The 113858-nt window shown below is 36.7% G+C and carries 121 protein-coding genes and 1 tRNA gene (1 of these 122 running past the window's edge); 62 read left to right on the forward strand and 60 right to left on the reverse strand.

Features of this window, described 5'->3' with window-relative positions:
• Both M899_RS00860 and M899_RS00865 read left to right on the forward strand, forming a co-directional pair.
• Positions 1 to 776: trypsin-like serine peptidase (locus M899_RS00860; RefSeq protein ID WP_021269618.1), on the forward strand; the 776-nt coding region annotated here is incomplete at its 5' end.
• A 113-nt stretch (positions 777 to 889) separates the two neighbouring features.
• Positions 890 to 1678 (forward strand): type II secretion system protein, encoded by a 789-nt coding sequence (locus M899_RS00865; RefSeq protein WP_021269570.1) that lies wholly within the window; start codon positions 890 to 892, stop codon positions 1676 to 1678.
• Between the two features lie 16 nt (positions 1679 to 1694).
• Here M899_RS00865 and M899_RS00870 read toward each other — a convergent pair whose 3' ends face one another.
• From M899_RS00870 to M899_RS00880, 3 genes are all read right to left on the reverse strand, one after another.
• Positions 1695 to 2156, reverse strand: coding sequence for a hypothetical protein (locus M899_RS00870; RefSeq protein WP_021269611.1), 462 nt, complete (start codon positions 2154 to 2156; stop codon positions 1695 to 1697).
• A 98-nt stretch (positions 2157 to 2254) separates the two neighbouring features.
• Positions 2255 to 2569: a hypothetical protein gene (locus M899_RS00875; protein ID WP_021269585.1), complete on the reverse strand. Its 315-nt coding sequence runs from the start codon at positions 2567 to 2569 to the stop codon at positions 2255 to 2257.
• Positions 2566 to 2856 carry a hypothetical protein gene (locus tag M899_RS00880; RefSeq protein WP_021269507.1) on the reverse strand — a complete coding sequence of 97 codons (291 nt, stop codon included), beginning with the start codon at positions 2854 to 2856 and terminating at the stop codon, positions 2566 to 2568. The genes M899_RS00875 and M899_RS00880 overlap by 4 nt, the downstream gene beginning before the upstream one ends.
• Before the next feature lie 89 nt (positions 2857 to 2945).
• Between M899_RS00880 and M899_RS00885 the strand changes: the two genes are divergently transcribed.
• Positions 2946 to 3293 (forward strand): hypothetical protein, encoded by a 348-nt coding sequence (locus M899_RS00885; RefSeq protein ID WP_034727222.1) that lies wholly within the window; start codon positions 2946 to 2948, stop codon positions 3291 to 3293.
• 98 nt (positions 3294 to 3391) lie between these two features.
• Here the strand turns inward: M899_RS00885 and M899_RS00890 are convergent, their stop codons facing one another.
• The 5 genes from M899_RS00890 to coaBC form a co-directional block, all read right to left on the reverse strand.
• Positions 3392 to 3811, reverse strand: a complete 420-nt coding sequence (locus M899_RS00890; protein ID WP_021269562.1) for a hypothetical protein — start codon at positions 3809 to 3811, stop codon at positions 3392 to 3394.
• Entirely contained in the window at positions 3808 to 5169 is a 1362-nt protein-coding gene (locus M899_RS00895) for a cell wall hydrolase (protein ID WP_021269525.1), read from the reverse strand. The genes M899_RS00890 and M899_RS00895 overlap by 4 nt, the downstream gene beginning before the upstream one ends.
• A gap of 70 nt (positions 5170 to 5239) precedes the next feature.
• Positions 5240 to 6559: a GTPase HflX gene (hflX, locus tag M899_RS00900; RefSeq protein WP_021269615.1), complete on the reverse strand. Its 1320-nt coding sequence runs from the start codon at positions 6557 to 6559 to the stop codon at positions 5240 to 5242.
• Positions 6552 to 7421: a pantoate--beta-alanine ligase gene (gene panC, locus M899_RS00905; RefSeq protein ID WP_021269549.1), complete on the reverse strand. Its 870-nt coding sequence runs from the start codon at positions 7419 to 7421 to the stop codon at positions 6552 to 6554. Before panC ends, hflX begins: the two co-directional genes overlap by 8 nt.
• Complete coding sequence (gene coaBC, locus M899_RS00910; protein WP_021269631.1) at positions 7418 to 8656, reverse strand: bifunctional phosphopantothenoylcysteine decarboxylase/phosphopantothenate--cysteine ligase CoaBC; 1239 nt, start codon at positions 8654 to 8656, stop codon at positions 7418 to 7420. Before coaBC ends, panC begins: the two co-directional genes overlap by 4 nt.
• Before the next feature lie 155 nt (positions 8657 to 8811).
• On the opposite strand from coaBC, the gene M899_RS00915 reads away from it, so the two are divergent.
• Entirely contained in the window at positions 8812 to 9036 is a 225-nt protein-coding gene (locus M899_RS00915; RefSeq protein ID WP_021269545.1) for a hypothetical protein, read from the forward strand.
• On the opposite strand, the gene M899_RS00920 is transcribed toward M899_RS00915, so the two are convergent.
• Genes M899_RS00920 through M899_RS00930 form a run of 3 tightly spaced genes read right to left on the reverse strand, consistent with a single transcriptional unit; the run spans position 9025 to position 11464 of the window.
• Positions 9025 to 9720 (reverse strand): type III pantothenate kinase, encoded by a 696-nt coding sequence (locus tag M899_RS00920; RefSeq protein WP_021269519.1) that lies wholly within the window; start codon positions 9718 to 9720, stop codon positions 9025 to 9027. The genes M899_RS00915 and M899_RS00920 overlap by 12 nt on opposite strands.
• Positions 9717 to 10526: a 3-methyl-2-oxobutanoate hydroxymethyltransferase gene (panB, locus tag M899_RS00925; RefSeq protein WP_021269635.1), complete on the reverse strand. Its 810-nt coding sequence runs from the start codon at positions 10524 to 10526 to the stop codon at positions 9717 to 9719. Before panB ends, M899_RS00920 begins: the two co-directional genes overlap by 4 nt.
• A 2-nt stretch (positions 10527 to 10528) precedes the next feature.
• Complete coding sequence (locus M899_RS00930; RefSeq protein WP_021269640.1) at positions 10529 to 11464, reverse strand: acetohydroxy acid isomeroreductase, catalytic domain protein; 936 nt, start codon at positions 11462 to 11464, stop codon at positions 10529 to 10531.
• 83 nt (positions 11465 to 11547) lie between these two features.
• On the opposite strand from M899_RS00930, the gene M899_RS00935 reads away from it, so the two are divergent.
• From M899_RS00935 to M899_RS00965, 7 genes are all read left to right on the forward strand, one after another.
• Positions 11548 to 12354 (forward strand): aminotransferase class IV, encoded by an 807-nt coding sequence (locus tag M899_RS00935; RefSeq protein ID WP_021269503.1) that lies wholly within the window; start codon positions 11548 to 11550, stop codon positions 12352 to 12354.
• A gap of 175 nt (positions 12355 to 12529) precedes the next feature.
• Complete coding sequence (locus M899_RS00940) at positions 12530 to 12880, forward strand: hypothetical protein (protein ID WP_021269537.1); 351 nt, start codon at positions 12530 to 12532, stop codon at positions 12878 to 12880.
• Between the two features lie 49 nt (positions 12881 to 12929).
• On the forward strand, positions 12930 to 13166 hold the full coding sequence (locus tag M899_RS00945) for a DNA gyrase inhibitor YacG (protein WP_034727227.1): 237 nt from the start codon (positions 12930 to 12932) through the stop codon (positions 13164 to 13166).
• Positions 13147 to 14010, forward strand: coding sequence for an inositol monophosphatase family protein (locus tag M899_RS00950; protein ID WP_196801709.1), 864 nt, complete (start codon positions 13147 to 13149; stop codon positions 14008 to 14010). Before M899_RS00945 ends, M899_RS00950 begins: the two co-directional genes overlap by 20 nt.
• Before the next feature lie 98 nt (positions 14011 to 14108).
• The gene (locus M899_RS00955; RefSeq protein WP_021269548.1) at positions 14109 to 15161 is read left to right on the forward strand and encodes a phage tail tape measure protein; all 1053 of its coding nucleotides are present in this window, start codon (positions 14109 to 14111) and stop codon (positions 15159 to 15161) included.
• Positions 15162 to 15178: 17 nt separating this feature from the next.
• Positions 15179 to 15934: a HEAT repeat domain-containing protein gene (locus tag M899_RS00960; RefSeq protein ID WP_021269583.1), complete on the forward strand. Its 756-nt coding sequence runs from the start codon at positions 15179 to 15181 to the stop codon at positions 15932 to 15934.
• 2 nt (positions 15935 to 15936) lie between these two features.
• Entirely contained in the window at positions 15937 to 16338 is a 402-nt protein-coding gene (locus tag M899_RS00965) for a response regulator (protein ID WP_021269516.1), read from the forward strand.
• Here the strand turns inward: M899_RS00965 and M899_RS00970 are convergent.
• Positions 16335 to 16850 (reverse strand): hypothetical protein, encoded by a 516-nt coding sequence (locus tag M899_RS00970; RefSeq protein ID WP_196801710.1) that lies wholly within the window; start codon positions 16848 to 16850, stop codon positions 16335 to 16337. The two genes, M899_RS00965 and M899_RS00970, sit on opposite strands and share 4 nt — an antisense overlap.
• Before the next feature lie 91 nt (positions 16851 to 16941).
• Here M899_RS00970 and M899_RS00975 point away from each other — a divergent pair, with 91 nt between their 5' ends.
• Positions 16942 to 17934: a KpsF/GutQ family sugar-phosphate isomerase gene (locus M899_RS00975; RefSeq protein WP_021269556.1), complete on the forward strand. Its 993-nt coding sequence runs from the start codon at positions 16942 to 16944 to the stop codon at positions 17932 to 17934.
• Here the strand turns inward: M899_RS00975 and lnt are convergent.
• The gene (gene lnt / locus M899_RS00980; RefSeq protein WP_021269539.1) at positions 17896 to 19497 is read right to left on the reverse strand and encodes an apolipoprotein N-acyltransferase; all 1602 of its coding nucleotides are present in this window, start codon (positions 19495 to 19497) and stop codon (positions 17896 to 17898) included. The genes M899_RS00975 and lnt overlap by 39 nt on opposite strands.
• 63 nt (positions 19498 to 19560) lie before the next feature.
• Between lnt and M899_RS00985 the strand changes: the two genes are divergently transcribed.
• Complete coding sequence (locus M899_RS00985) at positions 19561 to 20232, forward strand: hypothetical protein (protein WP_034727233.1); 672 nt, start codon at positions 19561 to 19563, stop codon at positions 20230 to 20232.
• Here the strand turns inward: M899_RS00985 and M899_RS00990 are convergent, their stop codons facing one another.
• Positions 20233 to 21327 carry a S8 family peptidase gene (locus M899_RS00990; protein ID WP_021269560.1) on the reverse strand — a complete coding sequence of 365 codons (1095 nt, stop codon included), beginning with the start codon at positions 21325 to 21327 and terminating at the stop codon, positions 20233 to 20235.
• A gap of 296 nt (positions 21328 to 21623) precedes the next feature.
• On the opposite strand from M899_RS00990, the gene M899_RS00995 reads away from it, so the two are divergent.
• Both M899_RS00995 and M899_RS01000 read left to right on the forward strand, forming a co-directional pair.
• Entirely contained in the window at positions 21624 to 23093 is a 1470-nt protein-coding gene (locus M899_RS00995) for a hypothetical protein (RefSeq protein ID WP_021269608.1), read from the forward strand.
• Between the two features lie 143 nt (positions 23094 to 23236).
• Complete coding sequence (locus M899_RS01000) at positions 23237 to 23434, forward strand: hypothetical protein (RefSeq protein ID WP_021269567.1); 198 nt, start codon at positions 23237 to 23239, stop codon at positions 23432 to 23434.
• Between the two features lie 19 nt (positions 23435 to 23453).
• Here M899_RS01000 and M899_RS01005 read toward each other — a convergent pair whose 3' ends face one another.
• The 7 genes from M899_RS01005 to M899_RS01035 form a co-directional block, all read right to left on the reverse strand.
• Complete coding sequence (locus tag M899_RS01005; protein WP_021269621.1) at positions 23454 to 23825, reverse strand: TraR/DksA family transcriptional regulator; 372 nt, start codon at positions 23823 to 23825, stop codon at positions 23454 to 23456.
• 269 nt (positions 23826 to 24094) lie between these two features.
• A complete protein-coding gene (locus M899_RS17335) occupies positions 24095 to 24775 on the reverse strand; it encodes an ankyrin repeat domain-containing protein (protein WP_021269551.1) in 681 nt (226 codons plus the stop codon).
• Positions 24776 to 24852: 77 nt separating this feature from the next.
• Positions 24853 to 25887, reverse strand: coding sequence for an endolytic transglycosylase MltG (gene mltG, locus M899_RS01015; protein WP_021269636.1), 1035 nt, complete (start codon positions 25885 to 25887; stop codon positions 24853 to 24855).
• 48 nt (positions 25888 to 25935) lie between these two features.
• Complete coding sequence (locus tag M899_RS01020) at positions 25936 to 26502, reverse strand: hypothetical protein (RefSeq protein ID WP_155897027.1); 567 nt, start codon at positions 26500 to 26502, stop codon at positions 25936 to 25938.
• A 106-nt stretch (positions 26503 to 26608) separates the two neighbouring features.
• On the reverse strand, positions 26609 to 27436 hold the full coding sequence (locus M899_RS01025; protein ID WP_021269638.1) for a hypothetical protein: 828 nt from the start codon (positions 27434 to 27436) through the stop codon (positions 26609 to 26611).
• A 105-nt stretch (positions 27437 to 27541) separates the two neighbouring features.
• Complete coding sequence (ruvX, locus tag M899_RS01030; RefSeq protein WP_021269601.1) at positions 27542 to 28006, reverse strand: Holliday junction resolvase RuvX; 465 nt, start codon at positions 28004 to 28006, stop codon at positions 27542 to 27544.
• Between the two features lie 8 nt (positions 28007 to 28014).
• Entirely contained in the window at positions 28015 to 28968 is a 954-nt protein-coding gene (locus M899_RS01035; RefSeq protein ID WP_021269520.1) for a hypothetical protein, read from the reverse strand.
• Between the two features lie 282 nt (positions 28969 to 29250).
• On the opposite strand from M899_RS01035, the gene rho reads away from it, so the two are divergent.
• From rho to M899_RS01065, 6 genes are all read left to right on the forward strand, one after another.
• Complete coding sequence (gene rho / locus M899_RS01040; RefSeq protein WP_021269559.1) at positions 29251 to 30498, forward strand: transcription termination factor Rho; 1248 nt, start codon at positions 29251 to 29253, stop codon at positions 30496 to 30498.
• A gap of 69 nt (positions 30499 to 30567) precedes the next feature.
• Positions 30568 to 31635: a peptide chain release factor 1 gene (gene prfA / locus M899_RS01045; protein WP_021269623.1), complete on the forward strand. Its 1068-nt coding sequence runs from the start codon at positions 30568 to 30570 to the stop codon at positions 31633 to 31635.
• Positions 31635 to 32543 (forward strand): N5-glutamine methyltransferase family protein, encoded by a 909-nt coding sequence (locus tag M899_RS01050; RefSeq protein ID WP_021269538.1) that lies wholly within the window; start codon positions 31635 to 31637, stop codon positions 32541 to 32543. The genes prfA and M899_RS01050 overlap by 1 nt, the downstream gene beginning before the upstream one ends.
• Positions 32531 to 33781: a UDP-N-acetylglucosamine 1-carboxyvinyltransferase gene (murA, locus tag M899_RS01055; RefSeq protein ID WP_034727240.1), complete on the forward strand. Its 1251-nt coding sequence runs from the start codon at positions 32531 to 32533 to the stop codon at positions 33779 to 33781. The genes M899_RS01050 and murA overlap by 13 nt, the downstream gene beginning before the upstream one ends.
• A 9-nt stretch (positions 33782 to 33790) precedes the next feature.
• Positions 33791 to 34135 (forward strand): histidine triad nucleotide-binding protein, encoded by a 345-nt coding sequence (locus M899_RS01060; RefSeq protein ID WP_021269517.1) that lies wholly within the window; start codon positions 33791 to 33793, stop codon positions 34133 to 34135.
• Positions 34136 to 34232: 97 nt separating this feature from the next.
• Positions 34233 to 35396 carry a hypothetical protein gene (locus M899_RS01065; RefSeq protein WP_021269587.1) on the forward strand — a complete coding sequence of 388 codons (1164 nt, stop codon included), beginning with the start codon at positions 34233 to 34235 and terminating at the stop codon, positions 35394 to 35396.
• Positions 35397 to 35407: 11 nt separating this feature from the next.
• Here M899_RS01065 and M899_RS01070 read toward each other — a convergent pair whose 3' ends face one another.
• Positions 35408 to 36157, reverse strand: coding sequence for a hypothetical protein (locus M899_RS01070; protein WP_021269564.1), 750 nt, complete (start codon positions 36155 to 36157; stop codon positions 35408 to 35410).
• Between the two features lie 144 nt (positions 36158 to 36301).
• Between M899_RS01070 and M899_RS01075 the strand changes: the two genes are divergently transcribed.
• Complete coding sequence (locus tag M899_RS01075) at positions 36302 to 36940, forward strand: hypothetical protein (RefSeq protein ID WP_021269557.1); 639 nt, start codon at positions 36302 to 36304, stop codon at positions 36938 to 36940.
• Positions 36941 to 36945: 5 nt separating this feature from the next.
• On the opposite strand, the gene M899_RS01080 is transcribed toward M899_RS01075, so the two are convergent.
• The 6 genes from M899_RS01080 to M899_RS01105 form a co-directional block, all read right to left on the reverse strand.
• Positions 36946 to 37353 (reverse strand): hypothetical protein, encoded by a 408-nt coding sequence (locus M899_RS01080; RefSeq protein ID WP_021269597.1) that lies wholly within the window; start codon positions 37351 to 37353, stop codon positions 36946 to 36948.
• Between the two features lie 69 nt (positions 37354 to 37422).
• Complete coding sequence (locus M899_RS01085) at positions 37423 to 38262, reverse strand: class II glutamine amidotransferase (protein ID WP_021269531.1); 840 nt, start codon at positions 38260 to 38262, stop codon at positions 37423 to 37425.
• 71 nt (positions 38263 to 38333) lie between these two features.
• A complete protein-coding gene (locus M899_RS18710) occupies positions 38334 to 38957 on the reverse strand; it encodes a TetR/AcrR family transcriptional regulator (protein ID WP_021269546.1) in 624 nt (207 codons plus the stop codon).
• Positions 38958 to 38966: 9 nt separating this feature from the next.
• A complete protein-coding gene (locus M899_RS01095; RefSeq protein ID WP_021269536.1) occupies positions 38967 to 42170 on the reverse strand; it encodes an efflux RND transporter permease subunit in 3204 nt (1067 codons plus the stop codon).
• A 16-nt stretch (positions 42171 to 42186) separates the two neighbouring features.
• Positions 42187 to 43632 carry a TolC family protein gene (locus tag M899_RS01100; protein WP_021269590.1) on the reverse strand — a complete coding sequence of 482 codons (1446 nt, stop codon included), beginning with the start codon at positions 43630 to 43632 and terminating at the stop codon, positions 42187 to 42189.
• 152 nt (positions 43633 to 43784) lie between these two features.
• The gene (locus M899_RS01105) at positions 43785 to 45773 is read right to left on the reverse strand and encodes an ABC-F family ATP-binding cassette domain-containing protein (RefSeq protein ID WP_021269508.1); all 1989 of its coding nucleotides are present in this window, start codon (positions 45771 to 45773) and stop codon (positions 43785 to 43787) included.
• A 309-nt stretch (positions 45774 to 46082) separates the two neighbouring features.
• Here M899_RS01105 and M899_RS18160 point away from each other — a divergent pair, with 309 nt between their 5' ends.
• From M899_RS18160 to M899_RS01130, 5 genes are all read left to right on the forward strand, one after another.
• Positions 46083 to 46601: a YkgJ family cysteine cluster protein gene (locus M899_RS18160; protein ID WP_255345069.1), complete on the forward strand. Its 519-nt coding sequence runs from the start codon at positions 46083 to 46085 to the stop codon at positions 46599 to 46601.
• Between the two features lie 12 nt (positions 46602 to 46613).
• The gene (locus tag M899_RS01115) at positions 46614 to 47282 is read left to right on the forward strand and encodes a class I SAM-dependent methyltransferase (protein ID WP_021269571.1); all 669 of its coding nucleotides are present in this window, start codon (positions 46614 to 46616) and stop codon (positions 47280 to 47282) included.
• Positions 47283 to 47285: 3 nt separating this feature from the next.
• Complete coding sequence (locus M899_RS01120) at positions 47286 to 47621, forward strand: arsenate reductase family protein (RefSeq protein ID WP_021269584.1); 336 nt, start codon at positions 47286 to 47288, stop codon at positions 47619 to 47621.
• Between the two features lie 6 nt (positions 47622 to 47627).
• Complete coding sequence (locus tag M899_RS01125; protein ID WP_021269547.1) at positions 47628 to 48395, forward strand: tRNA-uridine aminocarboxypropyltransferase; 768 nt, start codon at positions 47628 to 47630, stop codon at positions 48393 to 48395.
• 149 nt (positions 48396 to 48544) lie between these two features.
• Positions 48545 to 50776 carry a hypothetical protein gene (locus M899_RS01130; protein WP_021269591.1) on the forward strand — a complete coding sequence of 744 codons (2232 nt, stop codon included), beginning with the start codon at positions 48545 to 48547 and terminating at the stop codon, positions 50774 to 50776.
• Between the two features lie 26 nt (positions 50777 to 50802).
• Here M899_RS01130 and M899_RS01135 read toward each other — a convergent pair whose 3' ends face one another.
• Both M899_RS01135 and M899_RS01140 read right to left on the reverse strand, forming a co-directional pair.
• A complete protein-coding gene (locus M899_RS01135; protein ID WP_021269523.1) occupies positions 50803 to 51153 on the reverse strand; it encodes a hypothetical protein in 351 nt (116 codons plus the stop codon).
• 76 nt (positions 51154 to 51229) lie between these two features.
• The gene (locus tag M899_RS01140; protein WP_021269594.1) at positions 51230 to 52570 is read right to left on the reverse strand and encodes a hypothetical protein; all 1341 of its coding nucleotides are present in this window, start codon (positions 52568 to 52570) and stop codon (positions 51230 to 51232) included.
• A 117-nt stretch (positions 52571 to 52687) separates the two neighbouring features.
• Here M899_RS01140 and M899_RS01145 point away from each other — a divergent pair, with 117 nt between their 5' ends.
• From M899_RS01145 to M899_RS01155, 3 genes are read left to right on the forward strand one after another with little or no spacing between them, the layout of a single operon-like run.
• Positions 52688 to 53464 (forward strand): hypothetical protein, encoded by a 777-nt coding sequence (locus M899_RS01145; RefSeq protein ID WP_155897029.1) that lies wholly within the window; start codon positions 52688 to 52690, stop codon positions 53462 to 53464.
• Complete coding sequence (locus tag M899_RS01150) at positions 53464 to 54465, forward strand: hypothetical protein (protein ID WP_021269602.1); 1002 nt, start codon at positions 53464 to 53466, stop codon at positions 54463 to 54465. Before M899_RS01145 ends, M899_RS01150 begins: the two co-directional genes overlap by 1 nt.
• A gap of 5 nt (positions 54466 to 54470) precedes the next feature.
• Positions 54471 to 55265, forward strand: coding sequence for a sulfite exporter TauE/SafE family protein (locus M899_RS01155; RefSeq protein ID WP_034727248.1), 795 nt, complete (start codon positions 54471 to 54473; stop codon positions 55263 to 55265).
• Here M899_RS01155 and M899_RS01160 read toward each other — a convergent pair.
• Both M899_RS01160 and M899_RS01165 read right to left on the reverse strand, forming a co-directional pair.
• Positions 55260 to 55775, reverse strand: coding sequence for a GNAT family N-acetyltransferase (locus M899_RS01160; protein ID WP_021269529.1), 516 nt, complete (start codon positions 55773 to 55775; stop codon positions 55260 to 55262). The genes M899_RS01155 and M899_RS01160 overlap by 6 nt on opposite strands.
• Entirely contained in the window at positions 55762 to 56967 is a 1206-nt protein-coding gene (locus tag M899_RS01165) for a M20/M25/M40 family metallo-hydrolase (protein ID WP_021269532.1), read from the reverse strand. The genes M899_RS01160 and M899_RS01165 overlap by 14 nt, the downstream gene beginning before the upstream one ends.
• A 95-nt stretch (positions 56968 to 57062) precedes the next feature.
• Here M899_RS01165 and M899_RS01170 point away from each other — a divergent pair, with 95 nt between their 5' ends.
• On the forward strand, positions 57063 to 58022 hold the full coding sequence (locus M899_RS01170) for a LysR family transcriptional regulator (RefSeq protein WP_021269569.1): 960 nt from the start codon (positions 57063 to 57065) through the stop codon (positions 58020 to 58022).
• On the opposite strand, the gene M899_RS01175 is transcribed toward M899_RS01170, so the two are convergent.
• Positions 58011 to 58895: a LysR family transcriptional regulator gene (locus M899_RS01175; protein ID WP_021269616.1), complete on the reverse strand. Its 885-nt coding sequence runs from the start codon at positions 58893 to 58895 to the stop codon at positions 58011 to 58013. The two genes, M899_RS01170 and M899_RS01175, sit on opposite strands and share 12 nt — an antisense overlap.
• A gap of 82 nt (positions 58896 to 58977) precedes the next feature.
• On the opposite strand from M899_RS01175, the gene M899_RS01180 reads away from it, so the two are divergent.
• The 3 genes from M899_RS01180 (at position 58978) to M899_RS01190 (ending at position 62697) form a co-directional block, all read left to right on the forward strand.
• Complete coding sequence (locus tag M899_RS01180; protein WP_021269580.1) at positions 58978 to 60099, forward strand: S-(hydroxymethyl)glutathione dehydrogenase/class III alcohol dehydrogenase; 1122 nt, start codon at positions 58978 to 58980, stop codon at positions 60097 to 60099.
• Entirely contained in the window at positions 60099 to 60929 is an 831-nt protein-coding gene (fghA, locus tag M899_RS01185; RefSeq protein ID WP_021269554.1) for an S-formylglutathione hydrolase, read from the forward strand. The genes M899_RS01180 and fghA overlap by 1 nt, the downstream gene beginning before the upstream one ends.
• Before the next feature lie 127 nt (positions 60930 to 61056).
• Positions 61057 to 62697, forward strand: coding sequence for an acyl-CoA synthetase (locus M899_RS01190; RefSeq protein ID WP_021269576.1), 1641 nt, complete (start codon positions 61057 to 61059; stop codon positions 62695 to 62697).
• Positions 62698 to 62722: 25 nt separating this feature from the next.
• Here the strand turns inward: M899_RS01190 and M899_RS01195 are convergent, their stop codons facing one another.
• Positions 62723 to 64660 (reverse strand): methionine--tRNA ligase, encoded by a 1938-nt coding sequence (locus tag M899_RS01195; RefSeq protein WP_021269542.1) that lies wholly within the window; start codon positions 64658 to 64660, stop codon positions 62723 to 62725.
• A 169-nt stretch (positions 64661 to 64829) separates the two neighbouring features.
• On the opposite strand from M899_RS01195, the gene M899_RS01200 reads away from it, so the two are divergent.
• Genes M899_RS01200 through M899_RS01210 form a run of 3 tightly spaced genes read left to right on the forward strand, consistent with a single transcriptional unit; the run spans position 64830 to position 67510 of the window.
• A complete protein-coding gene (locus M899_RS01200; protein WP_021269626.1) occupies positions 64830 to 65600 on the forward strand; it encodes an efflux RND transporter periplasmic adaptor subunit in 771 nt (256 codons plus the stop codon).
• Positions 65601 to 65602: 2 nt separating this feature from the next.
• Complete coding sequence (locus tag M899_RS01205) at positions 65603 to 66844, forward strand: ABC transporter permease (protein WP_021269543.1); 1242 nt, start codon at positions 65603 to 65605, stop codon at positions 66842 to 66844.
• Positions 66845 to 67510, forward strand: a complete 666-nt coding sequence (locus M899_RS01210; protein WP_021269625.1) for an ABC transporter ATP-binding protein — start codon at positions 66845 to 66847, stop codon at positions 67508 to 67510.
• A gap of 26 nt (positions 67511 to 67536) precedes the next feature.
• Here the strand turns inward: M899_RS01210 and M899_RS01215 are convergent, their stop codons facing one another.
• Positions 67537 to 67854 carry a hypothetical protein gene (locus M899_RS01215; RefSeq protein WP_021269596.1) on the reverse strand — a complete coding sequence of 106 codons (318 nt, stop codon included), beginning with the start codon at positions 67852 to 67854 and terminating at the stop codon, positions 67537 to 67539.
• 133 nt (positions 67855 to 67987) lie between these two features.
• On the opposite strand from M899_RS01215, the gene M899_RS01220 reads away from it, so the two are divergent.
• Both M899_RS01220 and katG read left to right on the forward strand, forming a co-directional pair.
• The gene (locus M899_RS01220; protein WP_034727250.1) at positions 67988 to 68818 is read left to right on the forward strand and encodes a LysR family transcriptional regulator; all 831 of its coding nucleotides are present in this window, start codon (positions 67988 to 67990) and stop codon (positions 68816 to 68818) included.
• A 103-nt stretch (positions 68819 to 68921) separates the two neighbouring features.
• Positions 68922 to 71090, forward strand: a complete 2169-nt coding sequence (gene katG / locus M899_RS01225; RefSeq protein ID WP_021269586.1) for a catalase/peroxidase HPI — start codon at positions 68922 to 68924, stop codon at positions 71088 to 71090.
• Positions 71091 to 71126: 36 nt separating this feature from the next.
• On the opposite strand, the gene M899_RS01230 is transcribed toward katG, so the two are convergent.
• Positions 71127 to 71330, reverse strand: a complete 204-nt coding sequence (locus tag M899_RS01230) for a hypothetical protein (protein WP_021269515.1) — start codon at positions 71328 to 71330, stop codon at positions 71127 to 71129.
• 132 nt (positions 71331 to 71462) lie between these two features.
• Between M899_RS01230 and M899_RS17345 the strand changes: the two genes are divergently transcribed.
• Positions 71463 to 72818, forward strand: coding sequence for a cupin domain-containing protein (locus M899_RS17345; RefSeq protein ID WP_052610289.1), 1356 nt, complete (start codon positions 71463 to 71465; stop codon positions 72816 to 72818).
• Here M899_RS17345 and M899_RS01240 read toward each other — a convergent pair.
• Both M899_RS01240 and M899_RS01245 read right to left on the reverse strand, forming a co-directional pair.
• Positions 72811 to 73788, reverse strand: coding sequence for an LLM class flavin-dependent oxidoreductase (locus tag M899_RS01240; RefSeq protein WP_021269566.1), 978 nt, complete (start codon positions 73786 to 73788; stop codon positions 72811 to 72813). The two genes, M899_RS17345 and M899_RS01240, sit on opposite strands and share 8 nt — an antisense overlap.
• A 1-nt stretch (position 73789) precedes the next feature.
• On the reverse strand, positions 73790 to 74854 hold the full coding sequence (locus M899_RS01245) for an alkene reductase (RefSeq protein ID WP_021269561.1): 1065 nt from the start codon (positions 74852 to 74854) through the stop codon (positions 73790 to 73792).
• 88 nt (positions 74855 to 74942) lie between these two features.
• On the opposite strand from M899_RS01245, the gene M899_RS01250 reads away from it, so the two are divergent.
• The 11 genes from M899_RS01250 to M899_RS01300 all read left to right on the forward strand — a co-directional run bounded on the left by M899_RS01250 (position 74943) and on the right by M899_RS01300 (position 85240).
• Complete coding sequence (locus M899_RS01250; protein ID WP_081653686.1) at positions 74943 to 75236, forward strand: ArsR/SmtB family transcription factor; 294 nt, start codon at positions 74943 to 74945, stop codon at positions 75234 to 75236.
• A 98-nt stretch (positions 75237 to 75334) separates the two neighbouring features.
• Positions 75335 to 76501 (forward strand): trypsin-like serine protease, encoded by a 1167-nt coding sequence (locus tag M899_RS01255; protein ID WP_021269606.1) that lies wholly within the window; start codon positions 75335 to 75337, stop codon positions 76499 to 76501.
• A 154-nt stretch (positions 76502 to 76655) separates the two neighbouring features.
• Entirely contained in the window at positions 76656 to 77921 is a 1266-nt protein-coding gene (locus M899_RS01260; protein WP_021269595.1) for a DEAD/DEAH box helicase, read from the forward strand.
• On the forward strand, positions 77918 to 79297 hold the full coding sequence (gene dbpA / locus M899_RS01265; protein WP_021269565.1) for an ATP-dependent RNA helicase DbpA: 1380 nt from the start codon (positions 77918 to 77920) through the stop codon (positions 79295 to 79297). The genes M899_RS01260 and dbpA overlap by 4 nt, the downstream gene beginning before the upstream one ends.
• Complete coding sequence (locus M899_RS01270) at positions 79297 to 79761, forward strand: YaiI/YqxD family protein (protein WP_021269629.1); 465 nt, start codon at positions 79297 to 79299, stop codon at positions 79759 to 79761. Before dbpA ends, M899_RS01270 begins: the two co-directional genes overlap by 1 nt.
• A 105-nt stretch (positions 79762 to 79866) precedes the next feature.
• Positions 79867 to 81063 (forward strand): hypothetical protein, encoded by a 1197-nt coding sequence (locus M899_RS01275; protein ID WP_021269612.1) that lies wholly within the window; start codon positions 79867 to 79869, stop codon positions 81061 to 81063.
• Positions 81063 to 81353, forward strand: a complete 291-nt coding sequence (locus tag M899_RS01280) for a 2Fe-2S iron-sulfur cluster-binding protein (RefSeq protein WP_021269568.1) — start codon at positions 81063 to 81065, stop codon at positions 81351 to 81353. Before M899_RS01275 ends, M899_RS01280 begins: the two co-directional genes overlap by 1 nt.
• Entirely contained in the window at positions 81354 to 82385 is a 1032-nt protein-coding gene (locus tag M899_RS01285) for an aromatic ring-hydroxylating dioxygenase subunit alpha (RefSeq protein ID WP_021269593.1), read from the forward strand. It abuts the gene before it with no gap.
• Positions 82376 to 83137: a sterol desaturase family protein gene (locus M899_RS01290; RefSeq protein WP_021269534.1), complete on the forward strand. Its 762-nt coding sequence runs from the start codon at positions 82376 to 82378 to the stop codon at positions 83135 to 83137. The genes M899_RS01285 and M899_RS01290 overlap by 10 nt, the downstream gene beginning before the upstream one ends.
• Complete coding sequence (locus M899_RS01295; protein ID WP_021269609.1) at positions 83134 to 83781, forward strand: acyltransferase; 648 nt, start codon at positions 83134 to 83136, stop codon at positions 83779 to 83781. Before M899_RS01290 ends, M899_RS01295 begins: the two co-directional genes overlap by 4 nt.
• Positions 83774 to 85240, forward strand: a complete 1467-nt coding sequence (locus tag M899_RS01300; protein ID WP_021269541.1) for a GH3 family domain-containing protein — start codon at positions 83774 to 83776, stop codon at positions 85238 to 85240. The genes M899_RS01295 and M899_RS01300 overlap by 8 nt, the downstream gene beginning before the upstream one ends.
• On the opposite strand, the gene M899_RS01305 is transcribed toward M899_RS01300, so the two are convergent.
• Positions 85232 to 86320, reverse strand: coding sequence for an aromatic ring-hydroxylating oxygenase subunit alpha (locus tag M899_RS01305; protein WP_021269613.1), 1089 nt, complete (start codon positions 86318 to 86320; stop codon positions 85232 to 85234). The genes M899_RS01300 and M899_RS01305 overlap by 9 nt on opposite strands.
• Before the next feature lie 52 nt (positions 86321 to 86372).
• Between M899_RS01305 and M899_RS01310 the strand changes: the two genes are divergently transcribed.
• Positions 86373 to 86783: an Mpo1-like protein gene (locus M899_RS01310; RefSeq protein ID WP_021269634.1), complete on the forward strand. Its 411-nt coding sequence runs from the start codon at positions 86373 to 86375 to the stop codon at positions 86781 to 86783.
• Here the strand turns inward: M899_RS01310 and M899_RS01315 are convergent.
• The 5 genes from M899_RS01315 to M899_RS01335 all read right to left on the reverse strand — a co-directional run bounded on the left by M899_RS01315 (position 86780) and on the right by M899_RS01335 (position 91061).
• Positions 86780 to 87688 carry a ferritin-like domain-containing protein gene (locus M899_RS01315; protein ID WP_021269610.1) on the reverse strand — a complete coding sequence of 303 codons (909 nt, stop codon included), beginning with the start codon at positions 87686 to 87688 and terminating at the stop codon, positions 86780 to 86782. The two genes, M899_RS01310 and M899_RS01315, sit on opposite strands and share 4 nt — an antisense overlap.
• Before the next feature lie 2 nt (positions 87689 to 87690).
• Positions 87691 to 88542: an SDR family oxidoreductase gene (locus M899_RS01320; protein WP_021269555.1), complete on the reverse strand. Its 852-nt coding sequence runs from the start codon at positions 88540 to 88542 to the stop codon at positions 87691 to 87693.
• A complete protein-coding gene (locus M899_RS01325; protein WP_021269510.1) occupies positions 88539 to 89324 on the reverse strand; it encodes a hypothetical protein in 786 nt (261 codons plus the stop codon). The genes M899_RS01320 and M899_RS01325 overlap by 4 nt, the downstream gene beginning before the upstream one ends.
• Positions 89302 to 90408 (reverse strand): aromatic ring-hydroxylating oxygenase subunit alpha, encoded by a 1107-nt coding sequence (locus M899_RS01330; protein WP_021269552.1) that lies wholly within the window; start codon positions 90406 to 90408, stop codon positions 89302 to 89304. Before M899_RS01330 ends, M899_RS01325 begins: the two co-directional genes overlap by 23 nt.
• A 158-nt stretch (positions 90409 to 90566) precedes the next feature.
• The gene (locus tag M899_RS01335) at positions 90567 to 91061 is read right to left on the reverse strand and encodes a hypothetical protein (protein WP_021269607.1); all 495 of its coding nucleotides are present in this window, start codon (positions 91059 to 91061) and stop codon (positions 90567 to 90569) included.
• A 63-nt stretch (positions 91062 to 91124) separates the two neighbouring features.
• Between M899_RS01335 and M899_RS01340 the strand changes: the two genes are divergently transcribed.
• Complete coding sequence (locus tag M899_RS01340; RefSeq protein WP_052610291.1) at positions 91125 to 92054, forward strand: sigma-70 family RNA polymerase sigma factor; 930 nt, start codon at positions 91125 to 91127, stop codon at positions 92052 to 92054.
• A 24-nt stretch (positions 92055 to 92078) separates the two neighbouring features.
• On the opposite strand, the gene M899_RS01345 is transcribed toward M899_RS01340, so the two are convergent.
• Together M899_RS01345 and M899_RS01350 are read right to left on the reverse strand one after the other, a co-directional pair.
• Positions 92079 to 92801 (reverse strand): NADH(P)-binding protein, PF13460 family, encoded by a 723-nt coding sequence (locus M899_RS01345; protein ID WP_021269575.1) that lies wholly within the window; start codon positions 92799 to 92801, stop codon positions 92079 to 92081.
• A gap of 76 nt (positions 92802 to 92877) precedes the next feature.
• Positions 92878 to 92954 (reverse strand) — tRNA-Asp (locus tag M899_RS01350).
• Positions 92955 to 93160: 206 nt separating this feature from the next.
• Between M899_RS01350 and M899_RS01355 the strand changes: the two genes are divergently transcribed.
• The 3 genes from M899_RS01355 to M899_RS01365 are packed head-to-tail and all read left to right on the forward strand — an operon-like array spanning position 93161 to position 96697.
• A complete protein-coding gene (locus M899_RS01355; RefSeq protein ID WP_021269526.1) occupies positions 93161 to 94837 on the forward strand; it encodes a hypothetical protein in 1677 nt (558 codons plus the stop codon).
• Positions 94838 to 94878: 41 nt separating this feature from the next.
• Entirely contained in the window at positions 94879 to 95943 is a 1065-nt protein-coding gene (locus tag M899_RS01360; RefSeq protein ID WP_021269533.1) for an SO_0444 family Cu/Zn efflux transporter, read from the forward strand.
• Positions 95944 to 95947: 4 nt separating this feature from the next.
• Positions 95948 to 96697, forward strand: coding sequence for an SDR family NAD(P)-dependent oxidoreductase (locus M899_RS01365; protein WP_021269600.1), 750 nt, complete (start codon positions 95948 to 95950; stop codon positions 96695 to 96697).
• Here M899_RS01365 and M899_RS01370 read toward each other — a convergent pair.
• From M899_RS01370 to M899_RS01385, 4 genes are all read right to left on the reverse strand, one after another.
• The gene (locus M899_RS01370) at positions 96694 to 97449 is read right to left on the reverse strand and encodes a hypothetical protein (protein WP_034727256.1); all 756 of its coding nucleotides are present in this window, start codon (positions 97447 to 97449) and stop codon (positions 96694 to 96696) included. The genes M899_RS01365 and M899_RS01370 overlap by 4 nt on opposite strands.
• Before the next feature lie 94 nt (positions 97450 to 97543).
• Entirely contained in the window at positions 97544 to 99697 is a 2154-nt protein-coding gene (locus M899_RS01375; protein WP_021269518.1) for a phospholipase D-like domain-containing protein, read from the reverse strand.
• Positions 99698 to 99706: 9 nt separating this feature from the next.
• Positions 99707 to 100969, reverse strand: coding sequence for a hypothetical protein (locus tag M899_RS01380; protein WP_021269563.1), 1263 nt, complete (start codon positions 100967 to 100969; stop codon positions 99707 to 99709).
• Positions 100970 to 101057: 88 nt separating this feature from the next.
• Positions 101058 to 101891 carry an alpha/beta fold hydrolase gene (locus M899_RS01385; protein WP_021269637.1) on the reverse strand — a complete coding sequence of 278 codons (834 nt, stop codon included), beginning with the start codon at positions 101889 to 101891 and terminating at the stop codon, positions 101058 to 101060.
• Between the two features lie 9 nt (positions 101892 to 101900).
• On the opposite strand from M899_RS01385, the gene M899_RS01390 reads away from it, so the two are divergent.
• Positions 101901 to 103298, forward strand: coding sequence for a cytochrome P450 (locus M899_RS01390; protein ID WP_021269521.1), 1398 nt, complete (start codon positions 101901 to 101903; stop codon positions 103296 to 103298).
• Here M899_RS01390 and M899_RS01395 read toward each other — a convergent pair.
• The 3 genes from M899_RS01395 to def form a co-directional block, all read right to left on the reverse strand.
• The gene (locus M899_RS01395) at positions 103295 to 104203 is read right to left on the reverse strand and encodes a fatty acid desaturase (protein WP_021269627.1); all 909 of its coding nucleotides are present in this window, start codon (positions 104201 to 104203) and stop codon (positions 103295 to 103297) included. The genes M899_RS01390 and M899_RS01395 overlap by 4 nt on opposite strands.
• Positions 104204 to 104297: 94 nt before the next feature.
• Complete coding sequence (gene tsaA / locus M899_RS01400) at positions 104298 to 104987, reverse strand: tRNA (N6-threonylcarbamoyladenosine(37)-N6)-methyltransferase TrmO (RefSeq protein ID WP_021269582.1); 690 nt, start codon at positions 104985 to 104987, stop codon at positions 104298 to 104300.
• Positions 104980 to 105537, reverse strand: a complete 558-nt coding sequence (def, locus tag M899_RS01405) for a peptide deformylase (RefSeq protein WP_021269630.1) — start codon at positions 105535 to 105537, stop codon at positions 104980 to 104982. The genes tsaA and def overlap by 8 nt, the downstream gene beginning before the upstream one ends.
• A gap of 73 nt (positions 105538 to 105610) precedes the next feature.
• Here def and M899_RS01410 point away from each other — a divergent pair, with 73 nt between their 5' ends.
• Genes M899_RS01410 through M899_RS01425 form a run of 4 tightly spaced genes read left to right on the forward strand, consistent with a single transcriptional unit; the run spans position 105611 to position 107757 of the window.
• A complete protein-coding gene (locus tag M899_RS01410; protein ID WP_021269558.1) occupies positions 105611 to 106096 on the forward strand; it encodes a low molecular weight protein-tyrosine-phosphatase in 486 nt (161 codons plus the stop codon).
• The gene (gene greB / locus M899_RS01415; protein ID WP_021269603.1) at positions 106083 to 106565 is read left to right on the forward strand and encodes a transcription elongation factor GreB; all 483 of its coding nucleotides are present in this window, start codon (positions 106083 to 106085) and stop codon (positions 106563 to 106565) included. Before M899_RS01410 ends, greB begins: the two co-directional genes overlap by 14 nt.
• Before the next feature lie 8 nt (positions 106566 to 106573).
• A complete protein-coding gene (locus M899_RS01420; protein ID WP_021269540.1) occupies positions 106574 to 106954 on the forward strand; it encodes a hypothetical protein in 381 nt (126 codons plus the stop codon).
• An 8-nt stretch (positions 106955 to 106962) separates the two neighbouring features.
• Positions 106963 to 107757 (forward strand): class I SAM-dependent methyltransferase, encoded by a 795-nt coding sequence (locus M899_RS01425; protein ID WP_021269579.1) that lies wholly within the window; start codon positions 106963 to 106965, stop codon positions 107755 to 107757.
• Positions 107758 to 107786: 29 nt separating this feature from the next.
• Here M899_RS01425 and M899_RS01430 read toward each other — a convergent pair whose 3' ends face one another.
• The 7 genes from M899_RS01430 to M899_RS01460 form a co-directional block, all read right to left on the reverse strand.
• On the reverse strand, positions 107787 to 109148 hold the full coding sequence (locus M899_RS01430) for a short-chain fatty acid transporter (RefSeq protein ID WP_021269522.1): 1362 nt from the start codon (positions 109146 to 109148) through the stop codon (positions 107787 to 107789).
• Positions 109149 to 109179: 31 nt separating this feature from the next.
• Positions 109180 to 110526 (reverse strand): metallophosphoesterase, encoded by a 1347-nt coding sequence (locus tag M899_RS01435; protein ID WP_021269505.1) that lies wholly within the window; start codon positions 110524 to 110526, stop codon positions 109180 to 109182.
• A 134-nt stretch (positions 110527 to 110660) separates the two neighbouring features.
• Positions 110661 to 111041 carry a hypothetical protein gene (locus M899_RS01440; protein WP_021269578.1) on the reverse strand — a complete coding sequence of 127 codons (381 nt, stop codon included), beginning with the start codon at positions 111039 to 111041 and terminating at the stop codon, positions 110661 to 110663.
• The gene (gene nusB / locus M899_RS17350; RefSeq protein ID WP_052610292.1) at positions 111041 to 111514 is read right to left on the reverse strand and encodes a transcription antitermination factor NusB; all 474 of its coding nucleotides are present in this window, start codon (positions 111512 to 111514) and stop codon (positions 111041 to 111043) included. Before nusB ends, M899_RS01440 begins: the two co-directional genes overlap by 1 nt.
• On the reverse strand, positions 111495 to 111995 hold the full coding sequence (gene nrdR, locus M899_RS01450) for a transcriptional regulator NrdR (RefSeq protein ID WP_034727263.1): 501 nt from the start codon (positions 111993 to 111995) through the stop codon (positions 111495 to 111497). Before nrdR ends, nusB begins: the two co-directional genes overlap by 20 nt.
• Before the next feature lie 116 nt (positions 111996 to 112111).
• Entirely contained in the window at positions 112112 to 112990 is an 879-nt protein-coding gene (locus M899_RS01455) for an alpha/beta hydrolase (RefSeq protein ID WP_021269622.1), read from the reverse strand.
• A gap of 30 nt (positions 112991 to 113020) precedes the next feature.
• On the reverse strand, positions 113021 to 113545 hold the full coding sequence (locus M899_RS01460; protein ID WP_021269535.1) for a Tll0287-like domain-containing protein: 525 nt from the start codon (positions 113543 to 113545) through the stop codon (positions 113021 to 113023).
• Between the two features lie 122 nt (positions 113546 to 113667).
• Here M899_RS01460 and M899_RS01465 point away from each other — a divergent pair, with 122 nt between their 5' ends.
• A protein-coding gene (locus M899_RS01465; RefSeq protein WP_021269553.1) for a methyltransferase crosses the window boundary here: on the forward strand, positions 113668 to 113858 show its beginning. Its footprint extends 460 nt past the window's final position; only the first 191 of its 651 coding nucleotides appear in the window; it begins with the start codon at positions 113668 to 113670; its stop codon lies beyond the right edge, outside the window.

Genomic DNA, 113858 nt, shown 5'->3' on the forward strand with positions numbered 1-113858 from the left:
AAGTAAACGAAGTTCCAATGAAATCCCTAGTTGATGCTGCTAGTGCAACAGCAGTAAATATTTCTAATAGTAAAATGTATAAATCAGGTCGCTATACATACCTTAGATATTCTCCACTTTCAGTTGAGATGAATGTTTGTAAAGATGAAAGATATGCTGAGCAAAACGCTGTAGGACGTTGTTCAGGTTTCCTTGTTGCCCCAGACATTCTCGTAACGGCCGGTCACTGCGTACGTGGACTTGATTGCTTAACAAGCTCTTGGGTATTCGGTTTCAATTCAGAAGAAGCTTCTGACAATGTTGTTCCAAGTGAAAATGTCTATCAATGTGCTGAAGTTTTAACTTCGGTTCTTGATGGAGTTCAGAAGAAAGATTTCGCAGTTATTAGACTTGCAAGAAAAGTTGAAGGTGTAACACCACTTTCATATAGAAAAGAAGGTAAAGTAGAAGATGAGGCGTCAATGACAATCATTGGAAACCCTTCTGGTCTTCCAACTAAAGTTACTAAAAACGTACAAGTAAGAAACAACTCACCAGTTAATTACTTTGTAACAAATGCTGATACTTTTGGAGGAAACTCTGGTTCGGCAGTTATCAATGATGAGACAGGTTTAGTTGAAGGTATCCTTGTTAGAGGAGCAAAAGACTATGCTATGGACTACGCCGCTGGTTGTAACAGAGTAAATATCTGTGAAGACGTTGATGGTTCAAATGGTTGTTTTGGAGAGAGTATCTCTAGAATCTCATCTGTAGAATTAGAAAAATATATCAAATAATCAATTCTCTTTCACACGGAGAAACTTGACATCACAACACCAAAAAAGACCCCTCGGATGAGGGGTCTTTTTTTTTCTGCATCTTCGGTTAAAATATTAAAAACGGAGATATTATGAAAAAGACTGGATTTTCACTCATCGAAGTCATGATGGTTCTTGCCATTATGGGTGTTGCAGCAGTTGGCTTTATGACTTTCATGAGAAATCAAAATAAAACGCAGAAAACAATTATTTCCTCAGGGGAAATAAATATCTTAGTCAATGAAGTACGTGGTCATTTGGCCAAGGAAGAAATTTGCGTAAAATCATTTAAGGGTTTTAGGATTACAAAAGATAAGCCTGTGCCCGTTGAGAAGATTCTAAAGTTCAATGATGAAGTGATGTACGAAATTGGAAAAATCTATGGCGATGCAAATGTCACTTTATCTTCGATGTCACTTGTTGATTTTGATACGGACTCTAAAGATGGTTTAAGTGGTAGATTAAAATTGAAACTTGCTTTAGAGAGAAACGCAGAAGTCTACGGCAATAAGACTATCAATAGAACAATTAATCTTGATGTCATGTTAGATGAGGGTGAGTTATTAGTGGATTGTTACCCTGCAGGTATGCAAAGAGCAATTGATAATTCATCAAAGATTAAAGAGCTTCAACAAATGCAAGAGGCCGTAATGCAATTGATGGAGAAGTCTCAAAAAGGTGATAGTGGAGTTATTCCAAAAAAAGAAGAATCTAGATCCAATCAAAAAGAAGTGGAAAGTAGTGATAGACCCGCTCAAAAAGAAGAGTACAGAGAAGCTATTCCGCAATTACCTGATAATTTACAAATCACAGAAGAACAAATGCAGCAAGGTCTAGAGCTGTTAAAGCAAATGATGGAGAAAATGCAGCAGGGAGAATAGTCCCTGCTGATAATTATTATTCAACAACTGAGCAATTAAGTGAAACGTTAGCGTTTAATTTTTTACCGCTTCTATAAATGAACTCTTTTGCAAAATTAATCTCAGTTGTATTACCTTCATTGAATCTGTGAGTAACACTAACTCCATTCACAACAATAGAGATTCCTTTTACATGCCAACTTTTATCTTGATGATTGTAGCTATTTAGAGGAACAAAAGTTAGATCCATCATTGCTCTTGTGTTGTTAACATCGCTTGATGGTGCAAGAGTAATACTACTTTTGTTATTTCGGTTAAGATCAACTGAGATAAGCTCACCATTAACAGTGATCGCCTCATCTTTTTCTAGAGTTGCAAAAGTTTTCTCCTGAATAAAACCAATATTCTTTGTTGTGTAAGTTGTAAAACATGAAAGTTGGTTTGAAGCATAAGATTGTATGCAAAGTAGAATTGCACTGACTGCTAAAAGTAGTTTCATAAATCCTCCGTTGGTTATGACAATTGATCTTATCCAATCGAGGAATATTGGGTAGTAGGGCGGTAAGTTATATAAGACGTGTTTAGATTCTAGACAAATTACTTTGAATTCTTATCTTCTTTCAGGTACTTAGGAATTAGGTCGATATCAAATTTCTTGGCCAACTGAACTATCATTGGGATTGTTAGGGGGGCCAGAGGCAGTACGGCAAGCGTTCCTAGGCCCAGAGTTTTGAGAAAAGAGCGAAACTGGGCATTGGCAAGTTTCATATCGTCTTTACTTGCCTCACCCTGAGTGTAGCGCAAGTAAGTGCGAAGCATTTGCTTATTTTCCTTCGTCTCATGCTGAAGGGCACGCTTGATTAATTGTAGAGTTTCGCGAATTTTTGATTCGATTTTTTCTTTTAAGCTCATTGCTTTAAGTCTGAACCAGGTAAACAAACGGCACATCCAAGACCTTCTGTGATATCGTGGCTTTTGATTTCCTCATCGATCATCTCTCGCAGATCATCAATGGATTCACTACTTGCACCTAGAGTGGTGGCCAGTGTTTCTGGGCATGAAGGCGCGTCTATCTTTATATCAAGACCCATTGACTCCATTTTTTCGGCGTAGTCATAGGCCTTATCAATGTCAGCAATGTCACATGAAAAGAGCACTTCGCCAGAATGAATTTCAATGACTTTTACAGCTTTTGCCATGTAGAGTTACCCCATTTTTATTTTGCACACCTATCTAGTATAATGTTATTAATACAATGTGCTAACTAATGAGACAAGGGCCAGCGCTCATGAAAAAAATTTATTTTATTGAACGAGATCGCTTTTTAAGAGAATTCTACGAAGGCTTTGGAAAGAAGTATGGAGTAGAGTGCTACACTGATGATAGTGGGATCGAGTCAACGTATATCATCAAAGATATGGCCCCAGATGTAATCTCACTTGACGTAAAAACGGCCATTGAAGTTGGTCTAGATGAAATGATGAACGTATTAAATGAAGAAGTCATTTCGCAGATTCCTGTTGTGCTCATTCAAAATCCAGACGAAGATCTGCCTGAGGTTCTAGCGAAAAGAGCTAAAAAGGTACTTGTTCGACCATTGGCCATTGAACGTTTGATTGATGACTTATTGGAGTAGGGCGAAGTGGATAAGGAAATTCTTTTTATTATTGGTGGCGTTGCTCTTACTTTGATTATTTTCGGAGCAACGATTTACATGAAAATGACGGGTTCATTTTAGCGAGGAAGTATAATCTTCCAAATTTCATCTGTATTTTGATCAGAGACAATTAGTGTCTCTTTTTTTATTTCCCATTTTGGCTGAATAAGTTTTACTTTCGCCATTGTAAAATACTTGTATGGAAAATCTCCAAGAAACTTATCACTTTTCTCATCCCAGACAACAGCTCTTTTAATTGTGATGGGTACGTAGGTGCCTGCAGTTCCTGAATTATAGACTAGAAGTTTGATATTTCCACGATAAGAGATCGTCTCTTCATACTCGGGAACTCCGCCATTACTTTCGATCTGATAAAATGTATCGCTATTCTTTTTACTGACGAGGAGAAAAAAACCTTCTCTCTCAACAACTTTCCAGTCGTTGGCCATTGAGGAAAAAGAGAAAATAAGAGTTAATAAACATACTAATGATTTCATCTTTGTACCTTCCTAATGTCATCAGCTTTCTTTCTAAAAGAAGATAACTTAAAACTCCATGCTACGTCTTTGTAAAAATTGTGTCTTTTTCTTTTTGCAGAAACTTTCACATCATTAATTTGAATATTCATAGGTCTTCTACCATGAGACCAAGTCGCGGTTGTTACATATTCACGGTGATAGTGATAAACGTTATCAATATCACTAGGGGGTTTGTAGCTAGAGTTTTTAAATTTAATGAAAGCTTCTACTGAAGTACGAGTGTACTTACATTTCGAAGAACAAGAAAGTGCTGTTTTCCAATTGTGGTCATTGTTGTTGTACATAGAAAATTGCCAAGGTTGAAGGGCCGCATCCAAATCAGTTGCAGTCTCATGACCGTATTTTCTTGCGTAGTCTCTTCTGTTGCGGACAACTTTCATCACGGCGACCATTTCTTCAAGGGGAGGAGTCAAAATACCCGCTTCACCAAATGCTGTTAGAGTAAGTGCCGCAAATTCCTGTTCTTTAGGATTAAGTTTTAAGAAAAGATTTGTAAAAATTGAACTGCGGTTAATTAATGTCCCGTCTCGTCTTTTGTTGCCAGCGATGACAACATCTTTGATTGATTGAAGACATTTTCCTAGTTCTTCTTTGTCTTGGTATGAAACATCTCTTGCTAGGACCTTGCAGTGAGGGAGCCAGTCTTTTTCATCCAATACCTCAACCTCTTTCCCAACAAGATCAGTTATATCTTCTTTGTTACATTGCTCAAGAAAGGAAGTAAGAGTACTTGGGTCTAGAATATCATGCATTTTTTCAAGTCTACGCGGTGTTTGCTTGATCACATAATATCTGATTCCTCGACTATCATACATAGGCTTTTTATAACTGACGTAAGCGCCACCTTGATCATCCTCAGTTGAAATTTGATATTCACCTGAACGAATCTTGTCCCAGATTTGATCTTCATTTTCTTTTTCAAATTTGTTTAAACCTACAAGGTGTGATGTATTTGTAAAAAACTTTTTGAAATCTCTTTGATTTGGAGCAATTGATTTTCCTTGCTGGTCGTAGAGATTGATTACTCGAGCTTGAGGGTCTTTGTGGTAATAAATCCATCCGATGCGTCCGAAGTTTGGACCAGAAGTGATTTTTATTTTTAATCCAACACCTTTACTTTTATTGGCATCAACTTCTAAAATTTCGGCCTCTACACCTTTAGTGAGAAATCCTATTACATAGCTTTTACCACTAAAGTAGCTTTGAGAGCGCAAAGTTACGTTCTTCTTGATAACAAGTTTAGTTGGAATCTGAAGTGCCTCGGCCGCAAAGGTCGAGAAAATTATAAAAAATAGGATTAAATACTTTTTAAACACGATAGCTCTCTTTTCGAACAAATTTCTCCAGAGAGCTTATCGGTTAAATGATCAAAATCTAAAGGGATTGTTACAATTCACTAGGCCTTTCATCCTCTGGTCCAAGGATGAAATTCTGTAGGCCTAAAGGGTTGAAAATAAAGGCCGGAACACGAATTCGATAGAAGATCCCTGTTTCGTGATTCACTGTACTCATTACGTTGGTTTTGCTCGCAATCTGGGCGTGAGCATCTCCACGGTCGTAGGGAATAAAGAGATCATAATGCTCTTGTTTATCTAGGAAGTAGTTAATGATGTACTTTCTAAGATTGTCCATATCATCTTTTTCATAGCTACTAACAAGAAAGCTATTCTCGTATGAGCGAGAAATAATCTTTCCTTTGAGTGGGTCTTCAAGTTGATCTTTTTTGTTAAAGACGATGATGCGATCTTTGGCCCCAAGGTTCAATTCATCAAGAACTGAATTTGTTACTTCAAGATGTTTTTTGAAGTGCGGATCAGAGATGTCGCAGACAATGACAAGAAGGTCAGCCTCTAGAGCAGATTCAAGTGTTGTTTTGAAACCATCAATTAACGTATTGGGTAAGTTTGAAATGAAACCTACTGTATCGATAAGGATCATTGGTGGTTTAGTGTCAGGGTTTAACATACGATATGTTGAATCCAGTGTCGCAAAAAGCTTATTCTCTTCAAGAACATTAACTCGACACAGGCGATTCATCACTGAAGATTTTCCTGCGTTTGTATAGCCAACAAGTGCAGCCGTTACAGCTTTGTTTTGTCTTCTTTTTCTTTGTTGCTCGCGCGATTTTTGCATTTCAACGAGTTCTTTTTTAAAGAACTCAATACGCTCACGAATGATTCTTCTATCGAGCTCGATCTGCTGTTCACCCTCTCCACCACGCACACCGATACCACCTCTTTGACGACCAAGGTGACTCCAAAAACCTGAAAGTCTTGGGAGAATGTATTGAAGACGTGCGATTTCAATTTGAATTCTTGCTTCATTGGTTCTGGCGTGTTCTGAGAAAATTTCTAGAATAATGTGACAACGATCTACTACAGATAGCCCTGAAATCTTCTTAATATTTCTTATTTGGCTTGCCGTTAACTCGCAGTCAAAGACAAGAAGTGTCGAGCCTTCTTCTTTAGCCGCTTCGGCAATTTCTTCAATTTTTCCTGAGCCTAGAATTGTTGCTGGATCAACGGTCTTCTTGTTTTGGATATAAGACTCACCAGCTTCAATCCCCAGTGTTCTTAGAAGTTCTCTTAACTCTGTTAGAGATCTTTCTGTTTCATTAATTGTTGCGTGTTCTTTAAAACTTGGACACACGAGAGAAACAAGAGACGCCTTAGCTTCTCTTGAAATAAAAAATTCATTATCAAGCATAAATTATATCTACTAATAGGTTATCGATTAATCGAGTTTGGTTAATTTTATATGCACCAGCAACAACAACTTTATTTGTTTCTGGTCCAACTTCTTTTAAATTATTTGCGTCTAAAACTTCAAGATAGTCCCATCTTGAATTTTTTTGCTCTTGTTCAAGAATGAGATTGATGGCAGCAAAGGCATCAGTGAATGAGCCTTTTTGTAGTTCTGTTTTAATCTTATTTAAAGTTTTGTTCAAATGTAAGGCCAATATCTTTTCATCATCACTGAGATATTGATTTCTAGATGATAGAGCAAGTCCTTCAGCACTTCTTGCAATATCACAAGTTATAATCTCCAGGTCGAGATCAAGATTCTTTGCCATGGTTTTTATGACTAGTACTTGTTGATAATCTTTTTGGCCAAAATAGGCCTTTGTGGGTTTAGTTAATGAAAAGAGTTTGTAAACTACAGTGGCCACTCCTTGAAAGTGACCTGGTCTTTTCGCTCCACAAAGAACATCAGTGATTTCTGTTACATTTATAAATGTATGAAAATTATCGCCGTAAACTTCTGCAGTTGATGAAGGGGCAAAGATATAGACTGGCCTTTCAATTTTTTCTAAGCTCATCATTTCTTTGATTTTTTCAACATCCTGCTCAAGAGTTCTTGGGTATTTGTCGAAATCTTCATTTGGACCAAATTGCGTTGGGTTTACAAAGATTGTAATCACGGCGCAGTCATTTTCTTTTAGAGCTTTATTCAAAAGTCCAAGATGCCCAGAATGTAGATTTCCCATTGTTGGAACAAGCCCAACAGAGCCGTTGATCGTTTTTCTTAGATTTGAAAACTCTGATCTCGATTTAATTAATTGTATCATTTTTTTAAACTCTCAATGAGATAGTCGGCGAGTTGATCTTTAGACAATTCACCTTGGAAGCTAATTCCATGCTCGTTGTAAAACGAATAAGTCGCACCATCTGTTGCGAAACCTTTTTGAGTTTGTCCTTTGAAGCCACCATGAACATGGGTGCCAATAAGAAGGTCTACTGGTTTTCTGCGCCATTTCTCTTGTAATATTTCTTCAGTAAGATTTGTTTCTGCTGCAAAGCCAATGATCTTCATTCCAGAATCTCGGTATTCACCGATAATTTCTTTAAGTACATCTGGGGCCTTGGAGTAGATAAGACCGTTATCAGTACTATTTTCTTTTTTGATTTTAGAATCTTGATAATCAAATTCAAAATCACAAAGTGCGGCCGATGATATATAGGCAACAGCGCCTTCTGTTTCTCTCATCGCGTGGGTAAGCATCTCTTTAGTTGTAGTCAGGCGAATAAGCTTATAGCGTGAATGGCACTTCAAATACTCTAATTCTTTTGTGGCGTGAACTCCAGCAAGGACAATGACTTCGAAGCCATTCATAAGAGCTTTCTTTGCTAGGATGAAACCAGTTTTTCCTGAAGATGAGTTCGTGAGAAATCTTACGGGATCTAGAGGAGCGAGTGTTGCTCCTGTCGTGATGACAACTTTTTCATTTCTCTTTTGCTCAAGATTAAAGATATCAAAAGTTTCTACAATCTTTTCGACATCAGGTAGTTTTCCCGCTCCAACATCGCCACAGGCAAGCATTCCTTCTTCTGGTGGATAGATGAATGTATTTTGTAACGATTGAAGTCTTTGAACTAAATCAATATTGGCCTGAGTAATGGGATGTTCATACATGAGAGTATTCATGGCCGGAAATAAAACAATAGGTTTAGTTTCAGGAAATGCTAAGAACACTGACGTAAGTAAATCATTTGCTCTTCCCATGGCCAGTGAAGAGAGTGTGTTTGCACTAAGTGGGCATACTAAAAATCGGTCGGCCCATTTTGATAATTCAATGTGAAGTACAGTTCCCTTATCATCAGTATTTTTTGGATAATCAAAATCGCTATCGAAATTATAAACTTTCTCAACTCCAAGGTAGGAGAAAATATTTGGACGAACAAATTCATTTGCTCCTTTAGTAAGAACAACACGAACTTGATGGCCTTTTTTCACAAGAGCGCGCGCTAAATCGATAGACTTATAAGCACTAATTGATCCGCAAATACCAAGAAGAATCTTCATAAACTAAATTCCAATAAACACCTGAAAATAGGGCATGAAGCACTATAGGACAGCGTAAATAAGTTGGCAAAATAATGTCATTTTTACAAAAAGTCTTCTTTAAAATTTCAGCTAGTTATAAAATGGGGTTATGCGAAATTTTGAAGGAGTTGATCATGAATCTTAAAAGATTCTCTATTGTGAGTGACCGAGACGTTCAGGCCCTAGAAGATACGAATGAAGTGATACTGCTAAATCTTGATCATATCGTCTCAATGAAGCCCATCAATATTGTTGTCGATGGCGATGTTCGCGAAGGTTTTTGGATTAGAATGAGCAACGGGAAGAAGTACCGTGCACTTGATATCCCTAAAGAATTAAAAACGATGTTAAAAAGCTAAGATATTTTTAGCTATGAGGTACAGAGATTTATGAATTAAATCTCTGTCCACGATTGCATTTTCTTCACCTGTGAGCAGAACTTTTACATGCTCTCCTTGGCCACCAGTGATTAAGAGATTATCTGGTTTAAGCTGATCAATTATATATTTGAGAGAAGATTTTAGTTGAAGTGTTACGGCCTTTAAAATGGCCTCTTCTGTATTTTTTGGAAGATTATCTAAGTCTAGGTCGTCGTTGGCATTTGGTGTTTTCAAATGTGGAAGTAAGCTTCCTTTTTGATATGAGTCCAGGGATGTTTTTAATCCTGGAAAGATGTAACCACCTTTGTGACCATCATCTGTAACAAGATCCACTGTAATAAAAGTTCCAGCATCAATTACAAGCGTATTGCCTTCGAACTTTTTAAAAGCGTAATAGCAAACTGCAAGGCGATCTTCTCCTAGTGTTTGAGAATAATCAACAGGCATATCAAGAAATTGCTTATCTTTAAAAAGTTGGCGAATAGAAATGGCGTTAAATCTTTCAATTCTTTCTTTGGCACCAACAGAAGAGCTTATATAGAATGTATTGTCTTCAGATTCTTCAAAGGCCTCAAGAGGCATTACGTGAACCAATGAGTCTTCTTGAAAAAGACCGTAGTGTGGATTTGAATTTCCGTTATCAATTGTAACTATTGTTCTCATTGAAGGGGAAGTGGTGGCTGATTTTCAACAAAGGGCGCTTTGTTGCAGCTTAAATATTCATTGATATATTTTTTCTTCAAATCATACATATGAGCAATTGGTGTACAAAATTTAGGTGGTCTGTCTGGGCCTAAGTGAAGTAGGTCATTGATCACAAGAACTTGTCCATCAGTTAATTCACCTGATCCAATTCCAATTGTTGGAATTGTCAGCATATCAGTAATCTTCGTTGCAAGATCACTTGTTACACATTCTAGAACTATTGAAAAAGCTCCTGCATCTTGAAGTGCGCGCGCCTCTGCAATAAGTTTTTTTGCAGATGCATCCGATTTCCCATGAGTGTAGTAACCACCTAATTCAAATACTGATTGCGGTGTTAAACCGAGGTGGCCCATTACGGGAATGCCTGTTTGAGCAAGTCTACTAACGATCTCTAGCTGATGAGGAAAGGCCCCTTCAAGCTTAAGTGCATCAGCCTTTGTGTATTGGAATAACTCGATTGCATTTTTTAAACCAGACTCTAGTGTTGAATAAGTTCCAAAGGGAAGGTCAACAACAATGAATTTCTCTGGGGCACCTCTTCTTACGGCTGCACCAAAGACTTTCATTTCATCTAGTGTAACTTCTACAGTTGTATCGTATCCAAGAACAACATTTCCTAAGCTATCTCCAACAAGAAGCATATCAACTTCTGTTTCGCTGAGCATGCGCGCAGTTTGATAGTCATAGCAAGTAAGCATTTGCAATGGCATGCAGTCTTTTTTAATCTTATTCTTTTTAATTTTTAGAGTAGTTAGTTTCTTCATTCTTAAGGTATGAGTTCATCTTTTAAGCGTTCGAAAACTTCTTGTAGTTCTTCGTTTTGCCAAAGATTTAGAACTTCCTCTCTTAGTTGTTGTTGGTTCGCTTTTTCACATTCTTCATAGAACACACCGGTATCTATGTCATGGAAAAGAGAATCTAATTTGGCCTGGTATTCTTTGTCAAAAAGAACTTTACTGGCCTTGGTTGAGCCAAATAACGCGTTGGGGCTAATTAATTTAAAAAACTCAACCGGTCCAAGTGATATTAGTGCGTTAGCAATGAGTTTTACTTCGAGCCAGCACTCCATAAACGCCATTTCCTGCGAGACACCATTTTTGCGTAATGTTTTGTAAGAATGTAAGGCCCCATAAGGAAGCATTGAACATAGGATTGTTTGTTCAGAAAAGAGATCGGCCTTAGTTTCTTCCGCAAATGTTGATTCATAAGGCCCGGCCGTAATTCCAATGGCCTTAGCGATATGAAGAACAAGATTTAGTGAAGAGTCTTTATCTTTACAACCTTCAAGTGAATAAGCGCCACCTAGTTTGCCTTTTGTTTCATATTGAAATCGAACCTCGCTAGCGATGGCCTTGGGAGCGAGCATCGCCATATTAAATTGCGGATATTGATCTTTGAAGTTTCTGATATAGCTCCATCCGTGAGCAAAAATAAAATGCGTTCCATTAGAGAAAAACGCGATATTTTTTTCAATGATATTTTTTTGTTCATGATCTGGAGTGAGAACGATAATAGTTGGAATGTCTCTTAGCCATTCACCAATAGGGAGAGCTTTAAGATTTAACTGATCTGCAATTGCAAAAGAAGAACTTCCTTCTCTTAGGGCAATTGTGACATTTAGACCAGAATCTCTTAGATTTAATGCCCAAGCCTTTGCTTGAGAGCCAAGACCTATAATGGCAATTTTAGATGCATTTTCCATAATTTTACCTATAAAAAGCGTCTGTTGTGTACTTCATTTGGGGTTGCCGTTATTATTAAAGAGAGAACTACCATTGAGGGAATATGAATAGCAAAGGAAAAGTTTTTTTTCGTGATTCTTGGCAAGATGTCGATCAAGCATTTGGACCATTGGCCAATAGGGGATTTCTTTTTGGTGAATCACTTTTTACAACGACGAGAATTAGTCAAAATAAAATCTTTTTCCTTACTGATCATCTCCAGCGTTTAAAAAATGGAGTCCTATTTCTCTATGGCGAAGAAGTTAATGTTAATTCATTACAAGATTTTGTGACCAAGGCCATTGCTCAAGTTATTAGCGATGATTCTTATTATTTACGCATTAGTTATTTACGAAAACTCAGTGGAGAAGGTGAGTTCTTCTTATTTCTTGTTCCATTTGTAAGTGATCCGAGAAGACTGAGAGCTAGTAAAGCGATCTCTAGAAAAGGTGTGAGCTTAGTTCCAGAATATTTAAAGGCGGGAAATTATCTCGAGACAAATATTGAACTACAGTCGGCCGCCAAGAATAATTTTGATGAAGTTATATTTTATAGTACTGATGATATTTTATTAGAAGCGAGCACGAGTAATATTTTTCTAATTCAAGAAAATCAAATACTCACTCCAAAAATTCAAAGTGGTATTTTGGAAGGGATTGCCAGAAAGCATCTAATAGAGTTCTTGAAGTCTCAAAACTATGTCGTCATTGAGAGATTACTTACAGAAGATGATTTACTTGCAAGTGATGAAGTATGGCTTTCAAATTCATTGCGCTTTTTAAGATGTTTAGAAAGTTATGAAAGCAGAGAGTTTAAGGATGATCTGTATAACACTGTTCTTCCACAATTTTTAAAGTTTATTGGCCAGTAAGTCACAGTTTATTGGCATTTTTTTTATAAAACAAAACTTTTTCTATTGATTACACTTAAAAGTTAAGCTCTTAATTTTGCTAATATTTTTCCTAAATATACCGATTTGTATCTTAAGGTTGCCTTAAGGGTCTAGAATATATCTAGGAACAAAAATGCAGTGATGGAGTTATGAGATGTTAATCATAGGAGAGGATCAGGAAGTCGTAAACAAAGTGAGATTCTCATTGGCCAAATTAAACTTTAGTGCCATTCTTCTTGATTCCAAAGAAAAAGATATTTCAGAGCGAACAACGATGATAAAAATGTCTTCGTTTATTTTATTTATAGAAGATGAAGAGAATCAAAAAAATCCAAATGCAATTCGCGATTTGAAGATTCTTAATCCAACGGCGAGAATTTTTTTAATACAAAAGACAATTACATCAAAATTAGAAGATATTGTTGCACGCGGTGCAGATTATTTTTTTCCTACTAGTGAAAATGGGCTCGGCGAGATGGCCCAGATTATTAAAACACTTAGATGATTTGCTAAAAATTGTGTTCAAATTGCGCAACAAATACTAAGCTTTCATCATGAATAAAGCCTTTAAAGTTAAATGTCCAATCTGTGATACTCAGTTCTCATATTATTCGAGTGAGTACAGACCTTTTTGTTCTGAAAAGTGCAAGATGATAGATCTTGGTCATTGGCTTAATCAGACTTACACCATTCCTGTTGCTCCTGCGACAAATCAAGTTGTTGATGAATTCGAAGAAATGGATGAAGAAGGACAATTTTTCAGAGATCAAGATGACAATGAAAATAAATAATAAAGAATTGAAGAAGGCCGCACAATACGCTGCTAATGTTGCTGAACAAACTGGAAAAAGATTGTTGAGCTATCAAAAAAAACTACATCTTCTTACTGTTTCATCAAAAGAAGCGCAGGGCGTTTTTTCCGAGGCCGATGTTGAAGCAGAAATCTATATCTATAAAAAATTAAAATCTGCTTATCCCGATATTCCTATATTAGGTGAGGAAGCTGCCTTTGAAGAATTCAAAGGTGAAAAGCATAGTTATATTAATTATTCTAAAAAAGAATGGGCCTGGATTGTTGATCCCCTTGATGGGACAAATAATTTTTTAAATGGAATGGATTACTTCGCTGTTTGTATTTCATTATGCCATTTTGGTAAACCTGTCGTTGGTGTTGTTCATAGGCCAAATCCTTTTCAAACATTTTTGGCCTATGAAGGTGCTGGTTGCTGGACGATCGCACGCAATAAAAAATCTCAAAAAATTCATCAGGAAAAGTTGTCTAAAAAACTCAAGGAATCAATGCTCGTAACTGGTTTTATCACAGAGAAGGGGAAGCCACTACCAGCTGAATTTGAGTGTTTCAAAAGAATGATGGGAAACTCTCGCGGTATTCGCCGCATGGGAAGTGCTGCTCTTGATCTTTGTTATGTTGCCCAAGGTATCTTCGACGGCTTTTGGGAGAGGGGTCTTGCTCCTTGGGATATGGCCGCTGCTTCAATTATTTGTACAGAAGCAGGTGTTAGAGTAACCGACTATAAAGGACGGAAATTCTCTGCATTTGGTGAAACGATTCTCGCCGCAAGAAAACCAATCTATGGTCAAATGAAGTCTATAATCAACGCAGAAATAAAATAGTTGAGTAAGATGCTTTATTGACAAAAATTTTGCCCTATCCCTATAATTTTACGTTATTATAATAGAAGTGTTTATTGTTATTTCCAAGGACGGATTCAGTGGCAGAAATTTTAAAACGATTTGTAAGAGATATGATGGAAATTCAGGATGAGGCCTTGATCATTTCTCTATCAATACTCATTCTCGTTGCCGTAGTATTGATCATCTATTGGTTTTATAACAGAAGAAAGTTTCAAGAGTTACGTCATGAAATTCCAGCTCACGTTGTAAAAAATTATTTAGATTCAATTATTCAAAATTCTAATTCATTAAAGTCATCTCTTTTTAGAGGCGGTGGTTTAGACATTTCTGAAGGGATACCTTCTGTTGTTCCATTAAGTGATCTACCAAGTTCATCTATTCATGTTGGTGGTGCAAGTACTGAAGAGCTTAATCAAAAGAATGCAAGAATCGCTCGTTTAACAGATGATCTTACTGCAAAAGATAGAATGATTTTAGATCTAGAAAGAAGATTAGGTGATCTCGCAAGTGCTGGTGGAAGTGGTGAAGAAGTTAAAATCATGCAAGATGAAATTTCTAAGCTTCGTTCAATGCTTGATCAAAAAGAAAACGAACTAGAAGATGCTAGGAGCAATGCAAGTTCAAGTGGTGATTCGAGTGAATTTACGAGTCAAATCGCTGATCTTTCAAATGAAAGAGATCGTTTAAAAGAACAATTGCAAGAGTATTCAATAATTGAAGATGATCTAGCGAATGTTAAAAAGCTTCAGCAAGAAAACGAACAACTTAAGAAAGCTCTTGATGAATTAAAGGCCGGTGGTAGCGCTCCTGCTGTCGCAGTTGCAGAACCTGTTTCAGAGCCAGAAGTTGAAGCTGAACCTGAGCCCGAAATGGAAGCCGCACCAGAGTCCGTTGCTGATGAAGCGATTCCAGATGAAGTTGCAGATAGTGACATTGATTTAGAAGCGGAAATGGCAAAGGCCATTAGTGATTCTCAAGCTGCTCCAGCTGCTGAACCGGAAGAAAGTTTCGAAGAAGAAGCTGTTAGTGCAAGTAGCAATGATGAAGAGCCAGAAGTTCCATCTATGGAAGATGGAGATAAAAAGTCTGCAGAAGAATTGCTTTCAGAATTTGAAAAAATGCTAGGATAGCATTTATTGGAGTTTTCATGATGAAAAGGTTTGTTGCTGCAACACTTGTTTGCATCAGTATTAATTCATTCGCGAGTATTCAGAAACCAACGTCAGAAGATGTGTTGTTAAAGAAGTTTTCGCAGACTTATAAAACAAACCAAGATTATGATAATCTGAAAAAAGAAACATTAGCTCTTAAATCAAAAGCTGTTCCATCTTTGATAAAAGTTATGAAAGATGGAAATTACCCTGATAAAAATAGATGGATGGCGACTTTTCTCCTCGGTAAAATCATGGGGGATAAGTCTGCTCCATTCATTTCAAAGTTCACAAAGCACCCAAGTTGGGTAATGAGAATGGCGAGTTTAAAAACTCTACTGGCCCTAAAACAAAAACAATATGTGTCTTCTTACCAAGAACTTCTTAAAGATAACTCGATGCTGGTAAGATCTCAGGCATTAAGTAATATTCGTGAGCTAAAAATATCTGAAGCAGCTCCTCATGTTTGGGCGATGCTTTATGATAAGCGTAATTATCACTCAAATAGTAAAGATCAAAAACATAAGAGAATGGATATTATTAAAAACGTTGTTAAGACAGTGGGAGAGTTGCAATTTAAAAAAGCAACGAATCCTCTTCTGACTATGATTCAAAAAGACAGATATAATGACATCTTTGAAGAATTAAATTATGCGCTTTCTCAGATTACAGGTGTGAAGCCAACTAAAAATGATAAAGAAGCAGTTCGTTTATTTTGGAAAAGCAAAGAAGTATCTTTTAAGACAATTTAATTATGAAGAAAAAACTATCTATACCTGAAAATATTTCTGTTTTAGTTATTGAAGATTCACAAACTATGGCAGATCAATTGTTAAATGCTTTAAAGAAATTAGGATTTCCTGATTCAATAACTCATACACTTGATTGTAAAACCACTTACGAAGCGCTTAATAGTAAGAAATTTCATTTGATTATTTCTGACTGGAATCTTCCGGATGGAACTGGATTTGAAATTTTAACTAAAGTTAAGGGTGGTGGAGCACATGCCAGTGCACCATTTTTAATGGTAACTACTGAAAATGAAGTTTCAAATATGATTGATGCAATTAGTGCAGGAGCTACTGAATATCTCGTAAAGCCGTGGAATATAGACGAGCTCGAGAGTAAGCTCGCCTTTTGTTTGGAAAAAATTTAGAAGCTACTTTCTTCTTCTTTAGCTTTCTTTTCTTCGATCTCTTTTAGTTTTCTCTCAAGTGCAAGGACTCTTCCTACGCGATAGAGAATAGTTTTTTCTTGAAAGCCATCACTGCGAATAACTTTCCATCCTTGAAGAAAATCTTTTTCAATCATTTGTCTTTTGAAAACTGTTACTTTTGAAACTTCGCGAGATCCTTTGAAGCCTTTGACAACATTTACAATAAGTTTAAATTTTGCAGACTTTACAGAATCTCCTGATCCGAATGAATCTGAAAAATTTAGTTCTGTTGTGTTATCACGCCATCTTGTTTTGATTACACCCGTTTCCTGATTTTTAATTTCAAGATCATAATTGGCCATAATCTTTATGACTGCCTGCCAAGTTTGGTTGTAATCAAAGGTGTAAACCTGTGAAGGAATTTCATACTCTTCGACAATATACTGAAATTGCTCATAGGAAGAGCAGCTTGTCAAAATTGTTAGGAAGAGGGCCATAATCACTTTTTTCATAATCTTTCGCATGGTCAATTTCTTATAAAAATACTAACATACAGATATAATTATATATGATTCCCTATCTCATTAAAAGCAGGCGCACAATATGGACAAAAATGGCGACATCCTAAAAAATGTTTTATTACTTGAGGCCCGTGCTCTTGAACAGGCCGCTGGAAAAATTACAGAATCTGATGCCCTCCATGCGACAGAAATCTTTAAAGATCTTCTTGCCACCGGTTCCAATATTGTCTTCTGTGGGGTTGGGAAGTCTGGTGTTATCGCTCAAAAACTAGCTTCCACATTCACTTCGTTAGGTCTTCCTTCTTTTTTCCTTCACCCAACTGAGGCACTCCATGGAGATCTTGGGAGAGTGGGAAAGAATGATGCTATCGTCTTTCTTTCAAAATCGGGAACGACAGAAGAAATTATTAAGCTTCTTCCTTACTTAACTGTAGATCCAAAAAAGATGATCGCTTTAGTCGGAAATACAGCTTCTCCAATTGCTAAAAAATGTGGTCTTGTTCTTGATTGTAGTGTTGAGAGAGAGGCCTGTATTAATAATCAAGCGCCAACAACAAGTTCAACACTGGCCTTGGCCATGGGAGATGCTCTTGCCGTTTTATTTGAGCATGTCACTGGTCTTACGAAAGAAGGTTTTGCAGAAAATCATCCCGGTGGATTATTAGGGAAGGCCCTTCGCATGAAGGTAAGAGATTTAATGTGGAACACGGATGAGTGTCCTTTGCTTAAGTCTTCAGACACTTTGAAAGACGTGATTATTCAAATGACAAAAAATCCTGTCGGCGGTTGTGCTGTTGTTGATAGTGGGAAATTTGTAGGCATTGTTGTTGAAGGTGATATTCGAAGAACTCTTGCAAAAAATGGAGAGGGACTTGAAACAAAAGTTTCTGAAATCGTAAATAAAACTCCTGTTGCAATTGGGCCAGATGCTCTGGCCTATGATGCTCTGAAGTTAATGGAAGAGCGTCAACATGAAATTAATCTACTTCCTGTTGTGGACAAAGGCGTATTCTGCGGATTTCTACGCCTACATGACTTAATGAAAGAAGGATTTACGATCTCTCGCAAAAAATAAAAGAGAAAGAACAAGCCATAAAATACCATTGCCCCAAATTCCATATTGTTGAAATACTGTTGGGGCAAGATTCTTATCTACGACAATCGGTAAATCCAAAACTCCATCTGTGTGATAGGCCAATCTCTCACTTTCACTACCATCTTCATATAGTATTGAAGTAATACCAGTGTTTGTCACACGCACGATGGGAACATTGAACTCAATGGCGCGCCAATGAGATAAGAACAAGTGCTGTAATGGTTCCGATGTATTTCCATACCAAGAATCATTTGTAATATTAATAATAAAATCTGGAATTTTTTTTGTGTTGTTTAAGTAGTCCCTAATGAAGCTTGAAAATAAAATTTCATAGCAAATGGCCGCTGAAAATGTTGCATTTTTTTTCGTTTCAAATAATGGATAGGTTGTTCCGGCCGCAAAGAATGAAATATTTTCAATATATTTTGCTAAGAACTCATTAAGTGGTCCAAATGGGAGTGATTCACCAAAAGGAATTAAAATTCTCTTATGATAAGCATCTTTCAATCTAGCATTTTCACTAAAGTGAAAGGCCGCATTGTGTTGAGTCTCAAAGAAAAAGTTATTTCTTTTGCCCGAAGTATCGTAACCGCCAATAAAAATTTCTGAGCCCATCTTCTGTGCAATCATTTGAAATGTGTATGGTGTTAGGGCCGGGTCATTTTTCATAAGACGTGAATCTAATATTCTTGGAAATGAAGTCTCTGGCCAAACAATTAGATCGGGTGTCACTTGCGCTTCACTAATCGAGAGATTTCTATAAATCGTAATCACTTCACCTAGAGCTAGTTGAAGTCCATTTTCAGAGTGGATTTTTAGGTCATTACCAATATTTCCTTGTACAAGCCTCAGGTTGAGTTCATTTTGTCCTTCACTCTTTTGTAGAGGGACAACTACTCCAGCTAGTATTAGGGCGATTGAAACCCCAATTGATAAGACATCGGCTTTTTTTGTTTTTAAAGATCGCACTATTGTAAGAGCTAGAAACACACTGATGAATGAGTAGTAGGGGGCACCTAAAAATTTGGAAATACCTATATAGGGTGCAAACCATAGGAAAGGGTGGCCTGCGTGTGCTGGAAACTGTTGTGGGACAAAATACTCTAGCAAGACAAAGAGTGCTGTCAAAAGCACCATTGTAAAGCTTGTATTGAAGAGTTTTTTACGAGCGAAATATTTAATAACAATAAATGCAAATATGTGTGGGGTAATGATTAATGTGAATAAGGCCCCTAAGATATAATTCACAGGAAAAAATAATCCACCAAAAACTTTGAGAAGCTCTGGAATCCAATAATAGCCAAAGAGATTGTATCCAAGTGAGAAAAGCAGGAAGCTAACAATTTCATTTTTAAGTGAAATCTTTTTTGTCTCATTGTAATTTAATGAAAAATAATAAAAGAGCATGGCAAGGCCAAGAATACTTCCCAATGGGAATGAAGGAAGGCCTTTTATTGGAAATGCGCTCGCATATAGCAGCCCTCCAATAAAGGGGATCGACTTGTTTGCGAATGGGAAGTTTTTTATTTTTAATATTGTCATGATTTCATTCTAAATGTGACTTAGGCATTTGCCAATTTCTCGGGTGCTAGTTATCATAATATTATGCACATACAACACGAGAATAATGAACATCTAAATACACACAATCCTTTCAAGGTTCACTACGAGCAAGTGAAGCGCTGTCCTAAGTGCTCTTCAGTCTTCATCACTGAGCGTGAGTGTGAGGCCTGTGGATTTCAGTTTAACTATAATCCTCTTGGTGAACCATTAGGAGAAAAGAGTTTTTATTCAATTCGTGAGTCGTATTGGTCTCAACTTTCATCATTAGAAAGGTCTAATAGGGCCTTAGAAAGTAAAAAGGGTGAGAAGGCAAAGAGATATATCTCTAAGGTCATTCTAAGATATAATGATTTGTTAGATTTCTTCTACGATACAACAAATAAGGATCATGCCCACCATAATCTCTATTTTTACGAACTAAAAGACATAATCCTTGAGCTTATCAGTTACGATGTTCCAGAAAAAGAAATTTGGAGTTGTGTGACTAAGGCCGAAGGTGAGGGTCTTGAATTTGAATTAACTTTCTATCAGAGAATCTCTGAAGCGATTAGTGAAGGGAAGAGGGATCGCAACAAAACAAGAGTCTCATTGCAATCCCTGCTTTCGTATCGCTTGGGGGGAGCTGTAAAAATTATTAATGTATTCTTTTTTGCACTGACGGCCGTGGCCGTCATTAGTGGTGCTTTAGCAGTTTATAGATTTTTAAATCTCTAGTTACTTTACTCTGTAAATGATCTTACCTGGAGCAGGTGTTGTTGTCTTACTTGCTACTTTTCGATCGTCTACTTTAATCGTCGTCATTTCTGAAGCAAGTTGTTGTGCTTTAGTTGCATCAAGTCTTCCACCTGTGGCACATTTACCTTCCAGTGTGAATTCTTTCTTTGCAGACTTGTTGATAATATCAATGATTTGCTCAGAGCTTAGGTCTGGAAACTGAGACTTAATCATTGAAGCTACACCCGTTACAAATGCTGTTGCCTGACTTGTACCCGTTAGGTAACCAGATCTATTGCTTGGAAGTGCAGATTTAATTTGGTATCCAGGAGCTGAAATATCAACAGCTCTTTTTCCATAATTTGATGAACTTAGTACTCTTAGATTTTGGTCATAAGCAGTTACTGTTATAATATTCTTTAGATCGTAGCTTGCTGGATAGTAAGCATTAGACTCTAAATCAATATTTGATTCTTCATTTCCTGCTGCTGCTACAACAAGGATACCTTTTGCTTCAGCTTTCTTTAAAATCTCAAGCTCTTCAGTATCTGGCTTAGGGCCACCACCTGAATAATTGATGATATCAACATTTTGCTCAACAGCGTATCTAAGAGCATCGATAGTTGACTTCAAGTTATCTTTTCCAGATGCGTTTCTATCGTAATATTTAAGAGCTAGAATCTTAACTTTTGGGAAGATGCTTTTGATGATACCTGATACGTGAGTACCGTGACCATGATCATCACTTGGACGCGAATTACTTACTCTATTTTTAGAGAAGTCTACACCGTAGTTGGCCGGACCAACTTTTCCTGCAGGAACATAGAGATTGTCCTTTAAGAATGAATGGTAATAATCAATTCCAGTATCGATTACAGCAACGACAACTTCTTTTTTCTCTGAGAAGTGTTTCCATGCTTCAGGAAGATTAATAGATGAGAGCTTGTTGTCTGGATCAATACCCCAGCTTGAATACTTTGATTTAAGTTGGTTTAAGTCTAGGTGAGAAGCGTCGACTGCAAGGCCGCTTGTCGATAACATAATCGAACCAGCGAGAATCAGTGTTTTAAAACATGTTAACTTCTTCAATAACATCTTAGGCTCCCCATAAGAATTAGACTGATCATAATTTCAACAACAATTTCTGTACACCAAAAAGCTAGAAGCTTGGTGACACCTGTATTAAAGCAATTATGTGGCCAAAAAACAGTACGTGATTTCAAGGTCTTATGGCTTTTGTCTGAATAGTAGGCGAAAAAAGTATGGAGGGCCGCCTATTTTTTAGACAAAAATTGAGGCCCAATAAATTTCGCTCCTGTTAGAGAACTGGCACAAGATGTAATAATTTCTACTAGCAAGCAATTGACGGCACCCTTATATAAGATGAGGGCATGAAATATCTCGTGAAAATTGTCCTTATTGGGTTTTTCTCTTTTACTGCTTCATTTGCAGCGACGCCGGGATGTTTCAAAAAACTAGACCATGCCTTCACTTTAGAAAGCTCTTTCACATTCAATGAACTTGAATACATGATCATGAATCGTGAGCCAGGTACTTATGGAATGGGTCCATTTGCAAAAGAGATTATCGATGGCATGGAAAAACTTGTTCGCAACACAAATTCACCAGATGATCTTTTAGGACTTCTTGATTCTCTAAATGATTTGGCCTTTAAAAAAAGAAATTACATTGCTAATGAAAGAGAGATGATTGATCTTGCATCTCAACATATTTATAAACTTATTGTTGAAACATCTCTACTTAATCGCATTTATGCACTACGCCCATCATTTACAGTTTCTCAGTCAGAGGCCTTTGTACAAGGATTTAACCTACTTGAAAAAAATGTTTATCAAATGCTTGAGGATAATAGAGGTAATATCCATTCACGATTAAAATCAATTCGAATGCAAGTTGAAGTCATTTTTGATGAAACAAAAGCTGCTCAATTCTTAGACTATATTCTAAATGAGTATTCTACTTACACTCCAAGTACAATTACGCCTGTTCTCGCTGAAATCTATATTTCACAAGTTTTCACTAATCTTAATCATTCGATGCAATACTTTAGCCCATTTTCTGTAAGACTTTTAGCTAATCTTAGTACTGATATGCGCGCGAAGCTCAACAAGACTCTCGGTGAGGAATACATTAAAGTACTTAAGTTAAGTGAAAAAGCGGATGCAGATGATAAGGCCGAACTTAAAAAGAAAAGAAGAAATCTAGAGTTCTTAAAAAGAGTTTTAAATAATGATGTCTTTCAAGAACAATTTTCTAAGATTGAGTCGGGACTCTACACTCAGGCCATCGGGAAGAGAATTAATACTTACTTTAAAAATGCAAACTTTGATTTTAAATACGATTTTAATAAAGTTTTAGAAATTGCTAATGATTTAAAATCATCGAGCATTACTGAATTGATGGAAGAAGGGGATTACTTCATTCTATACGGGAGCTTTCCCAACGGTAAGATGAATTTAAAAAAATCAGATATTGATCTTCACCCCTCAAAAGGATTACTGAAAAGAGAAAATGACACGTTTGAGCTATGGACTATTTTTGACAGAGATCCTGAGTTAGAAACTTATTCAAACAAATTGAAATTCGATGAAATCGCTAAGAGAGCGATTGAGAGAACTTCTATTCTTGAACAAGTTGAAAATGATATTGCGAAAACAATGCGTACTGAAATCGAGCGCAAAGGGAGTTTTCTTTCAATTATTGCAAACGATTCTGATTTCTTCGATATTGAAAAACTTGGAGTGTATAATCCTGTTATTATCAAAATCTATAAAGATCAGGTAATAGTCAATATTGTCGATGGCCTAAATGGTCTGTTAGTAGAACTAAAAGTCCCTTAATTGACACCTTCAAAAGTAATTCTGACACCGCTCTCCTAAAGTGACCCCGCTCATTTTATAAAACATCTTGAAATCACTAAAAGTTATTTTGGCACGATTCATGCTTTTAAAATTGTGTGAGACTTGCAATCAAGGAGGGAGCAATGTCACAGATAACCTTCGGAAGTATTTTTGTCATGGCAATTTTACTGTTTATGACATCTTGTGCGACTTCAAGTAACCGCACACAAAGAGCTCCGGCATATAACAAAGATGCATTCTTTGAAAAAGAATTGAAAAGACTGCTTGTATTAACAGAAAATTTAAATGAGACAGTAGTTGTTAAATCTTATGAAATGTAGATAAGAGAGAGTTGGCCGATTAGCCAACTCTTTTGAATCTTTGTTCTTCTCTTTCGCGCTCTTCTGCGTGAGTGATACAAAGGTCGGCCCAAGGTTGATTATCAAGTCTTTTGGCCGCAATTTCTTCATCACATTCTTCGCAGTGACCGTAAGTACCATCTTCGATTCTCTCAAGCGCTAGCTCGATTGCACGAAGTTTTGTTAATTCACGTGTTCTCATATTAAATGAAACTTGCTGATTGATGACATTGTTGGCAAGGTCAGCCTCATCAGCTAGATCATCTGTTGAAACAGTGAGATCTTCATTCTTTCTAAGGATGCCACCATTAAGAATTTCACTTCTAAGGTGCAAAAGCTTGTCCTTATACTTTTCTAATTTCGCCTTATCCATACAATCCTCCTTGAAGTGCTATTCCAATAACGCTTTTGCGCATGGGTAGGGCATACATTAAATTTTAACCATGCCCTGCATTTTTTTGATATAAGGGCAAAATCGTCCTTTTTCATATCAAAAAATAGCTCTTCTTTTGCTTATAAACCTCTTCTTCGGCAAAAAGAAGTATCCTCTATTATCGGTGAAATTCGCCTTCGACTTAAATTTTTTATGGTTTCAACGTAAAAATCAGAGCTTAGGATTATGAATATTAACTCTTTCTCTAGTTATTCTGTGGCAAGAAGGATTTTCTTCATCTTATCATCTTCATTTTTAGTGGCGTATTCATAGGGTCCCAGACCACTTTGATCGGATAAACTTTTGTCAGCACCATTTCTTAAAAGGAATCTCACGATATCGTAACGACGAGCTTCTACGGCCATAATAAGTGCTGTTCTACCAGATTGATCTTGAACATTAATATCAACACCTTTTGAGAGCATATACTTTAACGTTTCCGCAGTTGCTTTTTTGGCCGATTTTAAAAAGCCTTTGTCTGTCGGAGCAAGATCGACGTGAAGATAGCGAGGGATAGTTAGAAATGATGGGCCATTGTTTCTTTGTGGTTTTATTGAGGCCGGGCTTCTGTTGCTCGATACTGTAATTGGTCCTTTAGGAGTATTATCTGGCTCAACCGCAGGTGCCTTGGCCACTGTCTCCATAGGTTTGGCAGCGGCTTGAGCGACGGCCTTATTTTCTTCAATGATTGATTCTAAATCTGATTTTTCAAGAGAAGAAACGGAAGTATCTTTTAATTCTTCAATTTTCTTTTCAGAAATTAAAAGTGATTCAAGTTCTTGGGCCTCTTGTGAATTGCCAAGTTGAGCAACACGATCTTTATGCTCTTGTTCAATGGATGAGCAAGAGGCAAGTATGAAGATTAATGTTAAGATTAGTGTTTGTTTCACGAATAAAACCCTCGTTTCCATTATTTTATCGGAAGTCCGAGGGTTTTACTTAAGTATTTTGTTTATGATTAATGAAATTAGTTGTTTAGATCACGCCAAGAGCGGCCTTCACGATTTTGTCTCATTTTTTGCCAAGTATTTACGGCCTTAGCATGGTCTTTATAAGTTTTTGAGAAAATGTGAGTTCCATCATTCTTACTTACAAAATAAAGATAAGAGTGCTGCTCAGGATTGAGAACAGCATTTATAGATTCAATTCCTGGATTTGAAATGGGACCAGCAGGTAGGGCCGGAATTTTATAAGTATTGTAAGGAGTTAATTCAAGAAGGTCTCTTTTTCTAAGATTCCCATTAAAGTTCTCATAGATACCATAAATTGTTGTGGGGTCTGATTGTAATCTCATTTTCTTTTTCAGACGATTTAAGAACACTCCAGCAATGATAGGTCTTTCAAATGCAGCTCCAGTTTCTTTTTCAACCAGAGAAGCAAGGGTAATCACTTCTGATTTAGAAAGTGATGATTTAGAAAAATCAATTTCAGAAATTTTCTTATTAAACTCAGAGACCATAGATTGAATAACTAATTTTGCAGGCATCTTTTCATTGAAGTGATATGTTTCAGGATAAAGGTACCCTTCTACTCTTTGTCCTTCAATTCCAAGAGACTTTGCAAATTCTTCATCTTTAGCAAGTGTGATAAACTCATTTGCTGATTCGATGACACCTTTTTCTTCTAATAATTTTGCAATTTCAAAAAGGTTTTTTCCTTCTGGAATAGTGATTTGAGTTGCGATTGCTTTACCATTAACAAGAGTATCAAATACATCAAGCATATTTGAATCGCTCTTAATCATAAAACGTCCGGCCTTAAATTTTGTCATAAGGTCGTTGATTTTCGCATAACGATAGAAAAGCTTTGAACTAGAAATTAGGTCTTCTTTTTTTAATCGGTAGTTAATACTTGAGAATGCTTCTCCAGACTTAACTTCGAATACAATGTCTGGTCCACTGTATTTCCACCAATTGATTTGATCGTAAACTCTAATTCCGGCCAACAGGATGGCAAGACCGGGTGCCAAGACTAAAAGGATAAATAAATGTTTCTTACTCATAGCTTATAGAATAATTGAGGGGCGAAATATGGGCAAGTATTTTGAGGGCTACTTTTCGCTCATATAACGAGAAACGCGCTGCTGAAAACGTAAAATTTTACAACGGTCCCAGTAGCCATTCTTAATTGCATAAGGAAGATCAGAGTTCATCATGGCCAGAACTTCTAGGTTTGTTGCTCGGCATTCATTTGTACCTACAACAAAATGCGCACTCTCATGAATTATAATTTGAGCGACAATTTCGATAGGTTGCTTTAATGCTCTGAGACACAAGTATACATTGTTACCAATATGGCCAAAAGCATAGGCCATCGTATTCTCATCACAAAAACGCAGTTTATCGTGAGGAAGTTCAATAATCATATTGGCCTTGGCCAATCGACTGTGTAGGCGTTTAAAAATGGCATTGTCAGCAATGAAGCCTGCGGACCATGTATTTTGCTCAATGGTCTTTTTGAGAATATCCAAGGCCAGAGCTTGAGCTTCTCGTGCCCCTTGAAGATCAAGAGTTTTGGGAGCATCTTGTAAAAGCTTGAGTGCCTTCTTTTCAGACACGAAATCAACAGCGAAGCTTTGACTTGAGAGTAATAAAAAGAAGATTAGTAAAATTCTCATCAACAAATTATATGTTAAAAAAAAAGAGTGATGAGTTTTATTGTAAAAAAGTAACGGCCTGCCAGTTTTTATACATTTTCTAAGAAATGATTTAGTGAAAAATTCATTACTTACCAATTAAGAGCGAATTTAAACGGCGATAGTCTTCTCTTAAATCAACAGGTAAATGCTCTACAAGTTCATCAATATATGTTTTTTGAAGCTCCGAATTTTTCAAGCAGCTATTAATTTTCTCTATAACGGCTTTACTTGCTTTAGAGCAAAGAGCATAGGCCTTGATGGCCCCTGATTTTTCATTTTCTTCTAAATATAAATATGCAAATTGGCCTCTTTGCTCGGCCGGCAAACTTTGGATATGGTATAAAAAGCTAATGGGATACTCAAAGAAGTAATCGAATCTTTTTTGAAGAAGCATTTTGTAGAAGCCCATTGGTGAAACAGAGTTTCTTTTTAAAACGTTCTTTCCATGATCTCTTAAAAGAGAATTTACTTCTATTCCGTAAGTTCCTTGTTCAACCATTCCACCAAGAAGTTTTTTGTCTTGAAGTAGTGATTTTAATGAAACGCGATTATTAATAGCTTTGAATCTTCCTAAATCACTTTTTCTGACAACTATGAATGCATTCGGAATTGTAAAAACGAGCTTGGAGGCGAGACGACCTTTTTGTTCCGCTGGATCTGTTCCTAGGGCCGGAAGGCAATACATGGTCAAATTGCTATCAAGATTTTTAAAAATTCTGGGTAAGCTACTGGAGCCAAGATTTGTGTGCTTAAAGTCCTTGAGACATTTTTGAAGTTGTTTTGAAACAATGTCACCAAAGCCGCTACGATCACTTTGATAAATAGGAGCATAGTCAAAAGTCATCCATGTGACTAAGTTATCGCTGGCCTGAATATTGAAAGCAAGAATGCTTAGAATAATCTTAAGTAACATGGCTAAAGCATACTACCTAACAATCGAAAACCAAAATCAAAAAAGATTAATGGAATTTTGTCATTTATAAAAGATATAACGATTTAAATACTTCTTGTTTTGCTTTTACGCGATTTCATTTTTGATAAAATCTTCAAGAATAATTGATGCTGCTAGCGCATCAATTTCTCTCATATCGACTTTGAAATTGTAGCGAGGAGAGTTTTTCATACGCTCTGCTGCTTCGTAGGAAGTAAGTGTTTCATCTTGAAGATACAGTTCTACACCATCTAAAGTTTTTAAAAATTCTTCACTAAATTTTTTTACTTTTTCAGTCATATCGCTTTCGTTTCCGTCTGTATAAAGAGGAAGACCGAGAACGATGACTTCTACTAACTCATCATCAATAATAGACTTTATGTCGCAGATTATTTGATCGTCGCTCTTATAAATAATCTTTCCAAAGGGCATTGGGTAGGGGTCTCTACCTGGCGTGAAAATACCTAGTCCTGTTACTTTCGTTCCATAATCAACGGCAAGAATTGTTTTGTTCAAAAACTTTGTATAATTTGGGAAATTTTCAAAATTCATATTATCTTCTAGTAAAAGCGCAGCCCGACACCAAGACCAATTCTAGTAGAACTTAATTCATCAGTATCTCTAGTTAAAGAGTGATTTTTAACAAATATATTATAGCTTAGTCTAGAAGAAGAAATGTAAGTAAGTGTTCCAATCGTTTTGTAACCTTTATACCCATCTCTCCCATCACTTGAACTTGAAAGCACACCATAAGACCCACTTATCTTGGCGATGATATTATGCTTACCAAAATTTTTATACATACTTAGTCCACCAGTGACAAAAGTCATCGTATTGGAGACAAATCCAAATTCTCCCACGTCTACTTTGGTAGGATCTGAAGTGCTGAACTTCTCATAATCAAGACCGTAGTAGTAATTGAATGTACGAGTTCTGCCTATTCCAATTTCATGATAAAGTGTCGCACCAATCTCAAGAGGAACGTCAATATTTTCAGAACTAACACCCGTAACTGTAGAAGTCGTCAATTTTGATCCGTATATACTGGCCGATAAAGAATCTTTGTTAGCAAGTTGGTAGCGAACCATTAGACCTAGTGTTCCTGGTGAGTTTTGATCGAAATCGATTGTAGCACCATTGCTTAACTTTTCTTGGAAGGCCCCTTTTGAAACAGTATAGAAGGCCAAAAGATTAAACTTTCGTGAAAAGAAGTCTGTAGGCTCGAGGGGTTGTGAGTAGTTCCATGAAATGAACGGTGACGAAGGAGGCTCTACATAAATGCGGTCACCAGTTTTTGGACCTTGCGTCTTTATGTGTTTATTCCATCTTTTAAGTTCTTCGGCATAATCAATGGCCGGTTTGTATTTGGCGATGTAGAGGTCGTTGTATTTCTTTGCCACTTCAAGCCAAGTTGTGTCTTCTTCTATAGCGATAATTTTTGGCGTAGGTTCTATGTCGAACGCCCATGCTGACAAGTGGCACAATATACTTAGGATTAAAATTAAACTTTTCAAGAATTCCCCTTCATGACGCTATATGAATATTTTATTTATTCTTGAGGAATTTCGCACATTAAGGCCAAATTTTCCCCATTTTTTTGCTCAAGTATTTGATTCTAGGACTTTCGCCTTTCTTGACATTTTTTACTAAATAGCGATACTAGAAATGTTCACTATTCGTGGAAATCACTCTTAAGCTTCCTTCCAAAAAAATTCAGGAAATTAGTTTTTTACATGACCGCCACGATTCTATTTGTTTACCAAAAATAATTTACATATTACCAGGAGAAGTTGTTAATGCATCTCAATGATTTAAGAGAACAGGACATTAAGGAACTCAACCAAAAAGCGGAAGAATTACAAATCGAAAACGCCAGTGGGATGAAGAGACACGAACTTATATTCGCTCTTTTGAAAACTTCGGCTAAAAATAAAGAAGACATTTTTGGAAATGGTGTTCTTGAAATCCTACCAGATGGTTTTGGTTTCCTTAGATCTCCAGGTTACAACTACCTTCCAGGTGCCGATGATATTTACGTTTCTCCGTCACAGATCAGAAGATTTGGTCTAAGAAAAGGGGACTCTGTTGAAGGTCAAATCCGCCCACCAAAAGAAGGTGAGAGATACTTCGCCCTTCTAAAAGTAAATACAATCAACGGACAAACTCCTGAAGCACACAAAAAGACAGTTCTTTTTGATAACTTAACTCCACTTTACCCTGAAAGAAAAATCAATCTTGAATCTCATCCAACGAACTATTCGACAAGAATGATCGATATGTTTGTTCCTCAAGGTTTTGGACAAAGATGTCTAATCGTTGCACCTCCAAAGGCAGGTAAGACAGTTCTTCTTCAAGAAGTGGCAAACTCAATCACAGCAAATCACCCAGATGCAAAACTGATTGTTCTTCTTATCGATGAGAGACCTGAAGAGGTTACAGATATGAAGAGAAACGTTCAGGCCGAAGTTGTTTCATCTACATTTGATGAGCCAGCGAGCCGTCACGTTCAAGTTGCAGAAATGGTTCTTGAAAAAGCTAAGCGTTTAACTGAAGCTGGGGACGATGTAATTATTCTTCTAGACTCAATTACTCGTCTTGCTCGTGCATATAACACAGTTGTTCCACCGTCTGGTAAAATCCTTTCGGGTGGGGTTGACTCAAATGCTCTACACAGACCAAAAAGATTCTTTGGTGCTGCTAGAAATATTGAAAATGGTGGATCTCTTACAATTATCGCTACGGCGCTTATTGATACAGGTTCAAGAATGGATGAGGTTATCTTTGAAGAATTCAAAGGTACAGGTAACTCTGAAATTCAACTTGATAGAAAACTTCTAGAGAAGAGAATTTTCCCAGCTCTAGATATTAATAAGTCTTCTACACGTAAGGAAGACCTACTTATGGATCAGCTAGACCTTCAAAGAACTTATGTTCTAAGAAAAGTTCTACATCCAATGAGTACTGTAGATGCAATGGAATTCATGCTTGCTCGTATTACGAAGTCGAAGACAAATGCAGAATTCATGGAAAGCATGAACAGCTAGAACAAAAAAAAGTTTGAAATTAAGGGCCAACCATCATGTTGGCCCTTTTGCGTTATAAGGAAATGAGAAATGTTTCACAAATTAGATGCCGTTGTTGATCGCTACGAAGAATTAACGGAAAAACTTGCTGATCCAAGCATTTATGATCGTCAGGATGAGTTCAAGAAAATCTCTTCTGAAAGAGCAAATCTTGAGGATGTCGTTATTGCTTACAAAGAATACAAGCAAGTAATGGAAGACATCGAAGAGGCGAAAAATATTCTGAAAAATGAAAAAGACGAAGATATGCGAGAAATGGCAAAAGAAGTTCTTGCAGAAAACGAAGGAAAAGTTGAGGGAATGGAAGCTGAGATTAAGATTCTTCTTCTTCCAAGAGATCCGCTCGATGATAAAAACGTTATCGTGGAAATTCGTGCAGGTGCCGGTGGTGACGAGGCCTCTATTTTCGTTGGTGATGTTTGGAGAATGTACCAATATTACATTAAAGAAAATGGTTGGAAGCAAGAGCTTATTTCAATCTCTGAAGGTGACGAAGGGATTAAAGAAGTTATTTTCTCTGTTACAGGTGAGAAAGTTTATTCAAAATTAAAATACGAATCAGGTGTTCATAGAGTTCAGCGTGTACCAAAGACTGAAACTCAAGGACGTGTTCACACTTCTACGATTACAGTTGCTGTGATGCCAGAAGCAGATGAACTTGATTTCAAACTTGATCTTAATGAAGTTCGTATTGACGTTTACCGCTCATCAGGTGCGGGGGGACAGTCTGTAAACACGACAGACTCAGCTGTTCGCGTAACTCACATTCCTACAAACACAGTTGTTGCTTGTCAGGATGAAAGATCACAGCTTAAAAACAAAGATAAGGCCCTAAAGATTCTTGCTGCAAAAATTTACGATGAGATGATCCGTGAAAAACACGCAAAAGAAGCTGCTGAGAGAAAAGGACTTGTTGGAACAGGGGATCGTTCTGAGCGTATTAGAACATACAACTATCCACAAGGTCGTTTATCTGATCACAGAATCGGTCTAACTCTTTACTCTCTAGATCGCATTATTGAAGGTGATCTTGCTCCAGTTATTGATGCTCTTATTGCCCATAACCAAGCAGAGCTACTAAAAGGACAAGACGATTGATGAGTTCATTTTCTTTTGGAGAATTTGCAGAGAAGTACTTTAAAGATCACAAAGACGATCTTCAAAAGCACTATCCCGGCATTGCTCCAAGAAGATTAAAACAGGAACTCGAGCATTTTTGCTTAGAGTTTCAAATCAATATTGAAGATCTTTTTGAGAGTCGTTATGTGCCGACTCTCAATTCTCCAATTCAGCGTTTTTTTGATCTACTTGCTAAGGGGACACCCCTCGAGTACATAAGGGAAAAGGCCTATTTTTATCGCTCTGAATTTACAGTCAACCCCGACGTTCTAATTCCAAGAAGTGAAACTGAAATTCTTGTAGAACTTGGTGTTCAAGAATTAAAAGACTGGCAAAAGAAGACAGATGAGAATTTAAGACTTTGTGATATCGGAACAGGAAGTGGCGCCATTGTGTTGTCGCTCTTACAAGAAGTCGATAGACCAATTGATGCGATCGCTACTGATATTTCACGCAAGGCTCTAAAAGTTGCGAAGAGAAATTTCTTCAACTTAAGATATAAGATTCAAAAGAAATCATCAGTTCATTTTATTGAAACTGATAGACTAAAAGACATAACAGAAAAGTTTCATGTGATTGTCAGCAATCCTCCTTACATTATGAAAAATAATGATAGAGAACTTGTTCACGATCAAGTTGATCTTTTTGAACCCCATGTAGCTCTGTATTTGAATGACGAAACTTATTTTTCTTGGTTTAATTCGTTATTTAAGTCAGTCTATGAAGCTCTTCTTGAAGATGGTGTATTCATCATGGAAGGGCACGAAGATCACCTCCAAAAGCTTGGGGATTTAGCGCGTGAAAATGGTCTTTCACACGTTGAAATCATTCAAGACTACACAGAGAGGGATCGCTTTTTAATTGCGAGGAAAAAATGGATAAAATGATTATAAAAGGCCCTGCTAAACTTAATGGTGAAGTTTCTATTTCGCGTGCGAAAAATGCATACCTTCCTATTCTTGCGGCCGTACTTCTTTCTGATAAAAAAATTACGCTTAAAAATTTACCTGAACTTCGTGACATTAAAACGATGATTAAACTTCTTCAAAATCTAGGTGTAGAAGTTGAAAAAGAGGGGAACCTGACTCATTTTAACCCAGGTACTCTTTCATCTCATGAAGCGACTTATGATCTTGTTAAAACAATGAGGGCATCCATCTTTACATTAGGACCACTATTAACAAGGCTTAAAAAAGCAAAAGTTTCTCTTCCTGGTGGTTGTGCTATCGGAACGAGACCTATTGATATTCACCTAACAAACCTTGAAAAAATGGGTGCGAAAATTAATCTTGAGGCCGGATATGTTGAAGCAGACTGTCCTCAGCTTAAAGGAACGACTTTAAGACTTTCTTTTCCATCTGTTGGTGCCACTGAAAACCTTATGATGGCCGCTGTTTTTGCTGAAGGTGAGACTGTCATTGAAAATGCTGCAAGAGAGCCTGAAATTGATGATCTCGCAAATTTTCTTAATGCCATGGGTGCTAAAGTTTCTGGAATTGGATCTTCGACAATTAAAATTGAAGGAGTAAAAGAGCTTCATGAAGTTGAGTACGAGGCCATTGGTGATCGTATTGAAGCGGCCACTTATGTTATGGCAGGGCTTATCACGAATTCTGAAATTACAGTAAAAGATTTCAACCCCCATCATATCGATTTCGTACTTGAAGTCTTAAAAGATATGGGTGCAAAACTTGAAGTAGGTGAAAACTTTGTTAAAACTTATCCAAGTAAATTAAAGCACGCAAAAATTGAAACGGCTCCATATCCAGGTTTTCCAACGGATGCTCAAGCACAAATGTTGGCGCTTATGACTATTGCTGAAGGAACTTCGGTTGTAGCTGAGCATATTTTTGAAAACAGATTTATGCACGTTCCAGAGTTAAACCGTCTTGGTGCTAAAGTTGATCTTGAAGGAAACGTGGCCTTCGTTGAAGGTGGGCATGCTCTTAAAGCTGCTCCTGTAATGTGTACAGATCTTCGCGCTTCAGCAGCTTTGATTTTGGCCGCTTTAAGTGCATCAGGAGATACACTTATTGATCGTGTTTATCACTTGGATAGAGGATACGAAAAACTTGATGAGAAGCTTTCTAAGCTTGGGGCAAGCGTTAAGCGCGTAAACGAATAGGAGTTTATTATGGAAGATTGTCTATTTTGCAAAATTCATAAAGGTGAAATCCCATCGACAAGAGTGTATGAAGATGAAAATGTCATCGCTTTTAGAGATCTTTACCCACAAGCAAAAGAGCACATTCTTTTTATCCATAAAAGACACACTAAGAACGTAAACGAGCTAGTGGCAACTGATCCCTCTGAGCTTTCAGATGTATTTCTTGCCATTAAAAAGTATACAGAAGACTCGAAACTTACTGAAACAGGGTTTCGAGTTGTCACAAACTTTGGCCCAGATGGTGGTCAAACTGTATTTCACACGCATTTTCACCTACTAGGTGGTCAGAAACTCAAGGGCTTTGGAGCTTGAAGAGCTCTTTCACTTTTGAAATATTTGCTCCATAAATTCATAAAATAATCTAGACCTCCAGTTTTTAAGTGTACAAGCTTTGAAACTTGGAGGTTTTATGATTTTAGCAATTTTTCTTTCTGTTTTAATTTTTACTTCTTGTTCTCAGGGGAATTCATCTCCAGAACTTTTACCGGCACCACTTAATTATTCGCAAACCAAAGAAGAAGTGAGTGCTGTTACAAAAGTTAAAACAATAGAGAGCTTAAGAAGTATTGATTATAAACAGTCCTCAAAAAAAATGTTCAATCCCTACTTTCTCGTAATTCCGATGAGAATTAAGTTTTTTAATGAAAGAGGAGATTATTCTTCAGTAGAAAGCCTCGAAAAATATAAAAATAAAGTTTATCCATTATCAAATGAAGAAGAAGAGCTTGTAAATTTTGATAAAATTATTAAGTTAAATTTTAAATTATTTGATGAAAATTTCTTCTTAGTCAAATTGGTCGGCGGGAAGTTTGAGATCATCTCTAAGCTTAATTTAGAACCTTTAAATGTCTCAGATAATGAATATCGTTTGAGGATTATGAATAAGGAGAAAGGACTTTATTTTATTTATTCACCTTCAGTTTATGTAAATGATTTTAGTAAAGCTCTTCCTGATTTTTTGATTGATATAGAATCGAGTGAATTTTACGATTTAGATGCTGCTTTGAAAGTAAAAGGTGAAACTATTCTAAAAAGTCTTCTACCTTTGAGCTCTAACCTTGCACAGAAAGAAAAGATTATTTTATGTAACAATAGTGTTTTGCGCTTTAATGTCTCAGGAAATGTCTTTTATCAAGAGCCGGTTGTTTTAGATGAAATTTTTGAAGCTCCAAAAAAAGATAGTTTTGGAAATGTAAAATATATTGATAGACATCCTTATAAACGTAGAGAAATTTCTGAAGAAAAAAAGAGAATGCTTAATATCACTGATATAATTAAAGGGATTGTAATAGATAGAGAAGACAAGCAAAGTATTTCTTTGAACATTTCTCAAATTAGTAATAACGAAATTAAGATTTATTCATTGGATTTAGTAAATTGCCCTGTAGTTGAAATAGCAATCAATTCAAAAATTAATGAGAGGACAATTGAAACAGGAGTTTTTGAATTTCGTGGTGAGCCTGCGAATGGACCATTTGCTGCTGTTGGAGGAGATATCTTGTGGACAAAAAAAGCAAATGTTAGTTTAGTAGATCGCTTAGAAATTTTTACTCAACAAGTTGAAATTCTTTAAACGAGGGCCTTCTAAAAAGAAAGCCCATCAAATAGTGATTTAAGAACAGCTTTTTGAATACGAGAAATTTCGTAAACCTTGGCCATGATAAGAACTGGGCTTTTCTTGATCATACAAGCAAGAACCAGTTCGCCTTTTTCTTGATTAAATTCAGCGATAGTAAATTCTTGGCCAAATTCTTTTTCATAGTGACCCATGACTTTATCTTCGAATTCTCCACCTGTGAAAGGGTGGGGAAGTTTCTTGCCTTCAATTCTCGCTTTAATAAGCTTATTTTTTTCAGTTTCTTTTTTTGCAAGCTCAATGTCATTGAAAATGATTTTAAGTTCTTTTGCACCTAAATTTGATTTTAGGATAAACCATAGTTCTTCAAAAAAAGTTGTTCTATCGTTTGGCCATAGTTTGTTTAGGTGAGTGATAACTGTGAAAAGCTCTTCTAAAAGAGTGATATTGTTTTGAAGAGTCCAGTTTGAATTCATTTTTTTGAAGATAGATTCCATTGAATCGTTATCAAGCTTTTCAAACTTCTCGCTAGCTAAATTTACTTCAGCACTAGAGCGAATAGGGAAGAACTTCGCTTGCTCAGAAATGATTTCTTTAACTTCATCATTTTCGTAAAGAGAATCTTCATAGATAAGGGCCTGAACTTCTAGGTCCGATAACTCACCAAGATCGATAATTTTAGTTTCAACGTTTTCAGTGTTAAATGTTCTGTAAATAAATTGATTGTCAGATTTGATGTGAGCTACTGAAAATTCCATTTTTTCCTCTATAGTTGCGTCTAATACTCGGCCATCAGTCTATCCTAATTGTTCTTTGATGTGAACAATTGATGTGATGCATACAGGGGCTAGGTATGCTTTTCTCACATAGACCCCGACAAAAAGGGGCCTTACAATAGACTTATGACTAAGTGCACACTTCTTCTCTTAATTATTCTGGCGGTTTTTCCTGCGTTTTCGCAAGATGAAGTCGTTTTTAGGGCCCTCTTCGTAGGCGATTCCCTTCAAAAAGGGAAAGATGTCACTGTAGAGAAAAACTACCACTATCTGACAAATTCTGCGCTTTACCAATTCGATATTGATGGGGATGGTAAGGTTGAAGGGATCTCTTTCGCCTATCGCGATGGTGAGCATTGGGTAGAAGTTTATAATTTAAAAAAACACAAAATCTTCGAATTTAAATTTCAATCTTTTGGTGCAAGAGCACAAGTTCATAAAATGAAACTGGTAGAAGTGGACAGTAAAAATCGTGCCATTGTGATGTATTTTTTTGAAGGCATTTCTAAGCATGTTGAAACAACGGGAAGCGGACGACTTTATGTTCTAAATATTCCGGATAGTGATTTAACAAAGCTCTCAGTGCACAAGGGTGTTCCTTATTGGATTGAAAGAAAAGACCACCTTGGTCGCTATTATCGCAGAAACTATGAAGTTGGAGCGTATGATATCGATGGCAGTGGTCAGAAAGAAATTATCGCGAAGTCGGGAACGATTTCTTATATTATGAAATACTATCCCAATAAAGGATGGAAAAATCTCTAAGACTTCTATGAAGCTTTTGGAAGATCCCAGTGATCATCATCTGAATCACTTTTTTCTTCTTCTTTTTTCGCTTCAGCAATATCTTGATTTTTAACTTTTGTTCCAAACATAAGTCCGAACCAAAAAGCAAAAGGTAGGATTGCAATTAGAAAAAACAAAAGTGTACCTTTACCAGTACTCATCGTATCAGTTTGTTCACTTTCTTTGACAGGAAGACCTGTAGGGGATTGTGTTGAATTGATCTCTCTACTATTTGCTTTTGTGAAGTCATAGCCTTTAACGTTCTCTTTAGGAGCATCGTATTCTTCTACTGTAATAGTCTTTACTGGATCAACCGCAGGCTCGCGCCCCCAGCTGCTATTCATGGCCGTGATGATAATTAAACAAACAAGTAATATGAGATTCTTTTGCATTGATAACCCCGCTAATTACTATCTTATCGTGAATTGAGCGAGGTTTTTTAGGGGGAAAAAATGTGGCACCTAATAAATACGAAGTTTCATATCGTGATCAATACCAATTAGTTGACCAGGACGCATTGGTATCCAGATGTTTTCACCTGATAAGGGTTCACTCGAAAAAATGAGATGGTTCACATATCCCGATTTCGTTACGGCTTCACACTCTGGAGCGAAGCTAGGACAAGTGTCTCGTTCTGGACATCTGGTTTTATAAGTAGAGTAGTGAAGATTCTTACCACCATGATGTGCGATCATCGTTTCACCATTAGTGAGAATAAAAGTCAGGTATGTTTCAGTATTACCAGCATTATCAATTTGTGAGTAAGGGCCGATGATCTTTACAAGTTCAGCGATGGACTCTTGAAGTGATTTTGCGACAATATCTATGTTGAAGCTTTTTTCGAAGAGATTAATTTTACCCTCAAGATGAGAGAGCAGAAAATAGAAGATAACTTCGCTATCAGTATTTCCTAAAATAAAGCGTCTTAGATTAGGATTAATCATTGAGACAATTTTGTCTCTAAAATTGGCGAAGTCTTTAACATTTCCATTATGTGCAAAGACCCATGGCCCAAATTGAAAAGGGTGGGTGTTTAAAATATTCACTTGTCCCAGAGTTGCATTACGGATGTGGGCGAGAACCGTTTGTGATGAAACGATTCCTGACACGCGCTGGAAGATGGAATCATCCATCGCAGTTTTTTCAGACTTTATAAGATGTGGAGAGCCTCCAATATAATAGGCGACACCCCATCCGTCAGGGTGAGCATTACTTTGAAGTCCAAGTGCATTTTCCGCATGGACGAGGGATGTATGGACTTGGCTTTGGATAACTGAGCGAAACCCGAAAATTCTACACATATTAAAAACCCCTAGTGTTCTAGGGGTATTTTAACATCAAATAAAAGAAGATTTTAGTCAGAAGAAAGTTCTTATAACCATTTTTCAGGGTGCTGGTGCATGAAGCTTACGATGGCCTCAACCGCCAGGATAACGCTCTTTTTACGCCCCTCTGGAGTTAGGTCTTTTCTCATTGAACACTTCATCTGAATAAATTTTGTGTTTAAGAGAACCACAGTATGAACGATTTGATTAAAAATTGAGTGAGCGGCCCATAATTTTGCCTCTTCAGGGACTTTTTCACCAAACTCTCTATCCATAACTTTTATTAACGCCTCCATGCCTGGAGGGCCAAATTTTCTTGGTTCGTCTGGACTATAGAGGTCGTCAGAAATATCAATCTCGTCACTTAGAAAGATTTTGAATGTATTGAGAAGGCCTTCACCGTTTACGATGAAAAGATCGTACATATATGAACAGGCCTCAACAGTATTTGAGAATTGTTCTAAATCCACCTCTAGAGAACTGTCGAGGTCACACTTACAAGAAATAAAAAGCTCGTGATAGAGATTGTGTTTATTCTGAAAATGATAATTAACGGCAGCAATATTTACGTTGGCCTCTGCAGCGATATCGCGAATCGATGTGGCCGCAAACCCTTTTTTTGCAAAAAGGGCATTGGCAACGTCTAATATTTTTCTCTTTGTTTCGTTCATTTCATCCTCTTATGAAATTACATTTTCATTAAGTAGATTTGAATCACCTGAAGAAGATGTATTCTCATTATGAGTATCTTCATCGCGATTCAGGAATTTTCCTACTAATGATAAGAAATCTTCAAGGATTGCATAGGCACATGGAATAAAAATCAATGTAAGTACTGTACCGGCCGTCAAACCCCATGCCATAGCAAGAGTCATCGGAACTAGCATAGCATCTGTACCACCAATACCATATGCTGTTGGGATTAGACCAGAGATAGTTGTAAGTGAAGTTACAAGAACCGCTCTGAGTCTCATTCCCGAAGCTTTTACCAAAATTTCATGTAAAGAAAGCTTACCTTCTTTTCTCATGTCATCAATAAAACTAATGAGAACGATACCACTGTTAACGATAATACCTGCAAGACCAATGATACCAATAAGTGCTAGGAACGAAATTGGTCTTGATCTGTCGGCATAACCAGAAAGAACTGGTAAATAAAATGCAATTGAAAAGCCTAGAAGTCCCAGAGGAATCGTCATCATAATAATGAGCGGTCTTAAGTAACTTCTAAATAGGAATACTAGGATCGCAAAGATACCAATGGCCGCAAGGACTGAAGCGTTGGCAAGTGATTCCATCGATTCTTTTGTACTTTCAGCAGCTCCACCAAATTCAAGGGCAACGCCTGGAATTTCTTTTTTATACTTTGTGTACAGTTCAGCGAGTTGTTTATTGGCCACGACTGAAGTGATTTTAGTATCATCAACAGAACCTAAAAGAGTTTTAGATCTTTTGAAGTCAAAGCGCTTAATTTGTGGAGAACCTTTTCTTGTTTCAAAGTGTGCAATTGTTCCAAGTGGGACAAGGTTGCCAAGATTATCCATGATTTTTACATTTTCAAGATCTGTTGCACTTGTTCTTTGACCTTCGTTAAGTCTTACAAATAGGTCGATATCTTTATTGTTTAAAGTAACAGTTGAAGCAATTTTTCCTGACACTGCAGTTCTTACAGTTTCTCCTATACTGTTAACATTTAGTCCTAGTTGATCGGCCTTAGCGTAATCGATATCAATATAGATTTCGTCATCACCGATAACATCGTCAACCTTAAGGTCTAGAATCCCAGGTGTTTTCGAAAGATCTGCTGAAATCTTAGCAATCATACTATCGAGATCTTTTACGTTATTTGATCTGAATGTTGCAGAAATATCTTCCCCAACAGGAGGTCCGTTAATTTGAGCTTCATAAGAAACTTCTTTTACGTAATCTGCTTTAATTTCATTTCTTAAACGAGAAAGAATTTCTGTGTGTGAAAGATTGAATTTTGCTTCATCATCAACATAGATGAAGATAATCCCAACGTTGTTACCATCTTCAGCTTTTGGATCAGTTAGTTGAACTTTCGACTCACCAGCACGAGCAACAATGTGCTCAGCTCTATCCCCAAGAACTTTTTTGATATCGTTAGAAAGTTTTCCTGCAGCTTCAAGAGTCTTCTCAACTCTAGTACCATTTTCCATTTTGAAGCGTGCAACATAAATTTCTGTCTGATCAGCTGGGAAGAGAACGAATTTGTTGGCAACTCCAATCATAAAAAATGACATCAAAATAAGACCAGAGAATATCGTTGCAACGAAATATCTTCTTCTTACACAGAAATCCATAAAGGCTTCAAATTTCTTCTCAAATTTTGAGAACCAGTCATCTTTTTTGATTTCTTTTCCTTTTTTCTTGTTTACTTTAGCAATTGAATCTCCCGCCCATACAAGTCTCATTGGTAGAAATAGGAATGATTCAACAAGTGAGATTAGCAGTGAAATACAAACGATAATGGGGATGAATTTGATAAATTGTCCCATTACCCCTTTTGTTACAAGCATTGGCATGAATGCCGCAATTGTCGTAAAAGCAGTTGCAGTAATTGGAAGCCACAGCTGACCAACAGAGTTCGTGGCAGCTTCAATTGAGCTGTAGCCCTCTTGCTTTAGCCTCGTAAAGTTCTCTGCAATAACTACAGAGTTATCTACTAGCATCCCTAGGGCAATTACAAGGGCAAGGATAGTAATTGAATTTAGGTTCATTCCAAAGGCCGGCATCATCCCTAAAGTGGCCATAACGGCCAGAGGAAGAGAGAAAGAGGCCATAAGACCAATACGTCCTGGAAGGAATAAGAATAGAAATACGATTACTAGAACTAGACCAGAGATTGCGTTATTTGCTAATACTTCAAGTTTGTTCTTAACTTTTAGGGCCTCGTTTTGGAAAACTGCGAACTTCGCCTTTCCATCATAGATGTGTTCAAATTCTTTTAGTTTGTCTTCTACATCATGAACGAGAGCAATCGTATCAGCACCAGCTTTTTTAGATACAGTTAAAAGAGTAGCTTCTTCACCGTTATAACGATCTTTTACTTTAATCTCTTCTTCTGAGTCTGAAACTTGTGCAATGTCTTTTAAATAAATGGTTTGACCAGAAAAGTTTGAGCGGATCAGTACTTTTCCAAGTTCTTCTGCACTTCTAACCTTTGCTTCAAGACGGATGAGTTCTTGTTTCTCTGTGTCTTTAAGGTTACCACCAGGGATGTTTACGTTACGAGCACCAATCTTTGCCATAACTTCTGAAATCCCAATGTGTTCACGAAGCATTTTATCGTTGTCTAGAATGATCTGAAATCTTCTTTGGGCAAAACCTGATAGGATAACACTTTTTACTTTTTTGTTATCTTCTAGAGCTTCTTTTAGTGCATCAGCGATCTTATCTCTTTGTCTGTCTTCATTTGAACCAGTAATGGCAATTTGGAAAACAGGAAATTCTTCAGATTTAATTTCTGTGAATTTGGGAGGGTCAATAAGATCATTTGGAAGACCAGTCGTTCTATCGATGGCCTTTTGGATATCACTCATTACTTCGTCAACACTGTCGACATTGTCCATGTCTACACGAATGAAAATTGAACTTAATCCTGCCTGACTTACTGAACGTACATCTTTTATACCAGAGACTGTACGAATTTCGTCTTCAATGGGTTTTGTAATTTTTGTTTCGATATCATCTGCTGAAGCACCTTGATAAACAGTGATAACAGTAGACATCGCGAGGTTAACATTTGGAAAACTTTCCGCATTCATTTTCTTAAGTCCCATTACCCCGTAAATACAAAGGAAAAGGGAAAGAACGATCGTTAGCTTTGAGTTTTCGATGAAAAATTTTGCTATTCTTTTCATTCGGTTGTCCTATTTTTTATAGATTATTTAGCGCACAAGGCGTTTCTGTATAAACAGATAAATAATCTAGTAGAGTTGCAATAACGTTATACTTAGTTTGGATTTCACTTAAATTACTCTGTAAATAAGCATCTTGATCATTGATAAGCTCTCTTACAGAAATTCTCGCTTGATTAAATTTCTTTTTAGTAACACTTAAACTGTGTTCAAGCTTTTGTGAGTTAATCTGCTGCTCTTTTACAATCTCTTGTAGGAAAGCAATATTTTTTACTACCTGAGTATGATAAGCAGTAAGTTTTGCATTCACTTCATCTTGCTTTGCCATGAATCTTTTCTTTTCAACTAAATGTTGAATTTCTTCAGTAGTACTCTTTTTGCTATCGAGAGGAATATTGATTGTCAGTCCAACAGCAACACTATTTCCGCCTTCATTTTTAAGTTCATCTACTGAATTAGAAAAATTGAACTCTTTACCAATCTTTTTGTACTCAGTATTAAGTTTTACATCGATATTGTTATAACGATCAGTCACTTTTTCTTGCGATTCATATTGCAGTTTAAGATTGTTTAAAATCTCATCGTAACGAGTGTTCTCTAGAGGGATTGAAGGATAAGATTCAATCTTTGCTGTACAAGCAAGAACATTTAGAACAGTCATATTTAGGTTATAAGGAGCAAGTTGGATATCATCATTAGCAATTTCCGGAAGAAGTTGCTTTAAAGATTGAACAAGAGATTCTTTTTCAAATTTAAGAGCGATGATATTTGCTTTTCTTGCAGCGACTTGAGACTCATAACGAGCAACTTCACCAGAGTCAGCGATATTGTTTTTGAATCTTCTTCTTGCTTCTTCTGCTTGAGTTTTTGAAGAATTGAGAAGCTCTTCAGAAAGTCTTAGAGACTCTTGATTGGCCACTAGTTTCCAATATAGCTTTCTTAACTCTTGATAAAATGCTTTCGTTTGAATGTCTTTTTCAATGTCACCAGTTTGACGGCCATATTCTAGGGCCTCAATTTGGTTACGAGTTAGTCCACCTAAGAAGTCTTTAAAAAGATCCATTTGAAATTGAACAGCGATACCAGTAGTTGTTCCATTTTGAACAAAGTTATTCGAGAACTGTTCACTATATCCTTTAACTCCAAAGTTCATCCCTAGAGTTGTTGGTCTAGTGATTCCTACTGAAGCGGATTTAACGGGAGAGGTGACAGGTGAAAACGTAGAAAACGGCTTTTCAGATGTCTTCATATAATTCGCTTCACCTGTCACTTGATATGAGAATTTGTCCAATACTGAGGATTCTTGTAATTTGAGAGAGAGAAAGTTTGCCTCAATATTTTGGACAGTGGGAGAGTTCTTTGTAAGTTGTTTTTTTAAAAACGATTCATCGATTTTCGTTGTTTTCGCGTGAGCAGCGAGACCAAATGTCATCGTAGTCGCTAGCAATGCAAGTTGATGTTTCATGGATTGAGTCCCCAAAATATGATCTGTAGTGTTAATTAAACGTTTGTTTTAAATCAAACATTTGTTTGAAAATAGGCCTAAATACGGCCTTTTTCAACTTAAATTCCAGTTATTTGGGATCTAAAAGTTAAAATGTAAGTATTATTAATGGTTTACGATCTTAACGTTAAGTCGTCCAGCTCCTCATAGAGCTCAAGAACTTTTGTTTCAATGAGTTGTTGGCGATCACCAAGTGCCGCAAAGTCTTGTCCTCGCTTCTCATCCATGATCGAAAAGTCGAAATTTGCGATATTCTTCTCCACATTGGCCAGCTCTCTTTCAAGGATGTCGATTTCCATCGGAATGATCTTTAGACGCTCTTTTTCTTTATTTGAGAGCTTTTCCTTGGTCTGTTGAGTCGGTTCTGTTTGGACATTCTCAACTTGTACTTCAACTGAAGCTGAGTTTATTTCTTCATTCTGAGCACTTTCATCAATGATGTGGTCCATGGCGACGGCCTCAAGGTAAGGTTCAACCTGCTCATAGCCAGCTTCGAAAACTTCAATGGTTTTTTTATCAAGCAACCATATCTTATTGGTGACATTTGAAAGAAAAGAGCGGTCGTGACTGATGATAATAAGAGAGCCGCCAAATTCACTTAGTTTTGTTTCAAGAATGTTTAGTGTTTCAAGGTCAAGGTCGTTGGTAGGCTCATCGAAGATCCAAACATCGGCATCTTTCATGAGGTTGATGGCCATTTGAAGACGATTTCTTTCTCCTCCAGAGAATGTTTTAAGGGGTCTGTGGATTTCTTCTTTGTTGAAAAGAAAACTTTCAAAATAAGCATTCACGTGCATCTTCTTATCACCTGGCAAGAAGACAGTATCGATACCATCACCAAGAATTTCCCAAGGTGTTTTCTCTGGATTTAACTCATCTCTATTTTGAGAGAAGTATTGGATTCGAAGATTATCAGCTCTTTTAATTTTACCAGCGAGTGGTTCAAATTCACCGCGCAGAAGGTGAAGAAGAGTTGATTTACCAACTCCATTTCTTCCGATAAGTCCGATCTTATCTCCTTTGCATACATTTAACGTTACATTAGAGAAAAGTTCTTTATTTTTATAGCCGTAAGCAATTGTTTCGGCATCCATAAGAATTTTTGTTTTTCGATTTGAACTATTGATTGAAAGTTGAACTTCTTTTTTTGTTCTATCTTTGAGATCGCTGATTGATTTTCTAAGATCGTGGAAATTTTCCACACGCTTTTTACTTCTTGTTCCGCGCGCCTTAATCCCTTGGCGCATCCAATCAGTTTCTCTTCTTAGTGAGTTTGATAACCTTTGAAGTTGCGCCTTTCGCACTTGTTCCGATTCAACGAGGTAGGCCAGATAATCTTCATAGCTTCCTTTGAAGGACTCAACTTTTCCTCTGTTAATATGAAAAATCTTTGAACAAAGTTTGGAAAGTAGGTATCTATCGTGAGAAATCACAAGGAAAGTTTTTTGTGAGTTCATCATCTCTTCTTCAAAGACTTTAATTGTTTCAAGGTCAAGGTGGTTTGTCGGCTCATCCCACAGAACGAGATTGTACGGTGTCGAAAGTCCAAGACTGAGAAGAATTTTCTTTTGCTCTCCACCACTAAGGTCGCGTACAAATTTGTCATGATCATTGAGACCAAAGTAACGAAGATAAGATTCATAGTTTTGAATGAGTTGCCATCCCCCTAAGTGTTCGTACTTTTCGAGAAGGTCTTTTTGAGAATTAATAAGCGATGGATTATTGTCACCGCCAGTGATCTTAGCATTTACCTTTTCAAGCTCATCATGAATTTTTTTGATGTCAGGATAGAAGTCAAAAATAAATTCTTTGATCGAAGGATTTGTATTTTCTTGGAATTGAATTTCTTGAGGAACAAGAAATACCGAGAATGCCTTTTCTAAATCGCCCTCACCCTTGGCCTTGTCGAATTGAAATGGGGGAGTTGAAATATCGGGTTTAACTGTCTCCGTGAGAACTTTAAAAAGTGAGGACTTTCCTTTCCCGTTCAGACCTAGCAGACCAATTCTATCTTTAAATGCAATCGAAAGAGTTGCATCTTGAAAAAGAGTTTTTCCAGCAAATGAAAGATTTAGGTGCTTTAGGGTACAAAGTAAGCTCAATTCTTAACTCCATCAGGTTCGGGGGCAAATATTTCCCTATTGTCCCAAATCATTATGCGATTAGTTATAATGAAAATTGTTGAGTGAGTTGAAAGACTAACATAGTAGGAGGTCTTTATAAACTTTCCCGCAGCGGCTTACCAAACATTCAAACGACTAAAGGACAATCCGGTCTTTGGTCTTATTTATAGCACAACTATTAAGAAGTTAAAGTCAGAAGATAATCCTATTGCGAGAGCTAAAAGGCTTCATCGCGAAATCAATCGTTTTAATGAAGAAGTTCTAGCTCATCCAATCGTAGAAAATAATATCTCTTGTAAAAGAGGCTGTGCGGCCTGTTGTCATAGTCAGGTCAGTATAACTAGTGATGAGGCCGAACTTTTGGCCTCAATTATTATAGAAGGTCATGATATTGATTTAAAAAGACTCTATATCCAAAGCGAAGCGCAAAACGATGATGTAAAATGGTTTAAAACTCCATACGACATTAGGCGTTGTGTCTTTTTAAATAATAAAAATGAATGTTCTATCTATGAAAATAGACCTGCTGTTTGTCGCACCAATATGGTTATGTCTGATCCTTCAGATTGCGCAACAATGGATGGTAAGCAAAGACCTATTCGATTAATCAATACAGATAAGGCCAACATGGCCATAATGGCCGGTTACACAGTCGCTCGTACAGGTGGAACGCTACCATATTTATTGTGGAAAACTCTTCATCGCTTCAAAGGGCCTCGCTCACCACAGGGTGAATCAGCGATGGGTGAGGTGCGTCACCGCTTGAAGCAGGCGCAAAATACCGTTTCCAAAATCTTTTCAATGTAATAAACAAAGTGCATGAAAACAATTGAATGCCCCTTGTGTAAATCACAAAGGACCACACTTTATTTAGATCTGTCTCATCACAAAAATGGCCGAAAATATTACGAGTGTAGCGAATGCTCTCTTGTCTGTGCAGATGATTCATCTTGGTTAAATGCGCAGGAAGAAAAAGAGAGATATGAAAATCATATTAATGATCCACTAGACAATGCCTATCGAAACTTTTTGGATAAACTTTTAATTCCTTTAACTCCACACTTATCGCAAGGTGCACAAGGTCTCGATTTTGGTTGTGGCCCTGGCCCAACAATTAGCAAGATGATGGGCGAGCGTGGTTATAATATGAATAACTACGATCCATTCTTTCATGACGATAAAAGTGTACTCGAAAAAAAGTATGACTTTATTACGTGTACAGAAGTTTTAGAACATATGTTTAGACCTATGATTGAATTAAAGCTTCTTCGTTCACTTATTACTGAAAAAGGTGTTCTTGGTCTTATGACTGAGTTCCTTCCTGTGAAAGAAAAATTTTCTTCTTGGTATTATAAAAATGATCCAACTCATGTGAGTTTTTATTCGCACAAAACGTTTCAATGGATTGCTACTGAACTTAATTGTGAAGTTCAGTTTGAAGGCAACTCTGTAGCAATTTTATATAATTTTAAAAATGAAGAGGATTAGAATATGTATACAATGTATGGAATAAAAAACTGTGACACTGTAAAAAAGGCCATGAAAGAACTAGAGAGTAAGAATATTGCTTTTGATTTTTTTGATTTTAAAAAAGAAGTTCCTTCAAAAGAAAAAATCCTTGAATGGAAAAAAGCAATGGGTGAGTGGCCGGTTAATACAAAAGGTCGCACTTATAAAATTATTAAAGACGATTTTGAAGCTGCTACAGATGCAGGAAAGATTACTCTTATTACAGAAAATCTTTCAGCAGTTAAAAGACCTATCCTCGAAAAGAAGGGGAAGGTTGTTTGTTTCGGATTTGATAAAACTGTTTACGGTGAGCTTTAAGAGATCATGAATAAAGAAGAATACTTAAAGCGCAAAAAAGCACAACAAAAAGAATTCGAAGAGCTTCCAAGAAGAAGTAAATGTTTTAGTTGTTACAGACCACTTAATGCTTGTCTGTGCAACCATATCAGCTCATTTGATACGAAAGCGAAGTTTGTCCTGCTAATGCATATTAAAGAAGCAAGAAGGGAGAAATTAGGAACTGGAAGAATTACTGCTGCCACACTAACAAATAGTGAAGTTATTGTTGGTGTTGATTTTACAGAAGATACTCGAGTGAATGAGCTTCTTTGTGATCCTCGTTATTACCCAGTAGTCCTTTATCCTGGAGACGAAGCGTATAATGTCTCTGTCGATCCAATTGAGAAGTTTCCTTTGCCTCCTGAAAAAGAGCTTTTGATCTTTGTTATTGATGGTACATGGCCATGTGCAAAGAAGATGATGAAGGAAAGTTCTAATATAAGACATCTTCCAAGAATCATGTTCTCTCCAAATAAGAAAAGTAATTTTCTAATTAAGCACCAACCCGATGAGTTGTGCCTTTCTACTCTAGAGTCGATTCACTTTCTATTGCAGGAAATGGATAAGGTTGGTCTTGAGAATCTTGAGGGCAAAGAAGACAGGCTTCTTGGCTCATTTGGCGCACACGTCGAATTCCAGCTCAAGTGTAGCTCTGATCCCACAATTCCAAGTAATCGAGGCCGAAAGAGAATCAACAGGCCCGAAGAGATGAAAATCATCCCAAAACGTCACCGTAAGTTCGTTATTGACTAGAATGCCAACTTTTTAACTCAGGTATGTCCGAGAGTTCCTTATACTCAACCCCTCGAAATGAGGGGAAAGTAGGGCATATCTACCTGATTCTATAAGCTAAAGCGAAGTTGTATCATAAGATAAATGTAATGATTTCAAGGGAATCTTTTATGAAAAAGATAATTAGTGCACTCGCTTTATTTTCACTGCTGAATATTCAAATAACCTTCCAGACAAATGTTTTGAAGGTTGAGCTTTCACAGGCCGTTGCGGCCGAACAGCAGAAGTCTACGACGAATACAAAACAGAAAAGTGAGCAGATGGATACTGAAAAGGGTGGGGACTTTATGAACATCATTACGATGATGCTTATGGGTTACATTCTTTCTCGACAAGTTATAATGTGTAAGCCTGTTCCAACTGATGTTATGGTTGCGGCCGGAGCTGGAATAGTCTACGTAGGTGGAGAAATTTATTCTCTTAATGCCTACAAGAAAATGAAAGATGAAAAAATTGATTATGTCGTTACTGAAGATGGCTCAGCTAATGAAGATCAAATTGAATATTTGAACAAACAAAAAGAATCTTATCAAGATGTTATTAAAACAGCTAAAACAAAAAAGATGATTCAATTAGCCGCTACAGTTGGATTAGGTGCCGCTGCAGTCATGGCATATATGATTGATACAAAAGAAAAAATTGCAGCTACGACATGTGCTATGTGTGGAGCAAATGCTGGTATTGAAGGAAAAAGAGTTATTCTTGTTTCAACGCCTACTCAACCGTCAGCAGCAGTAAAGACGGAAGTCACTGCTCTTGATACTGCATCAACGGCAGCATGCACGGCTGCTAATGCAGAAGCACTAGGAACTTTATCTACTCAACTTTCTGCATGTGTGGAAAAACAAACTTTCGCCGCCTTAAATACAATGGCATGTGCTCCATTGACTGTCGGATCAAATAAGTTATTTAATCCAAATAGTATTGAATCGAAATTATTAGCAAATAATTTTACAGAAACTTTTTTTCAAGACGTTTTAATTTCATTAAAAGACTCAGGTCTAGATCATGAAATTGCATCTGACTATTTAGATCAGTATCACTCATTAAATCTTCTTGCAAAAATATCACCTTTTAAATTGAATCAACCTAACAATAATGATTCAAATATCGATTCTTATTTCAAAGCTAGGGATTATGATCGTTTTTTGGAAGGTGAAGTTTCGAGTTTATCGATAGATGACTATAAGAAATATCAGAATAATTTAAATGAACTTGATCTTCCTAAAAAAGATTTGAATTCATTTTTAAGTTTCGCTGCTCAAAAAGGAATGGATTTAATCTTTCCTGAAGCAAATGCAAGTATTATGGGCTTCGGACCTGTTGCAATGGGTGTTGTCGCAGCATTGTTTATGCCACTTAATTCAATGACTGATGTCCACATGGCCCATCCTTTCACCAGAGCGATTATTTATGGTGTTCTTACAGGTATGGCCTATATGTCTACGAGATCAATTGATAATGTTATTTCTAAAGCAGAAGGCAATATCGAGAAGATTGATGGAATCATTAAAAAGTTAATGTACTACGGAACTGAAAAGAAATTAGATGGTTCTTATAAAATGTTGAGTAATGGTTCATTTAAACCATTCGACAAAGGCCGTGCAATAAACATTTCTGATGGTAATTCAAAAATGTCATGTGTTGTAGAAGGTTCTAAACCAGGAGTATGTGGTTCACTTGGTAGTGCAATTAGAAATTCTTCAACATTCTCTTCATTACCTTCTAATTTTGCTACAACTGTTGGAACCTTAGGTGATGTTGCAGATGGTGTTCAAGGAAGTGCGACAATAGGATCAGGAACTTTAAGTTCAATGGATGCACTTGGTAGTCAAAGTAATGCCATTGGTAAATTAATGAAGGATCAAAAGAAAAAACTTTCAGATTTGATGAATAAAAATGGTAAAAAGGGACCAAATCTAGATGCAATGGCATCAAAGCTTCAAGCTAAAATGAAAAAAGCTGTTGAAGACGGTCTCAAAAAGAAAGGAATGACACCTGAAGGATTCCTTGCAAGTGCTGGTATTGCTGCACCTATTGAGGCGCAAAAAGAAAAGGCAGAAGAAGTGGCGGCAGTTAATACTGAGGCCCTAAAAAATGCAGGGCTAGTTGATTCAAAGGCCAATACAAATTCAGGAATGAACGACTTTAAATTTACTGATCTGGATTCAGAGGAAAGTAATGGTATGGACGCAACTGATGATGCTGTTGCCGCATTAAATGAATCTCGTGAGAGTCAGGATGATATTATTAAAAACAAAGATGTCTCAATTTTTAAAGTAATTAGTACACGCTATTTGAAATCGGGTTATCCAAGACTTTTAGACGAAATTAAGAAATAAAAAAAGGGAGCTTCTAGCTCCCTTTTTTATTTTGTTTTAACTTGTCTTAATCTACTACTCAAATCAGCATTGGCCCCTTTATTATCTGGACAGTTTGTAGGTTCGTAAGAAAAACCACCTGAGTCATGAAAATAAGTGTGTTTTTTATGTCCTTGATAATACCATTCGTTATGATGCCAGATCGAAACGATTAAACCTTTTTGTTCGATTTTCTCTAGTCGATAAATATTATTCCCAAGACTTGAGATATTTCTATATTTTTCGTTCAACTCTTTAATACATGAGTTTTCTTGATAACCAATTTTAGGGATATCTTGACTAGTACAAGCAACTAAGAAAAAAAGAATAAATAAAGTTGGAATGATTATATGATTCATGAACACCCTTTTGCGATTGATGATATCGGAAAGGGTGTTATGAAACTTGAAGGCATTTTAAATTAAAATATGGTTTCTACCAACTTTCAGAAACATCGGATTGTTCATTTAAGATATGATAGGCCCATGCCGCTAGAGAAGTCGCAACAACTGTTTTCCAAGACATGATTTTAGTCACCAATTGAAAACACTTTGATCTGTTAACATTTTTTACAGTCATTTCTTTTATATTAATTTTGGAATAGGGTTCCCAGTTGTTATCTATTTGTTGAAAAAGATCCTGAAAATTTTTAAAGTTTGTTAAAAGAGAACCGATTTGTTCTTGGATTTCCTTAACGGCCTTAGCTCTCTTTTCTTCATTTTTTATAGATGAAGCGACATAAAGAGAAATCTTTAATTTATCAATTTGAGCACCATAACCGCCAACGGCCCACTGTACTTTGAAAAAGTTTGTCTTGTTTATTTCTTTTTCGTGCTTAAGAATTTTTGCATTTTCAAGCATTAGTGAATAAGTGAAATTAAAGTAGTCGATGACTCTATCTGTGTACCACATCTTTTCCATAGTATTAAGTTCGCTCATCGCAAGTTCGACTTCTTTATTTATATCGATGGCGATGATTTCATCTGGACTGAAACTTTCTGGGAACTTCTTTAGTGCTTGGTATCCAACTTCTAAATGTCGCATTTTATAATCGAGTTTCTGTGAAAATTTTAACGATTCATTTGTGAATACGCTCTGTGTTTGCGCCGTAGATTCTAGGGTTGATTGCCACTTCTTTCTGAATTGTTTTCTGTAAACCATACGGCTATAGAGGGCCTTGTATTTATCAATTGGATTATACTTTCCTACTGGCCATAAAAGTGTACTGGCCGTTTTAATCTTGTCCGAGATTGCTCTAGAGATAAACGCGACAAATTTACAAAGAGGGACGGGGCTTATGTTATGGTCAATGATCTCACCAATGGCAGAAACGATAATATAAACGAGTCCATATCTTCTACCACCTGCGACCTCTGACCAAACCATATCAGAGAGAATATGACCAAGTTCAGGAATGAAGGTGATGATTCGCTCCATGATTTCACGAAATTTCCCATGATTATCGACCTGAAGCTCTGAAATATCACACTCACAATATTCGCGTACTGTTTCTTCATAGGCCTTGATATGAGACTTTACAACCATCGCCAATGTCGTTTCTGGTAAATAGTATTTAGTCTGCCCAATTTCTATTTTAACAAGATTTAGCGCCTTTACGTCACTATCTGAATAAGATTTATCGACTGATAAATTTTGAAAAAGTTCCCTGTATGACTCTTGTAATTCCTCTTTGTGATGATCGTGATCATGATCATCATGGGCAAGAGATAGCGTAGAAGCAAGTGCTAGTATTAAGGCAAAAATTATTGATTTCATGGGCCTATTTTTGCTCTGATCGAGGAGAATTACAAAGCAATTAGACAGTGATTATAAAAATTATAGGAGCTGTACAAAAGTTTGGTTAATGAAACTTCTTGGTAGTATCCTCCCAAAATGAGAAAAATTATTATCCTATTACTTTTAATATCTATAAAGGGCTTCGCACTGTCTTTGAATACTGAAATGACTGTGGAGCTTGATTCAACCTTAACCCGTGAAGAAGGGCACCAACTCAATTCTGCTGAAAATGAATTGAGTATTTCGATTGAAAAGAAATTTCTAGAAATATTTAGTCTAGGGCCAAAAGTGATTTTTTCATCAGAAATGGGAAAGGGAAGCGAGCCCATCTCAAGACTACACTCATTAGGACCTATGGCCAGTGTTGGGTCATCTTTTTTCAACGATAAGCTAGTGGTTGGACTAAGTTACTCTTATCAATTTATTCAAGATAACTACCTTCAAAATAAGTATTCCCTAAAAGGGGAGCATCAAACTGAAGCAAGCATTCTCTATATATTTAATCCACTGTTTTCTACTGAGATTTATGGAGAGTTTGTTAAATTTGCAGGTGGAATTCCACTTTATAGTGCGACTTCTGATTATGATTATATTTATGGAATCAATCTAAAATTTGATTTCGAAAATTTTAATATGGGACAGGCCTTCGAAAGAAATGTTTCGGCCCAGCTGAATGAATTTCATAAGAGATCAAATAAAGTCTATGATCGTTGGCATTTTATTTCTTACGTCGGGACGAGTGTTTATGGCATTGATGCAGAAGTCTCTGCAATACTTTACCCACTTCGAAACAACTATTACAAAACATTCGCAAAAGATACATTTAAAGTTTTTGATATTGGTTTAAATATTTCAAAGAAATTGGAGTTCTAATGAAGAAGATATTGTTATTATCAATGGTTCTGTTGATTTCTTGTGGCCGTAAACAAGACGATCCTCAAGTAGCAAAAGATAAAGAAAACCTTGCCCAAATTAGTGGGACAGTTAATTACAATAAAAATGGGTACCGCAATATTTACTTGAATCAAAAAATTCAGGATGTAAGTGTCGTTGTTGAAGAAGATGCTTATGAGAAGAGTATTGTTGTTGAAATAAAGCCAACCTGCTCAGAAGAAGTTATGAGATTTATGGGCCTAGTTCCTAATGGTCCTTTCAGTACGAAACTAGAACTTGTTAAAGGCACTGCTGATATAAACGTTGCACTGAAGTGTGTTAATGAAGACTGCTCGCGCTTTGTTGTAAATGTAGTAGAAGATAAAGAAGGTGAGCAAGGACAGTACCCGATTCTGGTTGAGAAAAAAGAAGAGCTTTATCTTCAGAGTTGGACACCAAAAGGACAGGGCGTAAGTACTCGTCAGGAATTTGATAATGTTGATCTGTGTAAAGTGGTCGAAGCTAAAAACAAAAAGACAATTGGTCTCTTTGTGGATTTTGATGATGTTGATGACCAATTAGGCTTCATTGATAGCTTCTTTAAAGATTCACAAAGTAAAAAAGCTTCAGAAGTTCTTGTGAGTAAATGTGAGAATGAACTTAAAGGTACATTTGTAAAAGAATCTATGGGAACAGTTTATTTTAATATGATGAGCTCTCGTCGTATGAATTTAAATACTTTCCAATTTGAATACGATAACTTCTCTTACGGTCAATGTGTAGTTGAAAGCAATATTACGTATACTGAACTTTCTGTGTATGCAGAAGGTCAAACGAGAGAAAGCGCTCTTAAAAATGCTCAGCTACAATGTGTAAATGTTTTAAGAGGTTATGTAGACGATCACTATGAGCGCGAAGTTCATAAAGTGGCAAAGTCTAATAAGTGGCTTGCTAAATTAAAGTGTCATGAGCTAAAAGGGGAAGAACACTTTAGCTTATAAAAAATATGACAATATACTTAATCTATATGGTCCTAGGTATTTTCGCTGGGACACTTTCTGGACTTTTTGGAATTGGTGGTGGGATTGTAATTGTTCCCACCCTGGTTTTTTGTTTTAAGGCAATGAACTTTCCTGACAGCATGATCATGCACATGGCATTAGGGACTTCCTTGGCCACAATTTTCTTTACGGCACTCAACTCAGTTTATGCCCACCATAAAAAGAATAACGTTTCATGGAACCTCGTTTTAAAGCTTGGAATTGGAATTGTTATTGGAACTGCGAGTGGGGGATTTCTTTCTCACATATTGTCAGCAAAAACATTGGCCATTATTTTTGCTTGTTATATTAGTTTCGTTTCAATGAAAATGTGGTTCGGATTAAATAGTGAAGGCGTAAGAAGAAGTGTTCCACTTCTCGTGTATAATTGTGTCGGTTTTATAATTGGTTTTAAGTCTGCATTACTAGGAATTGGTGGTGGTACTATAAGCATTCCTTTTCTAACTTATTCGGGTGAGCCGATGAAGAAGGCCGTAGGAGTATCAGCTGCCCTTGGACTGCCAATTGCATTTGTCGGTGCCATCACTTATGCAATGAATGGGCAAAGCGTGGCAGGACTTCCAGAACATAGTTTTGGTTTTATCTATGTGCCAGCACTTGTTGGAATCGTTTTAACGAGCTCTATTTTTGCAAGATTTGGAGCAGCTCTTTCTCATAAGCTGCCCCAAGATAAGATGAGAAAAGGATTCGCACTGTTTTTAATGGTTGTTGCCATTAAAACTATTATTTCTTTTTTATAATTTATATTCGTAAAGATGAAACCCTTCTTCATAGTAGGGTTTCATGAGTCCATCCTTGTATTGAAGAATATCTTTTTTCTTCTCGAATTTTTTTGTAAAACCGTATTTCTCATAGGCCTTAATGGCCCATTTTGCATCTGGATGGGCAATCAGAATCATAGAGTCTTGCCCTTTTTTCTCAGACATAAATTTGGCAAAATCCATTAAACGTTTGCCATGTCCTTTACCAACATGAGAAGCATCTAGGTAGATGTAGCCTAGGTATGTTTGCTTTCCAAAATACTGCATGGAAATAGTTCCGACGTCATTTTTTTTATCATCTGTTCCTATATAGAAATCTCTCATTTCATAGTTCTTCTTCATCCATTTCTGATCTACACAGTGTTCTGGCATATCTTTAGGATCGACAATTGGTCTGTACCATTCGGCCGACGAATTGATAAAGCGAGCAATCTTTTTCATATCTTCGAAATTCGCTCTTTGAATAGTAAATGTTTTAGCAGGTTTCATGTAAGACTCCTTGATTAATTTTTTTGATCAATTGATAAAGAGTGTCTCCACGAGTTTTAATACTCGTTAGTTCAATATATTCATTTTCTGTGTGCATTCCTGCACCAATTGGGCCTAGTCCATCGAGGATAACTTTTCCCTTAGAACTGAAGTAATTCGCATCAGCAGCGCCACCGACAACCCTTTCTTTGATCGATATTTTCTCATTTTCTTTAATGAGCTCTTTGTAGACTTCAAATAGCTTTCGACTCTGAATACTTTTTGCAAGAGGTGGGCAGTCATCAACAATTTCGTAAGTAACATTTGAGAATTGTGTTTGATTTTTATTATGAACATTTCTACTTTCTAATATATCTGAAATTTTAGCACTCACTTCCTCGCGACTATCAAAACACGGGAAGCGAACATCAAGTTGTGCATAGGCCTTGTCACTTACGATATTATGTTTTTCTCCACCTTCAATTTTTCCAACATTGACTGTGATGTCCTTATCGTAATTTGTAAGTTCATGGATCTTTGCCATTTGGATTGCAAGTTCTGCACAAGCATTCACTCCATGGGCGTGATGTCGTCCTGCATGGGCAGATTGACCTTCAAATGTTATATCGTACCAACGATTTCCTTTTCGTGAACTTATGATGTCACCGTTTTCTAGAGCAGGCTCAAGACCTAAAATAACATCTGAGTCTTTTGCATAATGTTCAAATATTTCTTGAAAACCAGGAGAGCCCATCTCTTCATTTGGTGAGCAAATGAAGCGTATTCCGTAGTTTGAAAGATCTTCATTCTTTTCGGCCAAACGAGACAGAGCATATATTCCGACAGTGACACCACCCTTATTATCGATGATACCCGAACCAAATATTTTATTGTCAGATGAACTGACGATAGGATTCTTCGATAAGGGATAGACTGTGTCTGCGTGACAGATAAGAGTAATATATTTTTCTCTTTTATTTTTTGATTGAGCTACAAGTAGGTGTCCACTTCTTGAATGATTGTCAGGATTGGGGATTAAATTTGTTTCGAGGTTGAGTTCAGTTAATTTATCTTTCAAAATTTTTTGAACTTGATTCACTCCACAAATATTATCTGTTTCAGAACTTATCGATGTTAATTTTTTTAGAAAACGATTCCAATATTGGATAAAATCCTCCTCGGTGATTAACACGTTAAAAAACAATTGACCCATAAACAACTGCTTTAACTGTCAATTCGTATAAACCTAATTAATTTTTTGATTGTGGGGAGTTAATCTGTTATAAATAGGGAACTAGAGGAGGTACAATGAATAACTTAAATGATATTAATTGGAACCACTTATTTTGTTTTTACGAAGTTGCAAAAGCTCAATCCCTCAAAAAGGGAGCTGCTTATTTGCAAACTGCGCCTTCAACTTTAAGTGAAAAATTAAAAAAATTAGAACAGACATTGAACAAAAAACTCTTCATCAGAAGCTCTAGTGGTTTAAAGCTTACGATGGATGGAGAATTTCTATTTGATCAAATCAGCACCATTTTTGAAAATGGTAGAAAAGTTATTGAAAGTCTATCTGGTGATATCGTCGGTGGCTATCCTGTTCAAGTCGGTATTGAAGAGACATTTTCGACTGAAATCGCTGCAGAATTTGCTTCTCAATATTGGGATTTATTCGCTCCATTTGGAACTGTAAATACATTGAGACAAGCAGATCATGAAGTTCTTATCGAGAACCTTGTGCAAGATAAAATTGATTTTGGTCTCTCACTTAGAGTTCCTAAGAGAAAGAATATTGAGTATGCAGAAGTTGATTCATTTGAAATTGTTTTTTGTTGTTCTGATGAGCTGTACGATAAATTTAAAAATGAACATGATATCCTTATCAATATCCCTTTTGCAGAAGCTCCATGGGATAAAAGTCTCAATGATTCAATATACGAACATTTGAGAAAAAATAATGTTCGGCCTCGAGAAAAAATTACAAGTGATCACCCAGAGTTTTTAAAGAAACTTTGTCAACGTGGTCGCTGTGTAATGTTTTTGCCTAAAAATCCATTAGAAGATTATGAAGGTTTAAAAACTTTTCAATTTGGACAACCTCTTAGAATTGCTTTATACGCACTATGGAAAAAAGATAGGGAAGGATTGGTCTCTATAAAGAAGTTAAAAGAGCTTATTAATTCTAAGCTCTCGCAAGTTCCCGAACGATATGCTGATGTGGACTATCAGATTGAAGTTTCAGATATTTCAGACGATTTACTTGTTTGATAATGATTGTTCGAGCTCCTCGAGAAAGAAGGCCACATTTGTGGATTTCTTTTTTGTGCTCGGATAGATTGCCCAGATTGGAACTTCGGTTGTCATATAATTTGTTAATATCGGTACAAGCTTTTTACTATCGATATAAGATCGTACATAGACTTCTGGTAGTCTAACAATACCTGTGTTTTGAAGAGCTGCATTGAGAAGTGCTCTTGCATTATTAGAGGTGAAGTTTCCATTGATTTTAATTGAGTATTGTTTTGTCTTTTCTTTAAAAACCCATTGACCATTATTCCCAGCGAGGCAGTTATGGTCTTTAAGTTCATTTGGTGTTTTTGGCGTACCGTTCTTAGAGAGATATTTTTTCGTAGCACAAATATATTCTTTTCGCGTAGAGATTCTTTTAGCAATCATAGAGGAGTCAACGAGATGTCCTACACGAATGGCCATATCAAAATTTTCTTCAACAAGATTCACTATTTTTTCTGAGAACGAAAGTTCGATTTTTAACTTAGGATATTTTGCTAAAAGTGATGAGGCCACTGGAGTTAGATACTCTTCTGCGAAAGCACCTGCCGCAGTAATGCGAAGTAGTCCTTGGGGATAATTGATCGATTCTTTTATATTATTTTTGGCATTTTCAATGGCCGATACGGCCTCTAAACAGGTTTCAAAAAACTTTTCACCCTCTAAGGTTAGTTTGACTAGACGTGTTGATCTGTTCAGAAGTTTTTGACCAATCTCATTTTCGAGTTGTTGGATGGATTTACTCAGGTGGGCCTTGGACACGCCAAGCTCTTTTGCCGCCTTGGAGTAGCTTAAATATTGAGCAACTTTGACAAAGACATAGGTGTGGCCGAAGCCTTTTATTGTTTCCATATGTAAACACTATGTAAATTTAAGATTGTATTGTCAATAATGAGTTAGAATAAAGCATAAAAATTGAGACGAAGGAGACTATATGAAAGTAAGAGCTGCTGTTGCTTGGGGACCAAATGAACCACTTAAAATTGAAGAAGTTGATCTAGAAGGACCAAAAAAAGGCGAAGTCCTTATTCGTATTCTAGCAACAGGTGTTTGTCATACTGATGCTTACACTCTTTCTGGTGCAGATCCTGAAGGGATCTTTCCAGTAATCCTAGGTCACGAAGGTGGGGGGATTGTTGAAGAAGTTGGTGAAGGAGTTACATCTCTTAAAAAAGGTGATCACGTTATTCCTCTATACACTCCAGAGTGTCGTGAATGTAAATTTTGTAAGTCTGGAAAAACAAATCTATGTCAAAAAATTAGAGAGACTCAAGGCCGTGGTTTAATGCCAGATGGAACAACTCGATTCTCTAAAGACGGTAAACCTATTTTTCATTATATGGGGACATCAACATTTGCAGAATACACTGTTGTTCCTGAAATCTCTCTTGCTAAAATCGATGAGGCCGCACCTCTTGATAAAGTATGTCTATTAGGTTGTGGTGTAACAACTGGTATTGGTGCTGTTTTCAATACCGCTAAAGTTAAAGAAGGTGATACTGTTGCCGTATTTGGTCTTGGTGGAATTGGGCTCTCTGTTATTCAAGGGGCGAAACTTGCAAATGCAGGTCGTATTATTGCCATCGATATTAATGACGATAAATTTGAAATGGCGAAAAAGTTTGGAGCAACTGATTTTGTAAATCCAAATAAATTCGACAAGCCTATTCAACAAGTGATTGTTGAACTCACTGATGGTGGTGTTGACTATTCTTTTGAATGTGTTGGTCACGTCGGTCTTATGAGAGCAGCTCTAGAGAGTTGTCATAAAGGTTGGGGAGAATCTATTATTATTGGTGTTGCTGGGGCTGGCCAAGAAATTAGCACAAGACCATTCCAACTTGTAACAGGAAGAGTTTGGAGAGGAAGTGCATTTGGTGGTGTTAAAGGGAGAACAGAACTTCCTGGTTATGTAGATCGTTATATGAAAGGTGAGATTAACCTAGATGATTTCGTAACTTATACAATGCCACTTGAAGATATCAACAAGGCCTTCGATTATATGCACGAAGGAAAGAGTATTCGTACTGTAATTGATTTTTCTATGGGGAAATAATGACGGTTAATAAATTAAAGTCGAATAAAACATTTGATGGGTACACAAATATCTATCAGCACCCTTCGAGTGTGACTAAAACAGATATGAAGTTTTCCACCTATGAGCCTTCTGGCAATATTGAAAACTGTATTATTTGGTTGTCAGGGCTAACTTGTAATGAAGAAAACTTTATTACAAAGGCCGGTGCACAGAAGTACCTTAGTGGTACTTCTACGATGATCATTTGCCCAGATACTTCTCCACGTGGATTAAATCTTCCACAGGAACATGATGCTTATGATTTCGGATCTGGTGCGGGTTTTTATGTAAATGCTACAACCGAAGGTTATAAAGATCATTATAAGATGTACGATTATATCGTGCATGAGCTTGTTGGGATTCTTAAAGATCAATTTAAAGTGAAAAATATCTCTATCATGGGCCATTCTATGGGTGGTCATGGGGCCTTGATTATGGGTCTACGTGAGAAAGATCTTTTCAAATCAGTGAGTGCATTTTCTCCCATCGTTAATCCTGTCAATTGTGCCTGGGGACAGAAGGCATTACTTGGTTACCTAGGTGATGATAAAAAGAGTTGGAGTCAGTACGATGCCTCAGAGCTTTTGAAATCAGGAGTAAAGCGAGCGGATACTATTTTGATCGATCAAGGTCTTAGTGATGAATTTTATCCTGCGCAGCTTTGTACAAAAAATATTGAAGAAGTATCTTCAAAAGTAGGTCAAAGTATCACTGTTAACTACCGTGAAGATTTCGATCATAGCTATTATTTCATTTCTAGTTTTATAGAAGAGCACATTGCTTTTCATATAAAGTCTCTCTCTCAATAGCGACGATATGAGCTTGATCATAACCTGATCAAGCTCATATTTAGTAAATAATCTTAAATTTGTTTTTACTTTAGAATTCCCACATTTTTCGTCATAATAGTCTTATACATAAGTACAAGGATGAATTATGGAAACAAAATATGAATGGGGATTAGAAAAAAATCAAGCAAACTTTAGACCCTTAACGCCACTTGATTTTATTAAAAGAACAGCAAGTGTTTACCCCGATCGTATTTCTGTTATTCATGGTGAGCTTCGCCAAACATGGGCACAGACTTATTCGAGATCTCTAAAATTAGCGAGCGCTCTACAAAAAAGAGGAATCGGTAAAGGTGATACTGTTGCCGTAATGTTGCCAAATACTCCTGCAATGGTTGAAATGCACTTCGGTGTACCGCTGTCTGGGGCCGTATTAAATTGTCTAAATATTAGGCTAGACTCTGAATCTCTTGCCTTCATGCTTCAGCACGGAGAGGCCAAAATTATCTTTGTAGATTCAGAGTTTTCACAAGTGATCTTTGATGCTGTTAAAAGAATTGAAAATCCTCCTGTTGTAATTGATGTGCATGATCTTCTCTTTACAGAAGAGGTTCGAGATATCGGTGAAAAAGAATATGAAGATTTCTTGTTGGAAGGTGATGACAATTTTCAAGGTCTCTGGCCTAAAGATGAGTGGGACTCACTTTGTTTAAATTATACTTCAGGTACAACGGGAAATCCCAAGGGTGTTGTCTATTCTCATAGAGGTGCCTATCTTGCTGCTCTTTCGAATATTTTAGAATGGGATCTACCTCATCATCCCATTTATCTTTGGACTCTTCCCATGTTTCATTGCAACGGTTGGACCTTCCCTTGGGTAATTGCGGCAAGAGCTGGTGTTAATGTTTGTTTAAGAAAAGTTGTTGCGGAAGATATTTTTAAGCTAATGAAGGAGCATAAAGTCTCTCATTATTGTGGGGCCCCGATTGTACACAATATGCTTATCAATGCTGATGAAAATTTGAAAAATGGTCTAGACCATCGAGTTGAAGCTTTTGTTGCTGGTGCTGCTCCACCTGCTGCTATGATTGAGGGAATGGTGAATATGGGATTTGGTATAACTCATGTTTATGGACTGACTGAAGTCTATGGCCCGGCATCTGTTTGCGTGAAGCAAGAGAGCTGGCAAGAGAGTTCATTAGGCGAACAGGCAAAATTAAATGCCAGACAAGGAGTCACTTATCATTTGCAAAGTGATATTACAGTTCTTGATCCCAACACAATGAAAGAGGTCCCTCACGATGGTGAAACTATTGGTGAATTGTTCTTTAGAGGAAATATCACCATGAAAGGGTATATGAAAAACCCAAAGGCCACAGGTGAAGCATTTAAAGGTGGTTGGTTTCATACAGGAGATTTGGGCGTTATTTATCCTGATGGCTATGTGAAAATTAAAGATAGAAGTAAAGATATTATCATTTCCGGAGGAGAAAATATCTCAAGTATAGAAGTTGAAGATGTTCTCTATCAGCACCCGGCCGTTATGTTGGCCGCTGTTGTGGCAAAGCCTGATGGGAAATGGGGAGAAGTCGTTTGTGCTTTTATTGAATTAAAAAATAATACAAAAGTCACTGCTAAAGAAATTCAAGACCATTGTCGTAATATTTTACCAGGATTCAAAGTTCCTAAAGAAGTATACTTTGAAGTGCTGCCAAAGACTTCGACAGGGAAGATTCAGAAATTTGAACTAAGAAAAAAACTAAGTTCTGATAGCGCAATTGACGTGTAAAAAAAGGCCTCTTGCGAGGCCTTTTTTATTCTTCAACAGCTGGGAAGTAAACACCCTGTTCATTAATTTTGTGATTTTCGGGGAAGTCATTTTTCAACTCGTCAATAGAGTAGATCGACTCTGGAAGATTGAGAGAGTGGCGCAGCTTTTCCATCGTTTCTGGAACAAATGGTTGAAGCATAATGAGAAGGTTCTTTAAAATGTAAAAACATGAGTAAAGAGCATCACTTCTTTCTTCAATTGGAAAACGATCATCATGGGGCTTATATTGGTTGAATAAGCCATTGATGATTCTTGCATAGTTCTCTAGGGCCCCTAAGGCCTTAGGGTATTCAGCTTTTTCCATAAAACGAATATATGACTGAACCATTTTTTGTGTCTCAGCTTCTGTCTTTCCAATTAGTTTTCCTTTTGGAACAACACCATCAAACTTTGAATGGCACGCTGAGATTGGTTTTTCAAATGCAGCATTCATTGGACCAGCAAGGAATAGGTTTTTGTTTTTGAAAACTTCAAAATCAAAATTAGACGCTTTTTCAGAAAGACTTAAAGTAGATAAAAAGTAACGTAACTGATCTGGAGCATAGCCCATTTCATTTACAAGTTGATCACCCGTATAGAAGTTTCCTTTAGATTTACTCATTTTTTCACCATTAATTTGTAGGTGAAAATTACTGAAAACATCAGTTTGTTGTAGTTCGCCTTTAAGTGGTTGTCTCATTGGGTCTTCTTGGTAACCAAACCACATACTTCCTTGCATTAAGACGTAGAAAAAGACGTTATCAGTTCCTAGAAATTGATAAACCTTTGCCTCTGGATCACACCAGAAATCTTTATAAAGCTCAGGCGATAGGCCTTTCTTTTTAAGCGCTACTTTTGAAAATGAAATTGGTGCAATTAGAGATTCTGGCCATACGTAGAGAGTTTTTCCCTCCATACCAGGTTCAATATCTGTCGGAACAGGAATTCCCCAAGATACGTCACGGGTAATTGAACGGTGTGCCCAACCATCATTTAGAGTACATTCAATACCTTTTTTTGTTAGAAGCTCTAGCCCAACTTTTAAATCTGCTAGATTGTTGAATTGGACAAGAACTTGTCTTCCTGGTGCATAACGACTTTTATGTGCTGGAAGTGAATCTTTAATCTCTTTATAGTCTGGCTCTGATTTATTCGTGAATAAAACAGAAGGGTGAACTGTTCCAAGAACTTCTTGAAGAATAGACTTTCTCCAAGTCTTCTCTTTTGTCGAAAGCCACTCGATTAATTGATCAGTGACTTTCCACATATTCAAATACCAATGGTCTGTTTCTTTTAAAACAGGAGTGGCATCGCTTAGAGTACTTCTTGGGTTAATAAGCTCACTAGGATCATATTGAGCGCCACATACATCACAGTCATCACTGTAAGCACTCATATTTGTACAACTTTCGTTTGGACATTTACCTTGTACATAACGATCGGGAAGGAACATGCTAAGTTTTGTATCAAACCATTGTCTGCTTGTTTTTCTATCAAGCATATTATTTGCATGCATCTTTCTTAGAAAATCTTGGCACAGTTCTTTATGGGCCTCAAAATTTTCCTCACGAGAAGTTCCTGTGTAGACATCAAGGCCAATTGAGAAACGATCCATAGTCGCTTTTTGGCGAGCGTGAACTTCTTCAATAAATTCTTGAGTTGTTTTGCCTAATTTCTTTGCAGCTACTTCACTCGTTGAGCCGTGATCGTCTGTACCACATACAAACAATACATTGTCATTGCCGATGAGAAGTCTTGTCCAACGTGAATAAACATCTGCTGGAACGTGTGCACCTGCTAGGTGGCCAAGGTGAACTGGTCCATTTGCATAGGGCATACCGGCAGTGATCACTGCTTTTTTGGGACGAGTAATTCGGCCTAGGATTGATGGGATGTCCTGTTTTGGACGCATGTCTTTTTTGTTATTTGTTTCTTCATTCATGACATCTAATTTATCAAGTGAGGGGCGTTCTCGTCCAGATAAAAACTGGTAGTGAGTACTAGTGCGCCATGTGTCACTCGAGATAAGTAAAGATAAAAGGTTGTCCCAAGCTTCAGATGGTATAAAATTTATTCATTGAGCAATGTTTATCTAAGCGAGGAGTACGAAGTTGAAAAAGTTATACTGGACAGTTTCATTGATAATTTTAATGGGAATAGGAACTTTTTTCGCCAGAACTTACTATTTTAAAAATAATTTCGAACTTATTTCGCCAAAAAGAGGAAATATTGTTGAAGCTATTTATGGTCTCGGAAAAGTAAAATCAGATCAAATTTTCGAAGTCAAAATTGGAGTAATCGCCGTTATTAATAAGGCCTTTGTTAAAGAAGGTGCCAAAGTTCAAAAGGGTGATCGTCTTATTTCATTCGATGATAATGCTTTGTTTAAAGCGCCATTTGATGGAACTGTAACTCTTCTTGCAAATCAAGAAAATGAAGTGGCGTTTCCTCAAGTTCCTATCCTTAGACTTGAAAATCTTAATAAAAAATACATAGAAGTTTCACTTGAACAAGATGCTGCACTAAAAATAAAGTCAGGGCAAAAAGCACAAGTGATCTTTGAGAGTCAGTCATTCAAGAAGTATCCTGCAAATGTGAGAATGATCTATCCAAGAGAAGGAGAGTTTATTGCGCGTTTGGAAGTTGAGAATTTGATTGATAATATTTTACCTGGAATGACAGCAGATACAGTTATTGAAGTCGGGAATAAGACAGATGTTCTTCTTATTCCAATAAGCGCTATTAGTAATGGGAAAGTCCTAAGACTTCGTGACAACCATAGAGAAAAAATCGATGTGGCCCTTGGAAATAACGATGGAAATTGGGCCGAGGTGCTTTCTGGGGACATCAAGACAACTGATAAGCTCTTCATCAAGAGGTAGTCATGTTATTTCTAGCAATGAGGCAATTGGCCTCAAAGAAAAAGCAAACAATTCTCATTCTTTTAGGAATCAGTTTTGGAACAATGCTTTTTATTACCATATCTGGAATTCAACTTGGACTTCGAGAATTTATTATTAAATCTCTTCTCAATAATACTGCCCATATTTTAATTTCGGGGCGTGAAGATATTATCAAACGCGATGATGTGAACGAGTGGTTCTTTCCAAATAAACAAGTTCATTGGTTGTCCGCACCTTATGGAAAAAGAGGAGAGTCTAAACTCGAAAATTATCAAGGTTGGGCCGATCGTTTAAGTCACGATCCTGAAGTATTCGACTTTAGTCCCAGATTAAATATTCAAGTGATTCTTAAAAAGGGCGCCATTGTTCACAATGTGAGTCTTACTGGAACAATTCCTCGCAAGCAACTTCGCATTAGTGAAATTGAAAGCGATATGGTTGAAGGAAGCTTTTCTGATCTCGACTCTGGTGGCGGGAAAATCGTTATTGGTACGGGCGTTGCTGATGAATTGGGTGTAAGACCTGGGCAATTTATCGATGTTGTTACTGGAAAAAAAGGACTGAGAGAATCATTTAAAGTCGTGGGGACGATTTCACTAGGAGATGATTATATAGATAAGACGATTGCCTTTGCCCATTTAACAGATGTACAAAAATTAAATAACACTCCTGGTAGAATTTCAGAAATTGCAGTGGCATTGATTGATATCGATACCTCAGAACAATTGGCCCAAAGATGGTCATTGTTTAGCCGAGATAAGGTGCAAGATTGGAAAAAGGCCAATCCAATGATTATGGATGTTATTATGATGCAAGATGGAGTTCGCTATTTTATCACGGTCGCGGTTCTCGTTGTTGCGGCCTTTGGAATTTATAATGTTCTTTCCATTTTGATTAATCAGAAGAAAAAAGAAATCGCTATTTTACGATCCATTGGTTATGGACCACAAAAAATCTTAGAATTGATTATGTATCAAGGTCTCTTTTTGGGAATCAGTGGGGGGATTGTGGGAATAATTCTCGGTCTGATAATTTGTCGCTTGGTTGAAAGTATTAATCTTAGTATCAAAATTGGTGATGGGAATCATTTACTTGTTTCTTATGCACCTTCAATTTATATAACGGCCTTCGCATCGGCCCTCTTTGCTTCAATTATTGCGAGTCTTCTTCCGGCCATGTCGGCTAGTAAGATGACTCCGATTGATATTATAAGGGAGGAATAAATGATTCATGCCCATAATTTAGTGAAAGAATTTGGAGAACCTGCTCAAAGAATAATTAACGATATTACAATTGATATTAAAGAAGGTGAGTTTGTTTCAATTGCTGGACGCTCAGGAAGTGGCAAAAGTACGTTGTTATACATCATTAGTACCTTAGACAATCCTACGCACGGAGTTGTTGAAATAAACAATCGAGTTATCAATAATCTCTCGGTAGAAGAAGTTCATGAATTTAGAAATAAGAATATTGGTTTTATCTTTCAATTCCATTATTTATTGCCTGAACTTAGCGCATTAGAAAATGTCTTACTTCCACCAATGAACTCAGGAATACAGAAACAATATAAAAAACGAGCTCTTGAATTACTTGAAAGATTAAATATCTCTCACACGCTTAATAAAATGCCTGGTCAAATGTCTGGTGGAGAGCAGCAGAGGGTTGCGATTGCAAGGGCACTTATTATGAATCCCAAGTATATTTTTGCAGATGAGCCAACTGGAAATCTAGACTCAACAAATGCTCAAATTGTAATGGATATATTAAAAGAAGTGAATAAGGAGAGTGGGACGACTATCTCATTAGTTACTCACGATAGAGAATTTTCCAAAATGGCCGATCGTGAGATTTTTCTCGTCGATGGAAAAATATCTGATACCTATCTTTGAAAAAGGGCCTTGTTAGGCCCTTTGTTCTATCTGTGGCAATTAATATTAACTTTTGCCCCAACTTGCGGGTATGAGCCTTCAATAACGTCTTCACGTCCTTGAACAGAAAAATTGTATATATTACTAAGATTAAGTGTAATTTCTGCTTTACCAATTGAAACGTTTTCAAGAGTTCCACACTTTTCGATAGCGATATCAAAGATTTTATCTTTTAACTCTTTTTCTAGTTGTGAAAAACTTCCTACAAAGAGGTTGATATTACTTTTTGGAATATGAATTTCTTCGCCATAGCTCATTCCAATGAAAGTAGTAGAAATTAAAAGAGTCGTAAGTAGTGTTTTCATTTTTGCTCCCTTTGGATTGTAACTGTCCATTGTTCTTATGTGATTTGTCAGATTTCTCTGGCAAGAAGAAAATTATTACAGGAGGCGCGATAAATAAAATGATAATAATCCATGGTTGTGATAAAATATTTTTATGGCACTAGTAATGGATGATATAAAGTATTTTATCGTAGTTTCAGAGACTTGTAATATAACAAGAGCATCTGAAAAAATTGGTATTTCTCAACCCGCACTTAGTTATTCAATTAAACGTCTTGAAAAAGAAGTGGGTGGAGAGCTCCTTATTCGTTTGAAAAATGGAATGCGCCTAACAAAGCTTGGGGAATCGTTTTTAACAAGAGCTCGTAAACTTATTGTCGAATGGGAAAACGTCCAGAATATTGCTGCAGATTCATCATTGATTGATTCTTCTTATACCTTTGCCATACATCCTTCGATCGCACTTTATTCAATGAGAGCATTTCTTCCTACAATAATTAGAAATTTTCCAACTCTAGATATTAATTTTATTCATGGACTTTCGAGAGAAATGACGGAAAAAATTATTAGTTGGGAAGCTGATTTTGGAATAGTTGTAAATCCAATTCGCCATAACGATCTTGTTATTAAAAAATTATGTACTGATAGCGTTTCTATATTTCATCTTGATGGAATAGAAAGTAACACATTGATTTTCGATGAAGATTTATTGCAGGCCCAGCATATTATTAAAAACTATAAGAGTATTCATCATTATGAAAATAATATTCGTTCGAAAAATTTAGAGGTCGTGGCGAAGCTCACTTCACTCGGATTAGGCCATGGCGTTTTACCAACGCGAGTCGCTGAGCAATTTCCTAGGTTGAAGCAAGTAAAAGGTGCTCCAATATTTAAAGATGAGATTTGTCTCATCTATAGACCTGAAAGACAAAAAGATCATATTGGTCAAAAAATTATCGACATCATAAAAAAAGCTAGATTTTAATTTTCTCCGATTCATTTTGTCAGGTGTCTTAATCTAATCTTGTGTCTGAATTGAAAGTAATCTCTGATATAAATATGGTATTAATTTTTATCAGGAGATAACCATGGACGGTAGTAAAAAGCCTGTTGCAGGCGGTGGAACATCTAATGCAGATTGGTGGCCAAATGCCCTTAAGTTAAATATTTTACGTCAAAATTCTTCATTAGCTAATCCAATGAAAAAAGATTTCAATTACAAAAATGAGTTTTTGAAACTTGATCTTGATGCTGTTAAAAAAGATATTTTCACTCTTATGACTGATTCTCAAGAATGGTGGCCAGCTGACTATGGTCATTATGGTCCACTTTTTATCAGAATGGCCTGGCACAGTGCTGGTACTTATCGTACTGGTGATGGTCGTGGGGGAGCGGGAAGTGGGACACAAAGATTTGCACCACTGAATAGCTGGCCTGACAATGGGAACTTAGATAAAGCTCGCCGCTTACTTTGGCCTATTAAGAAAAAATATGGTGCTAAAATCTCATGGGCAGATTTAATGATCCTTGCCGGAAATTGCGCATTAGAATCAATGGGATTCAAAACTACGGGGTTTGCAGGCGGACGTGAAGACGTATGGCAACCAGAAGAAGATATTTATTGGGGATTAGAGACAGAGTGGTTGGCCGATAAACGCTACAGTGGAGATCGTGATCTTGAAAATCCTCTTGCAGCGGTACAAATGGGTCTTATCTACGTAAACCCAGAAGGACCAAATGGAAATCCTGATCCAATTGCATCGGCAAAAGATATTCGTGAAACATTTGCAAGAATGGCCATGAACGACGAAGAGACTGTTGCTCTAATTGCTGGTGGTCACACTTTTGGTAAAACTCACGGTGCAGGGGATGCGAAAAATGTAGGACCAGAACCTGAGGCCGCACCAATTGAAGAACAAGGCTTTGGTTGGAAGAATAAATTTGGAACTGGAAAAGGTGGAGATACAATTACTTCTGGTTTAGAAGGTGCTTGGACAAAAAATCCTATCAAATGGGATAATGGATTTTTTGCAAATCTTTTTGAATATGAATGGGAATTAACGAAAAGTCCTGCTGGTGCTCATCAGTGGATTCCAAAAAATGGTGAAGCTAAAGATTCTGTTCCAGATGCCCATGATAAATCAAAGAAGCATCCACCTGTAATGTTAACAAGTGACTTGGCCCTTCGTTTTGATCCTATTTATGAGAAAATTTCTCGTCGTTTTTATGAAAATCCAAGTGAGCTTGCTGATGCTTTTGCAAAAGCATGGTTCAAGCTTACACATAGAGACATGGGACCACGCGCTCGTTATCTTGGAAAAGAAGTGCCAAAGGAAGAATTTATTTGGCAAGATCCAATCCCTGCAACTACTCATAAGTTAGTTGACGACAAAGATATTGAGGCCTTGAAAAAAGAAGTTCTAAATTCTGGGCTAAGTGTATCTGATCTTGTGGCAACTGCTTGGGCAAGTGCTTCTACTTTTAGAGGCTCAGATATGAGAGGGGGCGCCAATGGTGCTCGTATCAGACTTGCACCACAGAAAGATTGGGAAGTAAATAATCCTTCAAATCTGGGAACAGTACTTAATAAACTTGAGGCCATCCAAAAAGGTTTTAACAACAAGCAGACAGACGGCAAGATGATTTCATTTGCAGATATGATTGTTCTCGCTGGGTGTGCTGGGGTTGAAAAAGCGGCCAAAGATGGTGGACATAATGTCACTGTTGCCTTTACAGTTGGACGCGCAGATGCGACTGCTTCTCAAACAGATGTTGAATCAGTAGGAATGTTGGAGCCAATTGCTGACGGATTTAGAAATTATCAAAAAGCTAGATACACAGTTTCTCCAGAGGAGCTTCTTATTGATAAGGCCCAGCTCCTAACGCTTACGGCGCCTGAAATGACAGTTCTTCTTGGAGGATTAAGAGTTTTAGGAATTAATCATAAAGGTTCTTCTCACGGTGTCTTTACAAATAAAGTAGGTGCATTAACAAATGACTTCTTTACAAATTTGTTAGATATGGCGATTGAATGGAAGCCTTCATCATCAGAAAAAGATATTTACGAAGGTATTGAAAGAAAGGGTGGAAAGAAGAAGTGGACTGCAACAAGAGTTGATCTTGTTTTTGGATCAAACTCTGAGTTAAGAGCACTTGCTGAAGTTTACGCCTGCGATGATTATAAAGATCAATTTATTAAAGATTTTGTTGCTGCTTGGACAAAGGTAATGAACTTAGATCGTTTTGATTTGAAATAGAGTATTTAGGGCCAGCTAAACTAGCTGGCCTTTTTTTTAATCTTTCGAATATGTTTCTACAAATTTTTTAATATCATCAATATGCTCTAGAAGATATTTTGCTTTCGTCACACCAAAACTTAAGATCGTTCCATATTTTTCAATTTCATTACCTTCATCATCAACCTTGAAGATCTTGAAAATTTTATTTCCTTTGAATTCTTCAACTGCAATATCGTGGGGAGGAAGATTCGATGCCATATAGTCTCCTTCTTTTGAGAATTAAGTTATTAAAATTTAAGCAAAATTGCCATTAAGTTTCAATACTAAAAAGGACATGAATTATGAGTTTTGCTATGCCATGATATTAGTAATCAAAAAAGAGGAAAACTTATGAGTTTGAGAGTATATCGATTGGAATGTAATGGATTGGATATTTTTCAATCGTTAGTATTGAATAGCAAATCCAATGGTCCAGAAGACTCATGGCCGCCAAAAATTGAAAACTCATTTAATGGAGCGAACGTATATTGGACCAATATTGGCTATAAAAAATACCTCCAAACTGGTTTGAGGGATTCGCATCTTAGTGTTCTTGACGGAAATTTCACTTGTACGATAGGAACAGTGGAAGGTGAAATTCTGTACCAAAATGAATACCAAGTTATTTGTCTACCATCTCAAGTTAAGGTCATTAAAAGTTATCCTTTTACATATGAAGGTCCTAGACCAGCATTAAAGCGATTGGAAGATACAAGGCCTGATAATTTAAGACATTATTCTTCTCTTCTTGATTGGTGCACTTACACTCCCTACACAGGAAGTGATGAGAGTTTTACGTTATTGTCATCGGTTGGGGTAGAGCTTGGACTTGTTAAGATTGGAATCCACCGCGAAATTCTTATGCCAAACAAAAGAAGTTCATGGCCTCACGCCCATAAAGTAGAAGAAGAGCTAGTCTATATTCTTAAAGGCGAGCCAGATATTTGGATCAATGGAAAAATTTATGGCGCAAAGGCCGGGGACTTTATTTTCTTTCCTCCAGGGACAAATATTGCACACTCCATATTAAATAATACAGACGAAAATGTTGAGATGATGGTTCTTGGAGAGCAGGGCGATCATGGGGATTTAATCTATTATCCTTTGCATCCAAGTAGAAATGAAGAGTGCAAAGAGCAAAACTTTTTTTGGGAGCAACGCCCAGAGGTCGAGCTTGGCGATCATAATGGTTTACCTTCAAAAAATGTCAAAAGAGAGGAAGGTCCTTGGCGATATCAGACATCTTATAAAGATGTTCAAGAAGTTTTCATTGGCGACAAATCACATGAAAATAAAGTTTTTCACTCTGATCGCGATTTGGGAAGGGCCCTCGGGGTGACAAGAGTTGCTCTTCACCACCAAGTGCTGCCTTCTGGTTTTCGCACAAGTCATCCTCATGCTGAATCTTTAGAGGAAGAATTTGTTTATATATTAAAAGGCACTCCCATCGTTTGGATTAATGGACATCGCTATCAAATGAGAGAGGGAGACAGCGTCGCTTTTCCAAGTGGAACAGGAATTGCCCATACGTTTATCAACGAATCGGGTGAAGATGTTGAATTACTCGTAGCAGGTGAGACGTCTAAAAAAGACAATCTCTGCTCTTTTCCGATTAATCCTGAAATGCTTGAAAAAAGTCCTATTCCTTGGAAAGATGCGCCTTTGCAAGAAATAGGATCAGATTCGGCAATGCCCGAAACTAAATAATTTCAGACAGAAGTTTTAGGGAATGAATTCTTTTTTCAATATCGAATATCGACGTTACAACCATGAGTTCATCTGGTTTGTAGCGCTCGATAAAAACTTCTAATTTCTTTTTTACTGTTTCTTTTGAACCAATAAATGAAAAGTAGAGCATATGAGAGGCCATTTGTTTTTCGGCCTCGCTCCAGTATGAGTTCATATCATCAATGGGTGCTTGAAATTTCTTTTTCACACCTCGTCTTAAATTCACGAATGATTGTTTTTGACTTGTAGAAAGGTACTCAGCTTCTTCATCTGTATCAGCAATGATGATATTCACTCCAAGCATTAGATAAGGTTTTTCTAATTTTTGTGAAGGTCTAAAATCACTACGATAATATGCAATAGCTTCTGCAATGGCATCTGGTGCAAAATGGGAAGCAAAGGCATAGGGAAGACTAAGGTGCGCTGCCAATTGTGCACCAAAAGTACTTGAGCCTAGCATCCAAAGAGGAATATCTTGACCCATTCCTGGAGTAGCGACAACGGCATCATCTTCACTTTCCTTAGAAAGGAAATGTTGAAGTTCAATAACATCTTTCATGAAATTATTTGAATTTTTTAAATCATTTCTTAGGGCCTGTGTTGTAAGAGGATCTGTTCCTGGCGCTCTACCAAGCCCTAAGTCTATGCGGCCAGGATAAAGTGCATCAAGAGTTCCAAATTGTTCAGCAATAACAAGTGGAGAATGATTCGGAAGCATAATACCACCCGCGCCAATGCGGATGGTTTTTGTTTCACTTGCAAGATGACCAATAACAACTGAAGTTGCAGCACTGGCGATGGCCTTCATATTGTGATGCTCAGCCACCCAAATTCTGTTGTATCCGAATTCTTCGGCCGCTTGTGCGGCCCTTACTGAATTTGCAAAAGCGTCTTTGAGCTCTTGTCCCTCATTAACAAATACAAGATCCAGTATAGAAAGCTTTGGCATTTTAAATTCCATTATTTTCAAGTGCTGGATAATCAGTGTATCCAACATGATCTGGATTATAAAAAGTTTCAAAAACAGGAGCGTTCAAAGGAGCGTCTTTTTCAAAGCGCTCTACTAAATCTGGGTTTGCAATAAAGGGAACTCCAAATGAGATCGCATCAGCGATATTTTCAGAGAGTGCTTTATTCGCACTGTCTTTTGTGAATTTTTCATTTGAAATGAAAACACCTTTGAAAAGTTTTTTCAGCTCTGGAGAAATGCTGTCAGGGGCCTGGGCCTCTCTTGTGAAGATAAAAGCGATATTTCTTTTATCAAGCTCGCTCACAACATAACTAAAAAGTTTTAGGGGATTAGAGTCACCCATATCATGGGCATCACAACGAGGTGCTAAGTGAACACCAACGCGATCAGCTCCCCAAACTTCGATAAGAGCATCTGTGATTTCTAATAAAAAACGCGCTCTATTTTCAATTGATCCACCGTATTGGTCTTCTCTTTTATTTGTTGAATCTTGCATGAATTGATCAATCAAATATCCATTGGCCGCATGAATTTCAACTCCATCGAAACCAGCTTCTTTTGCATTCATGGCCGCTTTTTTATAATCGACAACGATCTGAGCAACTTCTTCAGTTTCAAGTGCGCGTGGCATTTCGAATTCAGTAACTGGGCGTACAAGTGAAACGTGACCTGCGGGGCGAACGGCGGATGGGGCCACTGGAGCTTTACCATTTAAAAACATTGAATGAGAAATTCTTCCAACGTGCCACAATTGCATAAATATCTTTGAACCTTTGGCGTGAACGGCGTCAGTTATTTTTTTCCAACCAATCACTTGCTCTTGTGACCAAATACCTGGAGTTTTAGCATAACCCACGGCCGAAGGTGTAATTGCAGTCGCTTCTGTGAGGATCATGCCAGCACTTGCTCTTTGAGAATAATATTCAACCATTAATTCATTTGGGATTCTCTCATCACCGGCCCTTGCACGAGTGAGAGGGGCCATGATGATTCTATTTTTTAGATCTAGGCTTCCAAGTTTTAGAGGTGAGAATAAATTTGTCATATGTGTCCTTTTATATTGTTCGATATTTATCTAACAATAAGACTGCTCTTGAAAAAAATCAAGGTCTTTGTTAGAATTTTATCTAACAATGGATAAATGCAAACTCATACCACTAGATAAGATCTTTAAATCATTAGGTGACCCCATCAGAATGGGTGTCATCAAGCAGCTTATTATGAGTGAAACTGGTGAGATGAGTTGTGGCTCTTTCGACTATTGCGTGAACAAAGCTACTTTTTCTCATCATATTAAAATCCTTCTTGAGGCCCATATTCTGTGTGAGAGAACAGAAGGGGTGAAGAAGTATCTGTTTTTAAATCCAAGCATTAAAAAATTATATCCAGGCCTTGTTGAAACAATCAGAATTACAATTCCAGATTAAGAAATCTTGATACCCCACATTGCAAAAAAAACTTCCACTTAGATGTTTTTTATTGTTATATAGCGCCTTTAATTCAATCAAAATTTATAGAGGTAAAGATGAGGGGAATCATACTTATCGCAATGTCGTTTTTGACATTCAGTGCACTAGCATCAAAAACACTTGTGCTCCATGGACAAGGTTATGTTGAGCAGGTGGATTCAATTTTAATCAACGATAATTCAAATCAAAGTCAAACTACTTCATTCACAGGCCTTGAGTTTCTTGGACAGAAAAAAGTTTTTGATGAATTCACTCGCGATCAAGTTTTTGATACTTCAGTTTTTCCAAATAGAGTTATTGGTCAAATCGATGAGGTTTGCACAGGGACTTTAATTGGTCCTCGCCATGTTATTACTGCTGCACACTGTGTGTATGAATACGAAACGAAGAAGTGGATTGATAGAAATACTTTTTCTCCGGCCCGTATTGCTAGTAATAATTCTCCTTACGGCACAAAAGATTGGGAGAGAGTCTACATTCTTCAAGAATATACAGAAAAAGGGAGTGCTAAAACTGACTTTGCTGTTATCGAATTAAAAGAAGATCTTGGGAATCAAATAGGTTGGTTGGCCTATGGGTATAATAATTCTTTTAAAACAGGAAAAATGGGAATGATCACTGGTTATCCTGGTGATAAGAGTCGTGGAACTCAGTGGGGAGTTGAGTGTCCACTGGCCTACTATCAATTTGAAGTTGCCCACAGATGCGATACTTACGGAGGTATGAGTGGATCGGCGATCGTTGTCCATAACGATCAAGGTGAACCTCTAATTAATGGAATCCATACTTATGGTTCTGAGTTCTATAATGGTGGAGCAAGAATCACAAAAGAGACATTTGAAATTATTCGTACGTGGACATCGAATAAAAGACTTCCTAATGATCTTGTAAGTGTTAATAAAAAACCAGTACAAACTTATGACAAGATTTTCCTTGAAAACAAATGTCATAGAACTATCTGGACAGCGCTTCACTATGTTGATCTTAATGGTAAATGGATAACACAAGGCTGGTGGAAAATTGCGCCAGGTGAGAAGGCCTATGTAGCGGATACGAGAAATTCAGTTTATTACTTTCATGCCAAAAGTGACAATGGTCAATATAACTGGGGTAGTAGAGACTATGCGTGGAGAGTGAATAATGAAGGTCCATATAATTTCAACGAAGGAAAAATTACGACTTCTGGATGGGGAACTTGGACTCAGCAGTTTACTTGTAACTAGAAAACATCCTCATATTGAGGATGTTTTTCAATTCGTTTGACTTGTCATGTAATAAAGGGGATTAAAGACATAAATCTAGATACATAATTATAATTTTTTGCTGATGCAGGTATTTGGATTTATTCATCAGCAATATCACAATTAGGAATTATGCATGTCTTCATTCAAGTCATTGAATCTAAACCCCTTAATTTTAGAAGCACTTACGGCCAAAGGTTATACAAAACCAACACCAATTCAAGAGCAATCAATTGCTCATATTTTAAATAAAGGCGATATCCTTGGTATTGCTCAGACGGGTACAGGGAAAACAGCAGCTTTTTCTCTACCAATCTTAACAAACTTGGCCGCTCATCAAGTTAAATTAAAGCCCTATCATATGAGATGTTTGATTCTCACACCCACAAGAGAGCTGGCCTCTCAAATCGAGGACAACATTAAGGGTTACGGCAAGAATCTAAATATTTCAAGTGCTGTAATTTTTGGTGGAGTGAATCCTAGAGCACAAGTTTCTAAAATGGCCAAAGGTGTGGATATTGTTATTGCAACACCTGGGCGCTTGCTTGATTTGATGAACGGTGGCCACATCAAATTTGATCAACTTGAAATTTTTGTCCTTGATGAAGCAGACCGTATGCTTGATATGGGATTCATTAATGACGTTAAAAAAATCATTACAAAGATTCCTCAAAAGAGACAGACTCTACTTTTTTCTGCAACTATGCCTAAAGATATCGCAGAACTTTCACGCAAGCTTTTAAAAGATCCTAAACGAGTGGAAGTAACTCCGGAATCGACAACAGTAGAGAAGATTAAGCAAAGTATTAACTATGTTGAAAAGATCAATAAACCATTATTGCTTGAGAGTATCCTCCAAGATAAAAGTATAAAGTTTGCTCTTGTATTTACTCGAACTAAACATGGTGCAAATAGAGTTGTTCAACATCTGGAAAGGGCGAAAATTGCTGCAAGAGCAATCCATGGAAATAAGTCTCAGGCCGCTCGAGAAAAGGCCCTTAGTGAATTTAAAAATGGAAGAATTCGCGTACTAGTGGCCACTGATATTGCTGCCCGTGGAATTGATATTTCAAGTATTACTCATGTTATTAATTATAATCTACCCGACGATCCTAAGAGCTATGTTCACCGAATCGGAAGAACTGCTCGTGCAGGAAGAGAAGGTGTGGCCATTTCATTTTGTGAGCCGGCCGAAGTAAAACTCTTAAAAGATATTGAAAAATGTATTAACTATAAAATTCCAGTTGATGAGACACACCCATTTCATGGTGTGCCTGCGCAAATTGTAAAAAAAGAAAATGTTCCTGCTGAGAAAAAAGAACTCGCTGGTAAAAAACCACAGTCGCGAAGTTATAGAAGAAAGCGTTCATTTTCATCAAATTCATCAAAGAAGCAAAAATGATTGATAAATTCGAAAGTTTAAAACTAGATCCTAGGCTAGAAAAAAACTTAAAAGACCTAGAATTTACAGCAATGACACCTATTCAACAAAAGGCCTTACCTCTTATATTAGATAAGGCCGATGTTATTGCCCAAGCAAAAACTGGAAGTGGAAAAACTGTGGCCTTTGGCCTTGGTGTTTTGAATGATATTGATATTAAATTCACAAGACCTCAGTCATTAATTCTATGTCCTACAAGAGAACTTGCTGAGCAAGTGGCAAAAGAGCTGCGCATACTAGCTCGAACATTGCCCAACATGAAAATTTTGACAATTACTGGTGGGAAATCTGAGTTCTTACAGGAAAAGTCTCTGGCCCATGGTGCTCATATAATTGTTGGTACTCCTGGAAGAGTATTAAGACTTCTTACTAAGAGAATTTTAAGCTTAGAGAACGTAAGATATTACGTTCTAGATGAAGCCGATAGAATGCTAGATATGGGATTTAGAGATGATATTTATAAAATTTCATCAAGACTTCCACAACAACGACAGACATTATTGTTCTCTGCAACCTTTCCAGAAGATATCGAAGAGCTTAGTCGTGATCTTCAGCAAAATGCTCAAAAGATTGTTGTCGATTCTCAGCATCTCGACAATATTATAAAAGAAGAGTTTATTGAATTAGACTCACATAAAGATAAGATTGATGCTCTCTTAAAAGTTCTTGGACAGTATCAAGCGCAGAGTTTTATCATTTTTTGTAAAACGAAGAAAATTTCAGATACTGTTGCAGATGAACTTTATCGTAGAAATATCGTTGTTGCCTCAATCCATAGTGATCTTGAGCAAAATGAGAGAACGGCCACGCTTGCCATGTTTTCTAATCGTAGTCTTTCAGGTGTTGTTGCAACTGATGTTGCAGCTAGAGGTATTGATATTAAAGGCCTAGACCTCGTTGTCAATTTTGACCTACCAACTGATCCCGAAGTTTACGTTCACCGTATTGGTAGAACGGGAAGAGCTGGAAACGAAGGACATGCTGTGAGTTTTATCACCAAGCATGAATTCGATAGTTTCGATGCCATTTCACAATATCAGAATAAAGAATATGAAATTAAAGAACTCGCTTCATTACAAAGTGATGTTGCGTATTCTCTTCAACCAGAAATGACGACATTGTTTATTAGTGGTGGAAAAAAAGACAAACTACGTCCAAGTGATATTGTCGGTGCCATTATTGGCTCATCAGGTGTTGATTTCTCACACATTGGTAATATTAACTTGTTAAATGTGATTACTTACGTGGCCATAAAAAATGAGAGTGCTAAGCTTGTTTGTGATAAACTAAACGCAAGTAAAATCAAAAATAAAAAATTTAGAATTGGAATGTTGTAGTGGATAAAAAAGCTGTCAAGATATGGATCGATGCAGATGCTTGCCCTAAGGCCGTTAAAGAAGTTGTTTATAAAGTTTGCGCACGCTTAAAAATTCCAGTCGTTCTTGTTGCTAATTCTTATATGAATGTTCCTCATGATCAACTTATCTCGTTTGTAAAAGTTGAAAGTGGCGCCGATGTGGCCGATATGCATATTGCCGCCAATGCCGATATCAATGATCTTGTCATTACAGCTGATATTCCCCTGGCCAGTGAAATCGTCAAAAAAGGCGCCCTGGCCATTAATCCAAGAGGGGAGCTATATGATGAAGACAATATCAGTGAGCGTCTTTCCATGCGCGATTTCATGAAAGATTTGCGAGACAATGGCCTTGTCACAGGTGGGCCTGATGCCTATAGTGCCAAGGATAAGATCAATTTCACAAACTCATTAAATAAAATTCTGACGAAAAAAGGATATTGATTTATTAAGTAAAATCAGTCATTTATGTGATTTCTTCACCTCTACCTAAAGAGGATACCTTAAAATACCGATACTGTATTAAAATACTCGGGATTGAGAAGGTTTATGAAAAAAGAATTATCGCAGAATTTCGATTACTGTTTGTTAGATGATGCTATTACTCATAAAAAGCTTAAGTTCAATTACAAAAAAAACAAAGAGCAAGACCATACAGAACTCTTAGATGCAAGTGCTAATCGATTTGATTATGAACAGTGTAAAGATAGTTACTGGAATCCCGAAAAATTTTCTCTTCTTTATGGAACACCTTTATGGGAGCAGGCCTCTCAATCTGAAAGAATCATTTTAAATCAGCTCTACTGGGTAGCTTATTATTCACAGATTATCTCTGCAGAGATCGCAACAATATTTTTTAATCAAACAGCGGCAGCAGGTCTTTATGGTATTGAAGATTTTAGAATAGCCTGTGAAACTCTTGATTTCGAATCAATGCAAGAAAGGGCACATATTGATGCCTTTAAAAAAATATCTGAAGAAGTTGAGTTAAAGCTTTTTGGAGAAAGAATATTCACTTATCCAATGAGACCTTATTATTACGAGACAATGATTTTTCAAAATACAAACGCTATAAAAAAGTTTTGGAAAAGACTACAACTTCAGGCCTACAGTGTTTTGAGCTCAGGAAATGCTTTCATTGCGTGTCAGTATCTGACGGTCCGAGGTCTAAGAACATTGAATGGAAAAATTATCCAGCATCAACTGAGTGAGTTTTATAGCAGCTTATCTGAAGAGGAAAGACTAAAGGCACCTGTGCCGAGTGCCGTTAGCTATTATCACTTTATGGATGAGTCGTATCACTTTAATAGCTCGAATATTATCGGAACCGACCTTTTAAAACTTTTAAAGACACCGACATCTTTTGAAAAAAATATTGCAAACCTTGGAATTAAAGGAACGCTAAAAGATCATTCGAATTTCTCAACGATGGTCAATGGTATCTTTTGGTACGATCCAGCTACCTTTCAAGCGGCCTATCGAGTAATGAGGTCTAAGATCTTTAATTTCTCTCATGCCGAGGCCATTGAGATGTTGGAGAAATGTTTTTGCAAAGAAAATAATGGTATTCACGAGAGTTTTAAAACCCATCAAGTTGCCTTAGAAAGCTATCGCAATTATTTATCAGGAATTGATTACCTCGATGAATATGCACTTCGTGGCGGAAAGATGAATGAGACGTCTATTGAAAAGTATCTTATTCAGAACACTAATGAACTGAACAAATTTAAGAAGAAGGCCGCTTAGTGAGTAAATGTAAAATTGAGATTACGAATACTGGTGAACAACTAGAAGTTAACGAAAACGTCGAACTTAGTAAGCAGCTTAACGCTACAAATAGTCCAATCTTATTTGGCTGTAGAACAGGAATATGTGCAACCTGTTTAGTCGTTGTAGAAGAAGGTATTGAAAACTGTAATGATGCTACTGACGATGAAAAAGAACTGTTAGAAATAGTCTCTGAAGATACAAATGCGCGCCTAGGCTGTTTATTAAAGTGTCATGGCAATTTGAAATTGAAGTACATTGGGAAATAGATGGAAGTTAGCTTTAGAGATTATTGGTATATTGCATGCGAATCCCACGAGCTTAAAAAAGATCAAGTTCTTGGTCGCAAGATCTTAGACGAGTGGATTGTTCTTTTTAGAGATGAAAAAGGAAATCCTCGTGCCTTTCAGGATCGCTGTATTCATCGAAACTCACAGCTTTCAAAGGGCTGGGTCAAAGATGGTCAACTTCAATGCTCCTACCATGGTTGGATTTTTGATGGAAAAGGCCAATTGAAAAATATTCCCTCAGAGGGACCCAATCAAAAAAAGGTTGGAAATAGATGTGCTGTGACTTATGAGGCCGTTGAAGAAGATCGTTTTATTTTTGTCCGACTTAATAAAAATCCAGATAATCTCACTGAGCCGTTTCGTTCACCAAAGTATAATGCTCCTGGCTTTGAAACGGTGAGACTTTTTAATGTCTTTAAAAATTCTGTTATAAATTGTGCTGAAAATTATATTGATGTTCCTCACACCGTTTTTGTACACGATAAAATATTTCGTGATGCTCTTGATGAAGAGATCAACTGCATTGTTCATCGAAAAGAGGGAATGGTTGAAATTGAATATCTTGGAGAGTCAGACAATCTGGGATGGTTTTCTTGGTTTTTAAATCCTAGAAAAGTTCCAATCGTTCATATCGATTCATACTACGCCCCAAATATTACCAGTGTTAAATACATTATTGATAAAAAAGAATTTTGGATTACGAGCCAATCGATACCTATTTCTGAGCATGAAACGTGGGTGTGGACAGATCTTACATATAATTTTGGACATCCTATAATTAATAAATTGAGCCGTCCCATTGTTAAGTATCAAGGTCAAAGTGTTATCGATCAAGATATTGTCGTTTTAGATAATCAGGCCGAAGTTATCAAGAAGTATGGAGAACAGTTCTCCAACGCAACAGCTGATGTCGTTCATGTGTTAATCGAATCTCTTTATAACGCTATCAAAGAAGGAAAGAACCCCAAAGATATTGCAGATAAAAGGGTTGAGGTTAAATTTTGGATATAAGATTTGTCATAGAGTTATCTATCTTCTTATTCTTAATGATTTGGTATCTTCTTGATGTGGATAGAAGAAAGAGTTTTTTTGGCCGTACATTGGATGAAAATATTGTTGATATCATCAGTCTAACAATTCAGGGAACACTTATTCCTCTATTTTCATATTTTTTGATCTATAGAGTTTATGAGATGGGCATTCCTAATCTTAAAAACAGTATTGAGATTAACAATACTCTTGGATTTTTAGTTAATTTTGTTTTTGTTGATTTCTGTTTTTATTGGACTCATCGCACTTTTCACGGCAATGCACTGTGGGGATTTCATCTTTTACATCATAGCGCCAGAAAAATGGATATCGTTGTATCTTCAAGAAATACAGTATGGACTTCATTCTTTTTTCCTTATTTGTGGGTCAATAGTTTTTTTGTCTTTGCGCTAACTAATAAAACGGGTTTTATATTGAGTATTTCCATAACGGCCATGTTAGATCTTTGGAGGCATAGTCCCTTCTTTATTGATCCGAAATCTCAATTAGCAAAATATATTTCTATTCTTTTTATAACTCCAGTGCACCATGCTTGGCACCATAGTCGTAGTCAGAGTCGAGTCAACTTCGGGGCCAATCTCAGCGTTTGGGATAAAATATTTGGTACTTATTACTTCGATACAAAGTACCCGAATGATATTGGATTTGATTTAAAGAGTGATTTAAAGACGAAACTTTTTAGACCACTGAAGCTACAAAAGGAGAATTCGTGAGTTGGAAGAGTAAGCTCTTTAATCTATTTCCACTATTTCATATCTTACTCATTTTGGTATGTATTTATCATTTTGTGTTAAATCCAAATCCTCTAAGTTTTGTTTCAATCTTTTTAGGAATTTATATATTTCCTTTGTTATGCTTTCGTCTATTTGTCATTTTATATCCAATAAATGAAGGGGAAAGTGATATTTTTGGTGGTGGCTTCTCTCCATGGTGGGCGGGTCATCAAATTCAATTACTCTTTGTCGCTATGCCACGACTTGAGTCCTTACTCATAATAATACCGGGCCTCTATTCATTATGGTTGCGTTGTTGGGGCTCTAAAATTGGAAAACAGGTTTACTGGACTCCTGGTGTTGTAAACTATGACAGAAATCTTTTAGAAGTTGGTGATAATGCTATTTTCGGCGAGCGATCGTTAACTGTGGCCCATGTTATTACGCCAAAAAAAGGTAAAGGGATTTTAAAGATCGCCAAAGTTAGAGTTGGAAATAGGGCCTTTGTAGGAGCTGGTAGTGTTTTAAGTCCTGGTGTGACGATGGATGAGAAAACATTTGTGAGGGCCGGAAGTAATGTCTTTCCCGATACTCATATCAGAAAAGATGGCCACACAGGAAAAATTGTAGAAGTTGATGGTTAATCTTTTAAACTCACTTATTATTTTCTTTTATAAAATCTATGCGGCCCGCAAGTATCGGGCCTTTATTAGTGCTCTAGATAATCCGCATCATGCTCAACAAAGATTGAAAGAGCAGCTTGAAAAAGATTATTATCGAAGTCTCAGGTATAAAAAAAATAATATTCCATTCGATGAACTTCCAATTCAAAATTATAATGAACTTGCAAAGAATCCGATAGAAGATCTCATTACAAAGAAAATTCTTTTTTTTGAAGAGACCTCTGGAAGCTCAGGTATAAAGAAAAGGATTCCTTATACAAAAAATCTTTTAGGTTCCTTTAGCAATATGTTTGTGATTTGGAGCTATGATATCTTGAAAAATGTAAACTTTAGTTCTTACAAGTTTTATTTTTCAATAAGTCCACAGTTTTCCGAAAACGCGAGTGGCCTTGAGGATGACAGCGCTTATTTGGGAGAGAGTATTGGCCTCTTTTCAAAAAACTACTTCGTAAAGCTGCCAAACGCAAAATCTATTCAAGATCCAAATGAGTTCTTACTAAAATTAGGACTACTTCTGGCCTCAAATCGTAATCTTGAAATTATATCTATTTGGTCTCCAACATTTTTATTATCTCTCATGTCTTATCTGAAGGAGAATGAAGAGAATTTTTTAAGAATTCTAAAAGTCGGAGAGTATAAAGGACTGAAGTTTGATCCTATCGTTTTGGATGAAGTGACTTCACTGAATTTGTTTCCTAATTTGAAGTTTATATCAACATGGGGAAGTGCAAGTGCTCAAGTGAGCTTTGATAAATTAAAAACATTATTTCCACATGTTGTTATTCAAAAAAAAGGACTTCTTGCCACAGAGGCGCCAATGACTATTCCTCTTTTTAATATAGAGGGAAGTGTTCCGCTGATAAATGACGTCTATTTTGAATTTATCTCAAAAGAGAGTGAAATATTAGGGCCTGAAAAATTAATTGTAGGAGAAACCTATGAAGTCGTCATTTCTCAAAAAGGAGGGCTTCTAAGATATCCAATGAATGATCTTGTTCGTGTTGAAGGGTTTTATAAGAAGACCCCATTATTGGAGTTTGTCGGAAGAAAGCATCAAATTAGCGATATGGTAGGAGAGAAGTTGCATGAAAGTGAAGTGGCCAACGCCATTGAAGATACTGGCGCCTATGCGCTTATCCCTTCATTAGAGAAGCTAAAATATATTCTTCTCGTCGATAATTCTTTTAATGAGGCAAAGGTCGCTGAAGTAGAAAATCGACTTCATAATAATATTCACTATAAAAATGCGAGATTATTGGGGCAGCTTAATGAAATTGAAGTTGTTGTTTGTAATCAACCAAACGAGATTTTAAATCAGTATTACACAAGTATTTTGAAAATCAAAAAAGGTGATATTAAAGAGAGCTTTCTGCTTTACAGAGAAGCTCCACGATTATTAGAGCTTTTGAAATCAACCTAATTCAATCTTTTCTTGCGACCAAATAGAAGGTTCTAATCTATTAATATAGGCAATATATTTTACAACTGGGCGATCCATTTTCAAAAAGGCTTCAGTGTTAAATCTAATATTGTCATAAATTTGACCATCTTCTCCTTGAAGCATTTTAAAAAAGGCCTTGGTCATATTTAGTTTGAACCAGTTCTTAAAAGGTCCCAGAAGTCCTTTTGATTTACTATTTACATAGATTGGCCTTACTGCAACTTTCCCATATTCAAGTTGAGAATAGGAAAAAAGCATATGGAGCTCAGGCATTTTAATGCGATTAAAGAGTTTGGCGTCTTTCATCATAGTGAGGCTTGCCAGACAGCCATCAGCATATTTCATAGAATAGGAATAGCTTTTACCAAGTAGCAAAGAGCCCATTTTCTCTTTGAAAGTATCCGTTGTGAAATTTCCTCTTAAACAAATATCAATATGATTTGATTTCGAATTATCAATATTTATATCCATATCGATATTGATTTTATGGACAGTGCTTAGGTGTTGAGGATCAATACCATTGATCATTGTGATATGATAGTGACATTTACGATAGAAGATATCGTCGATTTTAACACAAATTTCTTTGTCACTTAATCCTTCAAGGGCAGGGACTTCTAAGACCTCTTCATCTGTATGAGTTTCTGGATAAACCCAAATGAGATTATACTTTTCTTTAACAGCATATGAATTTAAGTTTAAATTTTTTGGAGGTTCTTCTCCACAAGGAATATCAATACATTTTCCTTGTGAATTGAATTTCCAGTGATGAAAGAAGCATCTTAAATTTTCTCCCATTACCTTTCCAAGTGATAAATCAACTCCCATGTGCGGACAAAAAGCATCCAGACAAAAAACTTTTCCAGTCTCAGCTCTGTAAATAACTAGTTTATGGCCATTGAGTAAAATTGATTTTTTATCACCAATTTTTAAATCTGAAGAAAGAAATGTTGAATACCAACCCTTTGTCACAATATTCCAGTTGTTGAATATTTTGTGTGATCTTAATGGTTGAGCGTTTTTGTTTAGAAATTCGTTCTTAATTTCATTTATTTTCATATACTGTTAATATCGTAATAGAGTTGATTATTCTTTAGAACGGGAACAGAAAATGTCTTCAAAAATGGGACGAAATCAAAGAAAAGACGTTATTAATAACTTTATGCCAAATGATTTTGAAAATTATGAGGATTACTTCTACTATCTTCATTTGAATCAAAAAGTGCGTATTATGCACTTGGTAGGGATGCTTGGCGGTTTACTTCTCTTACCATATGCCATTTACACTCTTAAATGGTGGCTTTTTGTTATTTATTTTGTGTTATTCTACGGCTTTGGCTATATCAGCCACTGGATTTTTGATGGTGTCGTTTCAAGAACTGCTGCCGAAGCTCCATGGAAGTCTTTCATTTATGCAACTAAGATCAATCTTATGTGCTTAAGACCAAAATATGTAAAAGATCTCGATGAGGCCTTTTATAAAAAATATCCTTTTGTGACGAAAGTCTTTCCAAGAAATTAGAAACAAGCGGCCATTTGACTTAGGTCAAGTGGTCTCAATAGGCCCTTCGCTTCAAGCTCTTCAATAATAGAATTGGCACCAGCTTTTCTCATAAGCCTCTTAAGCTTTAGGAGTTTTTCATCTGTAGAGCCAAAGGCATTTAGTTGTTCCAGAGCATGAACTCTATTGTAGTTGTTGAATTTTGAAGTCATTGTCTCCAATTGGGCCAAGATACCAATCGGGCCAACTTGAACCATTTGAAAAAAAGAAATTAAAGAATGAGTGATAAATTCTCTCTCTTTTTTTGTGAGATTATTTTCATCGAAAAGAATAACACCTGAGCCATGATGAACAACTTCGTCTTCAAGAATAGATTGAAGGTCTGTTTTTAGATTACTATTTTTACATTCCTTGGCCATAGTGCTGTAATGATCTAGACCCCATCCTTCAAGAAGGACTTGAATCATAAAAACAAGTGACTTTTTTGGTGCCACTTCGATAGTATTTGAAAGAAATTCAAGAAATGAATTGTCAGTAATATCTTCTGCAATAGTATTGTGGTGGTACTTTTCAATGAGTTTGAAGTGTCTTGCTTCATCACCAGTGAAGCTACCATACAGAACACGCTCATCGATATTATCACTAAGGATCGTCATCTTTGATCCATAGGCAATTCCCGATTTCTCAATATGGAAGGCCTCAGAAATTCTGTTTTGTGCTAATTCATTTAAAAGTTGAACTTTCTTATTCTCTTCGAGTTCAAGAAAGTATTCGACTTTATCTAGTCCATAGCTAGAAGCATCCCAAAAAGGTTCATCTTGATTTGAAAGCTGTGAAGATGCAAATCTCTTTTTTAAGATTGTTGCAATCTTTGTGTTCTTTCTTGTGTGAATATCTTTTAGTTGAAGCTTCATTTCATGTTTCATGATTAACTCGCACTGACCATTTTTGAATATAAAATACGGATGTATTTCATTAGTATGTTGAAAGGAAGTAGCTTTCTTAAGATATAGAAAGAGTTTGCATCATTTCCGACATAAGTTCTTGCAACAAATTTTTTGCTATTAATAATTCTAACAACTTTATTTGAAACATTTGATAGAGGAATCTCTTTTCCTGTAGCAAATTTTTGCATAAGCTTTTTTAAATTATCAGTCTGGGCGATATAAATTCCCTCTGCATCTTCGTTTTCTGACCACTGAACACTTTTCATAAAATTAGTTCTATGTCTTCCTGGGCAGATAGTTAGAATGTCAATTCCAAGAGGTGCAAGTTCAAAATGAAGGCCTTCGACAAGTCCTTCTAGGGCATGTTTTGAAGCGGAATAACTGGCAGATAGGGGCATCCCTGTTTGCCCAAGCATGGACGAAATATTGATGATTTTTTTGTCTTTAGAGTCACTCTTTCTAAGAGCTGGTAAAAATTCTTTAATCATCATGGCCGTACCAAAGAAATTCACTTCCATCTGATCTCTAAGCTGTTCTTCTGAGGTCAACTCAAGAGCACCATAGAGTCCATGACCCGCATTGTTGATAAGGATATCGAGTTTTCCGTCGTGTTTCTCATTAATATAGTTGAGAACTTTTTTTCTTTCTTCTTTATTCGTAATATCTAGAGGCAGAATAACAAGATTATCTTTATTTAAAGACTTTAGTGAGTGCTCACGATTGTCAGCATTTCTCATCGTAGCGATTATAAAATTGCTAGAGTCTTCTAATAATTGCTTCGCAATATCTTCTCCAAAACCTGAAGAACATCCTGTGATAAGAATTTTTCTCATATAGTCTGCTCCACTGCAGGTACTATTTCTTTTGCTTTTTTCACTTCTTTCTTCGTTAGAGACTTCATAAGATTCTTTTTGATTTTTTTAAACTGATATTTAAATGGCATTGTTAATGTCATTTCGGCAATACAACAAAGCTCGTCTCCTTTTTGCCAGCCTTTATTTTTCGTAGCAAAAAAGTTAATTCTAGGATTTTCTATTTTCATTTCTTCTGTGATAGGCGCAACACAGTCTTTTAACGAGTCTTTAATATTTTCTTTGAAAGAGATAACTCCTAACTCTTCAATAAAGTCATTAGGGTAGAGTTCCTTAGCGAATGAATTTAAGATATCTCTATGCTTTGAATCGGTTTCTTTTTCAAATCTTGGGTAGTGGTTTGAAAAATTATTGGCCATCAATAAATATGTCTTGAATCCTTTTGAAATAAGGAACCAGTAAAGTGGTTTAAAAGGATTTTTTAGCTTCTCTACAAAAAGATACTTTAAGAAGGCCACTCCAAGAGTTCCTTGACCCCAATATTCTTTTTCAATAATAGTATCACCACTGAAAAAGCCGCGATTTGAATTACAATTCAATTCAACAATAGTTGAGAAACCTCTTACTTTTTTTTCTTTCTTATCGAAAAGAACAAAAACAGCATCTTTGTTCATAAGGTCTTTCTTAAACTGCTCTTCACTAACATTGTCATAATAACGACGAAATACGTTAAACATTTCAAACTTGTGATTCTCAGAGATGTCTTGAACTTTAATTGTTTTATAAAATAATTTTTTGCTCATTGCTCTCTCCTGTTGAAATATTCATTTCTAAGTTAGTTATTTCTTTGTCATCAATTGTGATTAAGTCTGAATTTAAAACTTTCTTTCCATAGCCCCAGTTACAAGTTTCTTGCTTCTCTGCATGCTGAATAAATTTGATAATTGGGTAATCTTCTTTAATTGGTGTTTTGAACTTGAAGTTAATTGTTTTAAATACTTCAGTGTCGCCTTTCGCAAAATAATTTCCAACAACTCTTGTGGCCCTTAAGACAATGGCATTGAAGATTTTGCCAATGAGACCATTTCTTTTTTTCGTCAAAAGTATAGTTTGGCCCTCAGCTTGACCATTCTTATTTGTTCGGATGGCAAACATTATATAGAAATGAAGAAAATCAGGACCAAGTGTAACTGTTCCAGTTGTTGCATTGTGATAACAAAGGGAATATGTCAGTGGGCCTTTGTAGAATTTTCCAATGAATTTCGTCAAAAGGTTTGTATTTGGTACTTTTGTAATATTTGAAAATTCAATTGTATTACTATCAATAACGGTAGGAACTAAATTTAGATCCACAGGAAGTTTATGCACACTCGCAAAGTGATGGGCATCAATAGCGTTGATCATCATAACGTTTGGATGACATTCTTTAATATAGGGTTTACCTAAAAGTGAATCAGTCTCAAGATCTTTTAGTTCGGGCGCGTAGGGAAGACCTCTTTTGGCCTCTTTTCCTGTCCAGATCCAAATCAGGCCGAATTTTTCCTCTACAGGATATGAGTCAATCTTAGCACTTACTCCTTGAAGTGATTTTCTGCAAGGGATGTCGTTGAGTTCTCCCTTTTCTGAAAATTTCCAGTGATGAAAGAAGCATCTAAGCTCATTTCCTTCAACTTTTCCCTCTGCTAAATGGGCACCCATATGCGGACAAAATGCATCAAGAGCTCTTGGCCTACCATCTTTTCCTCTATAAATGGCCAATTTTTTTCCCATGATATCCGCATGAACAACTTTTCCAATTTTTAGCTCTTTTGATTGAAGGGCCCAATACCAGCCTTCAATAATCGCTTCCTTATTGTTGAAAATTTTCGTTTCTTGTAGATTGCTCATAGGCCTCTCAATACTGTCAAAAAGTTAGTCAATTGATCTCGTAATATTCAATATAAAGTCTTAAAAACGCTGTTTATTCGATGTTTAGAGAGGATATTTGCAATTCGAGGGCCAATATTGAAAGAATCGGCAGTAGCGCGGCCACTGCCGTGAGGGTGTTAGATGCTAAATTGATAGAGACTACAGCTCTTAAAATCGCCTAGGGCCCTTTTTATTGAAGGGTAGATTTTTGTCGATGCAATTGCAAGAGCGAGCTCCGTCAGTTGATCAGCTGAGAATTTTTGCTCTACAATCTTTTGAATACTGTGGTGATCTTCCTGATTTGTGGCCACTGCTTTTGCAAAATCATAAACAAGCTTTAAATCATCATTGAGTGCGTTTGGCGATTTCACAATATTTTGGACAATGTTCTTGTCTACACCGGCCTCTAGCGCCATTGTGATATTTAATTGCACACAGGCCCCACAGTCTTCAGTGAGCATTGCCGCAATTTTGGCCGTCCACAGGACATCTGAGGGGAGTGACTTGCCAACTTGTCCCATCGGGAGGAAGTTTACAAAGGTTTCAAAGGCCTTGGGATTCGCTTTGGCCATCTTTCTCATGTAGTTGCAGTCGTAGTTGTAATGTTTTTCAAATTGATCAATAAAGTCCATATTGTTCTCCTTTTTACATAAGACGAATGGGCCTTCGACTTTGTGACAAGGGGATTCTTTACTTTGTCACATTTCACCTTCACAATTCGTCTTAGCTATATGAAAGAAGAAAATAGTATTAAACAATTTGATCTCTACCGCGGATTTCTGATATCGGTCAGTTATAGGATGCTTGGCAGTTTCTCTGAGGCCGAGGATATTGTACAGGATGTGGCCATCGAATGGTTGCGTACCGATACCGAGATTATTGAGAATCCTAAGGCCTGGCTACTTCGTGTAACAACAAATAAAGCGCTCGATGCCTTGAAAAGGGCCTACAAGAGTCGGGAAGTCTACACTGGAACATGGTTGCCCGAAGTGTTACCAGATTCCTTGATTACTTGGGATGATACTGTTCAACATAAAGAATCTTTGCATACATCATTTTTAATTCTACTTGAAAATCTAAAACCAAAAGAGCGTGCAGTATTTATTCTACGTGAAGTTGTAGAATATAGTTTTAAAGAAATTGCAGAATTTGTTGGTATTACCGAGGCCAATAGTAGAAAGATTTTTGAGAGGGCCTCACAGAAGATTTCATCTAAAAAAGAAACTTTCGATAAATACGATCACAATTCGCTGGATCTTATCAGAACATTTTTTGATGCTTCTTGCAAAGGAGATAAAAATATCATCAAGGAACTACTTGCTCCTGACTCTGAATTTTGGTCAGATGGTGGTGGTAAAGTTTCAGCTGTACGCGTGGTTATCTACGAGGCCCAGAAAATTATTCGCTTTTTTATTAGTATTTTTTCAACGAATAATGAGCAAAGTTCAAAATTTAAATATGAAGCAACTTTTGTAAACCATCTACCCGGACTTATTCTTTCACGCCTCGATGAAAAGGGGTTATGGCATATTGAAACGATTTTTTCATTTGAATTAAAAAATGGGATTATTTCAAAAATCTATGCACAAAGAAATCCAGACAAATTGTCGTTGGGAATTTTTTAGACGTTGTATAAATTTCTGTGATTATTAGTTTCTTGTCCAATCAAGGTCACCGAAATTGTACTTAAATCCCGTACTTTTACTCTTAGAGTTTTCAATGATCCTAAGTTTCGAACCTTCGTGATTGTAAGTGAGATCAAGGTGGAAGTGGCCGTAGAACTCTTCTTTTGTCGGATGAGCATCGCATACAAGATTGTAGTCTTCATTGATAAGATTCTTTTCAATCGCAAAATGTATAAAAGATGCCACATCGCTAGTATGTACGAGATTAACATTTGTTTGAGAGCTCGCAACTGAGTTCATTTTTCTTAGAAAATTTTTTGGATGTCTGTTCTCATCAATCAGGCCACCTGGACGTATGATTAGATAATTATCGCGAGCTTTTATGTGATTTTCACAAAGAATAAGCTCTCGCGCATTTCTTGCCTGTCCCTCACGCTCACTCATTTCATTAATGAGTCCATCTCCAAAAACTGATGTGGAACTTATGAAAATAATCTGAGTCTTTGAATGAAAGTTCTTAACTAGGGCCTCAATTTTTTTTGCATAATTCTCACTAGGAGGAAATGATATGATAACCACATCAAAATCTGTTGGCCCTATCCAAGAATCACCTAATGAGTAGGGGATAATTGGGCTTCCTAAATTTGCATCAGCGCTTCTTTTAGTCCCAATTATGCTGTGAAGTTTATTCTGCTTTAAAAATATATTGCCAAGGTGACCGACACCAAAGAAGAGGATTTTTTTCATAAGATGTATGATGACCGAATTTTAGGCAAAAAAAAAGACCGCATGTAGCGATCTGTATCTTGAACCTAAATGAAAATGGCGGGGACGAAGGGACTCGAACCCTCGGCCTTCTGCGTGACAGGCAGACGTTATAACCAACTTAACTACGCCCCCGCTTATTAGGTGAGATTGAATATAAGTGAATGGAATCTGATCGTCAATACGAAAAAAACCAAAAAAATCAAAAAGTTGAGGTTTATTGGATTTTAGGGCACTTAGAGTGAGCGTAAGGGGCTGTTTTTAAATAACATTTAATTATTTTAACAATTGTAATGAAATTCATTGAGAATTCCCCCTTATAATGATGCTAAGGAGGGGCCATGGAAAGTGAAGTTGTTAAAATAGCACTTTTATCTGATGACCCGATTTATATCAGAAAGCTGAGAAAGTTCTTAAAAGATCACTATCCAGGGCGAGAGCTTGCGGTATTTGGTCACGATCAGAGCTGTCGTGATTATTCGCTTGCTGCCTTATTTCCAGCTCTCATTGAAAAAAAAATGATTTCTCTTCTCATTATCGACTTCGATAAAAACTACCAGTACAAGCGCGATCTTTTAAAAATCATTAACAAGTATCATTTTTTAAAACATATACCTCGAGTTGGAGTGTTTGGAGAGGTTCATCACAATAGTGATTTACTTGAGGCCTATTCTCTTGGTGCTTTGTTATGTGATTATAAGCGCGATGATCTTGAAGACTTTGTTTTTAATTTAAAATTTTTGGAAAAGCGCGAAGGGACAGGGGCTCCAAGCTATGCCCGTGCCGATGGCCATGGAACAGTTTTGTGGGCGAAGTTTCTGTGCAGTATTTCTGACATCTCTCTTGAAGAAGTATCTACTCTTACGAAGATTAATAAAATTGCCCCTGATAAAAAGTGGTTGGAAGAGTTCTTGCCAAGTTTCGCTGCACCTAGAAGTTTTATAAATGAAACAGACGATGTGAAAAAGAAGTTTTCTTGGATCGAAGATATTAATACGTTAAATTTTATCACTGAGCATCCAGAGATGTTTATGTGTGACAAAGTTAATGTCAAAAGTTTGGAAAAAAGTGGTGTGGATGCGCGCTTCAATTCCTTGCTTGTTGAAAAAAGAATTGAATTAGATCGTGAGGAAGAAGTTTTAAACGAAATTAAAAAGAATTTCAAAAAATATAAAAATCATCCTATAAAAGATAAGACTCGCATTATGATTATCGATAAAAAAATGCGATTGATGGAAGGTGTGTGTGAGCGTTATCAAGAATTAGAATATAATCTTTTTAATTACCCGTACATGCTTGACGACTTTAGAATTGTAAAAAAAGTTTTACCTGAAATTTTAATTGTTCAAGAAGATGAGTTTGAAGTTGTTAATGGGGAAGGACAAGTTTTGCAATTGTCCACAAAGGAAAAGTTAGAGCGTTTAGTCAAGCAACTTGAAGAATCATTCGAAGAACCCCCAATCCTTCTGATCTTTAATCGCAAAAAGAAATTTGTTTCGAACTTAAGGTATTGTATGTGTTTTGATGGAGATGGGACTGTTGAACTCCTAGAAAAGTTAGGAAAAATTTATCAAAAGAATATTTCACCAGAATGGAAATCTTCACTAAAGTGGGACAGTCAAGAGGATAAAATTTCAAGTGATGAAATTGATCTCATCGGATTAAAACGCACAATAATGATTGAGATCCCAATTGTGCTCAAAAATATAAGTGAGCACATGGTTGAAGTAAAGGCGCCAATGCCATTGAATGATGGGGCCGTTCTTCTCATTGATAATGTAAATCCATTCTACATAACCATTTTTAAAGATCTCTCAGACAAAGATGTTAGTAAGGGAATCGTTAATGGAATTGATGAAACCTATAAAATGAAAGTTCGACGACTTGTTAATGATTTAATTAAGTTGCCAAAAACTAAAGAAGATGAATTGGAAACGCAAAAATATAAACAGTTAAATATTGATAAATTCATGGAAAAGATAAAAGTAGGTATGAGAAAAGTAGATGAAATAGTTTAAGTGATCTACAATAGAGAAAACTATCTTATCTAGAGGGTCCTATGCCTTTTTTTCTCGCAATTTGGAATTATCTTTTATCATTCTCATTATATTTAGTTATTGGTTTACTTATAGCTGGCTTCATTCACGCTTTTATTCCCTTTCAAAAAATACAGAAGAGTTTTAGCGGAAATAGTTTTATATCCGTACTAAAGGCCGCGTTGTTTGGAGTACCGCTGCCTTTGTGTAGTTGCTCTGTTCTTCCTACTGCCGTGACATTGAAAAAGAATAAGGCCTCTAATGGTGCAACATCAGCTTTTCTTATCTCTACTCCTGAGACAGGGGTTGATTCAATCTTGCTTACCTACGGTGTGATGGATTTTCCAATGACAATTTTTCGTCCAATTGCGGCGCTCTTATCGGCACTCTTGGCCGGAGTGTTACAAAATGGTTTTAATAAATTTGAATATCAAGATGAAGAAAAAGAACAAGTGAGTTCATGCTGTTCGTCGCAAAAAAGTTGCTCTTCTAAAGTTGATAGAAAATCTTTGGGTACTAAGATTGCTAAAATGATGAAGTTCGCTTTTGGGGACCTTATGGATGACATGGCATTATGGCTGACCTTTGGTGTAATCATCGGAGTTGCTATTGAAATACTAGTGCCACTTAATCTCATTAACGATATTCCAGCGATACAGCAAAAAGCAATTATTCTGCTCGTTGGTCTTCCTCTTTATATCTGTGCCTCCGCTGTTACACCAATTGCGGCAAGCCTTATTATGAAAGGTCTTAGTCCTGGAGCTGGGATTTTGCTTCTTCTTGTTGGTCCTGCAACTAATATTTCTAATATTCTTGTTATGCAAAAGTATATTGGAAAATGGGGTGTGTTAATCAATGTAATTAGTGTTGCGCTGGTGGCGCTTGGTATGAGCTCATTCGTGGACTGGTTCTACACGGGGACAATTTTATCATTTAATATTATGGGCGATGGCCATCATGCTGAAACTGCTAATTGGCTTGAAGTATCGTGTGCGGTTATTGTGGCCCTTCTCTTATTAAAAGGTATTGTCTACAATGAAAGCGTTAGGAAATTTTTTAAATCTGGTAAATCATGCTGCGAAGGATAGCTAAATGAAAGTGTTTATAACAGGTGGGACAACTGGAATTGGTCTTGCTTTAGCAAAAGAATATTTGGAGTCAGGTCACACTGTGGGTATTTGTGGAAGAGATCTTTCAAAGCTTCCTGCCGACTTTACAAATAAGTATCCTGCTCTAAAGTCCTATGCTGTAGATGTGACAGATAGAGAATTAGTTAAAAAGACTGTACATGATTTTGCACAAGGTGAACTTGATCTACTAATTGCAAATGCAGGAAGAAGTGTTGGGAGTAAAACAAAGAAACCTGATTTCGATGCTTCTCGCGATGTCTTAAATATTAATATTTTTGGTGTGCTTAATAGCTTTGAAGCGGCCCTTGATATTATGCTCGAAAAAGGAAAGGGCCATATCGTAGCGGTAGGCAGTGTTGCAGGTATGGTGGGGCTTCCTGGTGCCTCAAGTTATTCGGCATCTAAAGCTGCTGTTATTAAACTTTGTGAGTCATATTCACTTGATCTTAAAAAGTGGAATATTGATGTAAGTTGTGTGTGCCCGGGGTTTATCGATACTCCACTGACAAGAAAGAATGATCATTCAATGCCATGGTTGATGGAGGCCGATAGGGCCGCGAAGATGATTAAAAAGGCTTTGGAGAGCAAGAAGAGTCTCTACGTTTTTCCATGGCAAATGAGAAGTGTCATGTTCATCTTAGAAAGGCTTCCGCGCTTTCTCTATAGAAAAATGATGGGCATGAAATTTGCCAATTATTCAAAAGATATTTAATTCAACACCCAAGACTCATCGTAACAAACTGATGGTGAGCTTGGGCAACTCTTGGCCGTTTTGTAGGCATTTTCAGAGCATCTGTAATACTGATTATTTTTTTCTCTGCAGTTTGGATAAATAATGGCATCCAATTGGCCAGAGTAAATCACGTTCTCTTCTAGGAATTGGTTTACAGTAATACTTCTCATAATAGAATCTTTTGGACCTAAGTGACGACAGTTGTAGGCCGTTTTATTGCCTGATTTAATACTTCTTTCATGATATTCGTCTACAAGTCCTAGAAGGTGAAATGTCTCATGGACAATCGTTCCACAGCCAACACCTTGGGCCCAGCGGTCAGAGTAGGAGCGCTCTTTTGCACCGATAATTTTAATATTGGCCTCGCGGGGCCTATCGACGAGATGTTTATGTTTAGAGCGATCGTAGAGAAAAAGGCGAAGCTTGCGGCCTTTTTCGTCATAGAGATGTTTTGCGTATTCATCATAACACTCTTGAGTTCTTTTTCTTGTTTCAAGAATCACAGTTGATTTTTTTCCAGTAGCTTCTTTGGTTGGTTTGAAGTCGATATTAACAAAGACTTGCCATGTCCTTTCGTTTTGTCTTCTTAGAGAATATTTTTGCGAGATACCAGTTTTACTCTTTCCAACATTGGTTACTTTGATCGAAGCGCCCATTTCAAGATCGCTACACTCAGAGGCCGCATGAAGATTAAATGAGAGAAAAAGAAGAAATAAACTAATTTTTTTCATGGGACCATAGTAGGGTCTGATGAAAAAAATGGAAGTGTTTTTGTAAAAAAGACAGATCGCCAAGGAGTAGAGACGATCTGCCTAAGTGTTTGAATTAATATCGCTTTTCGATTTTGTCTTTATTTCTAAAGAGAGTCGAACCAATGCCATTGATAAGTTCAGAGAACTCTATTGAAAGACTCTTTCCACCCACGGTGGCCTGAAAGTTTTCGATATCCATCTCCATTGTTTTCTCTAAATTATGCCAGTCTTCTAGGAATTTTGTTTCAAATTTCCCGATAACCTTCACGTCGTAAAGCTGAGCACCAAATTCTCTAAAACTTCCTTGAAGGGTGTCTGGGTTCAAATTCGATGAACCTCCAAGTAGAACTTTCCCGTCAACTGATGTGATCTTTCTATGGTTCTCTTGATGAAATTCCTGTTCATGTCCATTTGGAAAGGTAAAAGGGATACCATACGTTTTTCTCGCACGTATCTCAATTCCATAGGACTGCATCTCTTTGATGAAAAGTGTATTTGGAAGACCGTTCAAACCAAAGTTTCCATTGTGATCTGCAAGGATCTTTATATCCAAATCAGGCACTTCTAGTTTTCTTTTAATTAGTGCATCGTTAATATACGGATCGTAAATAAAGAGCTGTTCCATATAAACGTTCTTTTTTGCATTTTTGATCATATCAACAAGTTGATTACGAACATTTTTAATTGTTCCATCAACATCGGCCTCTGCAAGTCTCATTGGTTGATCACCAACAACAGGATATTTTTCTTTTTTAATTGCAAACCAATCAAGAATCTCTTTTTTACGAGGAAGATATTTTTTGTTATCAAAACCTTTTTCTTTAAAATAGAAGCAATCTTGCTCAAGCTTATCTTCGGTTAAGGCCGCTTCGATATCGCGATAATATGACGCTTGTACAAGTGCCGCACTTGGACCTTTAACGTAGATGGCATCATCGTAGTAATATCCACCAGAGTGGTCAGTCCAGTTTTTAGAACCAAAGTATGCTTGTGGCCTGTCAGTATTGGCATCAACCACAATAACTTTAGAGTGGTCAATCTTCGATTCGTAATAAGTACTCTTTGACTCCATAAACTTACAAGTCTCTTTTGTCTTTGGAATCAAGTTTGTAATACCAAAAGGTATACCAGGAGGGTGGCGTTGAATATTTGCCTGAAGTAAAGAAACTGTCTTTGCCACTTCTGGCTCAGTTTCAATTCTCTTCTTAATATATTCAAAAACAGGCATCATCTCGCCAAGCATATTATAGTTTGTCGCATAGTCATGAAGAATGAGTACTTTGTAATCAGGATTCGTTTTTCTCTTTATGAGGGCCTGATCAATTAGATACTCAGATAAAGTGGCCCCTAGTGTTCCACCAAAGAGGAAAATATCTATGAACACTGAATCTTTAGAATCATCAATCATATCTCTAATCTTCATATAGATCGGATCTTCTTTGAAAATTATGTGTCCTGTTGGGTCTTCGGCCGTAGGCATTTTGATAAAGTCAGAGTCAAAGTCCAGACTTCCACCATTGAAGATGACGCGATCATTTAGCCATTTGATACGATCAAGGTCTCTTTTGTTCTCTGAGATCACATCAACTTTATTTCCTTTTACGATACCGAGATAAGAAAGTACGTAAGGATCGTAATCTTTTAGCTCTGCAGAAATTTTTCGAGAGATGATTTTCTCATTGCGAATAGCACTCGCAAAAGCAGTACTTCCACCTTCTTTGGCCATTAAAGCGGCCTTTTTCTGAATGAGTGGGTAAGCAATAGTTGCAAGATTTTCTGTTGTAACATTTTCAGTAGTGAGAGTTCTAAGAATTGTTACGGCCTCGGACTTCTCACTTGCGGGTTTGATTGGGTTATCAATATAATCCCTAACAGTAAGTACATTATAGAACATATAAAAAGACAGAACCTTTTCAACTTTTTTTGAGTCAGGCTTTATAAATCGCCAATAGACTAGAGGACGTAAAATACTCTCTGGTACTTTAGAGTCTAAATGTTTAACAAACTCTAGAACTTCTTTCTTTTTCTTCTTAGGTAAATCATCTACAAGTTCTGAAAAATCATCAAATCTTGCATAAGCTGGATTTCCAAAGATATCTTCATAGGTTTCGAGATAAATCTTTTGTGTAAGGATACGATCCTTAACGTTGACGAGATCAGCTGCAAAGGAAGTTGAAATCGCTTGGGTAAAAAGTATTGTCGATAAGACCATTGATTTTATTTTCATGGTCACTCCTTATTTAATATCTTTTGAAAAAGTATTCAATTTTAACTGCGAGATGACTTCGTCTTTAGAGTCTTCGAGTAGTTCTTTCTTAAACCATCTTTGGGCCTGCATATCGTCAGATGCATTTCGATGATGAGCAGAAAAGTCTTGTCTAAGATTAATTTTACTTTCGTATGTAAATTTCTTTTCTTTGAACGAATAAACCAGTTTTTCAACTTTCGCTTTATATTCTTCGCCATCATACTTTCCATAAATATGAAGATCACTTGTTGTGATATCTTTGCCATTTATAAAAGACATAAAGCGAGACCAAAGGTTTCTCTTCTTTATTTTTAAATCTGAGATTTCTCCAAATGAAATTTCCAATCTGTCATTTTCTGGAACAAGTTCTTTGAGATTAAATGATTTAATAAGATCCACAGTTAGAATATGTTCTTTGCTGTCATCGACTTCTTTAAGGTGGAGAGTGTCGACAGTGAAGCCCTTTTCTTTAAGATTTAAATTTAGAAGACTTCTGTCGTTAATTCGATAGTATTTTCTAAATTTAATATTTCCCTTAACAATATTTTTCTTGGGATCAGGAATTTTAAAAGCAGGAGTCAAGTCTGCAAGTTCTACGTTTACAGAAATCGCACCAGCTAAGTATTGATAGAGTTCACCATTATTCGGTACTTTATTATTTTTAATAAGCTCTGGTAGTGAGATATCTTGGGCCGTAAGTTTTTTATGAAGTGAACCAGTATTGTCGAGATGGATGAGTTGATTTGTTGAGAGTTCATGATGATAGTCAATAGAACTAATTACTCTTGGAGTAAAAATAAAATCAATCTGAAAGTTTCCATCGAAGATTTTGTAGACATAAAGGGTTTTAACAAATTTATCCATCACTTCAGAGACGAGATTCTTTTTCATGGCAACTGTTAGTGTTGCATCTGGATTGTCTCCAGCATTAAGTTCCATGAATGTTTTTCCGAAGGCCGCATGGAGTGCTTCTTTTGCTTTAGTGTTTATGTACTCTTTATCTGTATCTGATGAAAAACGTACCTGCACATCATAGTTCAAATAGTTTTTAAATTTATCAGGAAGAAAATAATCCTTATAGACGTCTGTATCAAGGTCTGTAAGAAAATTAGCGGGGGAGCGTTCGGCCCTTTTTTGACTTTCCCAAAACGGAGTAGGCCTAAGGTCTTGTTGGACGAGATAATTCGTTCCAATGGCCAAGGACATGACCGCTAGTCCTGAGAAAATTACTTTTTGTGTGGAATTTGGCATAAGTACCCCATTTACCAGTTATAGATTCCCTATCTTTTCGGTCAGGTACTTGAAAAAAGTGAATGAATTATCGATGAAGTTCCTAAAATCAGCTAGATATGTGCTCTTTTATTAACTGAAGTAAAATATCTCCCTGCTCATGGTGAGGCCAATGACCACAATCCTTGAGCTTATGAATTCGAGCATGGGGGTAGTAGATCAGTGCTTTCTCACTCAAACCTGGTGTAAAAAAAGGATCACTGTCCCCATAGATGATACAAGGACTCGCTGTTAGGTTTTTACTGATCGCCGTCTTTTTATAAAATCTAAGGGCCCGATACCAGTTGAGCATTGATGTTATATTTTTTGACCATATAAGATCAAAGTTTGAAGTATTTGGATGGCCACTATTTTTTAAGAGCTTCTTGATAAATTTAAACTGAGTTCTTTTAAAAATAAACTCGGGAATAAGAGGGAGCTGGGCCAAGAAGATATAAAAGCTCTTTAGAAGTTGCGCGGGATTATGAGTAAGCTCATTGTGAAAAATTTGATAATGAGGAGCACTAATCGTAATGAGTCCATTAAGCGATTGCGGATAATGATCATTCAAATACCATGCAAGAACTCCTCCCCAGTCATGACCTACAAGTTGAACATTCTTTAATCCACTTACATTAAGTAGTTCGATGATATCTTTAGCGAGAGAGTGGAGGGTGTACATAGAAAGAGATGAGTTATCTGATGAGTCTCCAAAACCTCTTAGGTCGGGGATAATTATATAATGACCATCTTTAGCAAGATCAAGGGCGAAGGATTCCCACTCATTTGAACTTTCTGGAAAGCCGTGAAGTAAAAGAATGGGTCTATCATTTGGTTGTCCAATTTCTTTTACACACATGATTAAATTTTGTTTTTTAAGTTCTATTCGTTTAGTATTAATCATAGAAACCTTATGGCAAATAAAAACAAACGATCACCATTTTCGAAGGCCCTAGTTCATGTGAATCTATCTCATATTCCTGGACCTAGAGGTTTGCTTTTTTTCAATTATGTGAAGCTCTTTCAAAATAATATTCTAGGAGCTTTTACAAGAGTCTACAGAGACTACGGTCATATTGCTAGTTTTCCATGGCCAATGAATTCAATAATCATTTATTCTCCATCTTTTGCGAAAAAGGTTCTAGTTGAAAGTAGCAAGAATTACATAAAGGGAGAGCAAATAGAAGAGTTGAGAGCTGTTGTTGGAAATGGGCTTGCTACAAATAATGACCACGAGTCTTGGAAAAAAAGTCGATCGATCATTTCTAAAGTGTTCACGAAAAATGCCGTTGATAGTTTTTGTCCTAAATTTGAACAATTAACTCTTAATCTCTTTGAAAATTGGCTTAGCAGGTTTGAAAATAAAACTTGGACAACAGATATTTGTGAACAGATGAAATTTTTGACATTTAATATTGCTGCTCAAACTCTTTTGGGTGCAAATTTAGATGAGAAAAATGCCTCTATCGTTAATAAAGCAGTTCATTTTACATCGATTGTTACTTACGAAAGAATCTTTAAATTTTTTCCACTTCCTTATTGGTTGCCGACAAAAACTCATCGTGAATTTCATCAGCATTTCAATTCAATGAATGAGATTGTTCTTAATATCATTAATGATGAAAAGAATAATCCTAGTAATCCAGATGAACGTAGTATTTTGCAAAGACTTGTTCATGCCCATGATGAAGAAACAGGGCATCGATTTTCTCAAACAGAGCTGCGCGATGAGGCGCTAACTTTAATGTTGGCAGGTCATGAAACTTCGGCCCATTCATTAACTTGGATTATTGGTCTTCTTGCAAAAAACACAACAGTTCAAAGAAGGCTTCAACAGGAAATCGATCTGTTTGACGATATTAAATCCAATGAAATTTTCGAGAAAATGACATATCTGCAGGCCATTATAAAAGAAGGGATGAGACTTTATCCTGCTTTTCCTGTTCTTTCTCGAAAAGCAAATGGTGAAGATCAAATTGGTGACTATCATATCCCTAAAAATACCAATGTGGTTATTCCAATTTTTGTTATGCAAAGAAGTGAAGAGTTTTGGGATAGGCCCTTAGATTTTGATCCTGAGCGATTTACAAATGGTGAAAATGATCGCACTTATAAGTCTCTGCCATTTTCAAGAGGTCCAAGACGTTGTGTCGCTGAAACTTTTGCAATGGTGGAAATGTCGATTATTCTCTTTCATTTATTCAAAAGGTATAATGTAGAACTTATCCAGAAGGACTTACCAGAAGCTGTGGCCTCAGTTAGCTTGAAGCCACTTGATGGTATGCCTGTTAGATTAACATTGAGAAGTTAAATCTCTTTTTTATGCCCCCAAATTCCTGCAAGGTCAAAGTAAGATAATACTTTGTTTGAAGAATTATTCATTTTAAATTCTTCATACGTATCTGAACTTCCTTCCACTGTAATAAGTGGGCTTAGTAGTCTTTTATTGTTATATTTTTTTGGATTAAAAATACTCAAATTAATGTGATGGCTTTTGTGGTAGTAGCCACCCATAGTGAAGAAGTTCGCAACTTTGTAAAAGAGATTATGATCGAGGTTTACGACTTCAACCGAACCGTCAGCATTATCTCTATGGCAGGCATAATTAATATGAGCGAAGATCATATAGTTTGTAAGAAGTGATACGAGATAGAACAAGAAAAATAGTGTTTTGCCAAAAAACGTGTACCACATCGCAAGTTTAGCGATAAGATTAAGATGAAAAACAATTGTTTGCATTAGCATGATCGTTTCATAATCTTTATTTTTTCCGTGAATATGAAATAAGTATTTTTTAGCAGTTTGAATCATGTATCTCATTGGAGCGGATACAAAGACTAAAAATGTCATTCCTTTTGGATTTACAGGATCAAATTCTTTATCAGAATATTTATGGTGTAGAGAATGAATCATCACGAAGTTTGCATGTCCATAGAGAACCCAAGCTCCACAAAAAATCCCAACAACTCTGTTGAGTAGGTTTGATTTAATATTATCATGAGATGAATTATGAAGTAGGGAAGATAGTGTCAGTCCAAAGATTATGGCAAAAGGTAATAAAAAAAGAGATGTTGAAATAGAGCTAAATTCAGTTAAAGGAGAGTACTGATAAAAAAAGAAGGTCATCAGTATGGTTAATAAAAGATCACCTACATATCTTTTTAATAAGTCGTAGCGATCCCTATTTATCTGTGTAAATATGGCCGAAGCTTTCATTAATTTTAGATCCTGTCTCTGTGTTGTGTTTATAAACTGTTATCACGATTCATAGAGAAAAAGTATTGAGGTTGAAATTATTTCTAGGGCACCTTTAACGTATCTCAAGTTGGGTCACATGTATATTGTGTGCGGTCTTTATCCACTTGATATTAAAGTGATAGAAGTTCATTCCAAAGCTCTCTGAAGGGGTTTCTTTGTATTGAGGAGATGGATCGAGCCTTAGAACTTCAATGATCTGATTTTTAAGATTAGGAATATTAGAGGCCTCAATTTCTAATAGGGCATCTTGTGAAAAAGAGACATCATAGCATTCATTTTTAATTTGTCTTTTAGTCCAGCCAAAGCTCGCACTATGTTCACTATCTTCTTCGATAAATGGACGTATATCTAATATTGGAGTGCCATCTAAAGCGTCGAGTCCAAAGACGTGCAAGTGAACTTTGTTTCCAGATTTTTCAATTTTTTGAATTTTGACTTTAGATAGTCCTAAAGCATTTGGTCTATTGGGTGAGCGTGTTGCAAAAACACCAATTTTTTCATTTCCGCCAAGCCTAGGTGGTCTTACGACACTTTGAAAATGATCGTAATTAAATTTATGAAAATAAAAAGTCACCCAAATATGGGAGAAGCCTTCTAATTCTCTGAAAGCATCAAGATCGGAATACTCTTTTTCAAAAATAAGAATAGCAGGAACACTAGGAGTTAATCCTGCCTGTCTTGGAATTCCAAACTTTTCTTTGAAGGGTGATTGAACGTATGCAATGGCCTTGACGTTAATCATTTTTATAAGCTTCTGGATTTTCTGCCCAAAATTGAACAAATTCTTCCATATAGCTTAGCTTCGATAGATCGGTAATACGATCAACATATAATTTCCCGAAGAGGTGATCGAGCTCATGTTGAAAGACTGTCGCTAAAAAATCTTCTGCGATAATTGTTTGCGCTTGAGCATTAAGGTCTAAGTAATCAATTTGTACTTTTCTTGGTCTTTGGACGAAGCCTCGCAATCCAGGAACAGAAAGACACCCTTCCCAAAATCCTTGTTGGGTTTCATCAAGTACAGTAATAACCGGATTAATTACAACGATAAGTGGAGAACTTTCCGTTTGAGGATAGCGTGCGCTTTCCTCAGGAATACCAATTAAGGCAACTTGCTTGCTAACTCCTATTTGTGGTGCCGCAATACCAATACCCTGTTCTTCTTCCATAGTATCAAGCATATCTTGGACAAGCTTTTGCGTACTCTCGGCCAGAATTTCTTCTTTTGTTAGAGTTTGTGCAGTTTGGCGAAGTAGAGGATGACCCATTCTTATTACTTTTTGTATGCTCATTTCGACTCCTTAGTCGCCAAATATTTAATTACTTGATAGCCTAATTATATATCATTTTTTAGTTGGAAATAATATGTCAGTAAATATTCTTTTTGTCTGTCTCGGTAATATTTGTCGCTCTCCTGCAGCAGAGGGGGCGTTTATTGATTTAGTTCAAAGGCAGAATGTCGATGGTCTTAATATTGATTCGGCCGGAACTTCTGCCTATCATACGGGGGAGCTTGCTGATCCAAGGATGCGAGAACATGCTCTAAAACGAGGCCTTGATTTAACGTCAAGGGCGAGGCAATTTGTAAAAGAAGATTTTGAAAAATTTGATTACATACTTTGCATGGATCAAAGTAATTACACAAACGTCATGAAACTAGATCCCGAAAAGAATTTTAAAAATAAAGTGTACCTCTTTAGTCACTTTTGTCGTTTTTTCTCTGGCAAAGATGTTCCAGATCCTTACTTTGGTGGAGCCGAGGGTTTTGAAGAAGTTTTAGATATTGTTCAAGATGGATCAATTGGACTTCTCGAACATTTGAAAAAAGCAGGACTCTGTGGAGAGAAATAATTATATCACTCCAAAAGGCTTTAAAAAGCTAGTTGATGAACAAGAACAACTTTTAAAAGTTGAAAGACCTGAGGCCACGCGTATCGTTACTTGGGCGGCCTCTTTAGGGGATCGCTCAGAGAACGCTGATTATCTTTATGGAAAGAAGAAATTGCGTGAAATCGACCGTCGATTGCGTTTTCTTTCTAAGCGTATTGATGCGGCCAATGTTGTAGATCCGGAGTCTATTAAATCATTAAAGGTTCAATTCGGTGCCACGGTTTTAGTGGAGGATGAAGAGGGACGGCAAAAGACTTACTGCATTGTTGGCGAAGATGAAACGAATACGCCTAAAGGCCTAATTAGTTGGAAATCTCCCATTGCAAGAGGTCTTCTTGGAAAGAGTGTAGGCGATAGTGTTGATATTGATACGCCGGTTGGAGAAGTGGAATTAGAAATTTTAGATATAAAATATAAAGAAATATACTAGGAAGGTTTATGGAAGTTTCTTGTCCAGTGTCATTGGGAGAATTAGTCGACAAAATATCAATTCTAAGAATTAAGAAAGTAAATATAGCCGACAAAATAAAGTTAGAAGCAGTGTTTCGTGAGGAAAAACTTCTCAGTGAAATTTTAATTTCGTTATCATTGTCCGAAATCGACAATTATTTGGAAAAGCTGGTTGAAATTAACTCCCGTTTGTGGAAAATAGAGGATGATATCCGAGAAAAAGAGCGAAGCAAACAATTTGATGAACAGTTCATTGAACTTGCTCGCCTTGTTTATATTACAAATGACCAAAGATTCGCTGTGAAAAACGACATAAATCAAAAGTTTGGATCGGCCGTCAAAGAAGTCAAATCATACGAAGAATACTAGGAGTTCCTATGCCAAAATTATCAATCAGTGACAAGTACAGATTGTACGAAGGTTCAGTACAAAATCATGAAGTTGATATTGAATTTGTATCGAGAGAATTCAAGAAAGTTTATAAAAGAATTCCTCTTACATTCAGAGAAGATTTCGGTGGCACTGGGGCAATGGCCTGTGATTGGGTAAAACAATCAAAAAACCACAAAGCTTGGGCCATTGATTTAGATAGTGAGCCAATTGCTTACGGAATTGAAAATCACTATTCAAGATTAAATGAAGAAGAACAAAAAAGAATGAAGTATGTTGAAGGTAATGTTCTTGATAGTCATGGGTTTAAGGCCGATGTTATTTGTGCATTCAACTTTTCATATTTTATTTTTAAGAAAAGAGCTGATCTTGTGAACTATTTCAAAAAAGTTCGTAAAGGTCTCAATGAAGAAGGTTGTTTCTTTGTTGATATTTTCGGTGGCACTGAGGCCCGAGAAGAATTAGTGGAAGAAACTGAGCATGATGATCATACTTACTACTGGGATTGTGATAAGTATAATCCTATTACAGAAGAAGTTCTTTATCATATTCACTTTAAAAAGCATGACAATGGAGTGAAGTACGAAAATGTATTCACTTATGACTGGAGAATGTGGTCTATTGGTGAAATTCGCGACATTATGGAAGAAGCTGGCTTCTCTCAAGTAATTACCTACTGGGAGGGAGAAGACGGTGAAGGCGGTGGAAACGGAGAGTTCTTCCGTACTTCTGAAGCGGAAAATTGCGAATCGTGGGTAACTTATCTTTGTGCAGTAAAATAAAAAAAGGCCAGTTTTAAACTGGCCTTTTTTTATAGAACTAGCATTGCTGCTGAAATGACAACACCTGAATAGACGAGAATTATTAAGCAGTAACCCATAATATCCCTAGCTCCTAAACCAGCAATACCTAGAGCTGGAAGCGCCCAGAATGGTTGGATCATATTTGTCCAAGCATCACCCCATGAAATGGCCATAGAGGTTTTTGCTACTGATACACCGAGCTCTTTTGCAGCAGGTAACATAATTGGCGCTTGAACGGCCCATTGACCTCCTCCTGAAGGAACAAAGAAATTTACAATACCTGCACTTAAAAAAGTGAAGAATGGAAAAGTTTGAGGAGTAGAAATACTCACAAAGAAATTTGAAAGTGCTCCAGCAAGTGAAATACCTTCTGGCCCTTTTGCAACCATGATACCCATGATCCCTGCATAGAAAGGAAATTGCAGAATAATTCCGCTTGAGCTTACAACTGCATTTCTAATTGCCTGAATATAATTCTTTGGAGTCTTATGCAAAATGATTCCAATAAAAAGAAAAATGAAATTTACGATATTTAAATTGAGATCAAGTCCTTTTGTGTAGAAATATTGTCCAATGAAAACAAGGCCCATAAGAGCGAGAAAACCAGAAATCAGCTTACTGTTTTCCATTCTGTCGGCCCATGTATTTGTTGTGTTCATCTTTGGAGTGTGTTCTTTCAAAAGTTCTGGATCTACTACAACAGTATCTACTTCCTTTGGATGCATGAAACAATTTAGAAGAGGAACTGTAAAAAGAAGAATAATGAGAATCACAATATTTTGCATTGAAAATAAAGTTTCGGCGACATCAATAGTTCCAGTGATTGTATTTTGAGTAATTTTTGCAAGATTGCCTTCTGTGGCAATTGTCAAAGGTATAGAGCCAGATAAACCACCGTGCCATACAAGAAATCCTGTATAAGCAGAGGCGATGAGAAGGCGATAATCAACACCCTTTACTTTCTTCGCAATCTCTTTTGCGAAGATGGCCCCAATAACAAGACCAAATCCCCAGTTAAACCAAGAAGCGATAAGTGAAATGAAGGAAACTGCAATAATAGATTGTGCAGGAGTTTTAAGAGTGCTGGCCATTTTTGCTAGAAGAACCGAGAACGGTCCAGAATTGGCCATAGCGTGTCCTAAAACTAAGACCAGAACCATTTGCATTGAAAAAGCTAAAAGGTTCCAAAAGCCAGAATACCAGCCTGTGATAGCATCTATTGGTGTCATTCCAGTAACGGGAGGTGCGCTTAGGAAAACTATAAATGTTAAAAGGGCACAGAAGATAAAAGGGTCAGGAAGAAACTCATTAACAATACGAACTGAGAAACGTATCATTCGATCAAAAATACTTTTTTGCTTTTTACTCATAATAAACATCCTTGTTTATTATATTGTGAAATTAAAAGCCTTCGTTGTAAATAGAAGTGCGAAATCTGTTAAAAAGTGAAAGTAAATAAAAGCATCCATTATTTTCTTTTTTTACTTTTGCAGATAACTCTTTCACATTCACTCTTTCATAATGGGTAGAGAATTGGTTGGACTTCTTTTTGATTTTCATAACGAGATAATCATTACTGTCTTCGATTTTTCCAATGACTCTTGCATTATCAGCAGTCACTACTCCAAGAGGATTACTGTGATCAAGAGGAGTTGAGTTTATCTTAAGTAATTTTCCGTTGGGCATGTAAGTCTCAACAAGTACATTTTCATTTTCTATAATAATTCTTGGAGCACCTCTGATTGTACTGTAGGAGCTATCGGCCAGCAGAACTTCAAATTCATTCTTACGCAAAATAATAGGGTAATCTCCTGTCGGGGTGTGGCCAACGACAATGCGATGTATTCCATCTTGTCTGAGTTTTTTTATTAAATTATTTGAAGGAGCTTTAGGGTTTCCAGAATCTGAAGAGAAGCGGCCATAGATAACACTCTTTGGATTTGTTTTCTTTCCATAAGCAGGAGCATGATAGTCAAAGAGATCATTGCGGTTATAGTCTCCTTCAAACCAAGCGTTGACTTCATTATTTAGCCAATTGTTTAACTTTAGAACCCATTTAGACGTATCAAACTCTCGCAATTCTTGTTTCGGAATATGACCGAAGTTTTCACTTGTGATTGCACCATGAACAAAAATATTTCCATCATAAATGGCACCGATTTCAGCATTTTCTAAATAGACACGCATTCTCCCATTAGGACCAAAATCATCGAGGAAGCTGAGATAGACGTCTTTATCACTAAAAGTTTTACCAGGATTAAATTCTTCCAATTCTCGCCTGCGGTGACCAAAGGCCTCCGCAGCATTCATGCCCGCAAGAAAGGCCTTGAGACGAATCACATCGTTATCTATAGGAGTGACAAAACTTTGAAACTCTTCATATGTAAAATCATCTATATCAAGTCCAATATCTTCTTTGATAATTTTTTTGTACCAAGGAATAACGATGGAAGGAACTTTTTTAGTTTTAGCATTGAAAATATAGCTTAGAATTTTTAGTTTATTAATTTCTCTATTTCCAACAAGTAGAGTGACTCGATCAGGATATCTTTTTTTCAAATCATTGAGAGTATCTAAAATCCTCATTGAACCAGGTCCACGATCAGTAGCATCTCCCAGAAATATAAATCGAGCATCTTCTCTCAGTTGAACCTGTGAATTTTCAAAATATAAAGTATCACCTTGATTGATAAAATCTTCCAAAAGATCGTAATTTCCCTCGAGGTCGCCTACGACACCAATTTTCAAATGATCATTTTTTATGGAACTAGGAGTGCGCCCTTTTTGATTAAGGGAGCAACTTAAGAGTAATAATAGGCAAAAGAGATATAGAAAGCGCACAAGAGCTTATCGGTCAGATATTTCAATAATTTAAGTTGAATTTAGATATCTAGGATCTGGAAGCGATTATCTTTTAATTTAAGTTGCTTAGAGCTTAAATTAAGGACAGCAACAGGCCTGTTTAGCGCATCTTTTTTATGAAGAAGGCCCATGATATTTTCGAGGTCTTTTTCAATTTTCTCCTCACCTGGCTGAAGGTGAGTTAGCGAGAAGTCGTTTCCAAAAGATTCTGTAGAAAAGAAAGTTGTCTTAAAAGATGGTACTTCTGGTTGGGCCGCAAATTGTGTGAGCAGTCCATCGAAGAAATAATCAAGTTCATTAAACCCATTCGGGCGATCGAGCAGTTTTTCATCTGTAATCCAGATAAGTCCTGCTAGATCGGGTGTTAATTGAAATTGAAGTTTTGAATAAAGTTCAGTCATTAGTTTTTGCTTATTTTATCCAAAACGGCATTAATAAATTTCGAACTCTCTGCCCCACCAAACTTTTTCGCCATTTCAACAGCTTCGTTGATAACAACATTCTTTGGAGTTTGAGTCATATAAGTCATTTCATAAACTGCAAGAAGAAGAATTGTAGCATCAACTTTCTCAAGAGTTGTGAAAGTTCTCTTATTTAAAAAAGGAGCAATTTTATCTTTTAGCTCTGGAAGTTTTTCAATTGCACCTTGAATTAGACCTGTTCCAAAGTTTTTAATGTTTGGAGTAAGATCATTCTCTGGGTGCTCTTTGTCTCTTTCAATATAGCTTGTATCAAATTCTTCAAGAGTTGTTTTGAATGCTTCGATATTTGAGTGAAGAAGATCACGAAGATCTGAAAACTCGTTCATTTGTAGCTTGTATAGAAATTTAAAAGCATAAGTTCTTGCTACTGATTTATTGCTGAAGCTGGTCACGGTCACATCCTCTTTCTTCACATGTTTGAATTGCTGCTATATCTTTTTGTAAACTTTTAATAAATGTTTCGATGTCTTTGAAGTTCCAATAAAACGATGCAAATCGTACATAAGAAACAGGATCAAGCTCATAGAGCTTACTCATTGTTAGTAGTCCGATAACATCCGAAGGGACTTCGTCTGCATACTTATTCACTATCTCTCTTTCGACAGAATCAATAAGTTCATTAATTTGTTTAGTCGTTATCGGTCTTTTTTGACAGGCCTTCTTTAGACCTTTAAGAATTTTTTCGCGGTTATAGTTTTCACGGCGTCCATCGTTTTTTGCAACTTCAGGCATTTGAATTTGCAATTGTTCATACGTCGTGAACCTACTGTCACAGCTTAAGCATTTTCTACGCCTACGAATGCACTGGCCTTCTAAGAGAAGACGAGAGTCGATTACTTTTGTATCAGCAGCATTACAACTAGGACAGTGCATAAAAATTCCTTGGAACTAACAGGTTTTTTACCTACTGGAACGTCATAAGGCAAGGGAAAAACAGGAAGTCTGGTTATGTAACTATAAGAAATTTATTGGTTTGAAAGAAGTTCGAGTTATTTTTTCTTAGTAAATTCAAGGATTCCATTTTTTGAATTTCTTGAAAATTCAGCTTGGAAGGATTGTGCACCATGGAATATATCTTGAAAAATACTCGTTAAAGGAGCTTTTGAATTTTTACCATCATCTAAAAAATGTTGGTGACCACCAAAAGTGAGTTGAGAAAAGTCGAGATAATAAGCGTTCTTTGCTAACTCTCGTCGATCAATCTGTGAGGTATTTGATCGGCCGAGTCTTCTACCAGAGAAAAAATCACCATCTTTGTAATCGATGAATTTCGATCCAATTAATACGGCATCATTACTGTTGAAAGTAATATAAATATTTGGAGCAAGTTTAATTTTTTCAATCCATTTTTTATGTTCATCATAAGGAACATCTGAAGCATTTAGAGTGACACTTTCAAAGAGAAATTTTTTTGCTTCAAATTGATGATTTTCGATAAGAGATTTGAAGACAATATTTCCCATTGAGTGGGCCATAAAATGAACTGGTCGTTTTTTAAATAGAGAAGGATACTCATCTTTGAACTCTTGAATTTCTTCGAAGCAATGGGCCAGACGAGATGCCGCATCGATGGCATTTTGTTCAGGTCTGGAAACGGCATTGATCCATGAATCCCAATGAAACATTAAAATATCTAATCCATACCTTTGTTCAAATTCAGGTAAGTAATCTAAACCTTTCTCAGGATGTTTCCCTCTTCCGTGAACAAAGAATAAAATGGGATTTTTCGTATTTTTTCTAAAGAGCTTTTTCAATTCAATTGAAAGATAATCGCAACTTTTACCATTGTGATTATTGGTGCTGTAAAGATCATTGGCCATGATCTTTGAATGAATGAGAAATGTGAGAGCAATTAATATAAATCTCATGCTCCCTTATCGGGAACATGAGAATTTTATTTATTCATTTTCAGATACGACGACAAACCCTCTAAATTCCTTTGCTTTGTAGCCCGTGGCCGCGTCATTGGGATAGAGTTCTTTCAATAATTTACTTACTGGGGCCGCTATCTTTTCACCATGACAAACGAGGCAGGCCGGTTGCATGTAAAGCGGTGAGAGAAGGGCCCTTTTTCCTGATTTCAAAGTCACAACTTTATCGGGCATAGGTTGGTCTGCACTACTTTTAGCAAACTCATTGAGATAGCTTTTAAGCTCTATAGTAGGAGTATTATTTGAGTTTCTCACTTTTAAAGATGTACGAGAGAGAGAATAGTTTTTAGTACTCTCTTTATCAGTTAGGGCCATAGCATTGGTATTGCAAAAACCGATGGCATTCGTGGGTCCACCCTTTCCCATGGCCTCTTTTACATTTGAAAGCAGATTCTTTTTCAAATTGCTCGCTAGGGTCTGAGCTTCTTTTTGATCGAAAGAAAAGGTCGGTAAAGATAGAATTATCAATGGGAAAATCAATAGTTTATGCATAAACACCTCATTTTTTCTATTATACGACAAAGAGCATTTAGGGGCCTTGATCTTGGTCAACAAAAGCTGCCATCGCCATAGAGTGTCTTTATTTTTAGCGCAAAACCCGCTACTGATAGGGCATGAGTGAAGTTAACACACGCTATACATTTCATTATTCTCAACCCAATGAGTACAGATTCTCATTGGATTCGGTTTTCTTGGCCCAAAAAGTTGCTGAACTTTTAAAGTCACAATCAGAGCTAAAAAATAAGAAATTTCTCGATTTATGTAGTGGCTGTGGGGTGATTGGTCTTGAACTTGCGATTTATGA

Origin of the sequence: Bacteriovorax sp. BSW11_IV (assembly GCF_000447755.1) — a bacterium.
Lineage (GTDB): Bacteria > Bdellovibrionota > Bacteriovoracia > Bacteriovoracales > Bacteriovoracaceae > BSW11-IV.

Bases quoted from the DNA above. Each gene is read 5' to 3' on its own strand.
- M899_RS00865 (WP_021269570.1), top strand. From the start codon at position 890: ATGAAAAAGACTGGATTTTCACTCATCGAAGTCATGATGGTTCTTGCC.
- M899_RS00870 (WP_021269611.1), bottom strand. From the start codon at position 2,156: ATGAAACTACTTTTAGCAGTCAGTGCAATTCTACTTTGCATACAATCT.
- M899_RS00875 (WP_021269585.1), bottom strand. From the start codon at position 2,569: ATGAGCTTAAAAGAAAAAATCGAATCAAAAATTCGCGAAACTCTACAA.
- M899_RS00880 (WP_021269507.1), bottom strand. From the start codon at position 2,856: ATGGCAAAAGCTGTAAAAGTCATTGAAATTCATTCTGGCGAAGTGCTC.
- M899_RS00885 (WP_034727222.1), top strand. From the start codon at position 2,946: ATGAAAAAAATTTATTTTATTGAACGAGATCGCTTTTTAAGAGAATTC.
- M899_RS00890 (WP_021269562.1), bottom strand. From the start codon at position 3,811: ATGAAATCATTAGTATGTTTATTAACTCTTATTTTCTCTTTTTCCTCA.
- hflX (WP_021269615.1), bottom strand. From the start codon at position 6,559: ATGCTTGATAATGAATTTTTTATTTCAAGAGAAGCTAAGGCGTCTCTT.
- panC (WP_021269549.1), bottom strand. From the start codon at position 7,421: ATGATACAATTAATTAAATCGAGATCAGAGTTTTCAAATCTAAGAAAA.
- coaBC (WP_021269631.1), bottom strand. From the start codon at position 8,656: ATGAAGATTCTTCTTGGTATTTGCGGATCAATTAGTGCTTATAAGTCT.
- M899_RS00915 (WP_021269545.1), top strand. From the start codon at position 8,812: ATGAATCTTAAAAGATTCTCTATTGTGAGTGACCGAGACGTTCAGGCC.
- M899_RS00920 (WP_021269519.1), bottom strand. From the start codon at position 9,720: ATGAGAACAATAGTTACAATTGATAACGGAAATTCAAATCCACACTAC.
- panB (WP_021269635.1), bottom strand. From the start codon at position 10,526: ATGAAGAAACTAACTACTCTAAAAATTAAAAAGAATAAGATTAAAAAA.
- M899_RS00930 (WP_021269640.1), bottom strand. From the start codon at position 11,464: ATGGAAAATGCATCTAAAATTGCCATTATAGGTCTTGGCTCTCAAGCA.
- M899_RS00935 (WP_021269503.1), top strand. From the start codon at position 11,548: ATGAATAGCAAAGGAAAAGTTTTTTTTCGTGATTCTTGGCAAGATGTC.
- M899_RS00940 (WP_021269537.1), top strand. From the start codon at position 12,530: ATGTTAATCATAGGAGAGGATCAGGAAGTCGTAAACAAAGTGAGATTC.
- M899_RS00945 (WP_034727227.1), top strand. From the start codon at position 12,930: ATGAATAAAGCCTTTAAAGTTAAATGTCCAATCTGTGATACTCAGTTC.
- M899_RS00950 (WP_196801709.1), top strand. From the start codon at position 13,147: ATGACAATGAAAATAAATAATAAAGAATTGAAGAAGGCCGCACAATAC.
- M899_RS00960 (WP_021269583.1), top strand. From the start codon at position 15,179: ATGATGAAAAGGTTTGTTGCTGCAACACTTGTTTGCATCAGTATTAAT.
- M899_RS00965 (WP_021269516.1), top strand. From the start codon at position 15,937: ATGAAGAAAAAACTATCTATACCTGAAAATATTTCTGTTTTAGTTATT.
- M899_RS00970 (WP_196801710.1), bottom strand. From the start codon at position 16,850: ATGAAAAAAGTGATTATGGCCCTCTTCCTAACAATTTTGACAAGCTGC.
- M899_RS00975 (WP_021269556.1), top strand. From the start codon at position 16,942: ATGGACAAAAATGGCGACATCCTAAAAAATGTTTTATTACTTGAGGCC.
- lnt (WP_021269539.1), bottom strand. From the start codon at position 19,497: ATGACAATATTAAAAATAAAAAACTTCCCATTCGCAAACAAGTCGATC.
- M899_RS00985 (WP_034727233.1), top strand. From the start codon at position 19,561: ATGCACATACAACACGAGAATAATGAACATCTAAATACACACAATCCT.
- M899_RS00990 (WP_021269560.1), bottom strand. From the start codon at position 21,327: ATGTTATTGAAGAAGTTAACATGTTTTAAAACACTGATTCTCGCTGGT.
- M899_RS00995 (WP_021269608.1), top strand. From the start codon at position 21,624: ATGAAATATCTCGTGAAAATTGTCCTTATTGGGTTTTTCTCTTTTACT.
- M899_RS01000 (WP_021269567.1), top strand. From the start codon at position 23,237: ATGTCACAGATAACCTTCGGAAGTATTTTTGTCATGGCAATTTTACTG.
- M899_RS01005 (WP_021269621.1), bottom strand. From the start codon at position 23,825: ATGGATAAGGCGAAATTAGAAAAGTATAAGGACAAGCTTTTGCACCTT.
- mltG (WP_021269636.1), bottom strand. From the start codon at position 25,887: ATGAGTAAGAAACATTTATTTATCCTTTTAGTCTTGGCACCCGGTCTT.
- M899_RS01020 (WP_155897027.1), bottom strand. From the start codon at position 26,502: ATGAGAATTTTACTAATCTTCTTTTTATTACTCTCAAGTCAAAGCTTC.
- M899_RS01025 (WP_021269638.1), bottom strand. From the start codon at position 27,436: ATGTTACTTAAGATTATTCTAAGCATTCTTGCTTTCAATATTCAGGCC.
- ruvX (WP_021269601.1), bottom strand. From the start codon at position 28,006: ATGAATTTTGAAAATTTCCCAAATTATACAAAGTTTTTGAACAAAACA.
- rho (WP_021269559.1), top strand. From the start codon at position 29,251: ATGCATCTCAATGATTTAAGAGAACAGGACATTAAGGAACTCAACCAA.
- prfA (WP_021269623.1), top strand. From the start codon at position 30,568: ATGTTTCACAAATTAGATGCCGTTGTTGATCGCTACGAAGAATTAACG.
- M899_RS01050 (WP_021269538.1), top strand. From the start codon at position 31,635: ATGAGTTCATTTTCTTTTGGAGAATTTGCAGAGAAGTACTTTAAAGAT.
- murA (WP_034727240.1), top strand. From the start codon at position 32,531: ATGGATAAAATGATTATAAAAGGCCCTGCTAAACTTAATGGTGAAGTT.
- M899_RS01060 (WP_021269517.1), top strand. From the start codon at position 33,791: ATGGAAGATTGTCTATTTTGCAAAATTCATAAAGGTGAAATCCCATCG.
- M899_RS01065 (WP_021269587.1), top strand. From the start codon at position 34,233: ATGATTTTAGCAATTTTTCTTTCTGTTTTAATTTTTACTTCTTGTTCT.
- M899_RS01070 (WP_021269564.1), bottom strand. From the start codon at position 36,157: ATGGAATTTTCAGTAGCTCACATCAAATCTGACAATCAATTTATTTAC.
- M899_RS01075 (WP_021269557.1), top strand. From the start codon at position 36,302: ATGACTAAGTGCACACTTCTTCTCTTAATTATTCTGGCGGTTTTTCCT.
- M899_RS01080 (WP_021269597.1), bottom strand. From the start codon at position 37,353: ATGCAAAAGAATCTCATATTACTTGTTTGTTTAATTATCATCACGGCC.
- M899_RS01085 (WP_021269531.1), bottom strand. From the start codon at position 38,262: ATGTGTAGAATTTTCGGGTTTCGCTCAGTTATCCAAAGCCAAGTCCAT.
- M899_RS18710 (WP_021269546.1), bottom strand. From the start codon at position 38,957: ATGAACGAAACAAAGAGAAAAATATTAGACGTTGCCAATGCCCTTTTT.
- M899_RS01095 (WP_021269536.1), bottom strand. From the start codon at position 42,170: ATGAAAAGAATAGCAAAATTTTTCATCGAAAACTCAAAGCTAACGATC.
- M899_RS01100 (WP_021269590.1), bottom strand. From the start codon at position 43,632: ATGAAACATCAACTTGCATTGCTAGCGACTACGATGACATTTGGTCTC.
- M899_RS01115 (WP_021269571.1), top strand. From the start codon at position 46,614: ATGAAAACAATTGAATGCCCCTTGTGTAAATCACAAAGGACCACACTT.
- M899_RS01120 (WP_021269584.1), top strand. From the start codon at position 47,286: ATGTATACAATGTATGGAATAAAAAACTGTGACACTGTAAAAAAGGCC.
- M899_RS01125 (WP_021269547.1), top strand. From the start codon at position 47,628: ATGAATAAAGAAGAATACTTAAAGCGCAAAAAAGCACAACAAAAAGAA.
- M899_RS01130 (WP_021269591.1), top strand. From the start codon at position 48,545: ATGAAAAAGATAATTAGTGCACTCGCTTTATTTTCACTGCTGAATATT.
- M899_RS01135 (WP_021269523.1), bottom strand. From the start codon at position 51,153: ATGAATCATATAATCATTCCAACTTTATTTATTCTTTTTTTCTTAGTT.
- M899_RS01140 (WP_021269594.1), bottom strand. From the start codon at position 52,570: ATGAAATCAATAATTTTTGCCTTAATACTAGCACTTGCTTCTACGCTA.
- M899_RS01145 (WP_155897029.1), top strand. From the start codon at position 52,688: ATGAGAAAAATTATTATCCTATTACTTTTAATATCTATAAAGGGCTTC.
- M899_RS01150 (WP_021269602.1), top strand. From the start codon at position 53,464: ATGAAGAAGATATTGTTATTATCAATGGTTCTGTTGATTTCTTGTGGC.
- M899_RS01155 (WP_034727248.1), top strand. From the start codon at position 54,471: ATGACAATATACTTAATCTATATGGTCCTAGGTATTTTCGCTGGGACA.
- M899_RS01160 (WP_021269529.1), bottom strand. From the start codon at position 55,775: ATGAAACCTGCTAAAACATTTACTATTCAAAGAGCGAATTTCGAAGAT.
- M899_RS01165 (WP_021269532.1), bottom strand. From the start codon at position 56,967: ATGGGTCAATTGTTTTTTAACGTGTTAATCACCGAGGAGGATTTTATC.
- M899_RS01170 (WP_021269569.1), top strand. From the start codon at position 57,063: ATGAATAACTTAAATGATATTAATTGGAACCACTTATTTTGTTTTTAC.
- M899_RS01175 (WP_021269616.1), bottom strand. From the start codon at position 58,895: ATGGAAACAATAAAAGGCTTCGGCCACACCTATGTCTTTGTCAAAGTT.
- M899_RS01180 (WP_021269580.1), top strand. From the start codon at position 58,978: ATGAAAGTAAGAGCTGCTGTTGCTTGGGGACCAAATGAACCACTTAAA.
- fghA (WP_021269554.1), top strand. From the start codon at position 60,099: ATGACGGTTAATAAATTAAAGTCGAATAAAACATTTGATGGGTACACA.
- M899_RS01190 (WP_021269576.1), top strand. From the start codon at position 61,057: ATGGAAACAAAATATGAATGGGGATTAGAAAAAAATCAAGCAAACTTT.
- M899_RS01195 (WP_021269542.1), bottom strand. From the start codon at position 64,660: ATGAATGAAGAAACAAATAACAAAAAAGACATGCGTCCAAAACAGGAC.
- M899_RS01205 (WP_021269543.1), top strand. From the start codon at position 65,603: ATGTTATTTCTAGCAATGAGGCAATTGGCCTCAAAGAAAAAGCAAACA.
- M899_RS01210 (WP_021269625.1), top strand. From the start codon at position 66,845: ATGATTCATGCCCATAATTTAGTGAAAGAATTTGGAGAACCTGCTCAA.
- M899_RS01215 (WP_021269596.1), bottom strand. From the start codon at position 67,854: ATGAAAACACTACTTACGACTCTTTTAATTTCTACTACTTTCATTGGA.
- M899_RS01220 (WP_034727250.1), top strand. From the start codon at position 67,988: ATGGCACTAGTAATGGATGATATAAAGTATTTTATCGTAGTTTCAGAG.
- katG (WP_021269586.1), top strand. From the start codon at position 68,922: ATGGACGGTAGTAAAAAGCCTGTTGCAGGCGGTGGAACATCTAATGCA.
- M899_RS01230 (WP_021269515.1), bottom strand. From the start codon at position 71,330: ATGGCATCGAATCTTCCTCCCCACGATATTGCAGTTGAAGAATTCAAA.
- M899_RS17345 (WP_052610289.1), top strand. From the start codon at position 71,463: ATGAGTTTGAGAGTATATCGATTGGAATGTAATGGATTGGATATTTTT.
- M899_RS01240 (WP_021269566.1), bottom strand. From the start codon at position 73,788: ATGCCAAAGCTTTCTATACTGGATCTTGTATTTGTTAATGAGGGACAA.
- M899_RS01245 (WP_021269561.1), bottom strand. From the start codon at position 74,854: ATGACAAATTTATTCTCACCTCTAAAACTTGGAAGCCTAGATCTAAAA.
- M899_RS01250 (WP_081653686.1), top strand. From the start codon at position 74,943: ATGGATAAATGCAAACTCATACCACTAGATAAGATCTTTAAATCATTA.
- M899_RS01255 (WP_021269606.1), top strand. From the start codon at position 75,335: ATGAGGGGAATCATACTTATCGCAATGTCGTTTTTGACATTCAGTGCA.
- M899_RS01260 (WP_021269595.1), top strand. From the start codon at position 76,656: ATGTCTTCATTCAAGTCATTGAATCTAAACCCCTTAATTTTAGAAGCA.
- dbpA (WP_021269565.1), top strand. From the start codon at position 77,918: ATGATTGATAAATTCGAAAGTTTAAAACTAGATCCTAGGCTAGAAAAA.
- M899_RS01275 (WP_021269612.1), top strand. From the start codon at position 79,867: ATGAAAAAAGAATTATCGCAGAATTTCGATTACTGTTTGTTAGATGAT.
- M899_RS01285 (WP_021269593.1), top strand. From the start codon at position 81,354: ATGGAAGTTAGCTTTAGAGATTATTGGTATATTGCATGCGAATCCCAC.
- M899_RS01300 (WP_021269541.1), top strand. From the start codon at position 83,774: ATGGTTAATCTTTTAAACTCACTTATTATTTTCTTTTATAAAATCTAT.
- M899_RS01305 (WP_021269613.1), bottom strand. From the start codon at position 86,320: ATGAAAATAAATGAAATTAAGAACGAATTTCTAAACAAAAACGCTCAA.
- M899_RS01310 (WP_021269634.1), top strand. From the start codon at position 86,373: ATGTCTTCAAAAATGGGACGAAATCAAAGAAAAGACGTTATTAATAAC.
- M899_RS01315 (WP_021269610.1), bottom strand. From the start codon at position 87,688: ATGAAACATGAAATGAAGCTTCAACTAAAAGATATTCACACAAGAAAG.
- M899_RS01320 (WP_021269555.1), bottom strand. From the start codon at position 88,542: ATGAGAAAAATTCTTATCACAGGATGTTCTTCAGGTTTTGGAGAAGAT.
- M899_RS01325 (WP_021269510.1), bottom strand. From the start codon at position 89,324: ATGAGCAAAAAATTATTTTATAAAACAATTAAAGTTCAAGACATCTCT.
- M899_RS01330 (WP_021269552.1), bottom strand. From the start codon at position 90,408: ATGAGCAATCTACAAGAAACGAAAATTTTCAACAATAAGGAAGCGATT.
- M899_RS01335 (WP_021269607.1), bottom strand. From the start codon at position 91,061: ATGGACTTTATTGATCAATTTGAAAAACATTACAACTACGACTGCAAC.
- M899_RS01345 (WP_021269575.1), bottom strand. From the start codon at position 92,801: ATGAAAAAAATCCTCTTCTTTGGTGTCGGTCACCTTGGCAATATATTT.
- M899_RS01355 (WP_021269526.1), top strand. From the start codon at position 93,161: ATGGAAAGTGAAGTTGTTAAAATAGCACTTTTATCTGATGACCCGATT.
- M899_RS01360 (WP_021269533.1), top strand. From the start codon at position 94,879: ATGCCTTTTTTTCTCGCAATTTGGAATTATCTTTTATCATTCTCATTA.
- M899_RS01365 (WP_021269600.1), top strand. From the start codon at position 95,948: ATGAAAGTGTTTATAACAGGTGGGACAACTGGAATTGGTCTTGCTTTA.
- M899_RS01370 (WP_034727256.1), bottom strand. From the start codon at position 97,449: ATGAAAAAAATTAGTTTATTTCTTCTTTTTCTCTCATTTAATCTTCAT.
- M899_RS01375 (WP_021269518.1), bottom strand. From the start codon at position 99,697: ATGAAAATAAAATCAATGGTCTTATCGACAATACTTTTTACCCAAGCG.
- M899_RS01380 (WP_021269563.1), bottom strand. From the start codon at position 100,969: ATGCCAAATTCCACACAAAAAGTAATTTTCTCAGGACTAGCGGTCATG.
- M899_RS01385 (WP_021269637.1), bottom strand. From the start codon at position 101,891: ATGATTAATACTAAACGAATAGAACTTAAAAAACAAAATTTAATCATG.
- M899_RS01390 (WP_021269521.1), top strand. From the start codon at position 101,901: ATGGCAAATAAAAACAAACGATCACCATTTTCGAAGGCCCTAGTTCAT.
- M899_RS01395 (WP_021269627.1), bottom strand. From the start codon at position 104,203: ATGAAAGCTTCGGCCATATTTACACAGATAAATAGGGATCGCTACGAC.
- tsaA (WP_021269582.1), bottom strand. From the start codon at position 104,987: ATGATTAACGTCAAGGCCATTGCATACGTTCAATCACCCTTCAAAGAA.
- def (WP_021269630.1), bottom strand. From the start codon at position 105,537: ATGAGCATACAAAAAGTAATAAGAATGGGTCATCCTCTACTTCGCCAA.
- M899_RS01410 (WP_021269558.1), top strand. From the start codon at position 105,611: ATGTCAGTAAATATTCTTTTTGTCTGTCTCGGTAATATTTGTCGCTCT.
- M899_RS01420 (WP_021269540.1), top strand. From the start codon at position 106,574: ATGGAAGTTTCTTGTCCAGTGTCATTGGGAGAATTAGTCGACAAAATA.
- M899_RS01425 (WP_021269579.1), top strand. From the start codon at position 106,963: ATGCCAAAATTATCAATCAGTGACAAGTACAGATTGTACGAAGGTTCA.
- M899_RS01430 (WP_021269522.1), bottom strand. From the start codon at position 109,148: ATGAGTAAAAAGCAAAAAAGTATTTTTGATCGAATGATACGTTTCTCA.
- M899_RS01440 (WP_021269578.1), bottom strand. From the start codon at position 111,041: ATGACTGAACTTTATTCAAAACTTCAATTTCAATTAACACCCGATCTA.
- nrdR (WP_034727263.1), bottom strand. From the start codon at position 111,995: ATGCACTGTCCTAGTTGTAATGCTGCTGATACAAAAGTAATCGACTCT.
- M899_RS01455 (WP_021269622.1), bottom strand. From the start codon at position 112,990: ATGAGATTTATATTAATTGCTCTCACATTTCTCATTCATTCAAAGATC.
- M899_RS01460 (WP_021269535.1), bottom strand. From the start codon at position 113,545: ATGCATAAACTATTGATTTTCCCATTGATAATTCTATCTTTACCGACC.